Annotated in this window: 97 protein-coding genes, 2 tRNA genes and 1 pseudogene; 49 read left to right on the top strand and 51 right to left on the bottom strand. The window is 60.5% G+C overall.

The features are described from left to right. Positions 1–302 precede the first annotated feature (302 nt). Complete coding sequence (locus ABMC88_RS15440) at positions 303–1397, bottom strand: AAA family ATPase (RefSeq protein WP_299415901.1); 1095 nt, start codon at positions 1395–1397, stop codon at positions 303–305. Positions 1398–1727: 330 nt separating this feature from the next. Then, the gene (locus tag ABMC88_RS15435; protein WP_349577797.1) at positions 1728–4016 is read right to left on the bottom strand and encodes an adenosylcobalamin-dependent ribonucleoside-diphosphate reductase; all 2289 of its coding nucleotides are present in this window, start codon (positions 4014–4016) and stop codon (positions 1728–1730) included. A gap of 132 nt (positions 4017–4148) precedes the next feature. Between ABMC88_RS15435 and ABMC88_RS15430 the strand changes: the two genes are divergently transcribed. After that, a complete protein-coding gene (locus tag ABMC88_RS15430; RefSeq protein WP_349577820.1) occupies positions 4149–4631 on the top strand; it encodes a DUF1489 family protein in 483 nt (160 codons plus the stop codon). Here the strand turns inward: ABMC88_RS15430 and hisG are convergent. From hisG to hisS, 3 genes are read right to left on the bottom strand one after another with little or no spacing between them, the layout of a single operon-like run. Beyond that, entirely contained in the window at positions 4628–5317 is a 690-nt protein-coding gene (gene hisG, locus ABMC88_RS15425; protein WP_349577795.1) for an ATP phosphoribosyltransferase, read from the bottom strand. The genes ABMC88_RS15430 and hisG overlap by 4 nt on opposite strands. Beyond that, complete coding sequence (locus ABMC88_RS15420; protein ID WP_349577794.1) at positions 5314–6396, bottom strand: ATP phosphoribosyltransferase regulatory subunit; 1083 nt, start codon at positions 6394–6396, stop codon at positions 5314–5316. Before ABMC88_RS15420 ends, hisG begins: the two co-directional genes overlap by 4 nt. Further along, on the bottom strand, positions 6396–7892 hold the full coding sequence (gene hisS, locus ABMC88_RS15415) for a histidine--tRNA ligase (protein ID WP_349577793.1): 1497 nt from the start codon (positions 7890–7892) through the stop codon (positions 6396–6398). The genes ABMC88_RS15420 and hisS overlap by 1 nt, the downstream gene beginning before the upstream one ends. Before the next feature lie 192 nt (positions 7893–8084). Between hisS and ABMC88_RS15410 the strand changes: the two genes are divergently transcribed. Beyond that, positions 8085–8279 (top strand): SlyX family protein, encoded by a 195-nt coding sequence (locus tag ABMC88_RS15410; protein WP_349577792.1) that lies wholly within the window; start codon positions 8085–8087, stop codon positions 8277–8279. 6 nt (positions 8280–8285) lie between these two features. Here the strand turns inward: ABMC88_RS15410 and ABMC88_RS15405 are convergent, their stop codons facing one another. Together ABMC88_RS15405 and dnaE are read right to left on the bottom strand one after the other, a co-directional pair. Next, positions 8286–9290 carry a hypothetical protein gene (locus ABMC88_RS15405; RefSeq protein ID WP_349577791.1) on the bottom strand — a complete coding sequence of 335 codons (1005 nt, stop codon included), beginning with the start codon at positions 9288–9290 and terminating at the stop codon, positions 8286–8288. A gap of 96 nt (positions 9291–9386) precedes the next feature. Next, positions 9387–12923, bottom strand: a complete 3537-nt coding sequence (gene dnaE, locus ABMC88_RS15400) for a DNA polymerase III subunit alpha (protein WP_349577790.1) — start codon at positions 12921–12923, stop codon at positions 9387–9389. 208 nt (positions 12924–13131) lie between these two features. Between dnaE and xdhA the strand changes: the two genes are divergently transcribed. From xdhA to ABMC88_RS15365, 7 genes are all read left to right on the top strand, one after another. Continuing rightward, complete coding sequence (gene xdhA, locus ABMC88_RS15395; protein ID WP_349577789.1) at positions 13132–14523, top strand: xanthine dehydrogenase small subunit; 1392 nt, start codon at positions 13132–13134, stop codon at positions 14521–14523. After that, positions 14520–16817 (top strand): xanthine dehydrogenase molybdopterin binding subunit, encoded by a 2298-nt coding sequence (gene xdhB, locus ABMC88_RS15390; protein WP_349577788.1) that lies wholly within the window; start codon positions 14520–14522, stop codon positions 16815–16817. The genes xdhA and xdhB overlap by 4 nt, the downstream gene beginning before the upstream one ends. Beyond that, positions 16810–17592, top strand: a complete 783-nt coding sequence (gene xdhC / locus ABMC88_RS15385) for a xanthine dehydrogenase accessory protein XdhC (RefSeq protein WP_349577787.1) — start codon at positions 16810–16812, stop codon at positions 17590–17592. Before xdhB ends, xdhC begins: the two co-directional genes overlap by 8 nt. Further along, positions 17589–19106 (top strand): ABC transporter ATP-binding protein, encoded by a 1518-nt coding sequence (locus ABMC88_RS15380; RefSeq protein WP_349577786.1) that lies wholly within the window; start codon positions 17589–17591, stop codon positions 19104–19106. Before xdhC ends, ABMC88_RS15380 begins: the two co-directional genes overlap by 4 nt. A gap of 48 nt (positions 19107–19154) precedes the next feature. After that, positions 19155–20237: an ABC transporter permease gene (locus tag ABMC88_RS15375; RefSeq protein ID WP_349577785.1), complete on the top strand. Its 1083-nt coding sequence runs from the start codon at positions 19155–19157 to the stop codon at positions 20235–20237. Beyond that, entirely contained in the window at positions 20237–21157 is a 921-nt protein-coding gene (locus ABMC88_RS15370; RefSeq protein WP_349577784.1) for an ABC transporter permease, read from the top strand. The genes ABMC88_RS15375 and ABMC88_RS15370 overlap by 1 nt, the downstream gene beginning before the upstream one ends. A 100-nt stretch (positions 21158–21257) precedes the next feature. After that, positions 21258–22295, top strand: coding sequence for a BMP family ABC transporter substrate-binding protein (locus tag ABMC88_RS15365; protein WP_349577819.1), 1038 nt, complete (start codon positions 21258–21260; stop codon positions 22293–22295). Positions 22296–22376: 81 nt separating this feature from the next. On the opposite strand, the gene ABMC88_RS15360 is transcribed toward ABMC88_RS15365, so the two are convergent. Continuing rightward, the gene (locus ABMC88_RS15360; RefSeq protein WP_349577783.1) at positions 22377–22766 is read right to left on the bottom strand and encodes an ectoine synthase; all 390 of its coding nucleotides are present in this window, start codon (positions 22764–22766) and stop codon (positions 22377–22379) included. A gap of 75 nt (positions 22767–22841) precedes the next feature. Here ABMC88_RS15360 and ABMC88_RS15355 point away from each other — a divergent pair, with 75 nt between their 5' ends. Genes ABMC88_RS15355 through ABMC88_RS15335 form a run of 5 tightly spaced genes read left to right on the top strand, consistent with a single transcriptional unit; the run spans position 22842 to position 26942 of the window. Continuing rightward, positions 22842–23450 carry a glutathione S-transferase family protein gene (locus ABMC88_RS15355; protein ID WP_349577782.1) on the top strand — a complete coding sequence of 203 codons (609 nt, stop codon included), beginning with the start codon at positions 22842–22844 and terminating at the stop codon, positions 23448–23450. A gap of 48 nt (positions 23451–23498) precedes the next feature. After that, on the top strand, positions 23499–24434 hold the full coding sequence (locus ABMC88_RS15350; RefSeq protein ID WP_349577781.1) for an aldo/keto reductase: 936 nt from the start codon (positions 23499–23501) through the stop codon (positions 24432–24434). After that, on the top strand, positions 24431–25504 hold the full coding sequence (locus tag ABMC88_RS15345) for an NAD(P)/FAD-dependent oxidoreductase (protein ID WP_349577780.1): 1074 nt from the start codon (positions 24431–24433) through the stop codon (positions 25502–25504). The genes ABMC88_RS15350 and ABMC88_RS15345 overlap by 4 nt, the downstream gene beginning before the upstream one ends. Then, positions 25501–26151, top strand: coding sequence for a DUF938 domain-containing protein (locus ABMC88_RS15340; RefSeq protein ID WP_349577779.1), 651 nt, complete (start codon positions 25501–25503; stop codon positions 26149–26151). The genes ABMC88_RS15345 and ABMC88_RS15340 overlap by 4 nt, the downstream gene beginning before the upstream one ends. Continuing rightward, positions 26148–26942 (top strand): glycoside hydrolase family 25 protein, encoded by a 795-nt coding sequence (locus ABMC88_RS15335; protein ID WP_349577778.1) that lies wholly within the window; start codon positions 26148–26150, stop codon positions 26940–26942. The genes ABMC88_RS15340 and ABMC88_RS15335 overlap by 4 nt, the downstream gene beginning before the upstream one ends. On the opposite strand, the gene ABMC88_RS15330 is transcribed toward ABMC88_RS15335, so the two are convergent. From ABMC88_RS15330 to ABMC88_RS15310, 5 genes are all read right to left on the bottom strand, one after another. Then, complete coding sequence (locus ABMC88_RS15330) at positions 26939–27433, bottom strand: hypothetical protein (protein WP_349577777.1); 495 nt, start codon at positions 27431–27433, stop codon at positions 26939–26941. The two genes, ABMC88_RS15335 and ABMC88_RS15330, sit on opposite strands and share 4 nt — an antisense overlap. Beyond that, the gene (locus ABMC88_RS15325) at positions 27396–29888 is read right to left on the bottom strand and encodes a GcvT family protein (RefSeq protein ID WP_349577776.1); all 2493 of its coding nucleotides are present in this window, start codon (positions 29886–29888) and stop codon (positions 27396–27398) included. Before ABMC88_RS15325 ends, ABMC88_RS15330 begins: the two co-directional genes overlap by 38 nt. 220 nt (positions 29889–30108) lie before the next feature. Next, complete coding sequence (locus ABMC88_RS15320) at positions 30109–31500, bottom strand: FAD-binding oxidoreductase (protein WP_349577775.1); 1392 nt, start codon at positions 31498–31500, stop codon at positions 30109–30111. Positions 31501–31503: 3 nt separating this feature from the next. Continuing rightward, on the bottom strand, positions 31504–33270 hold the full coding sequence (gene ggt / locus ABMC88_RS15315; RefSeq protein WP_349577818.1) for a gamma-glutamyltransferase: 1767 nt from the start codon (positions 33268–33270) through the stop codon (positions 31504–31506). Positions 33271–33357: 87 nt separating this feature from the next. Beyond that, positions 33358–34344 (bottom strand): 2-hydroxyacid dehydrogenase, encoded by a 987-nt coding sequence (locus ABMC88_RS15310; RefSeq protein WP_349577774.1) that lies wholly within the window; start codon positions 34342–34344, stop codon positions 33358–33360. A gap of 126 nt (positions 34345–34470) precedes the next feature. On the opposite strand from ABMC88_RS15310, the gene ABMC88_RS15305 reads away from it, so the two are divergent. The 4 genes from ABMC88_RS15305 to ABMC88_RS15290 all read left to right on the top strand — a co-directional run bounded on the left by ABMC88_RS15305 (position 34471) and on the right by ABMC88_RS15290 (position 37626). Beyond that, positions 34471–35031 (top strand): SH3 domain-containing protein, encoded by a 561-nt coding sequence (locus ABMC88_RS15305; protein ID WP_349577773.1) that lies wholly within the window; start codon positions 34471–34473, stop codon positions 35029–35031. A 65-nt stretch (positions 35032–35096) separates the two neighbouring features. Next, positions 35097–36083: an NADPH:quinone reductase gene (locus tag ABMC88_RS15300; protein ID WP_349577772.1), complete on the top strand. Its 987-nt coding sequence runs from the start codon at positions 35097–35099 to the stop codon at positions 36081–36083. Between the two features lie 71 nt (positions 36084–36154). Beyond that, entirely contained in the window at positions 36155–37477 is a 1323-nt protein-coding gene (locus ABMC88_RS15295) for a mechanosensitive ion channel domain-containing protein (RefSeq protein ID WP_349577771.1), read from the top strand. 74 nt (positions 37478–37551) lie between these two features. Then, positions 37552–37626, top strand: a tRNA-Gln gene (locus tag ABMC88_RS15290). A 237-nt stretch (positions 37627–37863) separates the two neighbouring features. Here the strand turns inward: ABMC88_RS15290 and ABMC88_RS15285 are convergent. After that, on the bottom strand, positions 37864–40404 hold the full coding sequence (locus ABMC88_RS15285) for a calcium-binding protein (protein WP_349577770.1): 2541 nt from the start codon (positions 40402–40404) through the stop codon (positions 37864–37866). Positions 40405–40968: 564 nt separating this feature from the next. On the opposite strand from ABMC88_RS15285, the gene ABMC88_RS15280 reads away from it, so the two are divergent. The 4 genes from ABMC88_RS15280 to ABMC88_RS15265 all read left to right on the top strand — a co-directional run bounded on the left by ABMC88_RS15280 (position 40969) and on the right by ABMC88_RS15265 (position 45586). Further along, positions 40969–41406 carry a universal stress protein gene (locus ABMC88_RS15280; RefSeq protein ID WP_349577769.1) on the top strand — a complete coding sequence of 146 codons (438 nt, stop codon included), beginning with the start codon at positions 40969–40971 and terminating at the stop codon, positions 41404–41406. A 9-nt stretch (positions 41407–41415) separates the two neighbouring features. Beyond that, positions 41416–42969, top strand: coding sequence for an alanine/glycine:cation symporter family protein (locus ABMC88_RS15275; protein ID WP_349577768.1), 1554 nt, complete (start codon positions 41416–41418; stop codon positions 42967–42969). 215 nt (positions 42970–43184) lie between these two features. Continuing rightward, on the top strand, positions 43185–44573 hold the full coding sequence (locus ABMC88_RS15270) for a cytochrome ubiquinol oxidase subunit I (RefSeq protein ID WP_349577767.1): 1389 nt from the start codon (positions 43185–43187) through the stop codon (positions 44571–44573). Positions 44574–44575: 2 nt separating this feature from the next. Beyond that, positions 44576–45586: a cytochrome d ubiquinol oxidase subunit II gene (locus ABMC88_RS15265; protein WP_349577766.1), complete on the top strand. Its 1011-nt coding sequence runs from the start codon at positions 44576–44578 to the stop codon at positions 45584–45586. On the opposite strand, the gene ABMC88_RS15260 is transcribed toward ABMC88_RS15265, so the two are convergent. The 4 genes from ABMC88_RS15260 to ABMC88_RS15245 all read right to left on the bottom strand — a co-directional run bounded on the left by ABMC88_RS15260 (position 45583) and on the right by ABMC88_RS15245 (position 53837). Beyond that, positions 45583–46968 carry an amidase family protein gene (locus ABMC88_RS15260; RefSeq protein ID WP_349577765.1) on the bottom strand — a complete coding sequence of 462 codons (1386 nt, stop codon included), beginning with the start codon at positions 46966–46968 and terminating at the stop codon, positions 45583–45585. The genes ABMC88_RS15265 and ABMC88_RS15260 overlap by 4 nt on opposite strands. Positions 46969–47059: 91 nt before the next feature. Beyond that, on the bottom strand, positions 47060–49735 hold the full coding sequence (locus ABMC88_RS15255) for a calcium-binding protein (protein WP_349577764.1): 2676 nt from the start codon (positions 49733–49735) through the stop codon (positions 47060–47062). Between the two features lie 117 nt (positions 49736–49852). Then, on the bottom strand, positions 49853–53185 hold the full coding sequence (locus ABMC88_RS15250) for a calcium-binding protein (protein ID WP_349577763.1): 3333 nt from the start codon (positions 53183–53185) through the stop codon (positions 49853–49855). A 433-nt stretch (positions 53186–53618) separates the two neighbouring features. Continuing rightward, the gene (locus ABMC88_RS15245) at positions 53619–53837 is read right to left on the bottom strand and encodes a hypothetical protein (RefSeq protein WP_349577762.1); all 219 of its coding nucleotides are present in this window, start codon (positions 53835–53837) and stop codon (positions 53619–53621) included. Between the two features lie 285 nt (positions 53838–54122). Between ABMC88_RS15245 and ABMC88_RS15240 the strand changes: the two genes are divergently transcribed. After that, complete coding sequence (locus ABMC88_RS15240) at positions 54123–55289, top strand: ADP-ribosylglycohydrolase family protein (protein WP_349577761.1); 1167 nt, start codon at positions 54123–54125, stop codon at positions 55287–55289. A 250-nt stretch (positions 55290–55539) separates the two neighbouring features. Next, positions 55540–55695, top strand: coding sequence for a hypothetical protein (locus ABMC88_RS15235; RefSeq protein WP_349577760.1), 156 nt, complete (start codon positions 55540–55542; stop codon positions 55693–55695). A gap of 26 nt (positions 55696–55721) precedes the next feature. Here the strand turns inward: ABMC88_RS15235 and ABMC88_RS15230 are convergent, their stop codons facing one another. Together ABMC88_RS15230 and ABMC88_RS15225 are read right to left on the bottom strand one after the other, a co-directional pair. After that, positions 55722–57101: an MATE family efflux transporter gene (locus ABMC88_RS15230; protein WP_349577759.1), complete on the bottom strand. Its 1380-nt coding sequence runs from the start codon at positions 57099–57101 to the stop codon at positions 55722–55724. Positions 57102–57175: 74 nt separating this feature from the next. Further along, positions 57176–57952 (bottom strand): transporter substrate-binding domain-containing protein, encoded by a 777-nt coding sequence (locus ABMC88_RS15225; RefSeq protein ID WP_349577758.1) that lies wholly within the window; start codon positions 57950–57952, stop codon positions 57176–57178. A gap of 126 nt (positions 57953–58078) precedes the next feature. Here ABMC88_RS15225 and ABMC88_RS15220 point away from each other — a divergent pair, with 126 nt between their 5' ends. The 3 genes from ABMC88_RS15220 to ABMC88_RS15210 are packed head-to-tail and all read left to right on the top strand — an operon-like array spanning position 58079 to position 59959. Beyond that, complete coding sequence (locus ABMC88_RS15220) at positions 58079–58837, top strand: amino acid ABC transporter ATP-binding protein (RefSeq protein WP_349577757.1); 759 nt, start codon at positions 58079–58081, stop codon at positions 58835–58837. 8 nt (positions 58838–58845) lie between these two features. Continuing rightward, entirely contained in the window at positions 58846–59604 is a 759-nt protein-coding gene (locus ABMC88_RS15215; RefSeq protein WP_349577756.1) for an amino acid ABC transporter permease, read from the top strand. Between the two features lie 16 nt (positions 59605–59620). After that, positions 59621–59959: a carboxymuconolactone decarboxylase family protein gene (locus ABMC88_RS15210; protein WP_349577755.1), complete on the top strand. Its 339-nt coding sequence runs from the start codon at positions 59621–59623 to the stop codon at positions 59957–59959. 52 nt (positions 59960–60011) lie between these two features. Here the strand turns inward: ABMC88_RS15210 and ABMC88_RS15205 are convergent, their stop codons facing one another. Continuing rightward, positions 60012–60881 (bottom strand): stealth family protein, encoded by an 870-nt coding sequence (locus tag ABMC88_RS15205; RefSeq protein WP_349577754.1) that lies wholly within the window; start codon positions 60879–60881, stop codon positions 60012–60014. 3 nt (positions 60882–60884) lie between these two features. Further along, a pseudogene (locus ABMC88_RS18560) lies at positions 60885–60938 on the bottom strand (hypothetical protein); the annotation flags it as partial. A gap of 173 nt (positions 60939–61111) precedes the next feature. Between ABMC88_RS18560 and ABMC88_RS15200 the strand changes: the two are divergent. The 4 genes from ABMC88_RS15200 (at position 61112) to hmuQ (ending at position 65166) form a co-directional block, all read left to right on the top strand. Beyond that, a complete protein-coding gene (locus ABMC88_RS15200) occupies positions 61112–61963 on the top strand; it encodes an HTD2 family dehydratase (RefSeq protein ID WP_349577753.1) in 852 nt (283 codons plus the stop codon). Positions 61964–62113: 150 nt separating this feature from the next. Beyond that, entirely contained in the window at positions 62114–63616 is a 1503-nt protein-coding gene (locus ABMC88_RS15195; RefSeq protein WP_349577752.1) for a citrate lyase subunit alpha, read from the top strand. Between the two features lie 102 nt (positions 63617–63718). After that, entirely contained in the window at positions 63719–64744 is a 1026-nt protein-coding gene (locus ABMC88_RS15190) for an extracellular solute-binding protein (RefSeq protein ID WP_349577751.1), read from the top strand. 89 nt (positions 64745–64833) lie between these two features. Next, the gene (hmuQ, locus tag ABMC88_RS15185; RefSeq protein ID WP_439655613.1) at positions 64834–65166 is read left to right on the top strand and encodes a heme-degrading protein HmuQ; all 333 of its coding nucleotides are present in this window, start codon (positions 64834–64836) and stop codon (positions 65164–65166) included. Here the strand turns inward: hmuQ and gph are convergent. Further along, positions 65141–65794, bottom strand: coding sequence for a phosphoglycolate phosphatase (gene gph / locus ABMC88_RS15180; protein WP_349577750.1), 654 nt, complete (start codon positions 65792–65794; stop codon positions 65141–65143). The genes hmuQ and gph overlap by 26 nt on opposite strands. Beyond that, on the bottom strand, positions 65791–66960 hold the full coding sequence (locus ABMC88_RS15175) for a M20 aminoacylase family protein (protein WP_349577749.1): 1170 nt from the start codon (positions 66958–66960) through the stop codon (positions 65791–65793). The genes gph and ABMC88_RS15175 overlap by 4 nt, the downstream gene beginning before the upstream one ends. A gap of 198 nt (positions 66961–67158) precedes the next feature. Here ABMC88_RS15175 and ABMC88_RS15170 point away from each other — a divergent pair, with 198 nt between their 5' ends. The 3 genes from ABMC88_RS15170 to ABMC88_RS15160 all read left to right on the top strand — a co-directional run bounded on the left by ABMC88_RS15170 (position 67159) and on the right by ABMC88_RS15160 (position 69347). Beyond that, positions 67159–67833: a GntR family transcriptional regulator gene (locus ABMC88_RS15170; RefSeq protein ID WP_349577748.1), complete on the top strand. Its 675-nt coding sequence runs from the start codon at positions 67159–67161 to the stop codon at positions 67831–67833. Positions 67834–68013: 180 nt separating this feature from the next. Further along, entirely contained in the window at positions 68014–68994 is a 981-nt protein-coding gene (locus ABMC88_RS15165; protein ID WP_349577747.1) for a response regulator, read from the top strand. Further along, positions 68991–69347 carry an Hpt domain-containing protein gene (locus ABMC88_RS15160; protein WP_349577746.1) on the top strand — a complete coding sequence of 119 codons (357 nt, stop codon included), beginning with the start codon at positions 68991–68993 and terminating at the stop codon, positions 69345–69347. Before ABMC88_RS15165 ends, ABMC88_RS15160 begins: the two co-directional genes overlap by 4 nt. Positions 69348–69358: 11 nt before the next feature. On the opposite strand, the gene ABMC88_RS15155 is transcribed toward ABMC88_RS15160, so the two are convergent. From ABMC88_RS15155 to ABMC88_RS15130, 6 genes are all read right to left on the bottom strand, one after another. Beyond that, a complete protein-coding gene (locus ABMC88_RS15155; protein ID WP_349577745.1) occupies positions 69359–69724 on the bottom strand; it encodes a response regulator in 366 nt (121 codons plus the stop codon). Between the two features lie 12 nt (positions 69725–69736). Further along, positions 69737–70975 carry a sensor histidine kinase gene (locus ABMC88_RS15150; RefSeq protein ID WP_349577744.1) on the bottom strand — a complete coding sequence of 413 codons (1239 nt, stop codon included), beginning with the start codon at positions 70973–70975 and terminating at the stop codon, positions 69737–69739. A gap of 82 nt (positions 70976–71057) precedes the next feature. Next, on the bottom strand, positions 71058–74204 hold the full coding sequence (locus ABMC88_RS15145; protein WP_349577743.1) for a PAS domain S-box protein: 3147 nt from the start codon (positions 74202–74204) through the stop codon (positions 71058–71060). A gap of 171 nt (positions 74205–74375) precedes the next feature. Further along, entirely contained in the window at positions 74376–75275 is a 900-nt protein-coding gene (locus ABMC88_RS15140) for a nickel/cobalt transporter (RefSeq protein WP_349577742.1), read from the bottom strand. Beyond that, on the bottom strand, positions 75260–75907 hold the full coding sequence (locus ABMC88_RS15135; protein WP_349577741.1) for a DUF1007 family protein: 648 nt from the start codon (positions 75905–75907) through the stop codon (positions 75260–75262). Before ABMC88_RS15135 ends, ABMC88_RS15140 begins: the two co-directional genes overlap by 16 nt. Positions 75908–75951: 44 nt before the next feature. After that, on the bottom strand, positions 75952–77160 hold the full coding sequence (locus ABMC88_RS15130; protein WP_349577740.1) for an aminotransferase-like domain-containing protein: 1209 nt from the start codon (positions 77158–77160) through the stop codon (positions 75952–75954). 61 nt (positions 77161–77221) lie between these two features. On the opposite strand from ABMC88_RS15130, the gene rpe reads away from it, so the two are divergent. Next, the gene (rpe, locus tag ABMC88_RS15125; protein ID WP_349577739.1) at positions 77222–78028 is read left to right on the top strand and encodes a ribulose-phosphate 3-epimerase; all 807 of its coding nucleotides are present in this window, start codon (positions 77222–77224) and stop codon (positions 78026–78028) included. 36 nt (positions 78029–78064) lie between these two features. Here rpe and ABMC88_RS15120 read toward each other — a convergent pair whose 3' ends face one another. From ABMC88_RS15120 to ABMC88_RS15075, 10 genes are all read right to left on the bottom strand, one after another. Then, a complete protein-coding gene (locus ABMC88_RS15120; RefSeq protein WP_349577738.1) occupies positions 78065–79555 on the bottom strand; it encodes a class I adenylate-forming enzyme family protein in 1491 nt (496 codons plus the stop codon). 34 nt (positions 79556–79589) lie between these two features. Then, a complete protein-coding gene (locus ABMC88_RS15115; RefSeq protein WP_349577737.1) occupies positions 79590–80360 on the bottom strand; it encodes an oxepin-CoA hydrolase, alternative type in 771 nt (256 codons plus the stop codon). Between the two features lie 15 nt (positions 80361–80375). Beyond that, the gene (locus tag ABMC88_RS15110; protein WP_349577736.1) at positions 80376–80807 is read right to left on the bottom strand and encodes a PaaI family thioesterase; all 432 of its coding nucleotides are present in this window, start codon (positions 80805–80807) and stop codon (positions 80376–80378) included. After that, positions 80788–81921: an acyl-CoA dehydrogenase family protein gene (locus tag ABMC88_RS15105; RefSeq protein WP_349577735.1), complete on the bottom strand. Its 1134-nt coding sequence runs from the start codon at positions 81919–81921 to the stop codon at positions 80788–80790. The genes ABMC88_RS15110 and ABMC88_RS15105 overlap by 20 nt, the downstream gene beginning before the upstream one ends. 3 nt (positions 81922–81924) lie before the next feature. Next, on the bottom strand, positions 81925–83124 hold the full coding sequence (locus tag ABMC88_RS15100; protein WP_349577734.1) for an acyl-CoA dehydrogenase family protein: 1200 nt from the start codon (positions 83122–83124) through the stop codon (positions 81925–81927). Between the two features lie 57 nt (positions 83125–83181). Then, positions 83182–85263 (bottom strand): 3-hydroxyacyl-CoA dehydrogenase NAD-binding domain-containing protein, encoded by a 2082-nt coding sequence (locus ABMC88_RS15095; RefSeq protein WP_349577733.1) that lies wholly within the window; start codon positions 85261–85263, stop codon positions 83182–83184. Positions 85264–85280: 17 nt separating this feature from the next. After that, complete coding sequence (locus ABMC88_RS15090; RefSeq protein WP_349577732.1) at positions 85281–86066, bottom strand: IclR family transcriptional regulator; 786 nt, start codon at positions 86064–86066, stop codon at positions 85281–85283. Continuing rightward, positions 86063–87403: a TRAP transporter large permease gene (locus ABMC88_RS15085; protein ID WP_349577730.1), complete on the bottom strand. Its 1341-nt coding sequence runs from the start codon at positions 87401–87403 to the stop codon at positions 86063–86065. Before ABMC88_RS15085 ends, ABMC88_RS15090 begins: the two co-directional genes overlap by 4 nt. After that, positions 87403–87933: a TRAP transporter small permease gene (locus ABMC88_RS15080; RefSeq protein ID WP_349577729.1), complete on the bottom strand. Its 531-nt coding sequence runs from the start codon at positions 87931–87933 to the stop codon at positions 87403–87405. The genes ABMC88_RS15085 and ABMC88_RS15080 overlap by 1 nt, the downstream gene beginning before the upstream one ends. 80 nt (positions 87934–88013) lie before the next feature. Continuing rightward, positions 88014–89066 (bottom strand): C4-dicarboxylate TRAP transporter substrate-binding protein, encoded by a 1053-nt coding sequence (locus ABMC88_RS15075; protein WP_349577728.1) that lies wholly within the window; start codon positions 89064–89066, stop codon positions 88014–88016. Between the two features lie 220 nt (positions 89067–89286). On the opposite strand from ABMC88_RS15075, the gene ABMC88_RS15070 reads away from it, so the two are divergent. From ABMC88_RS15070 to ABMC88_RS15055, 4 genes are read left to right on the top strand one after another with little or no spacing between them, the layout of a single operon-like run. Then, positions 89287–91059 carry an ABC transporter ATP-binding protein gene (locus ABMC88_RS15070; protein WP_349577727.1) on the top strand — a complete coding sequence of 591 codons (1773 nt, stop codon included), beginning with the start codon at positions 89287–89289 and terminating at the stop codon, positions 91057–91059. Continuing rightward, positions 91052–92971 carry an ABC transporter substrate-binding protein gene (locus tag ABMC88_RS15065; protein WP_349577726.1) on the top strand — a complete coding sequence of 640 codons (1920 nt, stop codon included), beginning with the start codon at positions 91052–91054 and terminating at the stop codon, positions 92969–92971. Before ABMC88_RS15070 ends, ABMC88_RS15065 begins: the two co-directional genes overlap by 8 nt. Next, complete coding sequence (locus ABMC88_RS15060) at positions 92968–93996, top strand: ABC transporter permease (protein WP_349577725.1); 1029 nt, start codon at positions 92968–92970, stop codon at positions 93994–93996. The genes ABMC88_RS15065 and ABMC88_RS15060 overlap by 4 nt, the downstream gene beginning before the upstream one ends. Further along, on the top strand, positions 93993–95147 hold the full coding sequence (locus tag ABMC88_RS15055; RefSeq protein WP_349577724.1) for an ABC transporter permease: 1155 nt from the start codon (positions 93993–93995) through the stop codon (positions 95145–95147). The genes ABMC88_RS15060 and ABMC88_RS15055 overlap by 4 nt, the downstream gene beginning before the upstream one ends. A 140-nt stretch (positions 95148–95287) precedes the next feature. Here the strand turns inward: ABMC88_RS15055 and ABMC88_RS15050 are convergent, their stop codons facing one another. Beyond that, positions 95288–97828, bottom strand: coding sequence for a mechanosensitive ion channel family protein (locus ABMC88_RS15050; protein WP_349577723.1), 2541 nt, complete (start codon positions 97826–97828; stop codon positions 95288–95290). A gap of 218 nt (positions 97829–98046) precedes the next feature. Between ABMC88_RS15050 and ABMC88_RS15045 the strand changes: the two genes are divergently transcribed. From ABMC88_RS15045 to ABMC88_RS15015, 7 genes are read left to right on the top strand one after another with little or no spacing between them, the layout of a single operon-like run. After that, complete coding sequence (locus tag ABMC88_RS15045) at positions 98047–99327, top strand: nucleotide sugar dehydrogenase (protein WP_349577722.1); 1281 nt, start codon at positions 98047–98049, stop codon at positions 99325–99327. Positions 99328–99358: 31 nt separating this feature from the next. Continuing rightward, the gene (locus ABMC88_RS15040) at positions 99359–100564 is read left to right on the top strand and encodes a glycosyltransferase family protein (RefSeq protein ID WP_349577721.1); all 1206 of its coding nucleotides are present in this window, start codon (positions 99359–99361) and stop codon (positions 100562–100564) included. Positions 100565–100569: 5 nt separating this feature from the next. Then, positions 100570–101808 carry a glycosyltransferase family 4 protein gene (locus ABMC88_RS15035; protein ID WP_349577720.1) on the top strand — a complete coding sequence of 413 codons (1239 nt, stop codon included), beginning with the start codon at positions 100570–100572 and terminating at the stop codon, positions 101806–101808. Then, a complete protein-coding gene (locus tag ABMC88_RS15030; RefSeq protein ID WP_349577719.1) occupies positions 101808–102860 on the top strand; it encodes a glycosyltransferase family 4 protein in 1053 nt (350 codons plus the stop codon). Before ABMC88_RS15035 ends, ABMC88_RS15030 begins: the two co-directional genes overlap by 1 nt. After that, on the top strand, positions 102857–103438 hold the full coding sequence (locus ABMC88_RS15025; RefSeq protein ID WP_349577718.1) for a histidine phosphatase family protein: 582 nt from the start codon (positions 102857–102859) through the stop codon (positions 103436–103438). The genes ABMC88_RS15030 and ABMC88_RS15025 overlap by 4 nt, the downstream gene beginning before the upstream one ends. Beyond that, on the top strand, positions 103438–104571 hold the full coding sequence (locus tag ABMC88_RS15020) for a glycosyltransferase family protein (RefSeq protein ID WP_349577717.1): 1134 nt from the start codon (positions 103438–103440) through the stop codon (positions 104569–104571). The genes ABMC88_RS15025 and ABMC88_RS15020 overlap by 1 nt, the downstream gene beginning before the upstream one ends. Beyond that, the gene (locus tag ABMC88_RS15015) at positions 104568–105314 is read left to right on the top strand and encodes a polysaccharide deacetylase family protein (protein WP_349577716.1); all 747 of its coding nucleotides are present in this window, start codon (positions 104568–104570) and stop codon (positions 105312–105314) included. Before ABMC88_RS15020 ends, ABMC88_RS15015 begins: the two co-directional genes overlap by 4 nt. On the opposite strand, the gene ABMC88_RS15010 is transcribed toward ABMC88_RS15015, so the two are convergent. Both ABMC88_RS15010 and ABMC88_RS15005 read right to left on the bottom strand, forming a co-directional pair. Further along, positions 105311–106138 (bottom strand): 3-oxoadipate:acetyl-CoA acetyltransferase, encoded by an 828-nt coding sequence (locus ABMC88_RS15010; protein ID WP_349577715.1) that lies wholly within the window; start codon positions 106136–106138, stop codon positions 105311–105313. The two genes, ABMC88_RS15015 and ABMC88_RS15010, sit on opposite strands and share 4 nt — an antisense overlap. A gap of 120 nt (positions 106139–106258) precedes the next feature. Further along, a complete protein-coding gene (locus tag ABMC88_RS15005; protein WP_349577714.1) occupies positions 106259–106759 on the bottom strand; it encodes an alkylphosphonate utilization protein in 501 nt (166 codons plus the stop codon). A 68-nt stretch (positions 106760–106827) separates the two neighbouring features. Between ABMC88_RS15005 and ABMC88_RS15000 the strand changes: the two genes are divergently transcribed. After that, positions 106828–107307, top strand: coding sequence for an REP-associated tyrosine transposase (locus ABMC88_RS15000; protein ID WP_349577713.1), 480 nt, complete (start codon positions 106828–106830; stop codon positions 107305–107307). Between the two features lie 72 nt (positions 107308–107379). Here ABMC88_RS15000 and ABMC88_RS14995 read toward each other — a convergent pair whose 3' ends face one another. Next, complete coding sequence (locus ABMC88_RS14995) at positions 107380–108039, bottom strand: hypothetical protein (protein WP_349577712.1); 660 nt, start codon at positions 108037–108039, stop codon at positions 107380–107382. Between the two features lie 73 nt (positions 108040–108112). Continuing rightward, on the bottom strand, positions 108113–109912 hold the full coding sequence (lepA, locus tag ABMC88_RS14990; protein ID WP_349577711.1) for a translation elongation factor 4: 1800 nt from the start codon (positions 109910–109912) through the stop codon (positions 108113–108115). A 361-nt stretch (positions 109913–110273) separates the two neighbouring features. On the opposite strand from lepA, the gene ABMC88_RS14985 reads away from it, so the two are divergent. Further along, positions 110274–110627 carry a hypothetical protein gene (locus tag ABMC88_RS14985; protein WP_349577710.1) on the top strand — a complete coding sequence of 118 codons (354 nt, stop codon included), beginning with the start codon at positions 110274–110276 and terminating at the stop codon, positions 110625–110627. Positions 110628–110673: 46 nt separating this feature from the next. On the opposite strand, the gene ABMC88_RS14980 is transcribed toward ABMC88_RS14985, so the two are convergent. From ABMC88_RS14980 to ABMC88_RS14955, 6 genes are all read right to left on the bottom strand, one after another. Continuing rightward, a complete protein-coding gene (locus tag ABMC88_RS14980) occupies positions 110674–111075 on the bottom strand; it encodes an arsenate-mycothiol transferase ArsC (protein ID WP_439655614.1) in 402 nt (133 codons plus the stop codon). A gap of 66 nt (positions 111076–111141) precedes the next feature. Further along, positions 111142–111621, bottom strand: a complete 480-nt coding sequence (locus ABMC88_RS14975; protein WP_349577708.1) for a UPF0262 family protein — start codon at positions 111619–111621, stop codon at positions 111142–111144. A gap of 96 nt (positions 111622–111717) precedes the next feature. Beyond that, positions 111718–113019 (bottom strand): histidinol dehydrogenase, encoded by a 1302-nt coding sequence (gene hisD / locus ABMC88_RS14970; protein WP_349577707.1) that lies wholly within the window; start codon positions 113017–113019, stop codon positions 111718–111720. 141 nt (positions 113020–113160) lie between these two features. Further along, on the bottom strand, positions 113161–113631 hold the full coding sequence (locus tag ABMC88_RS14965; RefSeq protein WP_349577706.1) for a DUF2948 family protein: 471 nt from the start codon (positions 113629–113631) through the stop codon (positions 113161–113163). Then, the gene (gene murA / locus ABMC88_RS14960; protein ID WP_349577705.1) at positions 113628–114899 is read right to left on the bottom strand and encodes a UDP-N-acetylglucosamine 1-carboxyvinyltransferase; all 1272 of its coding nucleotides are present in this window, start codon (positions 114897–114899) and stop codon (positions 113628–113630) included. The genes ABMC88_RS14965 and murA overlap by 4 nt, the downstream gene beginning before the upstream one ends. A gap of 3 nt (positions 114900–114902) precedes the next feature. Continuing rightward, positions 114903–115106, bottom strand: coding sequence for a hypothetical protein (locus tag ABMC88_RS14955; RefSeq protein ID WP_349577704.1), 204 nt, complete (start codon positions 115104–115106; stop codon positions 114903–114905). A gap of 97 nt (positions 115107–115203) precedes the next feature. Between ABMC88_RS14955 and ABMC88_RS14950 the strand changes: the two genes are divergently transcribed. Then, positions 115204–115278, top strand: a tRNA-Thr gene (locus ABMC88_RS14950). Positions 115279–115343 lie beyond the last annotated feature (65 nt).

Raw genomic sequence — 115343 nt, 5'->3', positions numbered from 1 at the left:
CGCAGTGAGCTGATGCATGAGGGGCAGAGGGCCAATTTGCCCGAACCCCTCGCCTCAAAAATTCCGTCGCGCCGTACGGACATAAATTTCGCCGATTTTGCCAAAAACGGAGTTTTTCAACACAATCGGCTCACTGCCGACCTTCGCTGCGTTTGCACAACAGAAAAAACTGGTTGATGCCCTGAGCGTCCGCTTCCTTCTCGCTGCCCTTTCGATTTCGCACCTGCAGCGAATGTCGGCAATCCCGCCCAAGGTTAAAGTAATTACATCGATACCAGATCGCAACGGATGGAAAGCACCAATCAATGCAACAATGGCCGAGAATAAGCTATTTCTGCCCGCTCAATCATTCGTTTGACCGTCCTCAAGCTCGGCCCCCCGATATCGCCATGACACGACAGAATGATCTCTTCGATAACTGCGACCGCCTCATCAGGAAGATTATGCGCTCTACCCAGACGCTGCGCGAAACCGACAAGGTGCTGTTTTGACACCGGAGGCAATTCCAGCGGCGGACAGCGGCTCAAAAGGGGCTCAGGAAGGCCGCGCAAACCATTCGCCGTCAGCACCCACCCCACCCATGAGAGATCAAACTGGACGCGGTAGTAGGGGCATTGCCAAGTCGAAGCCGTCATTCTTTCCAAAAGTGGCAAGAGCCCATCGGTCAAGCTGAACCGCAGCCCCTTATCTGAGTTCACGTCACCCGCCTTTTCCACCTCATCAACAACAATGATCGGATCGGCACATCTTTCTCTGAGGATTGTCTCAACGATCTTACCAGGCCCGGCACTGCCCCAGCCACGCTGTGAGCCGATAAGTGCAAAGCTTGCAGGCTCACCGGTAGCCTCGACGACGGTAGTCGGCACTTCGAGCAGTTTACCAAGCCTCCGCGCCCAGTGGGATTTGCCGATACCCGGTGGGCCGAGAAGCAAAAGTGGCGCAAACTGGATGCTGGGACGGCCCTCGCGAACGGATTTCCGCATCGAGTGCTCGGTGGCAGGCGCCATCCAAGGCATCTCCTCGTGCAGGGTCGCGGCAAGGACATCTGCATCGTATTCGTTAGAGATCCTTGAGACTGTCGCGCCGTCCTGCAGTCTACGAAGGGCATTCCGATCCTCTGTTTTCAGGTGCTGCATCCCTGTCGCTGCCTCTTGCAACTCGACATATCTCAAAGCGCGCCTCTCGATCTTGATCTTATCTTGAGTTGAAAGAGAGTTCACAGAAAGGTCGAAAGTTTCCGTCGGGCCATCTTCTGCAAATCTCTCAATTTGTTCGGCGGCACATCGCTGCTCGCGAAAGCCTCTCAGAAATCTGGAGAACCTCCGTTCAAGATCGGCGACCGTAGGGGTTTTGTCGAAGAAGCGAATGTTCGCGATCGGGATGTTTGATTTCAGCATGTTGGATTCCTTTCAGATCCCAGCACACAGCTTTGCTATGCACCGGTTGCCAGACCGAGGGTCGGACAAGGGTTTTGATATGAAAGGCTCCGGAGCCTTGGAACGGAAAGTGAACAAATGAAGAGGCTGTGTCAACGTAGGCGAGGGGCCACTGTAGATGCTTGTCTACAGTGGCCCCTCAAAACTTCCAGATCACCAGAAATTAAAAAACACTTTAAAACAATGCCTTAACTTCAACTGGCAAAAATAGCATAGTAAAGTGGCAGACTTTTTACCCCGTTTGGCAGAAAATAGGGTGTCTTTTCAACAAACCGCTAAAAAATCACCAGATCACCCGCACTTGCTGTGGCCACAGCTACCGCATGTCATGCATCCCTCGACCATGCGCAAATCAAATTGCCCGCAGCTGCTGCACGCCTTGCCGCGGGGCTTTTCAAGCCCGACGACTTTGGCTTGAGGGTCGGATTTCAGCCCCATCCCCTCGCCCGCGATGAAGCCTGTGGTGATCATATGCTGTTCAATCACGCCACCGATTGCCGCAAGGATGGAGGGGATGTATTTGCCGCCCATCCATGCACCGCCACGCGGGTCAAACACGGCTTTCAGTTCTTCCACGACAAACGACACATCGCCGCCCCGGCGGAACACGGCCGACACCATCCGCGTGAGCGCTACAGTCCAGGCGAAGTTCTCCATGTTTTTGGAGTTGATGAACACCTCGAACGGGCGCCGATGGCCGCCGACAACCAGATCATTCACCGTGATGTACAGGGCATGTTCGCTATCGGGCCATTTGATTTTGTAGGTCGCCCCTTCAAGTTCCTGCGGACGGTCCAGCGGATCCGACATATAGATGACGTCGCCGTGGGGCGCTTGCGGTTCCTCGCCATCGTGGCTGACAACTTCGGGTGCCTCTTTCTTATCTTCCGAGACGGACAGAACCGAGCCTGTCACATCGTTGGGGCGGTAGGTCGTGCAGCCTTTGCAGCCCGTGTCCCACGCCTCCATATAGACCTCTTTGAAGGTCTCGAACGAGATGTCTTCGGGGCAGTTGATCGTTTTCGAAATGCTCGAGTCGATCCATTTCTGTGCCGCGGCCTGCATCTTGACGTGCTCCAGCGGAGCAAGCGTCTGGGCGTTCACAAAATAGTCGGGCAGTTCTTTGTCGCCGAATTTATCGCGCCACATCTGCACGGCATAATCCACGACCTCCTCTTCGGTGCGGCTGCCGTCTTTCTGCAGAACCTTGCGGGTATAGGCATAGGCAAACACCGGCTCGATCCCCGATGATACATTGCCCGCATAAAGGCTGATCGTGCCCGTAGGCGCAATCGAGGTCAGCAGCGCATTGCGGATGCCGTGCTCACGGATCGCCGCGCGCACGTCATCATCCATGGCGCGCATCGTGCCGGACGCCAGATATTCATCCGCATCGAACAGGGGGAATGCGCCCTTCTCCTTCGCCAACTCCACCGAGGCCAGATACGCGGCGCGGGCGATCGCGTGCATCCATTGCTCCGTCTGACGCGCCGCCTCGTCCGAGCCATAGCGCAGGCCCAGCATCAACAGCGCATCGGCCAGCCCCGTCACCCCAAGGCCGATCCGGCGCTTGTTCTTGGCCTCGCGTTGCTGCGCTTCCAGCGGGAATTGGGATACGTCCACAACGTTGTCCATCATCCGCACAGAGGTCGCGACCAGCTTGTTCAGCGCCTCAACGTTCAGCTCGGCCGCTTCCTCGAATGGGGAGGACACAAGACGTGCAAGGTTAATCGAGCCCAGCAGGCATGCGCCATAAGGCGGCAGGGGCTGCTCACCGCAGGGGTTGGTGGCCGCGATGGTCTCGCAATAGCTCAGGTTGTTCGCCTCGTTGATGCGGTCGATAAAGATCACACCGGGTTCGGCGAAATCATAGGTCGCCTTCATGATCGCGTTCCACAGGTCCAGCGCCTTCACGGTCTTGTAGACCTTGCCATCGAACTTCAGATCCCAATCGCCATTCGCTTTGACCGCGTCCATGAACGGGTCGGTAATCAGCACGGACATGTTGAACATGCGCAGACGGGCCGCATCCGATTTCGCGGTGATGAACGCCTCAACATCGGGGTGGTCGCAGCGCATGGTCGCCATCATCGCCCCGCGGCGCGAGCCTGCGGACATGATCGTGCGGCACATCGCGTCCCAGACATCCATGAAGGACAGCGGGCCAGAAGCATCCGCCGACACGCCCAACACATCCGCGCCTTTAGGGCGGATGGTGCTGAAGTCATAACCGATGCCGCCACCCTGCTGCATGGTCAGCGCCGCCTCTTTGAGCATATCGAAAATGCCGCCCATGCTGTCGGGCACGGTGCCCATGACAAAACAGTTAAACAGCGTGACCTTGCGGGCCGTGCCTGCGCCTGCGGTGATGCGCCCTGCGGGAAGATATTTGAAATCCTCCAACGCGTTGTAAAACGTCTCTTCCCAGCCGGATTTATCATCCTCGACCTGTGCCAGATCATGCGCAATGCGGCGCCATGTGTCCTCAACCGTGACATCCTTGGGCGTGCCGTCAGCGGCTTTGAAACGGTATTTCATGTCCCAGATTTGTTCAGCAATAGGGGCGGCGAAGCGGGTCATGAGCGATTCCTTTAGATTCTGTCAGGGCGGATGCAGACAATAGCGTGAACCGCGAAAAACGCCACCGCTCATTCAGCTAAAAATTCGCGGCAAACCACCACAGTTTGCATCTGCGCCAGTTTGCCCTACCTTATGCTGTGGCTCAGGGGTGAGTCTGTGGATAATTCGGTGGGTAAGCCTGTGAGCAACAAATTCGTCAATCTCATCAAGCTGTCTGTCGGCACAGAAAGCATCGACCAACTGGCCGCATGGCAGGATCATCGTGCGTCGCTGGCCCCGGATGGTCTGTACTATCATCAAACCCGCCTGTGGCCCAAGCGCGAGCCCGAGATCATCAACGGCGGCTCTATCTACTGGGTCATCAAGGGCGAGATTTCGGCCCGCCAGCGCATCATACGTTTGGATGAAAAGATCGGTGCCGACGGCATCCGCCGTTGCGGCATTGTGCTGGACCCAAAGGTCATCCCCACGGTGGCCGCGCTCAAACGGCCGTTCCAAGGCTGGCGATACCTCAACCCCGAAGACGCGCCTGCCGACCTGCCCGAAGGGCGCAGTCAGGAACAAGCCCTGCCGATGGAGCTGAACCGCGCCCTCGCCGATATTGGCGTGCTCTAAGCGACCCGCGCCAGCAGCGCGTCCAATGCGGCACGCTGCTCCGCGTTTACCTGCGCCACCTGTGATTGCCACAGCGTCGCTTGCGATTTCAGGATCAGCCCGTCCGACAGAATCTTAAGGTGGTTGGCCAGCAGCGTCTCCCCTGTCGAGGTGATGTCGGCGATCGCCTCGGCGGTCTCATTCGCCACGGTGCCTTCGGTCGCGCCCTGGCTGTCGACCAACGCATAGTCCGCCACGCCCGCACCGCGCAGAAATTCACGCACCAGACGGTGGTATTTTGTGGCGATGCGCAAACGGCTGCCATGCGCCGCCCGAAAGGCGGCGGCGGCGGCGTCCAGATCATGCAGCGTATCCACATCCACCCAGCCCTGCGGCACAGCCAAGATCAGATCGGCATGACCAAAGCCAAGCTCGGCCACGCTGGCGACTGTCTGCTCCCACAGGGGCAGTTTTTCATGCACCAGATCGGTGCCCGTCACGCCCAAGTGGATGCGTCCTGCTGCCAATTCACGCGGGATTTCACCAGCCGAGAGCAGCACAAGCGATACGCCCTCGATCCCGTCCACCACGCCTGCATACTCACGCTCGGACCCGCTGCGGGCCAGATGGATGTCGCGGGCGGCAAACCATTCAAACGTTTTTTCCATCAACCGGCCTTTGGACGGCACACCCAGTTTCACACTCATGTCGCAGCCTCCAGGTCCAGCATCACACCGGGGCGCATCACGCCACCCACGGCGGGGATTTCACGCCCCCCGCCCAAGCGCCGCGTCAGCGCGTCATAGCGCCCGCCTGTGGCCAGCGGCGGCAGGTCCGTGCGGCCCGATGCCCGAAACCCAAAGACGAAACCATCGTAATATTCCATCGAAGTGCGGCCATAGTTTGCCTCGAAAACCAGTGTGCTTGTATCAATTCCGAGGGCCGACAACGCGCTTTGGCGCGCCTCTAGGCGGGCCACGGCGGGGCCAATCGCGGGCATCTTTTCGGACAGGTCCTGCAACAGCGCAATCGCCTGCGGCATCGGCGCTGAAACATCAAGCAATGCGTCGATCAACGCCACATCGCCGGCGGCCAGCGGAGCCACATCTGCATCCGCGCGCAATGCGGCAAGGCGGGCGTCAATCTCGTGCTGGCGGCGGGCGCCTACCAGTGGCGCAGACAACACGGGCGGGCCAGAGGACAGCAACGCCTGCCGCGCTTCGGATACAGGCGTGTTGCCCGCGTATTGGTCCAGCAGCTGACGGAAGCGGCGCGGCCGCCAGATGTGGCGCATCAACGCGGCCTTGCGGATCACGCTGGTGTCCAATCCGTCAACAGCGGCCATGAGCAGACCAATGTCGCCAGTGGTTGCGCGCACATTCAGACCACTCAGCGCATCCGCGATCAGGGCAAACACCTCGGCATCGCTGGCGGCGGGGTCGGCGCGGTCAAAGATCTCGAACCCGACCTGCACATATTCATTGGCCCGCTCGGGGTCGTTTTCCTGACGGCGAAATACCTCGCCCGCGTAGGTATAGCGGGCGGGGTCAGCACCTTCCGCCATATGCATCTGCACCACGGGCACGGTGAAATCAGGCCGCAGCATCTGTTCCCCGCGCAGCGCGTCCGAGGTCACATAGGCACGGGCGCGGATGTCTTCGCCATAAAGGTCCAGCAGCGTGTCGGCGGGCTGCAAAATCGGAGGCTCAACGGCGATGGCACCGTTGGCCTCGAACACGGCACGCAGCGCGGCCGCTTTTGCGTTGGTCTGCAAACGGGTTGGCATTACGAATACAGCTCCAGAATTTCGCGCACCTTGGTGACCAGATCGCCGCGCGGCACCTCATACTGGCTGGGGCGGTCTTTCCACTCTTCTAGTGTTGCGTTCTCGGCCAGCTTGGCCCCCAGCACCAAATCCTTGATCTGCACCATGCCTGCGGCGTTCTCTGCCTCACCCTCAATGACGGCGACGGGGCTGTGGCGCTTGTCCGCATATTTCAGCTGGTTGCCGAAGTTCTTCGGATTGCCCAGATAGACCTCGGCACGGATGCCCGCCTGACGCAGCTCCGTGACCATGGCCTGATAATCCGCCATGCGTGCCTTATCCATAACGGTGACGACAACAGGTCCCTGCGCGGCTGTGTCCAACCGCCCTTTGGCCTGCAAAGCGGCCAGCAAACGGTCAACACCGATTGAAACGCCCGTGGCAGGCACTTCCTGTCCCGTGAACCGCTTGACCAGATCGTCATACCGCCCGCCCCCCGCGACAGAGCCGAAGTTGCGCGCACGCCCTTTGTCGTCGGTAATCTCGAAAGTCAGCTCGGCCTCGTAGACGGGACCGGTGTAGTAGCCAAGGCCGCGCACGACCGATGGGTCAATCTCGATCCGGTCGGGGCCATAGCCGCCAGCGGCCAGCAGATCCGCAATTGTCTCAAGCTCGCTCACGCCTTCGGCACCGACGGCACTGTCGCCGACCAATTCACGCAAACGCGCACAGGTGGCGGGGCCGCTGTCGCGCTTGGCCTGCATAAAGCCCATAACGACATCGGCACTGGCATCGTCCAGCCCTGCACCATCCGTAAAGTCACCACTGTCGTCCTTGCGCCCCGCACCCAACAGCGCACGCACGCCGTCTGGTCCCAAACGGTCCAACTTATCAATCGCGCGCAGCACGATCCCACGCTCGGCCTCTTTGTCATCGCCCGACAGGCCCGCGACTTCCAGCACACCATTTAGGACTTTGCGGTTGTTCACACGCACAACATAGTCGCCCCGCGCAATGCCCACTTCCTCAAGACAGTCGGACAACATCGCGCAAATCTCGGCATCTGCCGCGACCGACGGTGCGCCGACCGTATCGGCATCGCATTGATAAAACTGGCGAAACCGCCCTGGCCCGGGCTTTTCATTACGCCAGACAGGGCCCATCGCATAGCGGCGGTAAGGCGTGGGCAAATCGTTGCGGTGCTGGGCATAAACCCGCGCCAGCGGCGCCGTCAGATCATAACGCAGCGCCAGCCAATCGCCGCCCTTGTCGCCATCCGCATCCTCTTGCCACGCAAAGACACCCTCATTGGGGCGATCCACATCAGGCAAAAATTTACCCAGCGCCTCGACACGCTCGACCGCCGCACTTTCCAGCGCATCAAAGCCGTAGCGATGATAGACAGCGGCAATCTTAGCCAGCATTTCAGCACGCTGTGTTACCTCTGCACCGAAATAATCGCGAAACCCGCGTGGCGTTTCCGCCTTGGGGCGCGGGGTCTTTTTGGGCTTTGCCATGACATACCTCTGGACGCAAAATTCTGCTGTCGGCCATAGCGGATGGAGCCACAAGGAGCAAGCACACACCCCGATCGACCTTCTTCGAGCACGCAAAAGACGGGCGCCAAAAATGTCGTCATGGCCCTTGGGGCCATGTCCGGGCGGTCACGCCCCATTGCGTCCGCGGGCGCGGGGGCGTATGCGCCGGATATGGAAAAACTCGAAGAACAATTGGCGCACCTGCTGCGCACGGTCGACGATCTGTCGGATATCGTCACCCACCAGCAAGACGAGATTGACCGCCTGAACCGCCGCGTCGAGATGTTGATGCGCCGCGAGGGAGAGCGCGACGCCGCAGGCGGCGGTGGCGTCATCGTGGGCGACGAACGGCCGCCCCACTATTAACGACCTCTATTTGCGGGCGCTGGCCAGCACCTCGCCGTTATGCACCAGAAACTCTTTCCAGCCCTTGTTGTGTTCGCCAAACTCATAGGCGCTCACGAAAACGGTTGTGCTGTCCATCTTGGCCATGTTCTTGCCGCACGGCTTGTTCTTGGCTGCGCGGCAGACCTTTGACTTGAGCTTGTCATAGGCCTTGTCCGTGGCGGCATGGGGCAAAAATTTGCCTGTCGGGCCAAACCGCAAGTCCTCATAGAATGATGGCACGCCCAGCAACGCATTGGCAGCGGTGAACTGGCGCGGGCATTTATCTTCAAAGCCGGTGATATAAAAGGTCCGCCTGTCGCGGATCCCGTGTTTACTGTCAAAGAGCGCAAAGCCACGGCGGCCCGTTCCCTCGACCTTGGTGCCCAGCGGCTTGCCACGGGCATCGCAGACCCGTGCAATCTGACCGAAGGGCAACACGGTACCATAAGCCACATCAGAGGCATCCGGCCCCGTGCGTGGCGCGTCTTTCTTCTTCAGCCCGCCGCCGAACAGCCCGATGCCACGCTTGCGCTGGCCCAGTTCTTCGCGGGGTGTGACGGCTGGATCAGGCAATGCGGCCAATTCGACCGACGCAGAGACAGTGGGCCGTGTTTCAATCACCACGGCATCCGCAGGCAGGTCTGGCGCGGCGTCGGCTTTTGCCTTCGCGGTTGCTGCGGCCACAGCTTCGGGGTTCGCGTCCGCGCCGCGCTTGATCAACCCGCGCAAGAATCCACCCATTTCGGGTTTGGCCGTTTTGGGCGCTGCGGCAGGTGCGGCTGCGATTGCAGCTTCGGCTGCGGCATTTTCGCCTTCCGTCGCGGCCGTGCCAAAGAAACCGTCGCGGGCGACTTCATCCGCCTCGGGAACAACCGCTGCTGCCGGATCTGTCTGGGCCACGTCCACATCGCCAAGCTTTGCAATACCGCTCAGCGGATCACCACAAGCGCCAAGAAAGGCGACAACCGACAATACTGGTACAATGCGCACGCTGCTACTCCCCACTCATTCGGCGTTGGTTTAACGAAGCGTTAAGGAGACGTCCAGCAGGACACCCCTGCCCTGCGCCGCGTCTTGCCGATCGGGTCAGATTTCTTCGACTTCGACAACACCGCCCAAGGACCGTATCGCGCCTTTGATCTGCGGGGTCACGGGGAATTCAGCGCCAAGGTCGACCTCGACCTCACCCGGCAGTGCAGGATCCATCAAGGTCAGATGCACTGGGCCTTTGCCCGCTGCCCTGGCCGCTGTACGCGCCCCCTCCAACACCTGACTGACAGCCGCAATCGCGGAGGGCGATTCAATAAAGATGCGCAGCCCCATGCCACCAACGTCTGCCACTGCCATTTCAATCGGGGCAACACTGCGCCCCAGCAGTTTGAGCTGGTCACTCTCCATTGTTGCCTCAACCGTGACGACAACCTTCGACCCCGTCTCAAGATGGGCGCGGCAGGCTTCCAATGTGTCCGAAAACAGCGTGACCTCATAAGCGCCGGCAGGGTCCGACAGCTGCGCAAAGGCAAAGCGGTTGCCACGTGCGGATTTCCGCTCTTGCCGCCCCGCGACCACACCCGCAAGACGCGCATTCATCGCGCCACGGTCCGCGACCTTATCGGTCAGCTCGTCCAATGTCAGGAAGGGCACGCCACGGTCGTTGCCCCACTTGCGCTTGAGCGGCCCCATATAGTCATCCAGCGGGTGCCCCGACAGATAAAAGCCCACGGCTTTGAACTCTTCGGTCAACCGCTCGGGCGCTTCCCAGTCATCACAGGGCATCATACGCGGCTCTGGCAGATCATCGCCCGCCTCGCCGAACAGCGACACCTGATTGGATGCCTTTTGTTCGTGAATAGCCGCGGAATAGGCAACCAACCCGTCCAGCGCGCCAAAGACGCGGCGGCGGTTGGGGTCCAGCACATCAAACGCGCCAGAACGGGCCAGCATTTCAAGCGGGCGTTTGCCCACACGTTTCAGGTCCACCCGCCGCGCCAGATCAAACAGCGTGGCAAAAGGTTTATCCGCCCCCTCAACCTTGCGCCCTTCGGTGATCAGCTTCATCGCCTCGACGCCTACGTTCTTCAACGCGCCCAGCGCATAGATCAACGCCCTGTCCACAACCTTGAACGTCGCATCAGAGCGGTTCACGCAGGGCGGCACCCACGGCAGTTCCAGCCGCTTGCGCACTTCCTCGAAATAGGTGGCCAGCTTGTCGGTCAGGTGGATATCGCAGTTCATCACACCGGCCATAAATTCGACGGGGTGATTGGCCTTGAGCCACGCCGTCTGATAGCTGACCACGGCATAGGCCGCCGCGTGGGATTTGTTGAATCCGTAGTTGGCGAATTTCTCCAGAAGGTCAAAAACCTCCGAGGCCTTCTTCTTGTCGACGCCATTCTCCATGGCGCCTTTTTCGAACTTGGGCCGTTCCTTGGCCATTTCCTCGGCGATCTTTTTACCCATCGCACGGCGCAACAAGTCGGCCCCACCAAGCGAGTATCCCGCCATGACCTGCGCGATCTGCATAACCTGTTCTTGGTAAACGATAATCCCCTGCGTTTCCTCAAGGATATGGTCAATCGAGGGGTGTACGGATTCGCGTTCTTTCTGGCCGTTCTTCACCTCGCAATAGGTCGGGATGTTCTCCATCGGGCCGGGACGATACAGCGCCACCAAGGCCACGATATCCTCGATGCAGGTCGGTTTCATGCGCTTGAGCGCATCCATCATGCCGCTGGATTCCACCTGAAATACAGCAACGGTCTTTGCCGCGGCATAAAGCTTGTAAGACGCCTCATCATCCAGCGGGATCGTCGCAATATCGTCGATCAACCCTTGCGGCGGCTCGAACAATTCGGTCCCGTCTGCGGCTATATGCAAATGGCGGCCAGATGCTTTGATCTGGTCCACCGCATTCTGGATTACGGTCAGGGTTTTCAGGCCCAGAAAGTCGAACTTCACCAGCCCCGCTTGCTCGACCCATTTCATGTTGAACTGGGTGGCGGGCATATCGGAACGGGGGTCTTGGTACAGCGGGACAAGCGCGTCGAGCGGTCGGTCCCCGATCACAACACCCGCCGCGTGGGTCGAGGCGTTGCGCAAAAGCCCTTCGACCTGCTGGCCGTATTCCAGCAGACGCGCCACGACCTCTTCGTTGCGTGCTTCTTCACGAAGCCGAGGCTCATCGGCCAGCGCCTTCTCGATCGACACGGGCTTCACGCCCTCAACAGGGATCATCTTGGACAGACGGTCTACCTGCCCGTAAGGCATCTGCAAGACGCGGCCAATGTCGCGCACGGCGGCTTTGGAGAGCAGCGCACCGAAGGTGATGATCTGCCCCACTTTGTCGCGGCCGTATTTCTTTTGCACGTAACGGATGACTTCCTCGCGCCGGTCCATGCAAAAGTCGATGTCGAAATCGGGCATGGAGACACGTTCGGGGTTCAAGAAACGCTCGAACAGCAGCGAGTAGCGCAGCGGGTCCAGATCGGTAATCAGCAGCGCATAGGCCACCAGACTGCCCGCACCAGAGCCACGGCCCGGCCCCACGGGAATACCCTGATCCTTGGCCCATTTGATGAAATCAGCAACGATCAGAAAGTAGCCGGGAAAGCCCATGCCCTCGATAATCTTCAGCTCGAAATCGAGCCGCGCCTCATATTCGGCCACATCCGCCGCATGGGGGATAATGGCCAGCCGCCCGCGCAAGCCTTCCTCGGCCTGACGGCGCAGCTCGGCCACCTCGTCATCGGCAAACTTGGGCAGGATCGGATCACGACGGTAGGCTTGGAACGCGCAACGCTTGGCGATCTCGACGGTGTTTTCAATCGCTTCGGGCAGATCGGCGAACAGGGCGACCATTTCGGCCTGCGATTTGAAGTAATGCTGCGCCGTCAGGCGGCGGCGGCCATCTTGTTGGTCAACGTAAGCGCCTTCGGAAATGCAGATCAGCGCATCATGCGCCTCGTACATTTTCGTGTCGGGAAAATAGACATCGTTGGTCGCAACCAGCGGCAGATCCATCGCATAGGCCATCTCGACAAAGCCGCGCTCGCTCAGCCGCTCTGCCTCGGGCGCACCGCCGTCTTCGGGATGGCGCTGAAGCTCTACATAAAGGCGGTCGCCAAACGCCGCTTTCAACGCATCCATCAACGCCTGCGCTGCGGGTGCTTGGCCGTGTTGCAACAACATCCCCACAGGCCCCATCGGCCCACCCGTCAGACAAATTACGTCTTCGCTATAGGCGGCCAATTCGGCCATCGTGACCTGCGGTAGCGCCCCGCCCTTATCCAGATAAAGGCAGGAATTCAGCTTCATCAGGTTCTCATACCCGCGCTCGCTCTGCGCGAGCAGAACAACAGGCGCCGGCGGCTTTGCCCGTTCTCCGGGTGCGGGGACCACATACTCCAGATCAACCTGACAGCCAATGATAGGCTGCACCCCCGCCCCCGCCATCCCGACCGAGAATTCCAGCGCAGCAAACATGTTGTTGGTATCGGTCAAAGCAAGCGCAGGCATCCCTGCCTTCACGCAAAGATCAGGCAGCTTTTTCAGCCGCATCGCCCCCTCCAGCAACGAATACTCGGAATGGGTGCGCAGGTGAATGAATCGGGGGGAGTTGCTCATCCGTTGATCCTATTACGGATCCCAAACAGCCTCTACAAAGAAAACGCACAATCCCGCGGCAATACGCACCCAACGCGGCGCGCTCGGGCATCAAACCCCTTGCCAACCCCCTCGCCCCCGCCGTAGCCTGACCTCGCTCGACCGCCTTCTACGCCGCATCGAAGGCCGCGCACATAACGATACTGGTACCGCGGCGGGGCCCTACCCCATGACCATCTCATTTTCGCTAAACGGCGCACCCGTCACTTTGACGGACCCGAACCCCACGACCACTCTGCTCGACTGGTTGCGCGACCAGCGCCACCTCACGGGCACAAAAGAAGGCTGCAACGAGGGTGACTGCGGCGCGTGCAGCGTCATGGTTACAGATGCGAACGGCACATCGGCGCTCAACGCTTGCATCCTGTTGCTGCCACAACTCAGCGGCAAACACGTCACAACGGTCGAAGGCTTGGCTGCGCCAGATGGCACCCTCCACCCCGTGCAACGCGAAATGGTCACCCACCACGGCAGCCAATGCGGCTTTTGCACACCAGGGTTCACAATCGCGATGGCCACAGCCCACCTGAACGGCGACACAGATCACGACACCGCCCTCGCGGGCAATCTGTGCCGCTGCACCGGCTACGCCCCCATCATCCGCGCTGCAAAAGCGGCAGAACAACACCCCATCCCCGACCACCTATTTTTTCTGGCTAAAAATCCTCCGGGAACGCAGCCTTTGGTTGCGGGGGCAGAGCCCCAAACTCCCCTTCAACCAAGATCATCCGATGATCTGGCGCAGCTCTACACCGACCACCCCGACGCCACCCTGATCGCAGGCGCCACGGACGTCGGCCTATGGATCACCAAGCAATTGCGCCCTCTCGACACGCCCGTCTTTCTCAATAAATGCACCGACCTGCGCGGCATCACGCAAACCGACACGGGCTGGCACATCGGTGCCATGACCACCATCGCCGAGCTAGAACACGCGCTTGCCCCCCACTTTCCCAGCCTTGGCACCCTACTGCGCCGCTACGGCTCTGCCCAAGTCCGCGCCGCAGCGACTTTGGGCGGCAACATCGCAAACGGCTCGCCCATCGGTGATGGCAGCCCCGCCATGATCGCGCTCGGGGCCACCCTGCATTTGCGCTGCGGCGATACCCGCCGCACCCTCCCGCTCGAGGATTTCTTCATCGCCTACGGCAAACAAGACCGCAAACCGTCCGAGTTTATCGAGGCCATCTCGATACCCGCACAGCCCGACACGCTGCACTGCGCCAAAATATCCAAACGCTTTGATCAAGACATATCCGCTGTTTGCGGCTGCCTGAACCTGCCCATAGAGAACGGACACTTCGGCACCACCCGCCTTGCCTTTGGCGGCATGGCAGGCACCCCTGCGCGCGCGCGCCACGCCGAGGCCGCGCTTTCGGGCAAACCCGTTACGCTCGCGACCATCTACGCCGCGATGCAGGCCATGCGGGACGACTTCACCCCCATGTCAGACATGCGCGCCTCTGCTGACTACCGGATGCAGGTCGCGCAAAACATGGTTTTGCGCGCCTATCACACCATCACCGGCACCCCCTCCGATCTGCACGAGGTCCGCGCATGAGTGTCTCCAAACCCCTCCCGCATGACACCGCCCACCTGCACGTCACAGGCGAGGCCCGCTATGTCGATGACATCCCGACCCCCACAGGCACGCTCCACCTCGCCTTCGGCCTCAGCGATACCGCCCGCGGCACAATCACAGCGATGAGCGTCGAAGAAGCGAAGAGCGCGCCGGGCGTAATCGCCGTCCTGACAGCCGCCGATCTGCCCTTCGCCAATGATGTCTCCCCCTCCAATCACGACGAGCCGTTGCTGGCGGACGGCACCATCCACTACCTCGGACAGCCGTTATTCCTTGTCATCGCTACCAGCCACCTCGCCGCCCGCAAAGCTGCGCGTTTGGGGAAAGTTACGGTAGAGTCGCAAACCCCCATCCTCACCATCGATCAAGCGATGGCCGCCAATAGTCGGTTCGAGGAAGGCCCCCGCATCTACACCAAGGGCAATGTAGACACCGCCCTTACCAGCGCGGCCCACACACTCAGCGGACAGCTAGACGTCGGCGGTCAGGAACATTTTTACCTTGAAGGCCAATGCGCCCTCGCCCTGCCGGGTGAAGATGGTGACATGACGATCCACAGCTCCACCCAACACCCGACCGAGATCCAGCACAAAGTGGCCGAGGCCATCGGCCTACCAATGCACGCCGTGCGGGTCGAGACGCGGCGCATGGGCGGCGGCTTTGGGGGCAAAGAAAGCCAGGGCAACGCGCTGGCCGTAGCCTGCGCCATCGCCGCCCGTACCACGGGGCAGCCGTGCAAAATGCGCTATGACCGCGATGACGATATGACCATCACGGGCAAACGGCACGATTTCCGCATGGACTATACTGTGGGCTTCACGGCTGAGGGCCGCCTGACCGCCGTGGACTTCACCCATTACGTCCGGTGTGGCTGGGCTATGGACCTCAGCCTGCCTGTCGCCGACCGTGCCATGCTGCACGCGGACAATGCCTATCACCTGACGGATGTGCGCATTACGTCGCACCGACTTAAAACCAACACCCAAAGCGCCACAGCCTTTCGCGGCTTTGGCGGTCCGCAAGGTATTGTCGGGATCGAGCGGGTGATGGACCACATCGCCACCCATCTGGGGCTTGACCCCCTCGCCGTGCGGGTCGCGAATTTCTACCGTGACAGCGCCGCGCAGGGTCAGGTGCAGACCACCCCCTATGACCAACCCGTCGAGGATTGCATCATCGGCGCCCTGACCAATCGCCTGATCGACAGCAGTGAATACACCGCCCGCCGCAAGGCCGTGGCGCAGTGGAACGCCGGCAACGCGGTCCTGAAACGCGGCATTGCCCTGACGCCTGTGAAATTCGGCATCTCGTTCACGCTCACACACCTCAATCAGGCAGGCGCGTTGGTGCATGTCTATCAGGACGGCTCGATCCATCTGAACCACGGCGGCACCGAGATGGGTCAGGGGTTATTTCAGAAGGTAGCCCAAGTCGCCGCTTCGGAATTCGGCGTGCCGGTGGCGCAGATCAAGATTACCGCCACGGACACGGCTAAAGTGCCCAACACTTCCGCAACTGCGGCAAGTTCCGGCACCGACCTCAATGGCATGGCCGTGCGGGCGGCGTGTCAAACCATACGGCAGCGTATGTCAGAGCATTTATCAGCCATCTATGACATACCTCAAACAGATATTGGCTTTGCCGATGGCCAAGTCACACTAGGCGACACAACGCTCAGCTTTGCCCAAGCGGCGCAAGCAACCTATGAAGCGCGGATCAGCCTCTCGGCCACGGGGTTCTACAAAACGCCCGACATCCAGTGGGACCGCATCAAAGGCACGGGGCGGCCGTTTTTCTACTTCGCCTACGGTGCGGCAATCACCGAAGTCGTCATCGACACGCTCACGGGCGAAAACCGCATCCTGCGCACCGACATCTTGCATGACGCAGGCCAGTCGCTGAACCCCGCGCTGGACATCGGCCAGATCGAAGGCGGCTATGTGCAAGGCGCAGGCTGGCTCACGACAGAGGAGTTGGTCTGGGACGACAAGGGCGCGCTCAAAACCCACGCGCCCGCGACCTATAAAATCCCCGCCTGTTCGGACCGTCCCGACATTTTCAACGTCGCCCTCTGGGACGAGCCGAACCCAGCCCGCACCATCTACCGTTCGAAAGCGGTGGGAGAGCCGCCGTTGATGCTGGGTATCTCTGCGTGGTCCGCGCTGGCCGATGCGGTGCAATCCTGCGGGCCGACCTACGCCGACCTGCAAACGCCCGCCACAGCCGAGGCCATCCTCGCCGCTGTCACCCGCGCAGGACAAAGCGATGAGTGAAACGAAGAGCGCCGCCCTGTTTGTCGAGATCACCGGCACCCGCGGCTCTACCCCGCGTGACGCGGGCACGGTGATGAAGGTTACTGCAAACGACACCGATGGCACCATTGGCGGCGGCGCGCTGGAATACAAGGCAATCGCCAAAGCCCGCGCACTGCTGGCGACAGGCGCGGCGGAACAGACCGAAACGATCCCGCTGGGCCCCAACCTTGGCCAATGCTGCGGTGGCGCGGTTACGCTGCGCTATACCAGAGAAACGCAGTTTTTTCGCCCGTTGGACCAATTCACCGTGCACAGGATCGTGCCGAACCGCCCCCACCCCAAACACCTCTGGGTCTGGGGGGCCGGTCACGTGGGCCGCGCAGTGATCAAAGCCGCCCACCCCCAAGCCTTCAAAATCACATGGATCGACGATGCGGCGGACCGCTTTCCCGTCCGCATCCCTGCCCATGTCACGCAAACCCCTGCCGCCGATATGCCGCTGCTGGCAACCCGCGCCCCGCACTATGCGCATCACCTGATTTTCACCTACTCCCACGAGATTGATCTGGCGCTTTGTGCCGCCTTGGCCAAACGTGGGGCGGCCAGCATCGGGCTGATCGGGTCAGATACCAAATGGGCGCGGTTTTCCAAGCGCCTTGCGGCGATGGGCCTTGATCCATCGCTGATTACCTGCCCGATTGGCGATAAAACACTTGGCAAAGCCCCGCATCAGATTGCAGATGGGGTCGTGCAGTCTTTGCTGTCCGATTCTGCCAAAGAGGTCTGCCTATGATACAGCCATTGCTGTCCCTGAATTCCCTGACCAAAGCCTACCCCGGCGTTGTGGCGAATGACGATGTCTCGTTGCGAATCGCGCCGGGTGAGGTGCACGCCCTGCTGGGCGAGAATGGCGCGGGCAAATCAACGCTGGTCAAGATGATCTACGGCCTTGTCAAACCGGACAGCGGCCAGATGCAGATGCACGGCAAGGCTTTTGCCCCCGCGCAACCGCGTGCTGCGCGGGCGGCGGGCGTTGGCATGGTGTTCCAGCATTTCTCCCTTTTCGATGCCATGACCGTGGCCGAGAACATCGCATTGGGGATGGAAAACGCCCCCAAGATGAACGACCTCAGCGCACAGATCAGCGCCGTCTCGGAAGCCTACGGGCTACCGCTTTCCCCCGACCGCATCGTTGGCGACCTATCCGCAGGCGAGCGTCAACGGGTCGAGATTATCCGCTGTTTGCTGCAAGACCCCAAGCTGCTTATCATGGATGAGCCGACAAGCGTGCTTACGCCGCAAGAGGTTGAAATCCTGTTCAAAACCCTGCGCAAGCTAAGCGCCGAGGGTACGGCAATCCTGTATATCTCGCATAAGCTCGAGGAGATACGCAGCCTGTGTAACACCGCTACGATCCTGCGCTTGGGCAAGGTTGTGGGCACCTGCACCCCGCGTGAGACAACAGCGCGGGCGATGGCAGAAATGATGGTCGGCAAGTTGTTGCAGACGCCCCAGCGCGCAGAGCAAGAAACAGGCGACGTTGTGCTGCGCCTCACGGGTCTGAATGTCGCCGCGCCCAATGCCTTTGGCATGGCGCTGCGCGACATCAGCCTTGATCTGCGCGCGGGCGAAGTGCTGGGTATTGGCGGCGTGGCTGGCAACGGTCAGGATGAGCTTCTGGCTGCTTTGTCTGGTGAGCGGCCAGTGGCGCGGGGCATGATCGACTATCAGGGAACCGATATCGGACCGCTGGGCCCCACACCGCGTAGACAGCTGGGCGTGCTGGCCGCCCCCGAAGAGCGGATGGGCCATGCCGCAGCACCCGACATGTCGCTGACCGAAAACGCGATGCTGACCGCTGCACAGCGGATGGAACTTGAGAGCGGCGGTTTCCTGAACTGGCCTGCGGCCACGCGGTTTGCTGCCAGCGTGATCGAGCGGTTCGATGTGCGCACGCCTGGTCCTAAAGCCGCGGCGCGGTCTTTGTCCGGCGGGAATTTACAGAAATTCGTGATCGGGCGCGAGGTTATGCAAAACCCTGCTGTGTTTATCGTGAACCAACCGACGTGGGGTGTGGATGCATCGGCTGCTGCCGCGATCCGTCAGGCCTTGTTGGATCTGGCGCATAACGGAGCGGCACTGATCGTCATCTCGCAAGATCTGGATGAGTTGATGGAAATCTCGGACCGTTTTGCCGCCTTGAATGAGGGGCGGTTAAGCGCGCCGCGCCCTGCACGCGGGATCACGATTGAGGAGATCGGTCTGTTGATGGGCGGCGCCCACGGTATGGAGGTGGCGCATGGTTGAGGCTGCGGGATTTGAGTTTATAGGCAAAATAAAGAAGGCGGGCGGCGCATGATTTCGCTGGTGAAGCGGCCAGAACCGAGCCGTGCTTTTTCGCTGGCGGCACCGCTGTTGGCTGTGTTGGCGACGATGGTGTTTGGCGGGCTGTTGTTTACGCTGCTGGGCAAGGACCCGCAGGAGGCGATTGCTACGATTTTCTGGGAGCCGCTGTTTGGGGAATTTGCGTTTTTCTACCGTCCGCAGCTGCTGATTAAAGGCGCGCCTTTGGTATTGATCGCCATTGGTCTGAGCCTTGGGTTCAAGGCGGGCATCTGGAACATCGGCGCGGAAGGGCAATACATCATGGGTGCGCTGTTTGGCGCAGGCGCAGGATTGGCGTTTTACCCTGCCGAGAGCGTGTTTATCTTTCCGTTGATGGTGCTGGCTGGTGCCTTTGGCGGCTGGGTCTGGGCGATGATCCCTGCGGTGCTGAAGGTAAAGTTCGGGACGAACGAGATTTTGGTATCACTGATGCTGGTCTATGTGGCGGAGCAGTTTTTGGCATCCATGTCGCTGGGATTGTTGAAAAACCCCGAGGGGTTCGGCTTTCCCGGATCGCGGAATTTGCAGCAATATGCCAGCGCGCACAATGCGGATTTGATCGCGGGGTCGGGGATGCATTGGGGTGTTGTGGCGGCCTTTATCGCGGTGATCTTTGCCTATGTTTTGCTGGCGCGCCACCGTTTGGGATTTGCCATTCGAGTGACCGGAGAGGCCCCGCGTGCGGCGAGCTTTAGCGGCGTGAACCCTGCGCGGCTGGTGCTGTTTTGTTTGGGCACCTCAGGCATATTGGCGGGTCTTGCCGGTATGTTTGAGGTCAGCGGCCCTGCGGGGCAGGTGACGATTGATTTCAATGTGGGCTACGGGTTCACCGCGATCATCGTGGCCTTCCTTGGGCGGTTGCATCCCGTGGGGATCTTGCTGGCGGGCGGGTTGATGGCGCTGACCTATATTGGCGGGGATATCGCGCAATCCAAGCTGGGACTGCCAGCCGCGGCCATTCAGGTTTTTCAGGGGATGTTGCTGTTCTTTCTGCTCGCCTTTGATTTATTCACAAACTACCGGCTGCGATTTGGCCGCACGGAGGTGGCGTGATGGACCTGTCCGCAATTAACCCGATCCTGTTTGTCGCGGGCTTTTTCGTCGCCGCAACACCACTGATTTTCGCCGCAATTGGCGAGCTGGTGGTGGAGCGTTCGGGCGTTCTCAACCTTGGGGTTGAGGGGATGATGATCATCGGCGCGATCTGTGGTTTCGCCACGGCCGTTGAGACGGGGTCGCCCTTGCTGGGGTTTGGGGCTGCCGCTGTTGGTGGCGCACTACTAAGCCTGCTGTTTGCGTTTCTGACCCAAGTGATGCTGGCCAATCAGGTGGCTTCGGGGCTGGCGCTGACGCTGTTCGGGTTGGGGTTCTCGGCGCTATTGGGGCAAAGCTATGTCGGGGTGAAACCGCCGCGTTTGGGGGACGTGGATTTTGGCGTTTTGGGCGATATTCCTGTCATCGGCCCTGTCTTCTTGAGCCATGATATCATTGTCTACATCGGGCTGGCGTTGGTTGTGGCGGTTTGGGCCGTGCTCAAGTTTACCCGCGTCGGCCTGACCCTGCGCGCCGTGGGTGAAAACCACGATGCGGCCCATGCGCTGGGGTTCAAGGTCAAGCGCATCCGCACACTGGCGATTATGTTCGGCGGAGCCTGTGCGGGCGTGGGCGGTGCCTACATCAGCCTGATCCGCGTGCCGCAATGGACCGAAGGGATGACTGCGGGCGTTGGCTGGATTGCGCTCGCGCTGGTTGTGTTTGCCTCGTGGCGGCCGTTCCGCGTGCTGCTGGGTGCCTATCTTTTTGGCGGTTTGGTGCAATTGCAGCTGAATCTGCAAGGCGCAGGCGTTGCCATTCCTGTCGAATATCTGGCAATGTCGCCCTACGTTATTACCATCGTCGTCCTTGTCCTGCTGTCGCGGTCGAAAACCGCCGCACCAGGGTCACTGGGGCGCATTTTCCACGCCTCGTCCTGAGGCATCAATCTGCTAGAGAACCGATCCGGGGAGACACCATATGACATTCACCAAACGCGCCGCAGCCAAGCTGTTGCTGGGGACCGCACTGGCGGCCACCATGGGCACCGCTGCAATGGCCGATGGCCACGAAAAAACAAAAGTGGGCTTTGTCTACGTTGGCCCCGTCGGCGACGGCGGCTGGACCTACGAGCACGACAAAGGCCGCCAAGCGATCGAGGCCGAGTTCGGTGATCAAGTCGAAACCGTATTCGTCGAATCTGTGGCCGAGGGCCCCGATTCCGAGCGTGTGATGACCCAGATGGCACTGGACGGTGCGGACCTGATTTTCACCACGTCGTTCGGCTACATGGACCCGACGAACAATGTCGCGGCCAAGTTCCCTGATGTGAAGTTCGAGCACGCAACAGGCTACAAGCGTCTGCACCCCAACGTGTCCACATACTCGGCCCGTTTCTATGAGGGTCGCGCCATTCAGGGCCACATCGCGGGCAACATGACCAAGTCGAACATCATCGGTTATATCGCGTCCTACCCGATCCCCGAAGTTATTCGCGGCATCAACTCTGCGTTCATCCACGCACGCAAAGTAAACCCCGAGGTCGAGTTCAAGATCGTCTGGGCCTATACGTGGTTTGACCCCGCGAAAGAAGCCGACGCGGCCAAGGTTCTCATCGATCAAGGTGCCGACGTGATCTTGCAGCATACCGACTCCACAGCGCCCCAAGCGGCCGCACAGGAAGCGGGCAATGTTGTGACCTTCGGTCAGGCGTCGGACATGGGCCAATATGCGCCCTTCCCCCGCGTTTCGTCCATCATTGACGACTGGGCGCCCTACTACATCGCACGCACCAAGGCTGTCATGGACGGCACTTGGGAGCAGAAAGACACATGGGACGGCATTGGCGCGGGCATGGTCGGCATCGGCGAGATTTCCGATGCAGTCCCCGCAGACATCAAAGCCGAAGCACTGGCGATGAAAGCGGCGCTGGCGGATGGTTCATACCACGCGTTCACCGGCCCGTTGAAAAAGCAAGACGGCAGCGATTTCCTTGCTGAAGGCGAGACTGCGGATGACGGCACTTTGGCTGGCATGAACTTCTATGTCGAAGGCATCGTAGGCGACATCCCACAATAAGCGGACCGCTTTGGAATTTGGATCGGCCCCGCCAGAAACGGCGGGGCCTTTCTTGTTTGTGCTGCGCTACAACATCGCCCGCTATCCCGCAGGGTAGCTGCCGTCGGGCCCGTGGACTTCGGTCCCTTCAAGCCCGGGTGAGAAAACACAAATCAGGTGTAGCGCCGTGCCATCCGCAGGCACGCGGACCTCGTGCAGATCATGGGCGTCGGGCGCATAAAGCACCCCCGCCGAAATCTCGTGAACCCTGCCGCTGTCCAGCTCGATTACCTCGCCCGCGCCGCCGATGCAGTAGCATGCCTCGATGTGGTGTTTGTACTGCAACCGCAGGACCGCCCCGGGCAGAACGCGGGTTTCTGTCATGGAAAACCCCATACCGTCAGAGCGTACCAGCAGGCGCAAACTCTCCCATCCTGGTCCGCTGGCGTCGCGTGCTGTGCCTGTCAGGGTTGCCTTATCCGCGATGATCATCTGCGCTTCTCCCGTTGCGTCACGCGCAGTGTGACCCGCTTTGCAGGCGGGCGCAAACCGCCTAAGCTTTGTCTCATGATTAAATTGCACCACCTCAACAGGTCCCGCTCGCTCCGTATCCTCTGGCTGCTCGAAGAGATCGGCGTGCCATACGAATTTGTCGTGCATGAGCGGGACGCAAAGACGAACCTTGCGCCGCCCGCGCTGCTGGCGCTGCATCCGCTGGGCAAATCCCCGATGATCGAGATGGACGGCGAGACCGTGATTGAAAGCGGCGCAATCACCGAGGTCCTGTGCGCGACACATGCCCCCGATATGATCCCGCCTACGGGCAGCCCTGCACACCGCCGACATCTGGAGCTGATGCATTTCGCAGAAGGCTCTGCCATGACGCCCATTCTGTTGAACCTCTATGTCAGCAAGCTGGGGGATGCAGGCGCGCCCCTGCATCCGCGCATCACATCCGAGCTGGACAACCATTTCTCCTATATGGAAAACATGATCCGCCCGTCGGGGCATTTTGTGCTGGATGAGTTGAGCGCCGCTGACGTCATGCTCAGCTTTCCTGCGCAGATCGCCATGCGGCTGAACGGGCGCGATGCCTACCCCAAACTTACCGCGTTCGTCGACTGGGTCGAGGCGCAGCCCGCCTATCTCCGTGCGGTGGAAAAAGGCGGGGTGTAATCCGCCCGCCCCATTGAAGTGCCGCCGCAACGGTGGCACCAAAGGGGTATGATACAAAAACTGACCACTCTTGATGGGACGCCCATCAGCCGCTTTGCCTTTGGCACGATGCAGTTTGGCGCGGGCGCCGACCGTGCCGCATCACAAGCGATGTATGACGCGTCCCGCGCCGCCGGCATCAACCACTTCGACACCGCGCACGTCTACACCGACGGCGCATCCGAGACCTTTCTGGGCGAGATGATCGCGCCGCACCGCGATCAGGTCTTTGTCGCGACCAAGGCGGCTTATACGGGCGGCTCGACCCGCGCGACGATCCTGTCCTCGGCCAAGACATCCCTCCAGCGGATGAAGATCGACGTAATCGATGCGCTCTATCTGCACCGGTTTGACCCCGACACCGATATGCACGAGACGTTCGGCGCCTTGGCCGAACTGAAGCAGGAGGGCGTCATTCGCTACGTCGGCATCTCGAACTTTGCCGCATGGCAAGCGATGAAAGCCGTCTATATGGCGAATATGGCCGATCTGGAAATCGCGCTGATCCAGCCGATGTATAACGTGGTCAAACGGCAGGCCGAGGTCGAAATCCTCCCCATGGCCGAAGATATGGGGATGCTTTGCGCACCCTATTCGCCTTTGGGCGGCGGGTTGCTGACAGGCAAATACGACGGCAAAGGCACGGGGCGTCTGACTCAGGACGCCCGCTATGCTGCGCGCTACGACTTTGATTATATGCACCGCGCCGCACAGGAGCTGACCCGCATTGCCGCCCGCGAAGATGTGCATCCCGCCACGCTGGCAGTGGCTTGGGCCGCAGCGCACCCCACATCTCCCTCACCAATCCTGTCGGGCCGCTCGCTGGAGCAATTGAAGCCGTCCCTCGCCGCGATCGGCTATGACCTGTCTGACGCGCTCTATGCAGAATTGGCCGGACTGGTCCCCGCGCCGCCACCCGCCACCGACAGGGCAGAAGAAGCATGAGCCGCGACATCATCGTTATCGGCGGCGGCATTGCAGGACTGTCTGCCGCCGCGCGTCTCTCTGCGGATGCAAAGGTCACCGTGCTTGAGATGGAGAGCGTGACGGGCTACCACGCCTCCGGACGCTCTGCCGCGCTGATCGAAGAGAACTATGGCGCGCCCTTGGTTCAGGCACTGAATCGCGCCAGCATGGCGTATTTCCACGAAGGTGATTACCTGACCCAGCGCGGCTTGATGATTCTCGCGCAAGCGGATGACAAGGAGGCGTTCCGCGCAGATGCGGACCAAATGGGCGTGCACGAAATCTCGCCCTCCGAGGCCGTAGGCAAGGTGCCGATCCTTGATCCCGCAAAGGTCGGGTTCGCGGGCTACCACGCCGAGGCGTTCGACATTGATACCGACCGTTTGATGCAGGATTTCATCCGTGTGCTGCGCAAGAACGGCGGCGAGGTGATCACCGAGGCCATCGTAACAGGCATTCGCCGCGACAGCCACGGCTGGCATGTCTCGGCGGGGGCTGACTATACGGCGCGAACGCTGGTGAATGCGGCGGGCGCTTGGGCCGATTTGATTGCGGGCATTGCGGGGGTGACGCCGCTTGGCATCGTGCCGCACCGCCGCTCTATGGCGCGGCTGGCCGCCCCTGGCGGGCACGACACGTCACGCTGGCCGATGTTTTTCGGCACTGGCGAAAGCTGGTATGCAAAGCCTGACGCGGGCGCTTTGCTTGTCTCTCCTGCGGAAGAAGTCGCGACCCACCCCCATGATGCATTTGCCGATGACATGACGCTGGCCGAAGGGTTGGACCGCTATCAATCCATGGTGTCCGAGCCTGTGACCCGCCCTGTCGCCACATGGGCGGGCCTGCGCAGTTTCGCCCCGGACCGCACGCTGGTACTGGGCCGTGATACCCATGAACCGGAGTTCGTCTGGTGCGCGGGCCAAGGCGGTTATGGCTTCCAGACATCGCCTGCGGCCTCTGTTTTGCTGGCCGATCTTGTGGCGGGGCGCCCCCCCGCATTAAAGGCTGACGCCGTCGCGGCGCTGCGCCCCGACAGGCTGCAAACATGAGCAAACTGCCCCCCTCTGCCAGCATCACACATGCGGAAGAAGGCGGCAAGCTCAGCGCGCCATCCGCCCTGCGTAACATCGCAGCAATCACCGAAGTGGTCACCGCCCACGCTCCGCCTTCGGGCCGCGCATTGGAGATCGCATCGGGAACGGGCCAGCATATCACCGCCCTTGCCCGCGCCCTGCCCGCGCTGGACTGGCACCCCACCGAGATCGCCCCCGAACGCATCACCAGCATCAACGCCTACCGCGCCGAGGCCGCACTGCCGAACCTGCACCCTGCGCAAACGCTGGATGCCACGGCGGCAGGTTGGCCCGCGCAGCATGTGCCATACGATCTGGTCTACCTTGGAAACCTGCTGCACCTCATCTCCGACGCCGCCGCCAACACAGTGCTGAGCCAGGCGGCGCAGGTGCTCACGCCCCATGGCGTGTTGATCCTCTATGGTCCTTTCATGCGTGCAGGGCAGTTGACCTCGGACGGGGACAAATCGTTTCACGCCGACCTGCGGGGCGCGGATCCCGCGATCGGGTATAAAGATGACCGTTGGATCAATGAGATACTGACACAAGCGGGCCTTGACCTTAAGGTCGTGGAAATGCCCGCCAACAACCTATGCCTTATCGCCCGTCAGGAGCCGTCATGAATTTCCGCACCATCCTCTCTGCCTTGCTGATCGGAACACTGGCTGCTTGTGGGGGCGGCGATAGCGGGGGCAAAGCGATCCCTGTGGGTGAGGCCGTAGCCCCAAACTTTCGTGACGCAAAACCCGTTGACTTCAAAGGCCAAACGCCTGCCCGCTTTCCCGTGCACGGGATCGACGCGGCGCGGTTCCAGAAAAGCGTCAATTGGAAACAGGCGCGGCGCAATGGCGTGAACTTTGCCTTCATCAAAGCGACCGAAGGCGGTGATCTGTTGGACTCGTCGTTCAAGTCCCACTGGCGCGGCGCAGGTCAGGCAGGCGTGGCCCGCGGCGCCTATCACTTCTATTATTTCTGCACTACGCCCGAGGTGCAGGCCCGTTGGTTCATCAAAAACGTCCCGCGTGCCAAAGGCATGCTGCCGCCTGTGCTGGACATGGAGTGGAACCCGTTTTCGCCCACCTGCGCGCATCGCCGCCCCGAAGCCCGCGTGGTGCAAGACGAAATGCGCCGCTGGCTGAAGATCGTCGAGGCGCATTACGGCCAGCGCCCGATCATCTACACCACGCCGCGCTTTTACAAAGAGAACAAGCTGGCGCAGTTCAAAGGCTATGAATACTGGCTGCGCACCACGGCTAAAACCCCGCGTCAGGCCTATCCCGGCGAAAGCTGGCGCTTCTGGCAATACTCGATGACCGGCCTGATTGACGGGATCGCGGGGGAGGTTGATCTGAACCTGTTCAACGGCAACCGTGCCCAGTGGAATGCGTGGCTTGCCGCACGGGCGCACCGCTAGGAAATACGCCCAAGGCCCATCGGCAGTATCCAGACGGGCTGCCGTGCGGCCTTGATCTGGCAAGACGGCGCATGGGCGCGCAGGCCCGCCAGCTCTCGGCCCGCACGGATCGTGACGCAGGTCAGGTCCTCCGCAAAATCAGGCAGGTAAAAGATCACCACCTTGCGCGTGGCCCCGAAGCGCATCTGCGTAAGCGAGATCTGCGCGGCGGCGCGGCTGTGGCAGGCGTCCCAACACAGCTCTGCAATATCGGGGAGGTGCCGCAGGCTGTCCCTACGGTTGAGCAGAACGATCGTGACCGTGGCGTCGTCAGCCTGCTCTGCGCCAAGCGCCTCGCGGACCTCATCGGCGCGGTCCCCGATCACGGCTATCGTCGGCGTGCGTGGCGGGGACAGTGCCCCGCCCAGCGCAAAGACCACCGCGACAAAGCCTGCCGCGATGGTGAAATAGTGTCTAGCCGTCCACGCGGATTGTGGTGTTTTTCGGATCATACGGGCTGTCCTCGACAATCTCGGCGTCCCACAGCTGGTCAAACATCTTGACCTTGAGCTTGGTGCCCACGGTGGCCACCTCGGGCGAGACGTAGCCCATGCCGATCGACTTTTCAAAGGCGACAGAATAGCCGCCCGAGGTCAGACGCCCCACGCGGGTATCACCATAATAGAGTACTTCGCGCCCCCAAGGGTCCGCATCGTCAGGCCCGTCAATCAGCACGGTCACGCATTTCGCCTTGATCCCGTGATCGGCCATCGCCTGCTTGCCGTGAAACTCCTTGTTCAAATCAACAAAGCGCGGCAGGTCAGCCTCCAGCGGTGTGGCATCGCGGCCCAGCTCGGTGCCGAAGGCGCGATAGGATTTCTCCTGTCGCAGCCAGTTCTGCGCCCGCGCACCAACCAGCTTCATGCCGTGCGGCTCCCCCGCTTTTTCCAGCAGGTCAAACAGGTGGTTCTGCATCTCGATCGGGTGGTGCAGCTCCCAACCCAACTCTCCGGTATAGGCGACGCGGATGGCGCGCACGGGCACCATGCCCAGTTCGATGTTGCGCATGGTCAGCCACGGGAAGCGCTTGTTGCTCAGCACTGTTTCGGGGGAGGCGTCGCTCACGACTGCATTCAGCACATCGCGCGACTTCGGCCCTGCGATGGCAAAGACACCCCACTGCGTGGTCACGTCATGACACTCGATATAGCCCAGCTCGGGCATTTTATCCTCAATGGCCTTGCGCAGATAGTCGCTGTCATAGGCGGTCCATGCGCCCGCGCTCACCAGATAGTATTCGTCCTGCGCCAGCCGCACGATGGTATATTCCGTACGCGTGGTGCCAGCGCCTGTCAGCGCATAGGTCAGGTTGATGCGGCCCACGCTTGGCAGCTTGTTACACGTGAACCAATCCAGAAACGCAGTCGCCCCCGGCCCTTTGACCAGATGTTTGGTAAAGGCTGTGGCGTCGATCAGGCCCACGCCCTCGCGGATGGCCTTCGCCTCCTCCACCGCATACTGCCACCATCCGCCACGGCGGAAGCTGCGGCTGTCTGCATCGCTGAACCCTTCGGGCGCGTAGTAATTCGGACGCTCCCACCCGTTCACCCAACCAAACTGCGCGCCGCGCGCCGCTTGGCGGTCATAGGCAGGCGAGGTCCGCAGGGGCCGCGCCGCAGGGCGCTCTTCGTCAGGGTGATGCAGGATGTAGACGTGTTCGTAGGCTTCTTCGTTCTTGCGGGCCGCAAATTCGGTCGTCATCCAGTCGCCATAGCGTTTGGGATCAAGCGAGGCCATGTCGATCTCGGCCTCGCCGTTGACCATCATCTGCGCAAGGTAATACCCCGTGCCACCCGCCGCCGTGATCCCGAACGAGAACCCCTCGGCCAGCCACATATTGCGCAGCCCCGGCGCAGGGCCCACCAGTGGATTGCCGTCCGGCGTATAACAAATCGGCCCGTTGAAATCATCCTTGAGGCCGGAGTCCGCACAAGACGGCACACGCTCGGTCATGGCCATATACTGCTCGGCGATCCGGTCCAGATCGAGCGGGAACAGGTCAGCGCGGAAACTGTCGGGTACGCCATGCTCAAACCTTGCAGGCGCACCGTGCTCATAGATGCCCAAAATCCAGCCGCCCCGCTCTTCACGGGCGTAGGATTCATTGTCGGCATCGCGGATGACGGGATGCTCGGGGTTTCCATCCGCCCGCCATTTCACCAGCTCGGGGTCTTGGTCCATCACAATAAACGTATGCTCAACAGGGATCGCGGGCATCTTGATGCCCAGCATCTGCGCCGTGCGCTGCGCGTGGTTGCCGCTGGCCGTCACCACATGCTCTGCCGTGATCACTACCTGCTCGTCCGAAGGGACCAGATTGCCCCCCTTCTCGACCATCTTGGTCACGGTGACTTCCCACGCCTCACCGTTCCAATGGAAGGCATCGGCCTGCCACTTGCGCTCGATCACGACACCACGCTGGCGCGCGCCTTTGGCCATCGCCATGGTCACATCGGCAGGGTTAATATAGCCGTCCGTCTGGTGGTAAATCGCGCCCTTCAGATCGTCCGTGCGGATCAGCGGCCACTTCGCCTTGATCTCGTCTGGCGTCATCCATTCATAAGGCACGCCGCACGTCTCGGCGGTGGAGGCATAAAGCATATACTCCTCCATCCGCTCCTGCGTCTGCGCCATGCGCAGGTTGCCCACAACAGCAAAGCCCGCGTTCAACCCCGTCTCTTCCTCAAGCGTCTTGTAGAACTTGATCGAATAGTCGTGGATATGCGTCGTCGCATAAGACATGTTGAAATACGGCAGCAACCCCGCCGCATGCCAGGTCGAGCCTGAAGTCAACTCGTCGCGCTCCAACAACACAACATCATCCCAGCCCGCAGCCGCCAGATGATAGGCAATCGAGGTGCCAACAGCGCCGCCACCAACAACCAAAGCTTTGACTTGCGTTTTCATATCCCGATTCCCCTTTGCGCGTGATGCCACCGTTGTACCGCGCACACCCGATACCAACGGCAAACCCGCGACGCGCCAGCGCAAAAAACCGACCTCCTCCCGAAAGAACCAAGGCCGATCTACGGCCTATTTTTTCCGGCCCTATATCCTCTGGAGAATCCCGATGTTCCAAAAGGGCGTCGGGGTGGGGCAGAGCCCCGACAACACCGGCCTCAGACAGTTACGGCAAAATCTTGCCGGGGTTCATAATCCCGTCCGGATCAAGCGCGTGTTTGATAGCTCCCATAACATCCACAGCACCGCCCAACTCCTTGCGCAGATAGGGCCGCTTGCCCTGCCCGATGCCATGCTCGCCCGTGCAGGTCCCGCCCAGCGCGATCGCGCGGTCGTTCAGCCAACTGACAAACTGCTCGGCCCGCGCCACCTCATCGCGGTCTTCCATGTCCACCAGCAAAGAGGCATGAAAATTCCCGTCGCCCGCGTGGCCTACGATGGGCGCAATCAGCCCCATCTCCAGCGCCTTTTCATTCGCACTGCCCACCGCTTCGGCCAGTTTCGAGATCGGCACACAAACATCCGTCGCGACCGCTTTGCACCCGGGCCGCAAAGCCAGCATCGCCCAATAGGCGTCATGGCGCGCCTGCCACAGCTTGTTGCGCTCTTCCAGGCTGGTCGTCGCGGCATAGCCGTTGCCGCCGAAATCTTCCGCCAATGCGCCGAAGGTCTCTGCCTGCTCGGCCACGCCTGCGTCCGAGCCGTGGAACTCAAGCAACAGCAAAGGCGTCTCGGGCAGCGTCAGTTTGGAATAGCTATTCACCGCTTTCACCACCAACGCATCCAACAGCTCGATCCGCGCCACGGGCAGACCGTATTGGATCACCGCCATCACCGCCTCACAGGCTGCCTCGATCGTCGGGAACGAACAACTCGCCGCCGAGATCGCCTCGGGGATGCCCTGCAACCGCAGGCTGACTTCGGTAATAATCCCCAGCGTCCCTTCAGAGCCGACCATCAACCGCGTCAGATCATACCCCGCCGAAGATTTGCGCGCGCGACTTGCGGTGCGAATAATCTCGCCATTGGCCATCACGGCCTCCACGCTCAGCACATTGTCCTTCATCGTACCATAGCGCACCGCATTGGTACCCGAGGCCCGCGTGGCCGTCATGCCGCCAATGCTGGCATCCGCTCCGGGATCAATCGGGAAAAACAGCCCCTGATCCCGCAGATGGGTATTCAAAGCCATCCGCGTCACACCGGGCTGCACACGGCAATCCAGATCGCCCGCATTCACCTCCAGCACGTCGGCCATCTGGCTCACATCAATGCTGATCCCGCCCGCAGGCGCGTTCACATGCCCCTCAAGCGAAGTGCCGGTACCAAAGGGAATAATCGGCACCTTATGCGCGGCACAAATCTTGACCACATCCGACACCTCCTGCGTCGACTGCGCAAAAACAACCCCGTCGGGGGGCTGGTTGGCGATCCACGTTGTTGTGTGCGCGTGCTGCTCACGAATGGCAGCACCCGCGCTAAACCGCTCTCCGAACTGCTGCTTGAGGATCCCAAGCGCCGCCCCGATCCCGTCTTCATTCCGCTGCAATGCTGTCACGCTCTACTCTCCCAACACAATGCCTTCACGGCGCGGATCCGCACCGCCGCGCAGCCTATCACCAATCGCGATAAGATGAAGACCCGACGTCAACGCCCGCGCATTTGTCTCATACCCGACTGCACCAAGGCCATCGGCCAAAGCCTCCGCCGACGTCCCCGCCTCCAGATCATAAGTGCCAAAACGGTTCACCGCATGGGGCAATGTTGCGGCCTGTTGCGGGTCCATCCCCCAGTCAATCATCGCGATAATCGCCTGCGTGGTATAACCGATGATCCGGCTGCCCCCCGGCGAGCCCGCCACAATCACGGGCGCACCGTCCTTCATCACAATTGTCGGCGACATAGAAGACCGCGGCCGTTTGCCCGGCTCCACCCGATTGGCAATCGGCACACCCTCGCGGTGGCTGCGAAACGAAAAATCCGTCAGCTCGTTATTGAGAAGGAATCCCCCCACCATCAAACGACTGCCAAAGCCGTTCTCGATCGTGGTCGTCATCGAGGCCACATTGCCATAGCTGTCCACGATCGAGATATGCGAGGTTGAAGGCAGCTCGATCGCTTCCCCGTCTGCCCAATTGAGCGCATGGTCAAACGCAGGCGATCCCGCCGAAACCTCCTCCAGCGCACGGTCGCCCGCCAGCAACGCACCCCGCTGCGCCAGATAGGACGGCTCCAACATCCCTTCTACAGGCACAGGCACAAAGTCACTGTCCGCCACAAACCGCCCACGATCCGCAAAAGCCAGCCGCGCCGCGTCGCCGATCAAACGGCGTACCGTCACATCACTTGGTCCCGCGCTCAGATCATAGCCCTGCAACATGCCCAAGGTCTGCCCCACCGCAATCGCGCCGGACGAAGGCGGCCCCATGCCACATACCTCATGCGCACGATAGGCTGCACAAACCGCTGGCCGCTCTTTCACGCGGTAGATCGCCAGATCGACCTCCGACAAAACGCCCGGATTGTCCTTTGCCCCCTGCACGGTTGCCACAATGCTTTTTGCCAAATCACCCGCATAGAACGCGCCCATCCCCTGCTGGGCCAAAACCTCAAGCGTGTGCGCATAGGGCAAATTCACCAACCTGTCGCCCGCCGCGACGGGCACACCTGCGGGCAGAAAATACTCCGCCGTGATGTCCGACGCCGCCAACCGTTCTGCATCATTGGCCACCAGCTGCGCCAGTCTGGGGCTGACAGAAAACCCCGCCGCCGCCAGCTTGCGCGCAGGCTCTAACAAATCGGCCCACGCATGGCGGCCATACCGCTCATGCACCTGCGCCAGCAACGCGGGCGTTCCAGGCGTACCAACAGAGCGCCCGCCCACAACCGCATCAAAGAACCGCAGCGGCGCGCCTGTCGCGTCCTGAAACAACCGCGGCGTTGCCGCCAATGGCGCTGTTTCGCGCCCGTCATACGTGGTCAACGCCCCGCGTTCCGCATCATACCACACCAGAAACGCGCCACCCCCAAGACCCGAGCTTTGCGGCTCAACCAGCCCCAGCATCACCTGCACAGCAACCAAAGCATCCGCCGCCGTCCCCCCGGCGGCCAAAACATCGGCGCCAGCCTGCACCGCATGCGGGTTCGCAGCCGCAACCATCCACTGCGACGCCTCTACGGGTGCGCCCGCACCCTTTAACGCAAGCGATGCCGAAACCTCTGGCGACAGACTCTCGAACACGCCAACACCAGCCGCTTCCGGGTCAACCGCATCCGCCGCCTGCTGCGCCACAGCCCCCTGCGCCATTACCGCCAGGCACATCGCCATCAATCTATGCACACCGCTCTCCAATCGCTTCTTTATTTTGCCCTTAAACTCAATCCCGCATGACCCTAAAAACGCCGACAGACCCGTTTACAGCATCGCAGGCACAACCTGATCGGGGGGCCGGTGGCCGTCATCAAACGTCTTGATATTGATGATCACCTTCTCGCCCATCTCCATCCGCCCTTCCAACGTCGCCGATCCCATATGCGGCAGCAACACTACGCTATCGAGCTCGCGCAGGCGCGGGTTTATCTCAACTCCGTGCTCGTACACATCCAACCCCGCGCCCTTCAACTCGCCCGCCCGCAACATGCGGGTCAGCGCGTTCTCGTCGATGACTTCCCCGCGGGAGGTATTCACAATCACCGCATCTGGTTTCATCAGCTTCAACCGCCGCGCATTCATCAGATGGAAGGTGGACGGCGTATGCGGACAATTGACCGAGATCACGTCCATCCGCGCCACCATCTGGTCAAGGCTCTCCCAATAGGTCGCCTGCAAATCGGCCTCCACCTCGGAGCGCAGGCGGCGGCGGTTGTGATAATGGATCTGCATCCCGAAGGCAGAAGCCCGCCGCGCAACAGCCTGACCAATCTGGCCCATTCCCAAAATACCCAAGCGGCGGCCCGCGATCCGCCCGCCCAGCAAAGCATTGGGGGCCCAGCCGTCCCACTGGCCCTTTTGCATCTTGGCCATACCTTCGGGCATCCGCCGCGTCACCGCCAGCATCAGCGCCATGGTCATGTCTGCCGTATCATCGGTCAGAACGCCGGGCGTGTTGGACACCAACACCCCCTTTTGCCGCGCAGTGGCCACGTCGATATGATCAACCCCCGCGCCGTAATTCGCAATCAGCTTCAGGCGCTCCCCCGCTTGCGCCAACAGGCCTGCGTCAATTGCGTCGGTGATCGTAGGCACCAGCACATCACAGGTCTTGACCGCCTCGACCAGCTCGGCACGGGTCATCGGCGCGTCCGTCTCGCGCAGGGTCACATTGAATAACTCTGCCATACGGGTCTCGACCACCTCAGGTAACCGTCGCGTGACTACAACACTCAGCTGTTGTTTTGGCATAACTCATTCTCCGTGCTTGGCAGGGTCCACCCCTGACTGGCATGGTGGCCCAAGCAGCGACGAGGCACAAGAACCCCGCGCCGCATCAGAGCAAGACAAATAACAATTCAGTGCAGGCAGCACCCCATGAACACATCCCGTATGCGCCGTCTTGGCGCAGGCCTCCTTGGCGCGACAGCCCTTATCTTGACAACCAGCTTCGCCACGCCCGTTTTGGCAGCGGGGTCGGACAGCTCGGCCAAACCCGTTCAGATCAAAGCGATGGGAAAAGTCACAAAACGCCCGATCCCGCGCTATGTCTCGATGAAAGCATCCGAGGGCAACGTGCGCCGTGGTCCGTCCCTGTCGCACCGCATCGATTGGGTTTTCAAACGCCGCGACATGCCGCTGCGCATCACAGCCGAGCATGGCCACTGGCGCCGCGTCGAAGACCGCGACGGCATGGGCGGCTGGGTCCACTATTCCCTGCTGTCAGGCACCCGCACCGTGCTGATTGAAAAAGACATGCTGACCCTACACGCCCGCCCGATGGCCAAAGCGCCCGTAACGGCGGCGCTGGAATTGGGCGTGGTTGCCCGCGTCAGCGAATGCGCACAAGAATGGTGCCTGCTACGCTCTGGCGGGTTTAAAGGCTGGGCGCCCAAGGCGCGGCTTTGGGGTGTGCGCGCTTTGGAAGAATTTGACTGATTGAACCTGCCCGTCCTTTGGATCATGCTGCGGCTCTGCGCTGATCTGACAAAGGACCCTGCCCGATGAAATCCGTTTCTTACGACCGTTTCGGCCCTGCCGCCGATGTGCTGAGCCTGTCTGATATCGACACGCCCGCCCCCGCGCCAGGTGAAGTCACCGTGCGCATGGCCCTGTCCGGCGTAAACCCCTCTGACACCAAATCCCGCGCAGGTGCGCCCGGTGTGGCGAAACCGGCCTTTGCCCAAGTCATCCCGCACAGCGATGGCGCAGGCACCATAGAGGCCGTGGGCGCAGGCGTGGACCCCGCCCGCATCGGCACCCGCGCCTGGATCTGGAACGGCCAGTGGCAACGCGCCTTCGGCACGGCTTCTACCCACATCACCCTGCCCGCCGAACAGGCCGTGGCATTGCCCGACAGCGTCAGCCTTGAGACAGGGGCTATCCTTGGCATTCCGGGCCTGACCGCAGCCGAGGCGGTGTTTGGCCCGGGTGATGTGACGGGGCAAACGCTGCTCATTGCGGGCGGCGGGGGCACCGTGGGGTATCTGGCCGTGCAACTGGCCGTCTGGGGTGGTGCGCATGTCATCGCCACCTGTAGCGAACGGGACCGTGCGCGGGTCGAGGCGGCGGGCGCGCATTGCGTGCTGGACTACCGCTCGGAGACATTGGCGCAGGACATCCTTGCCGCGAACAACGGCGCTTTGGTTGACCGTGTGCTGGAGGTCGAGTTTGGCGTAAACATCGACACGAACGCCACCGTGATCAAGGCAAACGGGACAATCGCCGCCTATGGCTCGCAGCTCGATATGATGCCTGTGCTGCCGTTCCGCCCGCTGCTGTTCAAGGCTGTGACCATCGACATCATTCTGATCTACCTGCTGCCCCTGTCTGAGCGAACCGAGCGGATTGCCCGCCTGCACGCCGCCCTAGAGGCTGGTGCGCTGACCTGCCCTGTCGCCGCGATCTATCCATTGGCCGACTGTGCCGCGGCACATGACGCCGTAACGGCAGGCGGCCGCGCGGGGGCGATCCTGCTTAGCTGTGACTAGATTTGCAAAGATGCGCGTGTGGGCATAGAATCCTCCAATATATAAACGAGAATTCAATCCAGAGATTTCACATGCGCATTTTTGCTTTCTTGCTGTGCCTGATGCTGCCCCTTGGGGCCGTGGCGCAGACTGCGGACCAGCCGTCGGGCACCATCACCCTTTCGGATAGTGCGACACAAGACGCCAGCATTGCCATCCGCATCCGCGACATCATGGGAGAGTTGGAAGGCTACGGTGATGTCACTGTCTCTGTCTCGTCGGGCATCGTTACCCTGCGCGGCAGCACGCTGGACACGGAAACGGCCTTGCGTCTGAACGATTTGGTCGGCCGCGTTGAAGGCGTTGTCGCCATCGAAAACGAAGTGGCCCAAACCACCGATGTGGTGCAGCGCCTGAACCCCGCCGTTGAGCGGCTCCTTGCCCGTATGCAGCAATTCATCGCGCTACTGCCGCTGGTGCTGGTCGCGGTGTCGCTGTTTGTCATCATTGTCATCGCGGGCTTTGCCATCGCACGGCGCAAACAGCCGTGGGACCGTCTGGCCCCGAATGCCTTTATCGCCGACATCTTCCGTCAGGTGCTGCGGTTGGTCTTTGTTATCGGCGGGCTGGTTGTCGCGCTGGATATTCTGAACGCTACCGCGTTGCTGTCGGGTATTCTGGGTGCTGCGGGGATCGTTGGCCTCGCTATCGGTTTTGCTGTGCGTGACACGGTCGAGAACTTCATCGCCTCGATCATGCTGTCGATTCGCCAGCCCTTCCGCCCCAATGACACGATCGAGATCGAGGGCGACACCGGCAAAGTCATCCGCCTTACCTCGCGGGCGACCATATTGCTCAGCTTTGATGGCAACCACATCCGCATCCCCAATTCGACCGTCTTCAAAAGCCGTATCGTCAACTTTTCGCGCAACGCCGAGCGGCGGTTCACCTTTCAGGCAGGCGTAGCCCCCGACGCCGATCTGGCCCACGCGCAGACACTGGCCGCCAACACGCTCGACGCGTTGCCGTTTGTTTTGAGCACACCCAAAGCATCCGTCTGGATCGAGGAGGTCGGCGACAGTTGGGTCACGATGGGCATGGCCGCGTGGATCAACCAGAATGACACCAGCGTGGTGCTGGCCCGCTCCGAAGCGATACGCATGGTGCAAGCCGCTTATGATACAGCGGATATGTCCGCGCAGGCCCCCGCCTACCGCCTTTTGCACGAAGGGGCGACCGGCACACCGCAAATGACGCAACCCACGCCCGAGGTGGCCTATGAGGGCCCCGTTGTTCCCCCCTCACCTGTGCAGGATGTTGACGCGGTCGAGGACAAGCAACTCGAAGAAATTGTGGAACTTGAGCGTGCAGAAGAGCATGCAGATCTGCTGCGTGAAAACGCCGAACAGGAATAACAGCAAATTTGGTAGATTTCTGAACGATAAAGGCTTGCACCCCACAGCAATCGGCCCTATCTAACCGCCTACGTTGGGATGTGGCCAAGTGGTAAGGCATCTGTTTTTGGTACAGAGGATCGTAGGTTCGAATCCTACCATCCCAGCCACGCAGTCTAAGATATCTAAATAGTTCATTTTGATACCTTAGACTGCGTGTTTTCCAACGGTATTTCTGAAATCGTTGTCTTGGTCATTCAGGCAGGTCGCTGATCGGCACGTGCCCGTCGCCTGGAACAAGCCTTGCGCAATCCTCCAACACCAACGCACGAGAGGCCGCCCCGAATCGGGCCGACCTGTTTTTGTTCCACTATGTCTTTGTGATCTTCGCGGCGTGCGTAGTCGCATCAGAAGATAAGATCACCCGCGTCGATCTGGGCCTCTTGAACACCAAGCAGCGTGACCTGCCCTGCCGCCCCCAACGAGATCACCACATCCCCTCCCACATCGTTTGCCGCTGATGTGAAATCGGCAAAGTCGTTGATCGCCATGACGTCCGAGAAATCAAGGATGTCGATGTTGGGTTGGAAATCGGCAACGATATCGGCCCCGTTTGCGGCGCTGAAAACAAAGGTGTCCGCGCCTGTTCCCCCGTCAAGCATGTCATTGCCCGCGCCGCCGATCAGTGTGTCGCTGTTCACGCCGCCTGACAAAACGTCGGACCCGTCATCGCCCTCAAGGCGGTCGTTGCCGCCCTGACCCTGCAACGTGTCATTGCCGCCCTCGCCATACAGCACGTCAGATCCGGCATTGCCCAGAACGATGTCATTTGCGCCACCTGCATAGACCAGATCATTGCCCAAACCACCATCAATGCTGTCAGCGCCTGTGCCGCCCCCTAGGGTGTCAGCGCCCGTGCCGCCCGACATGGTGTCAGCGCCGCCGCCACCCGTCATCATGTCAGAACCCGCAGCCCCCAGCACGCGGTCATTTCCGTTGCCACCCGCCACGGTGTCATTGCCTGTGCCGCCATCGACGGTATCGTTCCCGTCACCGCCATCCACCGCATCAAAACCCGCCCCCCCCAAGACGAGATCATCGTTCTGCCCGCCGAACAACCGGTCTGCATTGGCTTGGCCCAGCAGCGTGTCATTCCCGATATTGCCACGCAGGGTATCGTTGTCCGTGCCTCCTGTAATGCTGTCGTCTCCGTCCTGGCCGACAATATCATCCGTGCCCTTGCCCCCCAACAACGTATCCGCGCCGATGCCACCGATCAAAACGTCATTGCCCGCACCACTATCCAGCAGGGAGCCGACATCAGCCGCGGTCACGGTATCGTTCCCGCCAATGGTATTGCCCGCAAAATTCTCGAAGTTCAGCAGGACATCCGCGACGCCATTGACCGCGCCCGTTTGCAGATTCACCAGTTGCCCCGTGGCGGTGCCGTATTGGAACGTATCGCGTCCAGCGCCGCCGTCGGTTTCCCCCAGATCAAGGTTGCCTGTGCCGCTGAACCGGAACACGTCATCGCCCGCGCCCAGATCAATGATGTTGCCAACGTGGAATGTATCGACCGTATCGTTGCCCGCGCCACCGCTGATGTCATGGGTGCCAAAGGGACCAGAGCGGTTATAGATCAAGTCGTCACCTGCATCCCCCGAAATCGTGTCATATCCCATGTTTCCGGCATACAGCGTGTCATTGCCCGCGCCGCCCTCCAGCACATCATCGCCGTTATAGGCAAACAAGCGGTCGTTGCCGTCACCGCCGCGGATCACATCACTGGCGTCCCCGCCATACAGCGCGTCATTGCCTGCACCGCCGCTCAGATCATTGCCGCCGTCGTTACCATAGAGGCTGTCGTTTCCTGCGCCCCCGTCAAGCGTGTCATTGCCATCCCCCCCAGACAAAAGATCCGCTCCGCCGCCACCCTCCAGAATGTCGTTTCCAGATTCTCCAGCCATTACATCTGCGCCGTCGTCATCGCCGCCCGCAAGCGTGTCATCGCCAAACCCGCCATAGATCGTGTCATCGCCGTCTTCGCCAAGCAGCGCGTCATCATCGTTTCCGCCGAGCAGTGTATCGTTGCCTTCTCCGCCGCGCAGAACATCATTGCCGTCCCCACCGCTCAGGCTGTCCCCGCCTGCACCACCGTCGAGAAAGTCTATACCGGCATCGCCATATAGCAGGTCGATATCATCCCCGCCCAGCAAGGCATCATTACCGTCACCGCCGCGCAACACATCGTTGCCGCCGTTCCCGATCAAAAAGTCGCTGCCTGCCTCGCCCAGAATACTGTCATTGCCCTGCACCGCAAAGTTGTCATTCCCGTGCCCTGTAACCGACACGCCCAACATATAGGTGGCGCCCGAGGCAATTGGCGCAGCGCCCGACTGCTCCACACGGATGTAGACGGTTTGATACAAACCTGTTGTATTTTCCCAGTTCAGAAACGCGTCCAGCGCGCCACTACTGCCCAATCCACCGCCCCCCTCAAAGGTGTCATCATTCGAGGCAAGGACATTGCCCGACGCATCAAACAGCGTCAGCGCGCTGTCAAAGGAGGGTCCGCCATATTGGCTGTGCCCGAAATCAATATCAGCGGTAAGCGTTTGCCCCATGAACACGTCGACGGCAAACACATCGTACTCGCCTGCGCCCTGCCCGAGAACTGTCATATAGGGAATGCTGTCGTCCTCGACCAAAGGGTTGGGTTGGGTTGACCACAGGTAGGTGTCGTTAATGTCCGCAGCGGTGGCGATTGTATTGTTGCCCGCGTCATCATCTACAAAAACCAGATCAATATCGCCCACCACAACATCGTTCCCCGCACCTGCGATGACCGTGTGGTTGCCAGTAAAGAACGCCGACTGCGCCAGAATAATGTCCCCGTCTGCCGTCCCCGTGCCAAGGCCGCCATTTGTGCTTACTGTGATATTCGTCATTGGAAGTTCCTTTGATAAAATAGGGGGGCCGCGATGGTACAATACATCGCGTCAGGCGGAAATTCGCATGCCTTGGGGATATAGAACCAAAGTTCGTCCCAGTTGTATAGGCAGGCTTTCCTAGCCCTCATTTACAAGCAGAGTTGGAATAGTGGGCGCGGCGAATTGCGTCGCCAAGCGCCTGCCGCCTCACGGCCCTTACAAGATGTTGACTGTATCCCCGGCGATGCCAAAGCGGCGCTCTGTCTCGGCCCCTTCCGTAAACAAGGCCCGTGCAGCCTGTTGGTGCGGAGCGTTCGGGGCCACATATGGCGCAGGTTCAACTCCAACGATCAGGGATGAAGCGCGGAAAAACACCCGCTCAAAAGTTCATTCCGCTGCAAAATTACCCATTTAAAGTACATTACCCTAAAATTTATCAAAAATAAGACCCAATCGCCAAGGCATATCCCTACACTAATGACAGGGACCCAAGCGCACCTGACAGACGTGCCGGATGGTTCTGTGCCGCCAATGGGGCCACCCCCGCTGCGGTGCATCATACTCAAAAAAACGGAGGAACGAATGACAATCAAGATAGTCATTGGACTGGACGGGACAGACACCGGAGAACGCGCGCTTGCCTTCGCCAAGGAACTGGCCTCGAAGATGGAAACCTGCGAGCTGCTGGCGATTTATGTGATAGAATGGTCGCCATTCACCTTCCAGACGGCCGAAGAAAACGCCCAGCGCCACAAGCGCCGCGAAGAGGAGATCGCACTTGCGACCTCGCGCATCGTAGAGCCTGCGGTGACCGCGCTGAAAGCGGCGGGTTTCAACGCCAGCGGCATGGTGCGCCACGGCGACGTGGCCGAGACACTGAACAAGCTGACGGTCGAAAACGGCGGCGCGCAAATTATCGTCGGGCGGGCCTCGTCGGACGGGTTTGCAAAGCGGCTGTTCGGCAGCTCGACCCAGAACCTTGTGATGCACGCGGACGTGCCTGTCACAGTTGTCGGATAGGGGGATAGTATGAACACGACTTACAAAACACTGGGGGCTGCGGGGCTGATGTCATCGCTTGCCACCTCGGCGCTGGCCCAAGAGGCGATGACGCTGGACCAGAAAGTAAACGACGCATTCGCGGCTTCAACGGGCTGGTTCGTGAACTTTATCTTTATGTCGCTGCCCGGCACGAACTTTCCATGGATCGTTCTGTGGTTGGTTGTCGCGGCGACGATTTTCACCATCTACTTCGGCTTTGTGCAGTTTCGCTTTTTCAAACACGCGATCCATCTGGTCAAAGGCGACTACTCCGACCCCAATGACGCGGGCGAGGTGAGCCATTTTCAAGCGCTGGCAACTGCGCTGTCGGGTACCGTTGGCCTTGGCAACATTGCTGGTGTTGCCGTGGCGGTCGGTATCGGGGGGCCGGGGGCCACGTTCTGGATGATCCTTGCGGGTCTTTTGGGCATGGCGTCCAAGTTTACCGAATGTACGCTGGGCGTAAAATACCGCAATGAATATCCTGACGGCTCTGTTTCGGGGGGGCCGATGTACTATATCTCCAAAGGGTTTGACGAGCTGGGCCTGCCCGGTGGTAAAATCCTTGCGGTGCTGTTTTCGGTCTTCTGTATTCTTGGCGCTTTGGGCGGCGGGAACATGTTTCAGGCCAATCAGGCGCACGCGCAGATTTCAGGCATTGTCGGTGACTATCCCGGCTGGATCACGGGCATCATCTTTGCCGCGGTTGTCTTTGCCGTCATCGTGGGCGGGATCAAATCCATCGCCAACGTGACCGAAAAAGTCGTGCCGATCATGGGCATCCTGTATGTTGGTGCGGCGGCGATCATCCTGATCGTGAACTACGACATGATCGGTTGGGCCTTCGGCCAAATCTTTGCCGGTGCGTTTACGGGCCTCGGCGTTGCAGGCGGCTTTGTCGGCGCGTTGATCCAAGGGTTCAAGCGGGCTGCGTTCTCGAACGAAGCGGGCGTCGGTTCGGCGGCTATCGCACACTCTGCGGTGCGCACAAACGAGCCGATCACCGAAGGCTTCGTTTCCTTGCTGGAGCCGCTGATCGACACTGTTGTGATCTGCACCATGACCGCGCTGGTCATCGTGATCTCGCAGCAGTTGATCATTGATCCCGCAACGGGCAACTACATGCTGAACGAGGCTGGTACAGCCATCGCCACAGTCGACGGCAACTCTGGCGTCTCATTGACCTCGGCGGCGTTCGGATCGGGCATCAGCTGGTTCCCGTTCGTTCTGGCAATTGCAGTCGTTCTGTTCGCCTTCTCGACCATGATCTCGTGGAGCTATTACGGCCTCAAGGCGTGGACCTACCTGTTCGGCGAAGGCAAAACCTCCGAGCTGGTGTTCAAGGTGATCTTCTGCGTGTTCATCGTGATCGGTGCGGCGGCCTCTCTTGGTCCGGTCATCGACTTCTCGGATGCGGCGATCTTTGCCATGGCCGTGGTCAATATCTTCTGCCTGTATTTCCTGATGAAACTGGTCAAGACCGAACTGGCATCCTATGCCGCACGTCTCGACAGCGGTGAGATCAAGAAGTTCAACCATTAATACAAACGCCCCGACGCAGCAGTTTTGCGTCAGGGCAACTTCGGCCCCTTCGGGCGAGTCATGATGTGACGCATTCATAGCACCGTCACGGCAAGTGATTGTTGTGGAAACCGCGTCCTTCCCCCCCTTGGCACCTATTGTCGCACAGCCCTTAACGGGCGGGAAAAAAGGGATATGTCCTTTGTAGCAAAACAGGCAAAGGACAAGCCCACCCCGTGGACACACTTCTTCTTTCGCGCATCCAGTTCGGCGCCAACATATCGTTTCACATTCTGTTCCCCACGATCACCATCGCACTGGGGTGGATGTTGTTGTTTTTCAAGCTGCGCTTCACCGCCACGGGTGAGAAGAAGTGGATGCACGCCTATATGTTCTGGGTGAAAATCTTTGCGCTGTCTTTTGCCATGGGCGTTGTGTCGGGCATTACCATGTCCTTCCAGTTCGGCACCAACTGGCCGGGGTTCATGGAGACTGTGGGCAATGTCGCGGGGCCGCTGCTGGCCTATGAGATCATGACCGCCTTTTTCCTTGAGGCCGTGTTCCTTGGAATCATGCTGTTCGGTGCCTCACGGGTGAAGTCTTGGGTGCATACGCTGGCGACCTTCCTTGTGGCCTTCGGCACAACCATGTCGACCTTCTGGATCATCGTGCTGAATTCATGGATGCACACCCCGCAGGGCTATGAGCTGATCGACGGTGTCGTGCATGCGACCAACTGGTTCGAGATCATCTTCAACCCCTCCATGCCCTACCGCTTAGTGCATATGATGCTGGCCTCCGGCCTCACCGTGGCCTTCCTGATCGCGGGCATCTCTGCCCTGCGGATACTGTGGGGCGACCGTGGCGAGGACGTGAAGGCGGCGTTGCGGGTGGGCATCATCGCGGGTGCCGCACTAATCCCGCTGCAAATCCTTGCGGGGGATTTTCACGGCCTGAACACGCTGGAACACCAGCCTGCAAAGGTCGCCGCGATGGAGGGGAACTGGGACACGGGCCCCAATACTCCGCTGGTTCTGTTCGCCATTCCCGACGAAGCAGCGCGTGAGAATACCTACGAGATTGCGATCCCCAATCTTGCCTCCCTGATCCTGACCCACAAGGCCGATGGCGTGGTGCCGGGGCTGAACGATTTTGTAACCGAAGACGGCGAGGTGCTGCACCCGCGCGTGGCGCCTGTGTTCTACAGCTTCCGCATCATGGTCGGGACAGGCATGGCGATGCTGTTGCTGTCTTGGGGCGGGGTGTACCTGCTGCGCCGTTACGGCGCGGGCGATATGCCCAAGGTTTCGCTGTATGCCTTCTGCGCGATGAGCTTTAGCGGCTGGATCGCCACCCTTGCAGGGTGGTACACCACCGAGATCGGCCGCCAGCCGTGGTTGGTATCAGGCGTGCTGTCCACAAAGGACGCCGTCAGCGATGTGCCTGCGGGAATGGTTCTGAGCACGCTCATCGGCTATCTGGTTGTCTATGGCGCACTGATCCTCGCCTATATCGGGGTCATTACCTATCTGGCACGCAAAGCGACCAAGGGTGAGCAGTTGGTCACCCGCGCCTACCCGCGCAGCGGTGAGGCGAACATCAAAGCCCTCGTACCCGGAGAATAGTGATGGAATATTTCGGAGACCCTGCCGTCTGGCTCCCGTGGAGCTTTGCCGCTCTGATGGGGCTGTCGATCCTGATGTATGTGGTGCTTGACGGGTTCGACCTTGGGGTCGGGCTGCTGATGCCGCTGGCGGATGATGTCCAAAAGGACAAGCTGGTCGCCTCGATCGGGCCGTTCTGGGACGCGAACGAGACGTGGCTGGTGCTGGCTGTGGGGCTGCTGCTGGTGGCGTTTCCGCCTGCGCACGGGGTGATCCTTACGGCGCTTTATCTGCCGGTGTTCGTGATGCTGGTGGGCCTGATCCTGCGCGGTGTCTCGTTCGAGATGCGGGCCAAAGCACCGCTCAAACAAAAACCGCTGTGGAACGGGGCCTTCTTTGCGGGATCGCTGATGGCCTCACTGTCCCAAGGGTTCATGCTGGGGATGTACATCATGGGTCTGACGTGGACCCTGCCGCATGTGGGTTTTGCCCTGCTGACGGCGGTGTTCCTGACCGTGGGCTACAGCTTTATCGGGGCGGCGTGGCTAATCTGGAAGACCGAAGGGGCGTTGCAAGAACGCGCCATCGGGTGGGCAAAGGGTGGCATGTGGGGGCTGGTGATGGGCATCGCCGCCATCTCGCTCGCGACACCATTTGTCAGCACGCGTATCTTCGACAAATGGTTCAGCTATCCGTCGTTCGCCTATCTGTCGCCGCTGCCGATCCTGTCGCTGGTGCTGGTGGGTTATCTGTGGCGGCAGTTGGCGCGTTTGCCACTGGCGGAGGACCGCATGTCATGGACACCCTTCGCCGCTGCGATTGCACTGTTTACGCTGGCCTACGGCGGCATGGCCTATTCGTTCTACCCTTATGTAGTCCCCGAACAGATCACGATTTACGAGGCCGCCTCGGCCCCCGAAAGCCTGTTCATCATCCTACTGGGCACGCTTTTCGTGCTGCCCGCTATTCTGGGATACACAGTGCTGTCCTATTACATCTTCCGCGGCAAGGCGACGGCGCTGCGCTATGACTAACTCACGCTGATCTCCGTACCTGCCGCTTCGATGTCGCGGCCAGCGGCGATCAGAATATCTTCGCGAAAACGCCCCGCGACCAGTTGGGCACCGACGGGCGTATTGCCCTGCGCACCGGTAGCGACAGCCAATGCAGGCAGGCCCAGCACCGGCAAGGCCCGCTGGGTCAGCTGCGCCTCCATGATGCGGGTGAAGGTCTCGGGCGCTTCCACGTCAAGCTGTTGCGCAAAGGGCAGCTCGCCCGAGACGGGGCAGATTACCACGGGGTAGTTTCGCAAAAACGCCTGCCATTCGCGGATCAGCGGCAGCCGCCCCTGCAGCGCGCCCATCAGTGTATCCACATCTGTCTCTGGCACCCGCGCTTTCATCTGGGCAAAGACAAATTGCGAATCCGCCTCGCCCTCAGCCTCTACCACAGCGTTTACGCTGCGCATGTCGGCCATCCACAGCTGCTCATTAATCAGGGCGGCGGGGCGCAGGGAGGGGCATGGCACTTCCTCCACGCTCCAGCCTGCGGCGGTCAAGCGGGCGGCGGCATCGCGCAAGGCCGCCTCGACCTGTGGCGCAACGGGCATGCCATCGGGGGCCACCACAAGGGCGGCGCGTTTGGGAAATGCGCCCTGATCATAGGGCGCGGGCACCCACCACGGATCACAAAAATCAGGGGCAGCCATCGCCAGCAGCGAAGCTTCGATATCGTCGATGCTACGTGTAATCGGGCCAGAGACGGCCATCAGCTGCGCACCGATATGGCGGTCAGGGGCGCTGGCGTTATAGGCGGGCACGCGGCCAAATGTCGGGCGCAACCCGTGCAGGCCGCAGGCATAGGCGGGATAGCGGATCGAGCCTGCGATGTCCGTGCCATGCCCCACCGCGCACATGCCACTGGCCACCGCCGCAGACGCCCCCCCGGACGAGCCACCCGGCGTCAGCCCCGCATCACGCGGATTGAGCGTTTGACCGTGCAGATCGTTGCGGGTGAACCAGCGCAGCGAAAAGGCGGGCGTGTTGGTGCGCCCCACAATCACCGCGCCCGCCGCCCGCAGGTTTGCCACCACAGGGTTATCCGCCGGCGCGATCAGGTCTTTTTGCAGCTTCAACCCGTTGGTCGTGGCGTGACCTTTTTGGTCCACATTCACCTTGGTCGTCACAGGCACACCGCACAGCACGCCTGCGTCCTCGCCTCGTGCGATCCGTTGATCCACGGCCTGCGCCTGTGCCAGCGCCTCATCAGGGAAAGTCTGCACGATGGCGTTGATCGCCCCGTTGACGCTGTCGATGCGGTCCAGATGCGCTTGTGTCACCTCCACCGCCGAAAGCGTTTTGGCGCGTACCAGTGCGGCGATTTCGGTTGCGGTCTTTTGCCAAATCTCGGTCATCATAGCCTCTTGCATGAACGGGTTGTACGCAGTGTGGCAGGATCACAGCGCCCCGTCCAATACCACAGACAACGGGCCCGCGGCCCACCCCGCGCTAGATATACGAAAAGTAGAGATCCAGATTGGTCAGGCTATCCAGCGATTCAATTGTCAGGCTTGTCTCAGCGTTGAACCGCATCACGACCTGCCCGTTCTCGACACTGGCGAAGCGGTCAACGATCTCTTGATTGCTCAGACCGTTCAGCAGCCCGAAGCGGGTGGCGTCCAGATGGATTGTGTCAGCGTGGCCCACGTTGAAATCCTCGATCACGTCATGGCCGCTGTTGAACACGAACGTGTCGGAATGGGTGCCGCCGCGCAGCGTGTCGTTGCCAAACCCGCCATTGAGGGAATCCATATTCGCGCCGCCATTCAGGTAATCATCCCCGTCGAGCCCGCTGATGTCATCGTTGCCTGCGCGGCCAAAAAGGCGGTTACTGCCTGCATCGCCGCCGATGGTGTCGTCGTAATATCCGCCTGCGAGGTCCTCGATGCTGATATACATATCGCCTGCGGCTTCGCCCGTGTTGTTGCTGGTATTATCCAGATCAAGGCGCAGCGCGGTCTGGCTTTCAGAGTATTGCGCACGGTCGCGGTGCGCGCCGCCGATCAGCAGATCAACGCCCACGCCGCCGAACAGCACATCATCGCCAACGCCCCCTTCCAGCGTGTCATTGCCGCGACGGCCAAAGATGTAATCGACGTTGGCCATGCCGCGAATGACGTTGTCGCCAAACGTACCGCGCAGGTTGTCAAAGCCCTGACTACCCGTCAGGTTTTCGATGCTGTCATAGGTATCGCCTGCGGCGATGTTGGTGTTGATCTGGCTGAACAGCAGGTCCACCCGCAGCGAACCACGGCTTTCGCCATAGTCCGCGGTATCAATCCCCGCGCCGCCGAAATGCGCATCCGCACCGGCGCTGCCCGCCAGTGTGTCCGCCGCATCGCCGCCGCGCAGATTATCGTTGCCGTCACCGCCAACCAAAAGGTCCTGCCCCCCGCCGCCCTCCAGCATGTCATTGTCTGCGCCACCAAAGAGTTGGTCAAAGCCCTCGCCGCCCTCGATCACGTCGTCACCCGCATTGCCGCGCAATACATCCTCGCCCGCGCCGCCCTCAATCGTGTCCGACTGCGCGCTGCCCAGCACCAGATCATTGCCCTCACCCGCATTGGTCGCGGTTGCAGTGCGCAACACGATCAGATCTTCGCGCTGCGAAGCTGTGGCCGAGACGAAATCATCCAGAACAACGCGAATGTCGGCAAAATCCAACACCTCTGCATCGCTCACGCGGGTCACATCCGCGCCTGACGTCTGCCAAAGCGTGACATCGGTAACCGCGCCGGTAAAGTTGATATCATAGGCCGTTGAGTCGCCTTGAAACGACACCGTATCGCGACCCAATCCCGCGTTAATCCGGTCATCCCCGTAGCCTGCGATGATCAAATCGTTCCCTTCAAAGGCAAGCACCGTGTCGTCGCCATCACCCGCGACGATCGAATCCGCCATACGGCCACCGCGCACATCGTCATTACCCGTTCCGCCAAACAGGCTATTCCCTGCTGTTGATGTGCCGCTTAAAAAGTCGTCACCCTCCCCACCATCAAGCGTTACGGTCGCGTCACCAAGGCCCGCGAATGTGCTGTCATAGACATCCAGCCGGTCATTACCGGCCCCGCCTTCCAGCAAAACGGCACCGAAAGCGTTATGCACCGTGCTAAGTTCGTCATCGCCATCCTCCCCCCGCAAAATGACCAGATCACTCAGGACGTCAGGCTCTTCAAGGCCGTTGCGACCCGACAGACGGATCGTATCGTTGCCTGCACCAGCGCTCACAATAATCGCTGTAGGATCAAGGAAGGACCTATTGGTCAGAATGTCATCAAAAGCCGTAAGCGTTATGTCGACATCGCTACCTGCATAAAAACCCTGATTTGTCTCGCGGTAGAACTCTCCGAGCCACCCGACCGAAAGGTGGTCAAAGTCGACAGGATCGCCGCGCACTTCTTCAAAGAACATGTCCCCGAAGCTGCGCAGCGCAGAGGAGTCGGGCGTGTAGATCAGGCGGTAGTCGGGGGTGTCCACGTTAAAGTCGCTCCAGCCGACAACCTCGACCTGCCCGATGTCGCGCAAGGGCATTTCACGGATCAGCGCCAAATCATCATCCAGCGCGGAATAGGCCTGCTCAATCATCTCAACCAGCAAGTGGCCCGCCGCATTGCGCGTGGTCGGATAGGCGCTGTCGACAGGCGCACTATTCGCAAGCGAGCCATTGAGGCTAAGTTGGCCAATGCCCGTGAATTCGAAATAGGTGCCCGAGCCATCGTAGCCTTCGCGCGTTGCGTTGCCGCTGCGGTCCAAAAACACCAGATTGCCCGGAGAGCCGCTTATCCGATGGGGCAGTACCGAAAACCCGTCGGCAGATCCATCGGGCAAGTCAAAGGTCCCTGCGCGTGACAGGATTTCGACATTGTAAGGATACAGCGGGCCTTCGCCTGTGCTGGCATATTCGTAGGTCAACGTGTTTTGATTGATCAGCCCGCCCAGATAGGCCTGCCCGCCATATTCAATTGACGCTACGGGATCGCTGCCGCTCCAGAACTGTTCGTTCAGCGCAGTTAGGGCACCGCTTGTTGATGACGCGTTCCTTGCACCGTCAAGATCGGTGAGAAGGGCATCCATCGAGACATAAACGCCAATACGCGAGCCGCTGTAATCATATGAATGTGCCATGCCCGAAACCCTGTCTGCTGAAAATAAATGAAACTTGGTCAAATACGACCTGTAATCCCTTTAGTCTGAGCAAGAACGAGGTAGCGAGCAAGCATTATTCAACCACGTGGTATGGCGTTAAAATATGAAATCGCCTGCGTCAAACTCTGCCAATGTGGTGGCAACAAAGGTGATCGTGTCGCTGCCTTGGGTCAGGACCACGCGCCCGCCAACCTGTGCGGCCTGCGCGCTCCAATCGGCAAAGCTCGACAGGCCAGCGATGTCCAACCTGTCCGCCGCTCCGTTCCAGTCGTTGATCCGGTCATTGCCGTGACCGCTTGCAAAGACGAACACATCCGCCCCGCCACCGCCCGACAAGGTGTCGTCGCCCGCGCCCCCGTTGATCCGGTCCGAGCCGGTGCTGCCCGACAGGCTGTCGTCGCCCCCGCCGCCAAATAGCGTGTCATTGCCCGTGCCGCCCAGCAGCACGTCATGACCGCCATTGCCATACATCACGTCATAGCCGCTGCCGCCTTCCAGCCGGTCCGCCCCGTCGCCCCCCAACAGCGTGTCGGAGCCGATGCTCCCCGCGAGTAGATCATTCCCCGTGCCGCCCGTGATGCTATCGTTGCCGTTGCCGCCATACAGGCTGTCGGCGCCGGCATCGCCAGCAAGCGTGTCATTGCCGCTGCCGCCGCGGCCAATGTCGGCACCGTCGCCACCCAAAAGAAGGTCATTGCCGATGTTGCCATCCAGCGTGTCGTCGCCTGTATTGCCATGGATCGTATCATCGCCCACGCCGCCGTCGATCTGGTCGTGACCGTCCTGAACTGTCGCGCCAGTGCGGAAATCTCCGTACATCAGGTCGGCGCCTGCGCCGCCAAACATCGTGTCATCCCCCGCCAGCATAAAGCCCGCGACATCAACATCGCCGTAAACTGTATCATTGCCCGCATTCCCGTAGAGCAGGTCATCCCCGCCCGCGTAGGTGGTGTTGAGCGTATTGAGCGCATCGCCGTAAACGACATCCTCGCCACTGCCTGCGGACACGGTATCGTCACCGCCGCTGCCAAAGGCCGCAGCACCGGTAAAGCTGACGTCCGCCGTGAGCGTGTCGTTATCCGCCCCGCCGCTAAGCGTATCATCGCCCGTCCCGCCAAGCAGCGTGTCCGCGCCGGTTTGCCCGCGCAAACGGTCATTGCCGCTGCGCCCCTCGATGCGGTTGGCACCCGCGTCACCGTACAGAAAATCATCGTGGCTTGAGCCTGTGAGGTTCTCGATTGCAACATAGCTGTCGCCCGCCGCCTCGCCCGCTGAACCACCGAGCCGCAAGTTTGCGATCACCCGCGCGTCCGCGTTCAGATAGCTGGCTGTGTCGGTGCCTTCGCCCCCGTCCAGCGTGTCGGCGCCCAGACCGCCGATCAGCGTGTCGTTGCCCGCCATGCCTTCCAGCAGGTTATCGCCCGCATCGCCTTCGAACAGATCATCCCCTTCGCTGAAGGTAATCCCAAGCTCGGCAATCACAGCCTCGCTGAGGCCATTGTCACTGACGTGGACATTGTAGGTGCCGCTGACGATTTCGGGATAAAGGCTGACGCCCGCTATTCCGGTGTATTCAGCCGTAAAGGTCAGTAGGGACCCTGTTCCAAACGCCTCGATCGTGAACCCAAGCCCACCGCCACCGCCCAAAAGCGCCTCTTGCTCTGCAAAACCGGGTGAGGTGATGCCAGTCGTTGAGTCAGGATAATCGCGGCTATAGGATCTGAGGGAGCCATCACCGTCCGCATCCGTCCAAAGATACATGGAGGCACCGGCATGATCGACAGCAAATGAATAGGTGTTCCCCGCGACAACATTGAACACAAAACCGTCAGTATCCAGCGCCCCATTGGCAAGCGCGGTCGTCGTTTCGTTTATGTTCATTGGGCCAGCCAGACCCGTCCAAATGGCGGGCCGATCATCGGTGATCCCTGCGGTGGCTGTGATCGTATAGCTTAGCCCGTCCAGCAACGCAGGGGTCAGATCGGTGCGAACACCGTTACGGGTGACAGTCGTAAAGTTCGCTATGGTAAGATCAACCTCACCGTCCTCCAGAGCGGAAAAAATGTACGTCCGCTGACCTGCAGCGTTTGACGAATTGCTCTCCCATTCCGTGGCGCCCGAGTCCCATGCTGCACGTATATATCCTGCAAAGTAGCTGTTGGGCGCATAGTCGAGCGTTATCGTGTAAAACTCACCTGCCTCCACCTGAAGCGAATAGACGTCCATATCACCAAAGTGGATGTCTTCAGTGATCGGGGCATCGACGCCAAGCGCCGTTGCCATATCGGATGTATCCCCGACCGCATCCGCGACCTCGAAAACCGTGATTTCAAAATCGGTGTTCGGTGCAAGATAGGTCTGGTTTTCCAAAGAGAACGTGAATTGCGTATCCGCAGTCAGCCTGTTGGTTACGAAGCTGTAAAACCTTTGAAAATCCCATTCGCTTCCCTGGCCGCGAACCTGCTCTACCCCACCAATCCGGCCAGTGGCACTTGTTATATCTGTGTAATAATCACCATCAATATAAACGACATAGGCGTTTCCCGTCGTGCCCGAAAAGCTATAATATTGCTCTAGATCCAGCGCAGAATACACATCCGCATAGGTCTGGCCGATGCCAACATTCTGCGCCGTGGCCGCGCTTAGGTTACTGCGTCCGATGTCCGTTCCCAAATCCTGCAACTCGACCGTGTAGCCCATGCCGGTAAAAGTCTGGAGCGCGCCTTCGGTGTTGTCGGCTGTGACATCGATCGAGAAGCCTGTGTTGAACTCGTTACTGGGGTCTCGCAGCATTGTTGTTTCCAGGTGCCATCCGTCTTGTGTCTCAACACGGTGCAAACGGTTCAAATCTGCGGTGACGTACATATCAAGGTTCGGATCAGCCAGCAGTGCAGCGCTTGGCGTGACGACCACACGGTAATAATTTCCCGTCACGGCACTGTCGTAGTAAAAATAATCGCTATCGCCTGTGTAGTCGAGCACACCAGAATAGGTCACATCAGGAATGATATCGACATCTGCGGCGTTGTCGTCGGGGGCAGAGGCAAACAAAACCGCACTATCGCCAAGGGTCACAGTATAGTTCCCTGTAAATCCTGTGAGCGATACAAACATCCGATCCGCCGAGGTAGAAGCAGGGACATAGAGCGACCGACCGATGCTATCAGGCAGCTCCTCGATCGAGAAATAGTTCCTGTTCCAATAGTTGCCCCAGTTTTGAACATGCGTATAGACACTGACCTGCGCATTGCTGAGATCGACATCCCCCGTCACGGTCAGATAGGTGCCGCTGACGAAGTCTCCGTTGCTATACGATCCGTTTGTCAGCTCGATCCAGTCGATGTCGCTTGGGCCTGTCAAACTGCTCGAGAAGGTTTCTCCGACGCCTATGGATTGGGGGGTAAGGTCGGTTCCAGGCAAGTTAGACACAGGTATTTCCCTCAATTAGCAGTTGACCCTTCGTCAAATCGCATGGTTGCGCATGGAGTTCATCTACTTTTTCATGACCAGCGGCAAAAATCCGCAATTTGCGGCTTCATGGCGTCACACCAAAGACTTCGCGCAAATGGGGCAACTGCGTTTGCGTGGTTTTTGTAAATTCACCTCGCCTCCTGCCCCTCCCTCCAAGATAATCAATCGAACTCTCCGAGGTGAGAACGGCACAAGCAATCCTTACCTTTTCATATGGGCCTACGTGGTTGTGGTGCACCGGGCCGCTTCGCCATGCATGGCTGGGCATTGCTATTAAAGCATCAGCCCTCCACCGGTCGCGCTTGATCGCCTGTCTGCGACCAATAGCGCGATGACTGCCGCCTTTAGAAAATGAGGTCGTCTTCCTCAAGCGCATCATCACTCATGACAATCAACGTCGCGGCCTCCCCATCAACGCATCAGGATCGGCGAACACATCGGCAAGCCCGCTCACGTCAATGCGGTTGGCCGCGCCATCTGCGCCAAAATCATTGATCGTGGTAGAGCCCTGATCCGCTCCGACAAAAAAGACTTCATCGCCGTTGCCGCTCTCGGCGTAAAACGCGGAGCCCGCGCTTTGGCCGTCGATGAAGTCGTTGCCCTCGTCCATCTAGATTTAGCGGGAACTCACCTCGAAAACAACACAACTAAAACAATTGCTTACGCACACTCAGTCAAAAGCAGACGTTCAGAATAATGGCACAATTGTTAAAACTCAGCAGATACAGGATCGCCCGCGGCAACGATTGTTTCGATCTTTGCAGGGTCAGCAGGCCCTAATTTTTGAGATCAGCCAACCTACACAAGCGTTTAAACACTGGTTATTCGTGCAGTCCCCTGCCCTTTTCACGATGTGGTGCTAGATTGAATTCCAACAGGAACGAAGGATCACCACATGACATTTTCCGACTGCCAGACGCGCAGCAAAAACATGATCTTTGGCGCGCTGGTCGCGGATGCTGCCGCGTTGGGAACGCATTGGATTTACGACCAGGCGCATATTGCCGCCATCGCCCCCGAAACGCCTGAATTCACGCCACCCTTGGCCAAGAACTACGAGGGCGTAATGGGTTTTTTCGCACATGGTGGCCGCGGGTCGGGTGCGCAATCACAATACGGCGAACAGGCTTTGGTAATGCTTCGCGTTTTGGCAAACGCGCACGGAGAGTTCGAAGCCGCCGAGTTTGCGGAGGCGTTCCAAGCGCACTTTGGCTATGGCGGCGAGTATATCGGATATATCGATCATGCCACGCGTGACACGCTCGATAACGCCCGACGGTTTGAGGATCGCGCCCTACAGATTGCCGCCGAATTGGGGGCCGATGTTGCGCCGCGCACACGCAAAGAGATTGTGGCGATGGCCATTCCAATGCTGGCACGGATGTCGGGGAACACCCTGGAAACAGCGTTCGAGAAACGACTGCTGGCAGATTACGATGATGCCGCCCAGCGTAATTTCGGCATGGCCTTGCTGCGCCAGTTGCAGACCACCCCCCGCGCCACAGGCGCTGTAGACATTCAACTGCCCGCCACGGCCAAGCTACCGCCGCTTGTTGCAGTCTTGGCATCGGCCAAAGACGTGGCGTTTGATCACGACGTCGCATCGGCGGTGCAGACAACTTCCGACCACCCTGTCGCGGCCGAATACGGGCGGATCGTAAGCCATATGATGCGAGCAGCCTTGGTTGACGGCACTGTCGCGGCGGTAACGCAAGCCGCGCAGACAACTGCCACTGGCGATGCGGCCGCGTTGATTGCAAAAGCCTTGGGGATGTCAAAGACAGATAACGCTCGGGTCACCGCTGAATTCGGCATGGCCTGCGATCTGCCCTATGGCGTGCCGTCGGCCCTGCACAACATCGCAACAGCGCCCGATTTCGCAACGGCCGTGCGGCGCAACATCTATGGCGGTGGCGACACCTGTGGCCGAGCCATGATCGTAGGTGCGGTTGCAGGCGCGCTATATGGCAGGGATAATCCCAAAGGCATTCCACAAGCGTGGATTGATCGACTGGCCGCAAAGGACGAGGTCAATAGGCTTGTGTCCAAGCTGCTCGATTAGCATCAGGTGCGGCGCACAAAAGACGCCCTCTAAAGGACGCCAGCAAGGGACACCAAAATGTCCCGTTGGCCACAATCGGTGTCAGACTGCATCACGCGTCAAAAGCATTTCGGCAACCGCGGCCTGCGAACCTGAACGCGATGCTGCACAGCGCCATCCGCCGCGCCCCCATCCATCGGCAACCGAGAAAGCCACCGCTGTCAGCCTCTACACCTTTGGCGCCACGGGCCTGCGCAAAGGGGCCATGCTCATGGAGTTCAACACCCCCACAAATCCACTCGATCATTTCGAACAGATGCTCCACGCATTCTTAACCCGCAGAACCCACGCCGCAAACCTTCAGAAAGAAGGCACCATCAACGTCCTCAAGCCCTTCTTTATTTTGCCTTTAAACTCAATCCCGTAACCAGCCCCAACCGCCAACAGCCCCGTTCATCCCGAGCGCAGAAACGTCGGCCGCCCCAGCCCGCCAATCTCGCGCCGCGCCACGCGCAGCGCGATCACAAAAGACAACACCAACCCCGTCGCCACACCCGCCGCGATGCCCAGACGGATCCCCGTCAGCCCTCCATCGATCACATAGGCGAACAGCCAGATGAACAGCGCGATCCCGATCCACTGCCGGTATATCCCGATCCACATCGTCCACGCCGCTTTCTTGAGCGCCTGCAACAACGAGTTGATCGAGAAGAGCACCACATAGATCGGCAGGATCAACGCCTCGACCTTCAAAAACAGCGCCGAGATGCGGATCACTTCTGCATCATCCGAAAACACCCGCGCCGCCAATCCGCCCCCGAACCACAAAAACGGGAAGGCCAGCGTTGTGCCGATCACGCCCAAGATCCAGCAACGGTGGAAGGCCTCTTGCACCCGCTGAGGATTACCTGCGCCAAAGTTCTGCGCCGCAATCGGCACCAGCGAGATCGTGATGCCAAGGGCGGGCAGCAGGAACAGCTGCTCAATCCGCATGGTGATGCCGTAGGCCGCCAACGCCGCCTCGCCGTGGTCTTTGAGCGCGTATTGCACGATGAACCCGCTTGAAAATGTCACCAGCAGCGCAAAGCCCGCAGGGAAAGCTTGGGCAAAAATCTCGGCGTATTTGGAAGGCACCGGAATGAACTCGGCGGCGCGCAGGTTCTGCATCATCGCGCGGCCAAACACCCGCCACAGGATAAAGACGGCCACGCCTGTCTGGCTCAGGATCGTGGCGAGCGCGATGCCGTTGAACCCCAAACCCCCAATCACTCCGGGGATGCCGAACATCAGCAACGGGTTCAGGCCGATGTTGACAAAGAACGCCACGACCAGCGCGCGCTGCATGGTGCGCGTATCGCCGCGGGCTTGCAGAATACCGTTGGCCGCAGGGCCAATGATAAACCCCGGCAGCGCAAAGATCAGCCAATAGAAATAGCCAAGGCCCGCATCGCGGTAGCCCCCCGGTTCGGACACCACCGCGATCAGATGCGGGCCTGCAAAGGCCGCGATACATCCCATCACCGCAACCGCCACCACCGCCAGCCCGATACCCTGCGCCGCCAGATGCCGCGCCTCTGCGTCGTCGCGGCGGCCCTTTGCGTTGCCCACAAGCGCGCTCATCGCAGAGCTGAGGCCGAAGCCGATCGCGACCAGAATAAAGAACGCCTGAAACCCCACTGCCAGCCCCGCCTGCGCCTGCGTGCCGAAGAACCCCGCATAGAACGTGTCGACCACATTATAGAGCGTGCTGAACAGCATCCCCACAGCCGCAGGAATGGCAAGGCGGCGGAAGTGGCCCGTAAGCGGGCCTTCGGTCAGATCATATTCGGTCATGGGCAACTCTGGGGGTATTAAATGGAAAAGGGCGCCCGAAAAGGCGCCCTTCTTTGTCAAATCTCAAACGAGGCTCAGAGGCCCCATTTCAAGGCCGTCTGCTCAAAGAAGCCTTGGGTCTTTTTCAGCTCGATCCAGCTGTTGACGTAGTTGATCCAGACCTGATCGGTTTGCGGCAGCAGCATCGCGATCGGGGTCGGGGCACGGGGCGTGCTGACTTCGACTTGACGAACATTCGGGAACTTTTCCAACAAGGTAGAGCCTTCGATGTTAGAGGTCACAAAGACATCCGCGCGGCCCGACAGCACTTCCTGAAAGCCGCGTGCAGGTGCTTCGACCACGACGATCTCTGCGTCGGGGAACCACTCCTTGACCATCTTCTCGAACGAGGTGCCAAGCGTGGTGGCGACCTTTACGTCCGCTTTGTTGATGCTGTCCCAGCCCGAGAAGTTGCCAACCTTGTCATCGGTGGTGAAGGGGAACATCTCAACCGCGATATAGCTGTTGGAATAGCCTGCCGCCTTCAAACGCGCAGGGCTGATCGAGGCAGAGCCGGTCATGTGGTAGTTGCCCGCCACAACGCCGTTCACCAGCGTTTTCCAATCGGTCGGCACCATCTCCAGCTCGACGCCCAGATCGGCGGCCAGTTGGGTCATGATGTCGATGTCATAGCCGACATAGGAGTTCGTCGCGGGGTCACGAACGGTCATCGGATTCCAGTCGCCGGTTGTACCGACCTTCAGCACGCCCTCGCTCAAAATCTCGTTCAATGCGGACTGCGCTGTGGCGCTGCCCGCCATCAGGGTGGCGGCGAGCCCTACGGCCAGCCCCAGTTTCTTGAAAATCGTCATGTCGTATCCCTTGTCGTTTGCCATCTGCGCCATCCGCACGGCTTTTATGTGTTGCACGGCAATCTAATGCAGGTTGCGCTTTGGGCAACTGTCAACCTAAGTATACATCTGAAAAAGGAGAGGTCTATGGCCGATCACGCCCCCCGCGATCACACAAATGCGATTGAGATCAAGGGCCTCAACAAGTGGTATGGCGACTATCAGGCGCTGCGCGACGTCAATCTGACAGTAGCCCACGGCGAGCGGATTGTCGTTTGCGGCCCATCTGGCTCTGGCAAGTCGACGTTGATCCGTTGTGTGAATTCGCTGGAGGAGCACGACACAGGCCAGATCACGGTGGATGGAACGGTGATGGGCGACGCCGCCTCGATCGAGGCGATCCGCTCGGAGGTTGGGATGGTGTTCCAGCAGTTCAACCTGTTCCCGCATCTGACGATTTTGCAGAACCTCACGCTGGGCCCGATGAAGGCCCGCGGCCTCAGCCGCCGTGACGCGGAAGAGCGGGCGATGAAGTATCTTGAGCGCGTGCAAATCCCCGAACAGGCCGACAAGAAACCCGCCGCCCTGTCGGGAGGCCAGCAACAGCGCGTGGCCATAGCGCGGTCGCTGTGCATGGAGCCCAAGATCATGCTCTTTGACGAGCCGACCTCCGCGCTCGACCCCGAGATGATATCGGAAGTGCTGGACGTGATTGTGGATCTTGCCGAAAGCGGCATGACCATGATTGTGGTGACGCACGAGATGGGATTTGCCCGTCGTGCGGCCGACCGGATGGTATTCATGGACCACGGCGCGATTGTGGAGACGGGCACGCCGACCGAGTTCTTCGAGAACCCGAAGACCGACCGCTGCAAAACCTTTCTCAACCAGATCCTGAAACATTGAGCGCACTTATGAAAAACCTGTGTCTTCTCGCAGCGCTGACCCTGCTGGCCGGTTGTGGCAGCGGCGGCAACTGGGGCTGGTATGTGATTGATCCGACCACGCCCAAGGGGATGTCCAACATCACCTTCCTGCTGAACGGGTTTGGTGCCACGATCCTGCTCTCGGTGATCGCGGCGGTGCTGTCGATGGTGATCGGGCTGATGGTCGCCCTGCCGGGCATGTCGTCGAACCGCTGGATCAGATTGCCCAGCCGCATCTACATTGAATTCATCCGCGCCATCCCGCTGCTGCCCATGCTCTTCTGGGTGTTCTACGGGTTGCCTGTTGTGCTCAAATCCATCGGTATCTCGGTGAGCATTGATGCCTTCTGGGGCGCGATCATCACGCTCGCTATTTCGGACAGCGCCTTCACGGCAGAGATCTACCGCTCGGGTATTCAGAGCATCGCACGCGGCCAGACAGAGGCGGCCAAGACCATCGGCCTGACCTATAGCCAGACCATGCGCTATGTGATCCTGCCCCAAGCGATCCGCCGCATTCTGCCGCCGCTGGCCAACCAGTTCATCTATATCGTGAAAATGTCGGCCTTTGCCTCGGTCATCGGGATGCAGGAGCTCACCCGCCGCGCGAACGAACTGGTCGTGACCGAATACCGCCCGCTGGAAATCTACACGCTGCTGATCCTCGAATACCTCGTGCTGGTGCTGATCATCAGTTTCTTCGTGCGCTGGCTGGAACGTAAAATGGGCGCGGACGAGAGCCGCTGACACAGGAGAGAAAAAGGTGAACTGGACCAAATTTCTGGACGAGACGATGACACGGATGGGCAGCTTGCAGGCGCAAGCGCCCAAGATGTTTGAAGGCTTCAACACGATGGGCAAAGCGGCCAAACGAAACGGCGCGCTGGACGAAAAAACGAAAGAGCTGATCGCCCTCGGTATTGCCATCTCCACCCGCTGCGACAGCTGCATCGGCTTTCACGTCAAATCACTGGTGCGGCTGAATACCACCCGCGAAGAGCTCTGCGAGGCGTTGGAAATGATCGGCTATATGGGCGGCGGGCCGTCTATCGCCTTCGGCGCAAAGGCGCTCGAAGCCTACGACGAATTCACCGCGACCTAAGCGAGGAGTGCCGCACGCCGAAGGCGCGCAAACGAGGAGCGTGCAGGCTGGCTCATCCGCCCACCGCCGACAGGATCAGCGCCCGCGCCTGCGGCACCAATACCTCCAACTGCGGCAGATCATTCACGCATAAAAACCGCATGCCAGTCAGGGCGTCGGGCGACAGCAGGGCGGCGACATCGCAACCCAAACCGCCCGCGCCCTGCCCGCTTTTGATGTGCAGATGGTCCTTGCCCTGCACAATCACCGCCGCATCCTGCGACAGGCAAAAATGGTTGTGCAGCCCTTGCGGCAAAAACTGCGACACATCCCTGAAACGGTGCGCAACATTGCGCCGAAACAAGTCGCCATGCGCGTCAAAAAGCGCGGCCATCACCGACCGACGCATCGGATGCACGACATGCGCCGCAGCAAAGACGCGCCCAGGGCCAAAACCGCAGATCGCCGCCGCATTCATCTGCACAAAATGCGCGAACAGCGCCGGATCATCGCGGGCCGCAGCATTGCCCGCCAGCGCAGTGCAATCGCGCCACTGCCCGCGCAGCACAGGGTGCATCCCCACAAATACATCGGACACCCGCAGCGGTGCGGTCAAAAACACATCGTCGTTGAAATACAAGAACCGCTCGCTCAGCCCGTCGATCCGCCACATTACACTTTCAATCGACAGCGAATTGAATGTGGGCAAGGCGGTCTCATACCCCGCGAAAATCTGCGCATGTGGCACGATCCGCACCTTGGCCGCCAACGCCTGTGGCAGCCCACTCAGGTCGGGGGCTTCCCCGTGGGTCACGATCCAGACAGTGCGCAGCCAGGGCGCATGGTTGTGCAATGACCGCAAACAATACTGTATCTCGTCGCTTTGCTCCCAACGGTGGGGGTTGCTGGCATTTTCACCCAATGGCGCGTTCTGTTGCGCCATATACCGCGCCCGCAATCTTCGGTGCTCAGGTGCGTTCCCATCGACCCAAGTGATCACGGCATCCACGGGGCTTTCATGCAAATTATCCGTCAAAGTGACCTATTTCCCGCCCAACGCATCTGGTTAAATCTGGACATAGTGCTTCACTGCAAAAGGCCAGCCCATGGCCCACCTTGACGGGCGCAATCGCCAAGCCGAAACTGAGGCCCGATCAAACCGCAGGACCCGCCATGAAACCGACCACAGACCCCGACACCCTGCGTCAATGGATCGGCAAAACCGAAACCTTGCATGACACGCTCCACCCTCAACCCGCCAACCTGATGGAGATGACGCTGGACCGCGCACCGCAGCTTGGGCGCGGCGACGCGCTGCCGCCGCTGTGGCATTGGCTTTATTTCCTGCAAAGCGCCCCGCTGGGGGAACTGGGACGTGACGGGCATCCGGCCAAGGGTGGCTTTTTGCCACCTGTCGCACTGCCACGGCGGATGTGGGCGGGCGGGCGCTTTGGCTTTACGGACGCGCTGCGGATCGGAGCAGATGTCACCAAGACCTCGACCATCAAGGATGTCACCCTGAAACAGGGCCGCTCGGGGGCGCTGTGTTTTGTGACCGTCCGCCACGAACTTGCAGCAAAAGGCGCAGCGCCCGCACTGTGGGAGGAACACGACATTGTCTACCGCGAAGACCCGTCAGAATCCGCACCTCCCGCCCCCACAGCCTCCATCGGCAAAGACTGGCACCACTCCGAGGAAATCACCCCAAGCGAGGTCATGCTGTTTCGCTATTCGGCGCTGACCTTTAACGGGCACCGCATCCATTACGACCGCGACTATGCCCGCGATGTCGAAGGCCACGCAGGGTTGGTGGTGCATGGCCCGCTTATCGCCACTTTGCTGATGGGTATGGCGCAACGGCTGGCGCAGGGGGCGCAGCCGTCGGCGTTTCAATTCCGTGCGGCAAGCCCTCTGTTTGATACCGCGCCCTTTACACTTCATGCACGCACCATCGATGGTGGCTATGATCTGGCCGCTGCCACGCCGCAGGGGCGGATGGCGATGCAAGCCTCCGTCACGTTCTAGCCAGCCCCTCCCCGCAAGCGACAGCACGACCAACGCCAGACAGGTCGGATTGCGCGGGGCGCGCCCGATGCGGCCGTCACAGAAAGGGCGGTGCTGTTGACAGTCATGGGCGCGCACTCCTTTCTGGTAGCGGGCACGGGGAGACGCGAGATGGCGGTAAATAACGAAGGTGGCACGGGGCCGTGGCAAACGGCACTGGGTCAGATGTGGCAGGCCCCTGCCCCGCTGCGCGACACGCTGCCGCCGCGCAGTGACGCGAACGATAGCGACAAACGGCTGCCCGATCTTGCAGCGGCCTTTGACGCGATGCAGATCAAGGACGGGGCGACGCTGTCGTTCCACCACCACTACCGCAACGGCGACAGGCTGATCTGTGCCGTGCTGGAGGAAGCGGCGCGGCGCGGTTTGCGCGGGCTGACCATCGCGCCCAGCTCTTTGTTCGGCGTGCACGCGCCTTTGGCGGCGCTGATGCAGAGCGGTGTGATCGCGGATGTGGTGACCGATTATGCGCGAGGAGGCGCAGCAGACGCGATGATGTCGGGCGCGTTGCGGTCCTTGCCCGTGCTGCAAAGCCATGGCGGGCGGGCGCGGGCGCTGACGACGGGGCAGCTGCGGGTTGACGTTGCTTTTATCGGGGCGTCGCTTGCGCGGGTGAATGGCGCGTGCACGGGGCGTGGGGGCACGCTGGCCTGCGGGCCGCTGGGCTATGCGCAAGTCGATGCGGGCTATGCCAAACGCACGGTGGTCTGCGCCCATGAGATCACGCAGGCCGCGCTGCCGCTCACCGATGTCCCGAGCCACCATGTCGATGCGGTCATCCCCTTTGCGCACCCCGGTGATGCGGGGGGCATCGCCTCGGAAACGACTTTGGCCGCGCAGACGGCGCAGGCCGCGTCCATCAGCGACCTTGTGGCACAGGTGGTTGTAGCGGCGGGTATGATGCGCGACGGCATGTCGCTGCAAACAGGCGCGGGAGGATATTCGCTCGCTTGTGTGCCGGTGATCGGGCAGGCCATGGCGACGCGGGGGATCACGGGGGGCTTTATTTCTGGCGGGATTACGGGGGCACATGCGGCGTTGCTGCGCGGCGGCCTCTTTTGCCGCATCCATGATGTGCAGTGCTTTGACATTGCCGCCGTGGCCTCGGCCCTCACCAACCCAGACCACCGCATCATGAGCGCCTCTGAATACGCCAACCCCCAGCACCCCGCACCCGTCGTTGACCGCCTTGACGTGATGGTACTGGGCGCGGTCGAGGTAGACGCCGCGTTCAACGTCAATGTCACAATAGGTGGCGACGGGCGACTGATTGGCGGGCCGGGCGGGCACCCCGATGCCGCCGCAGGGGCGCGGCTGACGATTGTGACCACGGGTCTAAACGGTGGCGGTTATGCCAAACTGGTCGAGCGTGTGCGCTGTGTCACGACCCAAGGTCGTGACGTGGACGTAGTAATTACCGATCACGGCATCGCGGTGAACCCGCAGCGCCCCGACGTGCGGGCGGATCTAGCAAGGGCCGGCCTGCCCGTCGTGGATTTCGCGCAATTGCAGGCACTGGCCGCGCAATCGGCCAGCAAAGCCGCCCTGCCAAATCCAGACACGCCGCGTCTTATCATCGAACACCGGCGCGGCGGAGCCTTGGATTGGGCTTAGGTGTGAAAATTATTTCTGACTAAATTTATCAAGAATATTGCATTCTGCGGCGGAATCAGTAATTGAGTAAAACAGTACGATTTACGCCAGAGAGGAAAACCAATGGCCAACCGCACCACCGCCCCCCTTTTTATCGCCGCAGCAGCGCTTGTCGGCAGCACCTTGGCCGCCACGGCCGAGGGCCAGCTGAACCTGTATTCTTCGCGTCACTACGACACGGACGAGCGGCTTTATAGCGACTTCACCGAAGCCACGGGCATCACCATCAACCGGATTGAGGGCAAAGCAGACGAGCTGATCGCCCGTATGCAGGCCGAAGGGCGCAACTCTCCTGCTGATATTTTGCTGACGGTAGACACATCGCGCCTGCAACGGGCCAAGGACGCGGGCGTGCTGCAAAGCGTAGACAGTGACGTACTGGAAGCGCGGGTGCCGTCGAACCTGCAAGACAGCGACAACCAGTGGTTCGGCTTTTCGCAGCGTGCGCGGATCATTTTCTACGACAAAAACGACGTGAGCAATCCGCCGATGGATTACCTCTCGCTTGCCGATCCTGCGTATAAGGGGATGGTGTGCCACCGCTCGTCCTCCAACGTCTATAGCCAGACGTTGCTGGCATCCGTGATTGAAAACCACGGGACCGAGGCCGCAACGGCATGGGCGCAGGGCATGGTCGACAACTTTGCACGCGACCCGCAAGGCGGCGATACGGACCAGCTGCGCGGCATCGTGTCGGGCGAATGTGATATCGCAGTCGCCAACACCTATTACTTCGCCCGCGCCCTGCGCCGCGACGTATCGGGTGTGACCGCAGATATTGACCAGATCGGTTGGATCTTCCCTGCGCAAGACGCCGAAGGCGCGCATATGAACCTGTCGGGTGGTGGCTTGGCCGTGAACGCGCCGAACCGCGATAATGCCATCGCGTTTCTGGAATACCTCACCTCGGATTCCGCGCAGCAGTATTTCTCGGCAGGGAATGACGAATTCCCCACCGTCGAGGGCGTCGCGCTGAGCGAAAGCGTTGCCAAACTGGGTGAGTTCAAAGCCGATGATGTGGACTTGTCCGCCGTTGCGTTGAACGTGCCCGAAGCGCAGAAAATTTTTGACACTGTCGGCTGGAAGTAAACCCTTCTTATCCGCGAAAAAGCGCCCCTCGCACCCTTTGGTGCGGGGGGCGTTTTATTTGGCGAGTCCCCCATGATAGGATCGCGCCAATGCCGCAGAGGAGACCGCATATGTATCTGGCCATGAACCGCTTTACCGTCACCACACAAAACGCCGCTGCGTTTGAGGCGCTGTGGCTGAACCGCGAAAGCAACCTTAAAAACATGGACGGGTTTGTGGAGTTTCACATGCTGAAGGGACCAGAGGTGAACGGGCGGATCGTCTATGCCTCGCACACGGTTTGGGCATCCGAAGACGCCTTTCGCGGTTGGACCACATCAGACGCGTTTCGCGCCTCGCATAAGGGGGCCAAGGACACTGCAAAGCTGTATGAAGGGACGCCTGTATTCGAAGGGTTCACGGCGATCCAGCATATCGCGTGACCAGCGCGGGCAGTTCTGCGAAATCGTCAAACGCGGCGGTGTGGGGGATTTGGTCCACAGGCGTTTTGCGGTAGCCTTTGGTATAAAGCAGGAAGGGTATGCCCGCCTCTTGTGCGGTTTGGGCATCAACCTCGCTGTCGCCGACATAGATGCACGGCCCTTCGCCCAATGCTTTGAACGCGGCATGTAACGGCGCGGGGTCGGGTTTGTGCACAGGCAAACTGTCGCCCCCCCAGACCGTCGCGAAATACCGACCAAGGTCGAGATGATCCAGCACGGCATGGGTCGGCGCCAAGGGCTTGTTCGTGCAAATGCCAAGGGGGCAACCCTCCGCCTTCAGCGCATCCAGCGCGGCCTCTACGCCTGCGTAAATCTCGGTCTTTGTAAATGCTGTCAGGTAGGCCTGTTTGAACGCGGGCAACAGACCATCATGCAGATCGGCGTCCAGCGATGTGGCCGCCAGCATACGGCGGATGAAGGTGCTGACACCATTGCCGATAAAGCTGTGGGTCTGGGCCAGCGTGATCTGTGCGCCATGCGGTGCGATCAGCGTATTGGCCACGCCGTGAATGTCGGGGGCGCTGTCGATCAGCGTACCATCGAGGTCGAATACGATACGAGTACTCATGCCAATGCCAACCTTTGACGCACAAGGGTCGTCCAATACGAACACCCCCAGGCGATCACATCATCATTAAAATCATAGGCAGGATGGTGCAGCCCCGCTGACGGCCCGTTGCCGATGTTAATCATCGCTCCAGGCACCACGTTGAGCATGAACGAGAAATCCTCGCCCCCCATGCTGGCGGGCATGTCGAGGCTGACATGCTCCACACCCGCCACCTCTTGGGCGGCGCGGGCGGCATGTGCTGTGCCCTCCACATCATTGACGGTCACGGGATACATGCGGATATATTCCAACGTACCTGTGGCGCCTTGGGCGGCACAGGTCTGGGTGACCAGCTGGCGCAGGCGCTCCTCGATCCCTGTTCGGGTCTCCTCGCGGAGGGTGCGGACAGTGCCAGTGATCTCGACGTCTTGGGGAATAACATTGAATGCGTCGCCTGCGTGGATCGTGCAAAGCGAGATGACGGCGTTGTCCATCGGGTTCAGGCCGCGTGCGGTAAGGCTTTGTACGGATTGGACAAGGGAGGCCGCGATGGGCAACGGGTCAACGGTGTTGTGCGGCATCGCGGCATGACCGCCGCGGCCTGTGACCTTGATGCGGACCTCGTCCACCGAGGCCATGATCGGACCGTCGTTGATGGTGAAATGACCCAGCGGCAGATTCGGACGGTTGTGCATGCCGTAGACCTCGTTGCAAGGCCAGCGGTCGAACATGCCATCATCAATCATGGCTTGCGCACCTGCGCCGCCTTCTTCGGCGGGTTGAAAGATCACCAGCACGCGGCCATCAAAGCTGCGGCTTTGGGCCAGTTGTTTGGCCGCGCCCAGCAGCATGGTGGTATGCCCGTCGTGACCGCAGGCATGCATCTTCCCCGCGACCTGTGACGCCCATTCAGCGCCTGTTTCCTCGGTTATTGGAAGCGCGTCCATGTCCGCCCGCAAACCGATGGTGCGGCCCGATGTGTTCGCCTGCCCATAGATAACACCCACAACGCCCGTCTGGCCGATGCCCTCGACAACCTCGTCCACGCCGTAGGCCCGCAAACGCTGCGCGACAGTAGCGGCCGTCCGCTGCACGTCATACAACAGCTCGGGGTTGCGGTGCAGGTCGCGCCGGAATTCTGTCAGCTCTGCGATGTCCTTTGCGACCCAGTTTTCAACTGCCATGGTGTGCTCCGCCTGTTCCAACATTTTCAGATGGCAGCATTGGCCTTGAGGGCCAGACGGTCAACCCGATTATCGGCACATCCGACAGCTAACCCTGACCGCAGGTTGAATAAAAAATATATCGTCGCTTTTGGAAAATGATGCGTATAGTGCAATATATTTCCTACCGACCCCACGTCCAAACCCACCGAGAAGCCATTGTCAGTTGACCTATCCACACCCGCGCCGCGCACGGCTAAAGCCAAGGACACCATTTCCAAGACTCTGGAGATGGACATCATTTTTGGCCACATCGCCCCCGGGGACCGTCTGATCGAAGACGAGTTGATGGAGCGTTTCAGCGGGTCGCGTCACGCCATCAGGGCGGCCATCGACACCGTCGTCAAACGCGGGCTGGCCAAGCGGGAGCCGAACAAGGGCGCCCATGCCTGCCGCTACTCCCACACCCAGATCACCCAGATGTACGAGCTACGCAACATCCTGCAAGACGCCGCAATTACCAGCATCCGCTTTCCTGTTGATCCGACGGTGATCACCGCGCTCTCGATCCTGAACGACGCACATGGCACCGCCTGCAAACGCGGCGATCTGGAGGCGATGTTTCACCTCAACGAACAGTTCCACAGAACGGTTTTTGCGTGCTGCGACAACAAAGAATTATGCGCCGCGATCGAAGCCGAATCCCGCAAAACCCAGCCCATTCGCACAAACAGCTTCAAAGTTTCGGGGTATCTGGCCCTAGCGCGAAAAGAGCATCGCCAGATTATAGACGCCTTGGTTGCCAGCGATCACGCCGCATTGTTGATGCTATCGCGCGCCCATATTGATCGGCCAATGCGCGACTATATCAAGCGGTATCAACTGGTTGAGTGAAGTTAAAATTTACCATTAATTTTCAAAGATTTAACCCAACATCACTGCCCCACCCATCTTTCCACATCTGTTCACCGCTTTGTCGCGCCTCTCTCCCCCGAGTGGTTATAGAATCGTCCTAATCTCGCCACTTTTTAGCGGCAGAAAAAGGGGGTTACGAAGTCGTGTGGAGTAGTGAGTATGAAAATTTTGGCGGTTGATGACGACCCGATTATTCTGGAGCTATTGGAGCAGTTCATTCTGGCCATTGGCGACCATGATCTGACCACTGCAGAATCGGCACATGACGCGATTGCCCTGTTGGGCGACGGGCCTGAGCAGCCTTTTGACTGTTTCTTGCTGGATATCCAGATGCCCGGCATGGATGGCATCGCGCTCACCCGTCAGATCAGGCGGACGGTGCAGTATGTCTCGACGCCGATTGTGATGCTTACCGCGATGTCCGAGAAACGCTATATCGACAATGCTTTTGCCGCAGGGGCCACCGACTATGCGACCAAACCGTTCGACCTGACCGAGCTGAAGGCGCGGATCAATATGGTTGAGCATCTGGTGACAGGCCAGCAGGCAAAGACCTCAAAAGTGTTCGCCGCGACCCGTCTTGTCGACAATGCATCCGTCCAAAACGCAGTGGACGTGCATGAACCGATCGAATTACACGACATCGACAATGTGATCGCCTGCACAGCGATGGAAAACTACGTGGCCCAGCTGTCGCGCAATTCGCTATTCGGATCGACCGTCTTCGCCTTCTCGTTGCGCACCCCGGACATTTACTGTGACTATCTCACTGGTGCAGAGTTCAAGTTCCTGATCGAAGACGTGGCCGAGATTATTTCCGACTGCCTGTCGAGGCATCAATTCCTGATGACCTACGCGGGCAATGGCACCTATCTGTGCATCACTGAAAGTGGCTGGCGTCCCGAAATGCCCGATCTGACCGACACAGTGAACCTACACCTGAGCCGCGCCCAGATCAGAAGCAACCAAAGCAAAGAACTGCACCCCCGCGTGAGTGCGGGCAAGGCCATCAGATTGGTCTGGAAGTCAGGCGATCAAATCCTGAACGCCCTAAGCAAGGCGCAAACCACGGCCGAGGATGCAGCAGCCGAGCATGAGCGCCTGAAAACAGACTTCTTTCATTTGGGGAGATCGGCATGACAGCTTTGGCCCAACAGATGCCCGGCCTTGACCGGATTCGCACGCGGTTCGTCGAGCTGCTGGACACACGCAAAACCAGTATTGCCCGACATGCGCTGGCCGCGTGGGACGGGGAAGACACCGATACGATCAACACAAACCTCGCAGATGCAAAAAGCATCCTGCACCAGATCGCAGGCACAGCCGGCACTGTCGGTTATCCGGAATTGGGCGAGACTGCGCAGCAATGCGAAGCGCAGATCATTGCGCATCTGGAAGGCGACTATGCCGATCTTGCGATCTGCCCGGGCGGGATCATCTGGTGCATCGACACATTCGTCGAAGCCTGCGACGCGATCATTTCACAAGAATAAAAGGTGGAAGGTCAGGCCAATGTCTGTTTGATCTGATCGGCCAAGGCCATCGGATCAAAAGGCTTGCTGATCACATCAGCGGCGCCAATCTGGCGCAACTCTTCCAACTCTGACGTTTGGGCGCGGGCGGTCATGAAGACGGCCGGCGTCTGTGCCATATCCGGCAACGCGCGGATGTGGGCCAATGTCTCTTTCCCCGTCATCCCCGGCATCATCATATCCAGCAAGATGACATCAGGGCGAAACGTCGCAAGCTGCGCCAGCGCTGCGGGCCCGTCCGGACATTGCAGCACCTCGAACTCGCCTGTCATTTCCAGCGCGAGCTTTGCAATCTGGCGGATGTCGTCGTCGTCTTCGACGTGCAAAAGCTTGATCATTGGAAACCCTTTTTAGCTGACGCGCTTGAGGTCGACATCGACACTGCGGTCCAGTGTCGCGTCACGCGGCAGGGTCACATAAAAGCTGGTGCCGACACCTTCGGTACTGTCAAAGCCGATGGTACCGCCCAACTTGTCAACAATCGCTTTACAGATGCTAAGACCCAGACCCGATCCGCCCTTTTTCTGGCGGTCCGAGTTGGTCATATCAGCAAAACGCTCGAAAATCTTGTTCTGCTCTGCTGCGGGGATCCCCTCGCCCTGATCCCGCACGCTGAGCGTGACATGCTTGGCGGTATGGTCGATCGAAACCGTGATTGTGCTGTGCGCAGGCGAAAACTTGGCCGCATTCGTGAGAAGATTGCCCAAGACCTGTATCAGGCGATTGGCATCGCTGTGCAGCATCACGGGGGTCTCGGCGCCTTCGACCTCTACGTTCAGATCGAATCGCTGCAAGAACAGCGCCGACGCCGCGATTGCCTCTTGCACCAAGGCGGAGGCGTCGAGCGGCGCATACTCAAACTCCATCCCGTCATCTGCAATCTTTTGCAGGTCAAGGATGTCATTCAGGATCAGCACCAATCGGTCTGCGTTGCGTTGCGAAATCTCCAGCAACCCCCGTGCCGCTTTGGGCAGATCACCCGCAGCATTCGACAGCAACAGCCCCATCGACCCCTTGATCGACGTCAGGGGCGAGCGGAGCTCATGGCTGACGGTTGAAACGAAATCGTCCTTTACCTTCTGTTCGGCCAGATCATCGCTGATGTCGTGTAGCATCACCGTCACGTGCCGACCGTCCGGCAGGGGTGTCACGATGGGCCGGAAACTGCGATCGCCTGCGTGAAAAACAGCACGGTGCGGGATGGCAGTATCCTGCACCAGCGCCCGCAGCACAGCGTATTGATCGGCGGGAATAATATCGCGCAACACATAGGCGGTGACACGGGCCGCCGCGATATGGTTGCGGTATGCAACCGTTTCAGTCTCGCGGTTGATCACCCAGACCTCATGCGCCAATCCTGCCAGAACCTGCGCCTGTGGCGTTTGATCCGCACGCGGCGCACCGCGCAGCAGCGGAACACCCGCCGCCAGCACCACGGCACCCGCCACCGCTACACTCTGCGCCAGCCACCCCGACAAAAGCCAGATAGACAGCACATACCAAAGCAGTGCCAGCGCCAAAGCGCCCGCAAAAATGAACGCCCGCGATCTATAGCTGGTAGGTTTCACGAAAGCCTGATCCTTTTTCATCGCTGCTGCTCCGCGGAAAACCACCGAGGCACGGGGCCGTGTATCGTCCAGTAAGGTGACAATTTTGAGGCAAAACCACACATTATCCTACCGCCTTTTTCTGTTGTCCGCGTGCGGTATAATTCGCGCCGATGATGTGATCGATGATATGCTCGATATCGACTTGGGACTTGATCAGCGTCGCGGTGATCCGCACATCCTGCGGCACACGGTTTTCGGCCGACAGCGCGATGATGCGCGCCTGCGGATGGTTGTGCGACAGGCTTGCCAACAGCTCGCCCAGGTCGCCGTCAGGCAGCCCCCAATCCACTAAAATCACGTCCCACAAGGCGCGCCCCATGGTGGCCCGCGCCTGTTGTAGGCTGTGCGCCGCGCTGACCACCGCCAAATCCCCAAGGCCCGCCGCAATGACATCGCAAAAATCGATGTCCGCTTCGATGTGCAAGACCTTCAGGCCGTTGGCACGCAGTGGCATCCCCGCCTGCCCCCGTTCGTCTTTTGCAGATGTATCCGCAGTGGCCAGCGGGCAGGAAAACCAGAAAACGGTGTTGCGGTTTTCGTCTTGGTCAAACCCGATCTCGCCTCCCAGTCGTGCGACGATTTCGCGGGTGATGCGCAGGCCCAGCCCTGCGCCGCCCTTGCTGCGCGTGTCCGAAGCATCGGCCTGGGTGAACGCTTCGAACATACGGGACTGAAACCGCCCGGGAATGGCGGGGCCGATGTTTTCGACATAGACGGTGGCGAAACCGCCCGACACATCTGTCCGCAAAGTGACGGCTGTGTCGCGGTCCGAGAATTTGCAAGCATTCGAGATTAGGTTAATGAGAACCTGACGAACACGGGCCACATCCGCATAAATCTGCACCTCTGCGTCCTGCGCCTGATGCGTGAACGTGTTGCCGTTTTGCTGTGCGTCAGGCGCCATGAAGTCAATCGTGTCCTCGATCAGCGCGTCCAGCGCCAAAGGCGCAAGTTCGAACACCACCTCGCCCGACGATATCCGCTCAAGATCGAGGATATTGTTGACGATCATGGTCAAGCGATCCGAATTGACTTGGGCGATTTCCAGCAAACGCCGCGCGGGGGCGGGCAGCGTGTCGGCATTGCTGGCCTCCAGCAACCCCAAAGCCCCCTTGATCGAGGTCAGCGGCGTGCGCAGTTCGTGACTGATCGTTGCGATAAATTCGCTTTTGAGTTGCTCGACGCGTTTTTGGTCGGTGATATCAACGATCTGCGCGATATAGACATACTCGTCACGGTTCTTGTCAAACGTCCAGCTTAGGTGGAACAGGCCCCAACACGTCTCGCCGCTGCGGGTGCGGAGTTGCACCTGACTTTGGTAAGTTTCAGAACTGCCGGAACGCAACAATTTGCGCACATCGCGAGACAGGGAAACATAGCATTTGCGCGACACGATCTGCGCCAGCCGCATGTCGTTTTGCAACACCTCCAGACTGTAGCCGCACAGCCGCGCCAGCGCAGTGTTGCCGCCTAAAAAGTGCCCGCTTTCGTCCATGACCGCCATGCCAACAGGCGCTTCCCTTAGAACGGCGCGAAAGCGGGCCTCGCTCAGCTCCAGCGCGTTGCGGGCGTGGCGCAGCTCGGTCACGTCGCATTGGGTGCCGATCAGCCGCGTGGCGCGACCCCGTGCATCCAGCGCGCTCGGCACGGCATCGGAATACATCCAACGCCACCCGTCCTCGAAACGAAAGCGGTATTCGGCGATGCTGCGTGGTGTTTCACCCGCGATGCAAGCGCGGTCCGCCTCGCGCAAGGTCGGGAGATCGTCGGGGTGCACCCGTGCGATAAAGTCACGCTGGTGATCAAATGGCGGACCATCAGGGTCGGTCCCCGCAATCCGGTGCCACGTGGGCGACATTTCTGCGTGGCCCGTGATCAGGTTGATGTCGAAGATACCGATGCCCGCCCCGTTCAGAGCGATGTCATACCTTTTATGCAATGCTGCGATGTCGGTCTCGCCGTTCAGTTGATCCGTCACATCGCGGATCAGAACCGTTGTTTTCTGATCGCCCTCTGCCGTGTGCCAGACGTTCGATTGCACATCCAGCTTCAAACATTTGCCACTACTTAGCACCCCTTCGGCGTTGTAATTGGCATTGGGTGTGTCCTGGGTGCGCAGCTCCAGAAAATCAGACAGCCATTTGCCCCTGAAATCTTCCTGACGGTACCCGAACAAAACGGCGGCGGCCTGATTGGCGTAAAGAATCCGCCCCTCGGAATCGAGCGTCAGAACCACCGATACGTTGCTTTCCAGCAAGGTCCGGTTTTCTTCTTCGCGTGCGCCAAGCTCGCGTGCGCGAAGCGCGGCGGTTCGTTTTAATGTGTTGTGATGGCTTGCTGTTACGCGCAAAGACACCGCCAACCCCAGCGACAAGGCCATACCAGACAGCAACAGAAGGTAGGCCAAATGGCTTGAATGCGCGGCGTCAAACGTCTGGGTGCTGTTGAAACGGATTTTCCACTGGCGACCATAAAGCTGTGCTGTGTGCAGCGACGTCTGTTTACCGACAAAGTCGGGATCAGGCGGGATTTCCGAAAAGATGCGGTCCGCGCCATCCGTGATGGTCAGCGTAAATTTGTCGGGGCTGCGTCCCTTGATCGCCGCAAGAATGGCGTCTTTGGTAAACCAAAGAGCGACCCATCCAGCGGGATCATCCCCTGCGGATTGCGGTGCCAATGCGCGAACCATGGCAAACCCGCCGACCGCACTGCCCCTGTGACCGCTGATGATCTGAGGGCTCAGCCGCGGGTGTTTACTGCCCACAGCAGCGGCCAGAGTGTCTGTAACCGGATTGCTGGCATCTGTGCTGCGCACCAGATCAACCCCCAGAATATCAGGTGCCATATCGCCAAGGTTCAGGTTCGCGACATAGGCCCTGAAGCTGTCTGCGGATGTGTCTACCTGCGCGAAAGCGGCCGCCCCGCCCAGCATTTGCGCGTAAATCCGCACCTGACTGCGCAGGCTTTGCATCGCATAGGTGGCTTGTTTTTCAAACTGCGATTGCGCCCGCAAGTGTTCGAATTTCAGGGCGTAGTTAAAGAGCATGATGCTCAGCACAACACACATGAGCACAAGCAAACGGCTGCTGCGGCGCGACAACCGCAGTTTTCTGCGCAGGTCAGGCAATGCACCCGGTGCAGCACTGTTTTGGCGGCCCGCTTCATTGCCGGGGCGGCCCCGTTTGATTTTTGACGCAAGGCTGATCAAAACATTCTCCGCACAGCATTCTGCGCGGCAGTGTTAAGTAGAAAGAGTTAAGATGGGCTGAGGGAAAAGGGAATTTGTGGCGCGAACCGCGAAAAGAGGGGGCCAACCCCCGTGCCCCAAGGGGCAATTCCCCCGGAGTATTTATGGCCAGAAAAAATAGAAGGTCGTGGGTCAGAGAGAGCTGTAGAGAAGAGCGCCTGAAAGCGTCAGCACGATGAGGCCCGCGATGATTTCCAGTGTTGGCATGACCCAGATGAGGGCGCTGGCTTGGGTCAGGCTGCGGATCAGGGCGCCGCGAAAGCCACTGGCGGCGATGCCGACCGTGACGGTGACGGATGCGGTGCCCAGTGCCATTGCAAATGCGCCTGCGATACCAGCCGTCGGGATGCCCATTTGCCACGTAATCAGCAGGACAAAAAGCGCACCGGTGCAGGGGCGTATTGCGATCCCTGTGATCAGCAAGACTGCGTCACGCAGGCCCGTAGTTGTGCTGGCTTCATCGAGGGTTGGGCCGTGGCGGTGACCGCACGAGCTACATGTCTCTCCATCGCCCGTGTGGGTGTGGGATGCGGATCGGGATCGGGTGCGCAGGCGGTTCGCGCCCCGCAGAATGAGCCAGAGGCCGATTGCGGCAATCATCGCGTAGCTGGCAGGGGCGAGCCAGTCTTCGGCGGTGCCGACCATCGTTTGGCGCGTCCACCCCAACAGCCACAACCCGCCATATGCCAGAACGATTGCCGTGACCGCCTGCCCCAAGCTGGAGAGCAGCGCAATCGTGGACAACCGCACCATCGGCACAGCGCGTGCAACGCCGTACCCCCCCACAAGCAGCTTGCCATGCCCCGGCCCGATGGCGTGGAAAAAGCCGTAGGCAAAGCAGCTTGCCATCAAAAGCGCGTAGGCCCCTGCCTCCCCTGCGCGCAGCGCGCGCAAGGTGCGGGCGATGCCGTTCTGGAAGCTGCGCTGCTCGTCCGCGGCCCAGGCAGCGAGCGTGTCAAAACCGCCGGTGAGCCACAACGCCGCAAGCGCGGCAACGACCACCAAGAGCGCCAGAGCTATTGCGCGCTGCATGAGATCTGTACCGATGTTGCAAAACGCGCACCGATGTCGCCAAGGCCAGCGGCTTCCATGTCGTAGTCTTCGGGTATCGCCGCAAGCTCTGCGCGGGTCATGGAAAGGGCGCCCTCTATATCAGGCTCGTCCAATACGATGTTGCAATTGCTGTCCCCTTGCGTGCGCACCGGCAAGCCGACCTCGTAGGCGGTGTAGTAGGTGCCGTCGTAGGGCCGGAACACCAGTGGCGTCAGGGCCGAGGGCGCGCCCTCGATCGCGCGCATATGGGTGGTGATAATTTTGCCATCGCTGAGCGTGGCCGTCGGGGAAGACGGGCCAGACAAGGACAGCGCCGTGCCGTTCTGACTGCCGACAAGGTCGCCGTTGAAGCCTTGAATCCATTGCATGTCGAAACCTGTCAAAGCACGGGTATCGGCCTCTGACAGGATCCCGTCATAGTCGCTGTCGATGCCCATATCCTCGGTCACGAGCAGGGAATAAAGCTCGTCATACTCCCACGTTACCTGCACATGGGTCAGGCGGTTTTCACCGTCCACCACAAAGACAAGCCCCGTGTTCACAAAGATATGCGGATGCGCGGCCAGCGGCGCAGCAGCCAACAAAAGACAAAGAGCGAGCGGTAATTTCATACCGCGCAATTTAGGCGCGGCGTGCGGGTGGTTCAATTGCCTATTTATACCGTAGCGGCGGCAATCAGCCGACCCAGCCGCGCAATGCCCTCGTTGATCATTGCGGCGTCTGTGCGGCTGAAGCTGAGGCGCATGGTATGCGTGCCCGAGCCATCGGCGAAAAACGCATGTCCGGGGACAAAGGCCACGCGTTCGGATGTCAGCGATTGGGCCAGTAGCTCTGCTGTGTTGACCTTGGTGGGCAGCTCAAGCCAGATGAACATGCCGCCTTCGGGGCGGGTCCATGTGACGCCTTCGGGCATATGCCTGGCTAGGGCGTCCAGCATCACATCGCGGCGTGCGCTATAGGCGGATTTGATGGTAGCGACATGGGTGTCGAACTGCTCTGACGCGACCTGTGCAATGGCCATCTGGTTGATGGTCGAGCTGTGCAAATCTGCCGCTTGTTTGAGGAGGACGAGTTGCGAGATCACTTCTTGTGCGCCGCAGACCCAGCCCACGCGCAGCCCCGGCGCCAGCGTTTTGGAAAAGCTACCGCAATAGAGCGTGCGGCAGTTATTGATGTCGCCCTTGCGGGCGATTTCACGCGCCAGCACAGGCGAGAGCGCCTCGCCCTCGTAGCGCAGCGATTGATAGGCGGCGTCCTCGATCACCGCGATGTCCAACGCATCGGCCAGATCAATCACCCGCTCGCGCGTACCCGCATCCAGTGTGCGGCCCGTGGGGTTGGCGAAGTCCACGGACATATAAGCGAACTTCACCCGCCCCGCACCCGCCGCCTGCGCATAATCCTCGGCCGAGCGGTTGGTTTCGGGGTCAAGCCTGTCATAGCGCGGCTCGTACGCGTTGAACGCGCCCAATGCGCCAAGGTATGTCGGCCAGCCGACCAATGCGGTATCGCCAGGGCTCAGCAGCAGCTTGCCCAGATAATCAAGCGCTTGTTGCGAGCCGGAGGTGATCAGGATGTTGTCACGGGTACACGGGATGCCAAGGCGGGCCATCTCGCCTACGATCCAGTCGCGCAGGGGCGGATAGCCTTCAGAGACGGAATATTGCAAGGCCGTGGCTTGGGTCTCGGGCGTGAGGGCATCGGCAAAGGCGCGTTGAAACGCCTGCGCGGGAAAGAGATCGGGGTCGGGGATGCCGCCCGCAAAGGAGATGATGTCGGGTTGCTCCAACAGCTTGAGAAGTTCGCGGATTTCGCTGGCTTTCATGCGGTCGTTGCGTGTGGCGAATATCTGGTGCCAGTCCATATGTCCCTCCCGACAGGTCGTCGATACACCAAACAGCGATTCCGATTTTAGGTCAATCCGTATGTCCTATATGCCCGATGCGGCCCTATCGGGCTTGGGCGATTGCCCTGATCGCGCACGCGGGGTATCAGGATGCCAACCCATCCCATCCAAAGGCTGCATCCCCGTGACATCATCCACTCCTTTCGACCGCTCGCTGAAAATTGCCCCCTCCATCCTTGCCGCTGATTTCGCCAATTTTGGCGCGGAATGTGCGGCGGTCGAGGCGCAGGGCGCGGATTGGATCCACGTTGATGTGATGGACGGACATTTTGTACCAAACATCACCTTTGGCGCGGCCACTTGCGCCGCGATACGGCCCCACATCAAAGGCGTGATGGACGTTCATCTGATGATCTCTCCGGTCGATGCCTATATCGAGGATTTCGCCAAAGCAGGCGCCGATGTGATCACCGCGCATGTCGAGGCAGGGCCGCATATCCACCGCACACTACAAGCGATCCGTGCAACGGGTGCAAAGGCGGGCGTCGCGCTGAATCCCGGCACCCCGGCCGAGGCCGTGGCCCATTTACTGGACCTTACGGATCTGATTTGCGTGATGACCGTGAACCCCGGCTTTGGCGGCCAGAAATTCATTGATATGAGTGACAAAATCAAAACCCTGCGCGCCATGATCGGCGACCGCCCCGTGCATATCGAAATCGACGGCGGCGTGGACCCGAAAACAGCACCCATCGTCGCAGGCGCGGGCGCGGACGTTCTGGTCGCAGGCTCTGCCGTGTTCCGCGGCGGCTCTGTCAGTGACCCAGCCCCTTATGGCGCAAACATCCGCGCCATCCGCGAAGCGGTTGCAGGCGTCTACGTCTAAGCGAGGAGCGCTCGGACGAGCAGCGAGGAGCGGCGCCTAGGGCAATTGATCACCAAAGGCTTCGATCATTTTGTGTTTGAGCAATTTGCCCGTTGGCGCCGCAGGCAATGCGGTCGCCAGAACGATATGCTTGGGACGTTTATAGCCCGCCAGCCGTTCCTTCACAAAAGCGCGCAAACTGTCCACGGTCAAATCATCGCCCTGCGCAATTTGCACAAAGGCCAGCACCTCTTCGTCCCCGTCTTTGGTGCGCCCGACAACAGCCGATTGGATCACCTGCGGGTGGTCGTTCAGCGCGGCCTCCACCTCTGGCGGATAGACGTTGAACCCGCCGTGGATAATCAGCTCTTTTGACCGACCCAGAATGTAAATGCGGCCATCATCGTCGATTTTACCCAAGTCACCTGTGTGCAGCCACCCGTCCTCCAGCGCCTTGGCAGTCTCCGCCTCGTTGCGGAAATAGCCTTTCATCAGATGCGGACCTGAGACCAGTAGCTCGCCCTCGTCTACGCCGTTCCCGCCCGGTGCATTCACGTCAATCCGCGCCCGCGTGCCGGGGGTTGCGGGCCCCACGGACACATCGGGCGAGCCGATGGGGTTATCCGTGGCAGACGCGCCCGAGGATGTCTCGGTCATGCCAAATCCGTTCTGCAACGGCAGCTCGTAGAACGCTTCGGCCTTGCGCTTCCACGCAGGGTCCAGCGGCGCCCCCCCGCTCGACACATAGCGCAGCGTGGGAGAGGCCAGCCGCTCCATCCCCTGCTCTTTGGTGTATTGCATCACAAGCGCGTGCATCTGGGGCACAGCGGGAATGATCGTCACCCCGTCCATTGCTGCCTCGTACAAACGCTGCGCCGTGAAGCGAGCGTCAATCCTGACGTGTGCCCCCGTATAGCAGGCCCCCACCAGAACCGAGACAAGGCCAAACACATGGCTCATCGGGAGAACACCGTAAACCACGTCCGCAGGCGTCATCCGCCGCAGACTGCTGGAGGCCTGCCCCCCGAAGCGGACACTGCTATGGGTTAGCATCACGCCTTTGGGGTCGCCCGTTGTACCCGTGGTATAAAGAAGGACCGCCACGTCATCCAAATCCGCATCCACATCGCTGTGCCGCGTTGCCATCATCAGCGATCCGAAAGCGCCCGTGATCTCCTCTGCGCCCATCCGCGCTGCATGGCCCGCCGCCACGTCCGAGACATGAGCCGTCATCAGGACAACCGCAGGCTTTGCGTGATTGATAATCTTGTCGACTTCGCCGTCAGTCTGGCGGGCGTTGAAGGGAATGATAACCGCGTCGATTTTCCATGCCGCATGAAGGGCTGCGACTGCCGCGGCGCAATTTTCGACCAGCAACAGAACGCGATCGGTGGGCTTTACGCCCGCCAGCGTCAGATGCGCCGCCAGATCATCACTGGCGCGGTCCAGATCCGCATATGTCCAGCGCGCACCGGAAGAATCACTCAGCGCCATGCTGTCAGGGGCGGCGGCCACCCGTGCTGTCAGAAAATCGTTTACCCGAGCCATGTCGCGTCCCCTCCCGAAAAATAAATTTTGTGTCTTAGCTGTAGTTCGGCGTGCGCTTTTCGAGGAAAGCCGCAATGCCTTCAGCCGCTTCGGGTGCCCCTGTGGCGTGCCCCATCGCGTCGCGTTCGTGATCCAGCTGCGCGGCCTCTGTCGCGTCATAGGCAGCGGCGACCATCTTGCGGATCGCGGCCTGCGCGTCCCGCGGACCTGCGGCAAAGCGGTCGGCAAAGCCGCGTGCGACCTCTATCGTGCCGCCCACATCCGTGAGCGCATTTACCACACCCAGATCATGCATCCGCTCGGCCAGCACGGGCTGGGCCAGCATACACATCTCCATGCTCAGTTGCCGTGGCAAGGCACGCGCCAGATGCGCGGTCAGCCCGCCGTCAGGGACCAAGCCCGCCTTGACATAGGCCGCCACGAACTTTGCCCCCTTGGCCGCGACGATCACATCACACGCCAGCGCAAAGCTGAGGCCCGCGCCGGCAGCGCCGCCTTCAACCGCCGCGATGAACGGCACGGGACAGGCGCGCATGGCGCGGATCACATCGTGCAAACCGTCAATCCGCGCGGCCCGTTGGTCCGCTGGCATACCCTGACTTTTGATCAACTGGTTCAGATCGCCGCCTGCACAGAAAAACGGCCCCTCTGCGGTCAGGATGATCGAGCGGATGCGGCGCTCTTGCGCCAATTCGCAGGCTTGCATGATGCAGGCATAAAGCTCGGGCGACAGCGCACCGCGTTTGTCGGTATTGCCGTTCCAGATGATCAGGCGGTCGCCTGCGTCTTCTAACCGTGCGCTCATGTCTGTTTCTCCCGTTTAGCTTAATTTATCTTGTGGAACGCGTTTGAACACGCCCGTGGATGTGGCGACCAATGTGCCGTCCTCGTGGCGCAACTCGGCCGCGATGAACAAAAGGCTTCGCCCCCCGCCCGTCACTGTGCCCGTGGCCGTCATGCGGCCCCGCTTGCCCGACCCGACGAACTGCGTATTCATCGAAACCGTCAGGAAGGGCGCCTTGCCCGTCGCGTCCACAGTCAGCGACCCTGTGGTTCCGCTGGCATTGTCCAACAATGTCACGGCGATGCCACCGTGCAACGCGCCGTGGCGGTTGAGGTGGTCGTCGGTCACATCCAGATAGCACCGCCCGTGGGCCGCATCGCGGACATCCACGACATAGCCGACAAGGCGCTGTGTGCCGGTCTCATCATGGATGAAACCGGCGTTTTCTTCAGGCTGCGGCAAGGGCAATGAACCGCTCCAGATGGTGGTCGACATCGCCAAAGCGGTGATCGGCCATGATGATACGTTTGGCGATATGAGCCAGCTCGTATTCCTGCGTCATCGCAATCCCGCCGTGCAGCTGGATCGATTCCTCACCCACCAGACGGCCCACACGGCCAATCAGGTTCTTCGTGGCCGAGATGTTACGCTCCCGCGTGCCGCGGTCCGCTTCCAGATTGCCCGCTGCAAGGATCACGGCAGAGCGTGCCTGCTCCATCTCGATCAGCAGATCGGAGAAACGGTGGGCCAGTGCCTGGAACGTACCAATCGGGCGGCCGAACTGCTTGCGGGTGCCAAGGTAGTCTTTGGTCAGATAGCAGGCCGTTTCCATCGCGCCGAGCGTCTCGGCGGTTTGAGCAACGTTTGCGGCAGCGATGCGCGCCTCGATGGCGTCGCTCGCGGCACCTTCGGCGCCAAGGCGGGCGCTGGCAGGAACTGTAACATCATCCAGCGTGACTTCGGCTGCGCGACCACCGGCCAGCAAGGCATAACCCTGCACCGTCAGGCCACCCGCGTCCTTGGGCACCAAGAACAGCGAGATACCATCCGCGTCGCCCTGCTCGCCGCTTTCGCGGGCCGAGACGACAAGCATGTCCGCCGCTTCGGCATTCACCACAACAGCCTTGCGGCCATTGAGCACGATGTCGTCGCCTTTGGCCGCAGCAGTCGTGCTGACGCGGGTCAGGTCATACCGGCTGGCCGGTTCACCATGGGCAAAGGCCAGTTGCAGACCACCGCCGATGATTTCCTCGATGTGCGCTTGCTGGTCGTCGTTGCCCAGATCGGCGATCAAGCCGCCGGCCAGAACAGCCGTATCAAGGAACGGTTCCACCACGCCGGCGCGGCCCAGCTCTTCGAACACCACGGCGATGTCGAAACCCTTGCCGCCAAAGCCGCCCTGCTCTTCGGTGAAGAGCGCGCCAATGACGCCCAGCTCTGCCAGCTCGCTCCAGATCTCGGAAGACATGCCGCTGTCGCTTTCCAAAATCTTGTTGCGGGTGGCGGTGTCGTAACGGTCACGCAGGAAACGGCGCAACGTGTCTTGCAGCATTTGCCGCTCTTCTGTCAGGTCAAAATTCATAACTCAGCTTCCCATCGTGACTTTTGCAATGATCCCGCGCTGGATCTCGTTGGATCCGCCGAAGATCGACAATTTGCGGTTGTTGAAATATTTGGCCGCAACCGGCCCTGCGCCCAACGGATCGGGCAGGACTTCGTTGCTGCCCTCGACGGCCTCGGACGCAAACGGCATCGCATAGACGCCTGCGGCACGGCGTGCCAGATCGTTGATCTCCTGGCGGATGATCGTGCCTTTGACCTTGAGCATGGAGCTCTCGACACCCGGTGCCTGCCCTGCGGCAGCCTTGGAGACGATGCGCATGTTGGTCGTGGACATCGCCATCAAGTCAATCTCGACCTGCGCGACACGCGCTGCGAAATGCGGGTTCTCGATCAGCGGTTTGCCGTTGGCCATTTCCGAACGGGCAAGGCGTTTAACCGTTGCGAGGCCCGCCTGCGAGAAACCGACGCCCGCGATGTTCGTCCGCTCGTGGGTCAGCAGATATTTGGCGTAGGTCCAGCCTTCATTCTCTTTACCAACCAAGTTCTCGACCGGCACTTCGACGTCTGTGAACCAGACTTCGTTCACTTCATGCGTGCCATCCAGCAGGATGATCGGGCGGACTTCGATGCCCGGCGTGTCCATGTCGATCAGCAGGAAGGAAATGCCCTCCTGCTGCTTTACGTCTTTGTCCGTGCGCACAAGGCAGAAGATCATGTTGGCGTGCTGGCCCAATGTGGTCCACGTCTTCTGACCGTTCACAACGTAATGCGTGCCCGCGTCATTCTTGACGGCTGTGGTTTTCAGCGAGGCAAGGTCGGAACCCGCGCCTGGCTCGGAGTACCCCTGACACCACCAGTCCTCACCGCTCAGGATGCGGGGCAGCCAATAGTCGTTCTGCTCTTGGGAGCCGAATTTTTGCAGCACGGGCGCCAGCATACCAAGGCCGAAAGGCACGATACGCGGGGCCGAGGCCATCGCGGCCTCTTCTTCAAAGATGTGCTTTTGCACGGCGTTCCACTCGGCACCGCCGAATTTCTTGGGCCAGTTGGGCGCCAGCCAGCCGCGCTCGTTCAAGGTGGCGTGCCATGCTTCCATGTCGGCTTTGGTCAGCTCGCCTTTGCCGCGCACTTTGTCTTTCATTTCGGGCGTGACTTTTTCGTCCATAAAGGCGCGGACTTCGTCGCGAAATGCCGTCTCTTCGGGGGAATAGCTCAGATCCATCGGGGTTTCCTTTTCATCGGTGTCTCGGGGTATCTTGGGACGCTATGTAGCGGCCAATCAATTCAAATCATCAAAGCTGCGGCCTTCGGCCACAAGGGTCTTCAACAGGGTGCTGGGCTGCCAGAACCACGCATCGTCTTTTGCAAAGCGTTCGATGTTTTCCAGCACTGTGTCCAACCCCTGCAAATCTGCCCATTTCAGCGGGCCACCGCGAAAACGCGGGAAGCCGTAGCCAAAGAGCAGCACCATATCAACATCAGCGGGGCGTCTTGCGATGCCCTCCTCGACCACTTTCGCGGCCTCGTTCACCATCGCACACATGTAGCGTGTGACAATCTCCTGATCGGTGAAGTCACGCGGCGTAATTTTCAGATCGGCCTGTTCGGCAGCGATAAGTTCGGGAATTTTCGGATTGGGCACCGAGGCGCGCCGGCCCTTTTCATAAAGGTAATACCCTTCACCTGTTTTCCGGCCGAAATGGCCCTGTTCGCACAGACGGTCGATATAGGTCGGCACGCGTTCGGCCGGGTGGCGGTGGGGCGCTTTGCGTTTCCGGGTCATCCAACCGATGTCGAGGCCCGCAAGGTCGGCCACGGCAAACGGGCCCATCGCAAAACCGAAGTCGGTCAAGGCGCGGTCGATCTGGTAGGGCGTCGCCCCGTCCAGCACCATGTGATCGGCGGCGGTGCGGTAGACGGCCAGAATGCGGTTGCCGATAAACCCGTCACAGACCCCTGCCCGCACCGAGATTTTGCCAAGGCGTTTGCCCAGCGCAAAGCCCGTTGCAACAACATCTACGGCGGCTTTATCTGCGACAACAACCTCCAATAGCTTCATCACATGGGCCGGCGAAAAGAAGTGCAGCCCGATCACATCCGCAGGGCGCGAGGTGGCGGCGGCAATCTCGTCCACATCCAGATAAGAGGTGTTCGACGCAAGGATCGCACCGGGTTTGCACACGGCATCCAGCTTGCCAAAGACCTCTTTCTTGACGGCCATATCCTCGAACACGGCCTCGATCACCAGATCGGCATCGGCGAGGCTGTCATAGTTGATCGCCACGGTCAGCGCGGTCGTGGTGAGCGCATCATATTGCGCCTGATTGATCTTGCCGCGCTTCAATGCACCCGCGAGGTTGCCTTCGATCCGCTCTCGCGCGGCGCTGGCTTGCGCCTCGCCTGTCTCGATCAGGACAACCTGCATCTGTGCCAACAGAGCAGCCGTGGCGATGCCTGCGCCCATGGTGCCGCCGCCGATCACGCCGATGGTTTGCAGCGGGCGGGGGGCGATGCCTTTCAGCTCGGGCAGGCTGCTGACGGCGCGTTCGTTGAAAAAGGCGTGGATCATGCCTTTGCTCTGGTCACTGGCGAGCATGTCCATAAACAGCTCACGCTCCCGCGCCATGCCAGCGGTGAAGTCCAGCTCGCTTGCGGCTTGCACGGCACGCACGGCAGCCCCGCCGCTGATCTGGCCACGGCCCTTTTTCATCACACCGTCATATGTCGCGTCCCAGTCGATCGGCGCGGCCGCAGGCAGCTCTGACACGGGACGGCGCGGGGCGTTTGCCGCGATGAGGTCAAGCGCATAGGCGATGCCCACCTCTTGCGGATCACCTGAGGTGACTTTGTCGAGAATGCCCAGCGCCTGCGCTTCTTCTGCGCCGACCTGACGGCCTGTGGTACACAGATCAATCGCTTTCTCAGCGCCTGCCAGACGTGGCAGGCGTTGCGTACCACCAGCCCCCGGCAACAGGCCAAGGTGGACTTCGGGCAGGCCCACACGGGCGTCAGGCTGGGCGATGCGGTAATGCGCCGATAGCGCCACCTCCAACCCGCCGCCAAGCGAAACGCCGTGCATGGACGCAATGACAACCAGCGGCGAAGCTTCGATCCGTGTGCACAGATCGGGCAGCGCGGGCGACATCGGAGGCTTGCCGAATTCTGTGATGTCGGCGCCTGCAATAAAGGCGCGGCCTTCGCCCACGATCACCACAGCTTTGATCCCTGCCTCTGTCTCGGCGCGGGTCATGCCCTCTTCCAGACCTTGGCGCACGGCGACAGACAGCGCGTTCACAGGCGGGTTGTTGATGCGCAGAACAGCGACAGGACCGTGAGAGGAGTAGACGACAGGATCAGACATAGGAGTTCTCTTTTATATTAGCCGCGACGGCTGAGGGCGGGGGGGCGACCGGATCGGGTTTCGAGTTCTTGGACGAGGCGGTGAAGGGCGGGTCCGACCTCTTGCTCCATCCGGTCGCGGGGCAATTCGGACGGCGTGGCGCCGCAGGTGAAGGCAACGGATTCGCCAAACTCGCCCGCGTAATAGGGCACGCTTACGGCGTTGACCGTGCTGGCATAGCGCTGTGTGTCGGGCGCAATGGTAAAGCCCTGCCCCAGCAGTTGATCGTACCCCAACTGGCGGAATGCACGGGTGCTTTCATCAGGGTCCAGCGCCTCGAAACGCTCGGCGTCCAGCGCCGCAAGAAAGGCCAAGCCCGAGCTGGACGCATCGAGCGGAATGCGGTGGCCCGGCTCCAGCCAGATCGCCTGCGCTGTGGCGGGCCGCCATGTGCGTACCAGCATCATCCGCGCGCCATCGCGCACAGCAATCAACGCCAGCGTGCCCGTCTCATCCGCAAGCCGTTGCATATCATCGCTGACCATATCGACAAAGCCGACCGCCACATTGGCCACAGACCCCAGCACAATCGCGGCAGGCCCAAGGCGAAAGCGGTCATTGCGCGCCCCGTGGCTGAGGTAGCCCAGCTCACACAGTGTATACGTCAGCCGAGAGATGGTCGGCTTGGGCAGGCCCGTCCGGTCGGCGATCTGGGCGTGGGTCAGACCGTGATCGCTGGCGCGGAACACCCGCAACACGCCAAGCCCGCGGGCCAGCGTGTTGGCGAATTTACGATCCGCAGGCTGTGTCGTCTGCTCTGTCATCGCGCCGCCATGGGTATCAGCAGGGATATCATCGGGAAGGACATGATCAGGATCAACACGATGATGTCGACACTCAGAAAGCGCGTGATGCCTGCAAAGATCTTGTCGATCGGCGCATCGCGTCCCACCACATTGGCAATCACGAAAACATTGAGCCCGACAGGCGGCGTGATCAGCCCGATCTCGAGCAATTTGATCACCACCACACCGAACCAGATGAGGTTCAAATCATAGCTTTCTACCAGTGGGATCATCAAAGGCAGGGTCAGCACCATGATACCGATGGGGTCCAGAAACATACCCAGCAACAGATAGATCACAGCGATACACACCATCAGCATGATCACGCTCAGCTGCGCATCGGTCACGGCCTGTACGATCACAGGGGCCACGCCTGTCAGCGCGATGAAGGCCACAAAGATCTTGGCACAGGCGGCAATGATGAAAATTGCCGAAGTCTGGATGCATGTCTCTTTTACCGCGTCCCACAGATCGGCCATGCTCAGCTTTTTCTGCGCAAACCCGATCAGCGTGGCGGCGGTGACACACACGGCTGCGGCCTCGGTCGCGGTGAAGATACCACCATAGATACCGCCGATGATCACGACAAACAGCAAGAGCGCGGGCCAGCTGTCAAACGCTGCGGCCCAACGTTCGTGCGCGGTGTAGCGCTGGTCGGACGCGGGCGCGACTTCGGGGCGCATCCCGACCCATACCGCGATGACCAGAATGAACCCCGCCAGCGTCAAAAGCCCCGGCAAAACGCCCGCAAGGAACAGCAGGGAAATCGAGGTCTCTGTAAAGATCCCGTAGATAATGAACAAAACCGATGGCGGGATAAGCGAGCCAAGCGTGCCGCCCGCCGCAACCGATGCGGTGGCAAGGCGCGGGTCATAGCCCATGCGCAGCATCTCGGGTGTGCAAATCTTGCCCATGGTCGAAGCACAGGCAATGGACGATCCGGTAATAGCAGAGAACCCGCCACACCCCATGACCGACGCCATTGCCACACCGCCCGGCAAACGGGTCAGCCAGACTTTGGCGGCATAGTAAATCTTGGTCGTGATGTCGGCCTTGTAGGCGATATGGCCCAGCGCCACGAAGAGCGGGATCATCGACAGCTCATAGCTGTGCACAAGGTCGTAGGAATTCGAGAAAACCATCGACGACGTCGGCTTGACCGCGCGGCTGGGGTCAAACGTGCCACTGCGGAACGAATAAATCAGGAAAGCACCCGTCGTGGCGACAGAAGCCAGCGTGAAGGCGATAGGAATACGGAACGCGAGCAGGAACAAAACGGCGGCAAAGGCCACCATACCAACAGTTGAGCCATCCATCAGTTGCGCCCCTCTTCCAAAAGATCGCCTGCGTGCTGTTGTTCGTCACTGACCGTGTCGCCCCGCAGAACGCTGCGCAAATCGCGCACAAACAGCTCTGCCAGACGCAGCCATGCGGCCGACAGTCCCAGCACAAAAAACAGATGCCCCGGCCATTTCGGCAGATCAAGGTCACCCGAGAAGAACGAGCCGCGTTCGATCACCTTGATCAGCTCAAGCACGCCTTTGTAGATCAGCGGCGCAAAGGCAAGCATCCCGAACAGGGCTCCCGCAACAATAAGCCAGCTGCGAAAGCGTGGATTGAAACGGTCCGACAGGAAAGCGACCGACACATGCGCACGTTGGGCAGTAGCTGCGGCCAACGGCAGCACGATGGCCGCGACCATCAATTCACGCACCATAATAACGCTATCGGGAATGAACGAGTTAAATGCAGCGCGGGCGATCACGTTCGAAGTGATCAGCACGCCCAGCAAAATCACCGCAAGCGCACCAAGGGCCAGCAATATCTTTTCAAGCGGCACCAACATGGGCAGGCTCCTTTTCGGGTCGCAAAACTGTGGGGGTATAGACAGGGGCAGGACCGCAAGGCCCCGCCCCTTTGGTGTGGTTAGTTAGACGCAGCTTCCCACGGGTAGCCATTGGCGTCCCGCTCGGCGGTGTATTTGGCCAGCAGCTCTTTGTAAGCGGCCAGCGTGGCTGCACCGTCAAGGCCGGCGCCATTTGCCGTCTCGACCCATTGATCAAGGAACTTCTCGCCAGAGGCGACCAGTTTGGCGCGCTCCTCGGCAGGCATCTCGATGATCTCGACGCCTTGCTCTTTCATTGACGCGACAGCCGCCTCGTTCGCTGTGATAATCAGGCGGCCGAATTCATCCGCCATGTCGCTGCCGGTTTCGTCGATCACGGCACGCTGTTCATCGCTAAGCCCTTCGTAGGCATCGAGGTTCATGAACATGCCAACACCGCCGACCTGACCCCAGTTCAGCAAGGTGTAGCTGGTCATCACTTCGGCCTGCTTCAGCGCAGCAACGGCATAGGAGTACCCCTGCGAGCAATCCAGCAATCCGGTATCCAGACCCTGATAGGCGTCATAGATCGACATCGACACAAGGTTCGCACCCTCTTCGCCCATCACTTTACCGTATGCACCCACGCCGCGCACTTTCTTACCCGGGATGTCGGCGACACTGCGGATGGCCGTGTCTTTACAACCGATGTTTACCTGCGATGTCGTCCATGTCCCGATATAGCGCAGATCACGCTCGGCAAAATTGCTCTGCATCGCATCCGTGCGCATCAGCTCGTCCGTGGCACGCATGCCGACCCATGCGTCGGGGTTGTCCAATGGCAAATCCGCAATGCCGTAGGCTGCCATATCCTGCGGGTAGTAGACCGCGATCAAAGAGCCCATGTCCGCCACGCCGTCACCAATAGACTGCATTGCCGCCTTGGCCTTGAACAGCGCGCCGCCCCATTGGATGTCGATCTTCAGATCCCCGGCAGAGCGTTCGGCAACTTGGTCCGCATACCACTGCAAGGCAGCCGCACGGGCACCACGGTTCGGGCCTGCTTCGCCGTGGATCAGCGTCGTCTCGGCGTAGCTGGTGGTGGCAAGTACCGACATGGCAGCCGCAAAGGCGGTGTTTTTCAGAAAACTCATGTGTGATCCCCTCCCAAGGATTTGTTTCGCTATGCAAAACAGTGTTTCACTTATTTGAACCGGCACGCTAAGCTCTGGATCAGATATGTGCAAGCAAAACCTAAGGGCCGACGGTGCGGCCATATTTTACGGCACATCCCGATCTCCAGCATGCTTGGTAACGGCGCTGGACGCGCCCCTGTTTTTCAGGTTCACTCATTTCAGGGGACAAGGATCACACATGCCATTGCTAGACGTAGATTCGCTCACTATCGGGTTTGGCACCGCGCCGCCTGTCGTGCGCGATGTATCATTCTCGATCGACAGCGGTGAGACGCTCGCCCTTGTGGGAGAGAGTGGGTCAGGCAAAACGCTGACCTGTCGGTCGGTGCTGCGTATCCTGCCCGCAAATGCCCAAGTGCGCGGCGGCAGCATCCGCTATGCGCATGGCGGACAGTCAGACGACTTGCTGACCGCAGGCAATGCGCGGATGCGGTCCCTGCGCGGCGACCGCATTTCGATGATTTTTCAGGAGCCGATGCGCTCGCTCTCACCGCTGCACCGTTTGGGGAATCAGGTGGCCGAGGTCCTGCACCTGCACCAGAACATATCAGCTGCCGAGGCCAAGGGGCGCGTGCTGGCGCAGTTTGACCGTGTCGGCTTCAACGACCCCGAGCGGGCGTGGAACAGTTACCCCTTCGAGATGTCCGGCGGGATGCGCCAGCGGGCGATGATCGCCATGGCCATGGTCGCAAAGCCCGACCTGCTGATCGCGGACGAGCCGACAACCGCATTGGATGTGACCACACAGGCGCAGGTTCTGGGCCTGATTAAAGAATTGCAGCGCGAAACGGGAATGGCCGTGATCCTTGTGACCCATGATCTGGGTGTTGTGGCGAATATGGCCGACAAGGTCGTCGTGATGAACAAGGGCCGCGTGATGGAAGCGGGAAGCGCGCAGGAGGTGCTCGGCACGCCCATGCACGGCTATACCAAAAAGCTGTTTGCTGCCGCCCCCGTGATCCCCGATGTTGCGGCCCCCGCCCGCAAAGACCACGCAGCCGCCGATGATCTGATCCTTGATATCCGCGGCGTCACCAAAAGCTTTACCCTGCGCAGCGGCGGCTGGCGCGCCCCGCGTGTAATCACCGCCTGCCGTGATGTGGACCTGAAACTGCCCCGCGGCAAAACGCTGGCGGTGGTGGGCGAAAGCGGGTCGGGCAAGACGACCTGCGCGCGCGTTGCCTTGGGCGCGACCCCGCCTGATGCGGGCGGCGAGGTGTTGTTTTGCGCGGGTAACGGCGCCGCTCCGATCCGCGTCCATTCAATGAACCCCGCCCAGCGCCGCAGCTTTCAACGCGACGCGCAGATGGTGTTCCAAGACCCCTATTCATCCCTGTCGCCGCGCATGCGCGTGCAGGACGCGCTGACCGAGCCTGCGGAAATCCACAACATCGGCTCCGCCTCTGACCGGCGCGAAAAAGCGGCCGAGATGATCCGCATGGTGGGTCTCAGCCCTGATATGCTCCCGCGCTATCCACATGCGTTTTCGGGTGGCCAACGGCAGCGGTTGTCGATTGCCCGTGCGCTGACGCTTGACCCCAAGCTGCTGGTCTGTGACGAGCCGACCTCGGCGCTGGATGTCTCGGTGCAGGACCAGATCCTGACGCTGTTGGAGGAAATCCGCGACCGTGCCGGCCTTAGCTATCTGTTCATCAGCCACGATCTGGCCGTGGTCGCCCGCATCGCGGACGAAGTCGCCGTTATGCGCGCAGGTGTCATCGTCGAGCAAGCCGCCCCCGACACGCTGTTCTACAACCCGCAACACCCCTACACCAAAGCCCTGATCGCCGCACAGCCAGAGCCGGACATCGCCCGCCCCATCGACCTTGATCTGGTGGCAAAGGGCGCAGGCAGCCCGGAAGGCTGGCCCGAGATGTTCCGTTTCGAAGGCCAAACCGCCCCCGCCCTGCGAGAGTTGGAGCCCGGACATATGGTGCGATGCCATGCGTAAACTGATCCCCCTGATTGCCGCCGCTTTGCTGGCTACCCCTCTTTGGGCGCAGGCCCCTGCCCTGACCGAAAGCACCTTTTGGGCCGCCGAGGTCGAGGCAGGCAACATGCCCGCCGTGGCCCAGCGCATCCCCACCGATCCGCTGGTTGTCGATCTGGAAGCCAAGGGCCGCACGATCGGCACCCAAGGCGGGACGATCCACACGTTGGTGTCGCGCAGTAAAGACATCCGCCAGATGGTCGTCTATGGCTATGCGCGGCTTGTGGGCTATGCCCATGACTACACCCTGCAACCCGACATTCTGCGCGACATCGAGGTCGAGAATAACGCAAAATTCACCCTGCACCTGCGGCGCGGGCATCGCTGGTCTGATGGCGCGCCCTTCACCTCCGCTGATTTCGCCTACTGGTGGGAGCACGTGGTGAATAACGACCAGATCACCCCATCAGGCCCGCCCGAATGGATGACCGTTGACGGGGAAATCGGTACGGTCACCTTCCCCGACGCCCATACAGTTGTGTTTGAATGGAGCGGGCCGAACCCCGACTTCCTGCCCCTGCTGGCCCAAGCGCGCCCGCCCTTCATCTACCGCCCTGCGCATTACCTCAAACAATTCCACGCCGATTTTGCCGATGCGGATTTCCTTGAACAGCAGATCGCCGAGGCCCGCGTGAAAAGCTGGGCCGCGCTGCACAACCGCCGCGATAATATGTACAAGTTCGACAACCCGCAGCAGCCGACGTTGCAGCCGTGGATGAATGCATCGGGCAAGCCTACGTCGCGCAACGTGTTTGTGCGCAATCCATATTTTCACCGCATGGATACGGCGGGCACGCAGCTGCCCTATGTCGATGTGGTTGTGATGACCGTCGTGGGCGGCGGTTTGATCGCGGCCAAGGCCAACGCGGGCGAGGTCCAGTTGCAGGCACGCGGGCTTGATTTCCGCGATGTGGCGATCCTCAAGAAAGGCGAGGCAGACGGCGGCAACTACCGCACGCTTTTGTGGGGCAATGGCGCGGCCAGCCAGATCGCAATCTACCCCAACCTCAACTTTGCCGACCCCGTCTGGCGCGAGGTGATGCGCGATGTGCGCTTCCGCCGTGCGCTCAGCCTTGGCATTGACCGACGCATGATCAACCGCGCCCTCTATTTCGGACTGGCGCAAGAAGGCGGGATGACCGCCCTTTCCCGCAGCCCCCTGCACAGCCCTGCCGATCTGAAAGCATGGGCGGGCATGGATCTGGACCACGCCAACCGCCTGCTGGACGAGATGGGCTTGACGGGCCGCTCCCCCAACGGCCTACGCCTGCTTCCTGATGGCCGCCCGATGGAGTTTGTGATCGAAACCGCAGGCGAGCGGCAGGAAGAAGAGAACGCGCTGAGCATCATCACCGACACATGGCGCGAGTTGGGCATTCGTCTGATCATGCGCCCGCTGGACCGCGACATTCTGCGCAACCGCATCTATGCGGGCACGGGCATGGCCGCCGTCTGGTACGGCTGGGACAACGGGCTACCCACGGCGCAGACCTCTCCCGATTACCTTGCCCCCACGGCGCAAGAATTCTTTGCATGGCCCAAATGGGGCCAGTACCACCAGACAATGGGCCAAGCAGGCGAGCCTGCGGATATGGAAGCCCCCAAACGTCTGATGGAACTGGATGATGCATGGGCGCGTACCGATGATCCGGCCAAACGCGAGGCGATCTGGCGCGAGATGCTGCAAATTCACGCACAACAGCAATTCGCCATCGGCATCCTGTCAGGCGCGCCGCAGCCCGTTGTCGTGTCCAAAAAGCTGCGCAACGTCCCCGATGAAGGCATCTGGGCCTATTCCCCCGGTGCGCATTTCGGCATCCACCGCATTGACGAGTTCTATTTCGACGATGCCGCCCAGCAGGTGACCAAATGAGAATGCTAACCTATGCGATCGGCCGTTTTGCCACCATGCTGCTGACGCTCTGGATCGTGTCGATCCTTGTCTTTGCCATCATCAACCTGCCGCCCGGTGACTTCCTTAGCAACCAAATTTCAGAACTGCGCGCCACGGGCCAAGCCGAAGGCGTTGCCAAGGCCGAATTCCTGCGCAGCGAATACGCGCTCGACCGCCCCCTGTGGGAGCAATACATGATCTGGGCTGGCTTCATGCCGGGGCCGCAAGGCCTGTCTGGCCTGATTCAGGGGAACTTTGGCTGGTCCTTCGAATTCGACCGCCCCGTGAGCGAGATCGTCGGCGACGCGCTTTGGCTGACTGTGCTGGTGAACCTTACCGCCGTTCTGTTCGTCTATGCCGTAGCCCTGCCCTTGGGCGTGCTGGCCGCCGCACGGTCCGAGACTTGGGTGGACTACAGCGCAGGCTTTGCCGGCTATCTGGGCCTTGCTACGCCCAACTTCCTGCTGGCGCTGATCCTGTTCTACTACGGGCACAAATATTTCGACCTGCCCATCGGCGGCCTGATGGCGCCCGAGTTCGAAGGCGAGCCAATGTCGTGGGACAAGGTAAAATCCATCCTCGTGCACCTTATCGTGCCCACCTTCGTTATCGGCACATCGGGGGCGGCCGCGATGATGCAACGCCTGCGCGCCAACATGCTGGACGAGCTGAGCAAACCCTACGTCGAAACCGCCATTGCAAAAGGCATGAAGCCGACCAAAATGCTGACAAAATACCCGCTGCGCATGGCGTTTAACCCCTTCGTCGCTGACATCGGCAACCTGTTGCCTGCAATGGTCTCCGGCTCTGTGCTTGTGTCTGTCGTGCTGGGCCTGCAAACGATCGGGCCATATCTTTTGACGGCGTTGAAATCCCAGGACCAGTTCCTCGCGGCGTTTATCCTGATGTTTGTGGCCCTGCTGACGCTGATCGGGACGATGATATCGGATGTGCTGCTGATGCTGCTTGATCCACGTATCCGCATGGGGGCACGCGACGAATGAGCATTCAGCCGGACAACCGCTTTGTCGATCCCGAACCGTGGTCCGACGCGGCAGACATTTCCGCGCCCGAGCGGGCGGATTTCGACGCGCCCAGCTATGTGCTGATCTGGCGCAAGTTCCGCCGCCACAAGCTGGGGCTGATCTCTGGCCTGTTCCTGCTGCTGTGCTATCTGATCCTGCCCGTTGCAGGCTTCGTCGCGCCCTACACCGCGAACGAACGCAGCGCGGACTACCTCTACCACCCACCGCAAGAGATCAACCTGTGGCACGAAGGCGACTTCATCGGCCCTTATGTCTATGCCACCACCGCCGTGGCCGACCTCGAGAATTACCGCTGGCGCTATACCGTCGACACCTCGACGCCGATGCCGCTGGAATTCTTCTGCGAAGGCGCGGACTACAAGATCGCAGGGCTGATCCCCTCCGACACCCACCTCTTTTGCGCACCCCAAGGGGCCACAGCCTTCCTCTGGGGCTCTGACCGGCTGGGCCGCGATGTGTTCAGCCGCATCCTCTATGGCGCGCAACTGTCGCTGACCGTGGGGATTATCGGCATCACCGTCAGCTTCATGTTGGGCATCTTCTTCGGCGCAATGGCCGGCTACTTCGGCGGCAAAACCGACTGGACTATCAACCGCGCGATCGAAATCCTGCGCTCCCTGCCCGAACTGCCGCTCTGGCTGGCCCTTTCGGCTGCCGTCCCCTCCAACTGGGGGCCCGTCGCGGTGTTCTTCATCATCTCAATCATTCTCGGCATCCTCGACTGGCCCGGCCTCGCCCGCGCCGTGCGTGCCAAATTCCTGAGCCTTCGCGAAGAAGAATACGTCCGCGCCGCCGAGATGATGGGCGCAAAACCTTCCCGCGTGATCCGCCGCCACCTGCTGCCCAACTTCATGAGCCACCTGATCGCCAGCGCCACCCTCTCGATCCCCGCGATGATCCTCGGCGAAACCGCGCTCAGCTTCCTTGGCCTTGGCCTGCGCGCGCCCGCCGTCAGCTGGGGTGTCATGCTCAACGATGCGCAAAACCTCGCCAGCATCGAAATCTACCCGTGGACGGCCATCCCCATGCTGCCAATCATCGTCGTCGTTCTCGCCTTCAACTTCCTCGGCGACGGCCTACGCGCCTCCCTCGATCCCTACCGCTCATAACAGAAAGGCGTGCAGCCCCGAAATCCGCACGCTTCTCTATTTCTTCTGGCCATATCTTCTCCGGACAGCGCGAGAGGCAGCGCCTCTCGCATCTGTCGGGCAGGCTGAAGGCCTGTTCGACAGATCCTACGCAAGCGCGCCTAGCGGTCGTCGCCGCCCTTGTCCTCAGCCCCCTCCAGCGCATCTTCGTCCAGCGCGGCATGTGCTGCGGCAGCGACATCGCGTTTTTGCTCCTCGGTCAGCTCGTCCACTTTGCCATCCGCCAGACGCACGGTCACTTCGCGGTGGGCGAACTTGATACCTTCACGCTCGAACAACGCACGAATTTCTTCATACACGCGTTTGCGCACCAGCCATTGATCGCCCGGCTTGGTCATGAACTTTACGCGGATGATCATCGCACTGTCTTGCATCTCAATCACGCCCTGAGACTTCAGCGGCGCGATAAAGTTCTGCCCGATGACAGGATCATCCAGCAAGGCAACGCCCAGCTTCTTGATAAGCTTGCGCACCTTTTCGACATCCGTGTCGTAGGTGACCCGCAGGGGCAGTTTCATAATCACCCAGTCACGCGAATAGTTAGTCATGACCTGCAGCTCGCCAAACGGGATCGTGTGCAGCGCGCCCAAGTGGTGGCGCAACTGGAACGACCGCACGGATATCTTTTCAACTGTGCCTTTGACCCCGCCCACGTCCAGATACTCCCCCTTGCGGAACGCATCGTCGAACAGGAAAAACGCCCCCGCAAAAATGTCCCGCACCAGCGCCTGAGAGCCGAAGCCAACGGCGACACCCACGATGCCCGCACCTGCAAACAGCGGGCCTACGTTGATGCCGATCTGCATCAGCACAATCAACCCGATGGTCACAACCACCACGATCAGGGTGAAATTGCGAAACAGCGGCAGCAATGTCGCCAATCTTGAGGCCGAGGACGCCGTGCCTTCATCGCCCGGCTCGGCCTCGATCTCGTCGCTGGATTCTTCGGCGATCTTGGTATCAATCCAGATGCGGAACGCGTGATAGACCACGTATCCGACAAAGATGATGATGACGATGTCCAGCACACGGTCCAGCACCGTCTCGACCATACGTGCGCTGTCATTGTCCCAGATATAAAAGAACGCATAGGCCCCCGCGACAAAGGCGAGGATACCTGCAACCCTGCGGGCCAGTGCCTCGAATGAATTGAGAACATGGACAGGGGGCATGTCTTCGGCTGCAACCTCCTCCAGCGCGTCGCGTTCGGCTTGCGCGATCTCGGCGGGATCCACGGCCAGCGCCGGTTCGATCCGCGCAGCCAGCGGGCCAGCGGCAGTGTTGCCTTCCAGAGCCTCTTCGCCCGCGGCGTCAGGGTCGGGGCCGTCTTCTTTCATCTCGCGGCGAGCGTGGGCCTCGGCCTCCAGCCGCTCTTGCTCGGCGGCCTCGAACTCGGCCTGTTTCTCGCGCATGGCACGCAACACACGTGCCCGCGCAAAGCCACGCTCGATCAGGTAGTTGACCACCCCGAACACCACGATGATTGAGATCAGGATACCATACGCCCCCGCAATCAGCGGGATCGAGCTGGGCCGCTCCAGCACCAGATCAATGGTCAGCTCTACCCAAGCAAACAGCGCGTAGACGATTACGGCAGGTGCCCAGACACGGCTGAGCATGCGCACCAGAAACCCGACCCGCGAAGGGGCCTCACCGCGCAACAGCGCGTTTGACACCGCACGCCGATTAAACAGCACCATCAGGATGTTGAGGAACACAACAACGGCCGACAACATCGAGGCCACCAGCGCGTAGATGTCATAGTTCAGGCCCAGCTCTCCGATCCAGATGCCGAATAGAATGGCGCAGATGTTGAAGCTGCCCAACAGCCACAGCCATCGGTGCAAACGCTTGGCGTCGCGGTCATTGAAATGCGGGATGCGGTATTGCGACAGGAAGGGCGACAGGATCATCCGCCACACCCCCGCTGCCAAACGACAGCAGAAATAGCCGATGTTGATCAACGTCACTGTGAACTGCGCCGCGCTGTCCTCTAGCGGCTGAAAAAACACCACCCCCAATACATAGGCAACGGCCATGGACGTGAGAATACCGATCAGCCCCATAAAGAAGCGAAACACCAAAAACGGCATCTTTTCCGAGTAGCCCATCGGATTATCGAGCACGCGGCTCACGACAAAACGGCTGGCGATGCGCTTGCCAAAGACTTCGCGTTCGAACACCACGCCGATGCCGAAGAGGAACAAACTATACAGCAGCATTTCGCCGAACAGCATGATCGTGCCGTCAGGCGATGCGGCACGCAGGATATAGATGACTTCATTCAGGGCAGTGGGTAGCTGGCCAAACCGCTCTAGCAAGGCGTTGCGGAAGCGGTCTGCGCTTTCCTGCACCGCCATCAATCCGGAGTGTTCGACCTCGGGCGTATCGCCAGCACCATCTGCCTCCGGACCTGCCGATTGGGACACAAGCCCGCCCTTGCTGTCGATCACGACAACGTTGACACCATTTTCGGCAGCGGCACGCAGCGCTTGCGTCAGCTCGGACACATCGCCCGCCTCGGCCTCGGTGCCGTCCTCTTGGGCAAATAACGACCCCAGCGCCTGCGCATCCGCCTGCGGGACCCACATCAAAGCAGTGGTAAGCCAGATCAATCCAGCCAGCATGATGCGATAGATCATTGTCTTATTCCTTGTCAAACGTGGCATTGCACGGCGCGCAGTGCGTACTCACACGGTTGTGACGCTAAGGGGAAGCGGTACGTATTGCAAATCAGCCTACCCTCCCCCACATCGCGTATCAGCGCACCGTTGCATGAGGTTTTGCAAGCGGTGCATAATCGTGCCATAGCGGGCCTGCGGCATCAGCCCGCAATATTCCGCAGATCAAGGATCCGAGTATGAGTGCAGCCGCGATGACAGACCGGATCGCCGTATTGGGGCTTGGCTATGTGGGATTGCCGCTGACGCTGGCGCTGGCGCGTGCCGGTTTTGATGTGCTGGGCTTTGACACCCATGCCCCGGTGATCGAAGCGCTGACTGCGGGCCGCGACCCCAACGGCGAGATTGCCGCCGACAAAGTCGCCGCCACCACGGCGCGGTTTTCCTGCAAAGCGGATGATCTGGCGGGATGCACGGCCTTTATCATCGCCGTCCCCACACCCATCACACAGGCCAAAGCGCCTGATCTGGGGCCGATCCTCGGGGCTTGCGGCTCAATCGCGCCGCATCTGACCGACGGCGCGCTGGTGGTTTTGGAAAGCACGGTCTACCCTGGTGTGACCGAAGACGTCTGCGGCCCCGCGTTGGAAGCGGGCAGTGGATTGCGGGCAGGCACGCAAATCAAACTGGCGTATTCCCCTGAACGGGTGAACCCCGGTGATGCAGAACATTCCATGGAGAATGTGATCAAGATCATCGCAGCCCAAGACGACGAAACGCTTACCCGCGTCGAGGCGATCTATGCCCCCGTGGTCAAGGCAGGGCTACACCGCGCGTCCTCTATCGCCACGGCCGAGGCGGCCAAGGTGATCGAAAACACACAGCGCGATCTGAACATCGCATTGGTCAATGAATTCGCGCTCATCTTTGAAAAGCTGGGTCTTGATACGCTGGAAGTGCTGGAGGCCGCTGGCACCAAATGGAACTTCCTGCCGTTCCGCCCCGGTCTGGTGGGCGGGCATTGCATCGGGGTTGATCCCTATTACCTCACCTACCGCGCCGAGCAGTTGGGCTATCACCCCGAGGTGATCCTTGCGGGCCGCCGCATCAATGATGCGATGGGGGCGCATGTGGCGCAGACACTGATCAAGGCCATGCTGAAACGGGATATGGGCGTGCGCGGGGCGCGGGTGCTGATCCTTGGCTATACGTTCAAAGAAAACTGCGAAGACACGCGCAACACCCGTGTGGCCGACATCGTCGCCGAATTGTCCGACTATGCCGTGCAGGCCGAGGTCCACGACCCGTGGGTCGGCGCAGAGCGTTTGCAGGCCATAGACGGCATCACAGCGGTCGAAACACCCGAAAAAGGCGCCTATGACGCGATCATTGTGGCCGTTGGGCACCGCGAATTCGTCGAGATGGGCTCGGATGCGATCCGCGCCTTTGGCAAATCGGGGGCGGTGCTGTACGATATTAAGGGAATATTTGGCAAATCAGGCAGCGACCTGAGACTTTGAGCCTTGTGACCGACAGACGGGAAGACACGTAATGCCACAAGAGGCCATTGTTAATGCCACAGCCCGTGCGCCTTCGCGGCGGGTCATGCTGTACAGTCACGACACATTCGGTCTGGGCCATTTGCGGCGCAGCCGTGCCTTGGCCACTGCGCTGACGGCGGGCGATCCAGATGCGTCCGCGATTATCCTCACCGGCTCTCCTGTGGCGGGGCGGTTTACCTTTCCCGAACGGGTCGATCACATCCGCCTGCCCGGGGTGACGAAACTGCCTGATGGCTCTTATGACAGCTCGACGCTGGGCCTTGATATCGACGCCACCACCAACCTGCGTGCGGGGTTAATCCAATCCGCGGTCGAGCAATACCGCCCCGATCTGCTGATCGTGGACAAAGAGCCGACAGGCTTTCGCGGTGAACTGCTGCCCACGCTCGAATGGCTGCAAGAGCAGGGCAACTGCCGCGTGGTCCTTGGCCTGCGCGATGTGCTGGACGAGCCGAAAGTGCTGGCGGCCGAATGGGAACGCAAAGGCGCGGTCAAAGCCGCCGAAGCCTATTACGACGAGTTCTGGGTGTACGGGGTCGAAGGCATCTATGACCCCACCAGCGGCCTGCCCTTCAGTGACGCGACCCGCGCACGGATGCACTACACCGGCTATTTGCGCCGCGAAGTCACCGACAGCGCGGATGTGCCCGACGATCCCTATATCCTGATCACTCCGGGGGGCGGTGGCGATGGTGCCGCGATGGTCAGCCTTGTTCTGGACGCCTATGAGGCCGACCCCGATCTGGGTCCCCAAGCGATGCTGGTATACGGTCCGTTTTTGTCGGGCGATGTGCGCGACGCGATGGATGCGCGGGTTGCCCGCCTTGGCGGGCGGGTCATCGCCACAGGGTTCGACAGCCGGATCGAGGCGCTGTTCGCCAAGGCCCAAGGGGTCGTGTGCATGGGCGGCTACAACACGTTTTGCGAGGTGCTCAGCTTTGATCGCCGCGCCGTGATCGTGCCCCGAACGGTCCCGAGGTTAGAGCAATGGATCCGCGCCAGCCGCGCCGAAGAGCTGGGCCTTGTCCGTATGCTGGATGATGGCCGCGACGGTATGACCGTCGAGGCGATGATAAAGGCGATCCGTGCGCTGCCCGACCAGAAAAAGCCATCCGAGGCGGGTGCCGATGGGCTGCTCGACGGGTTGGACGTGGTGGTGCAGCGTGGCCGTGCCCTAATGAACCAAAAGGACTAAGCTCCATGCAAACGCCCCCTCTTGCCATCGTTGTCAAAGGCTGGCCGCGCCTGTCCGAGACTTTCATCGCCCAAGAGCTGGTCGCGCTCGAGGAGGCGGGCATTGCCTTTGACCTGTGGTCCTTGCGCCATCCCACCGATAAAAAGACACACCCGCTGCATGACCGTTTGCAGGCGCGGGTGCGCTACCTGCCCGAATACCTCCACCAAGAGCCCCGCCGCGTACATGAGGCGATGGGCGCTGTCACCGCCCTGCCCGGCTTTGACGCCGCAGCCGACGCCTACGCCCGCGATCTGGCGCGCGATGACACGGCCAACCGCCGCCGCCGCTGGGGGCAGGCCTGTGTTCTCGCGCATGAGGCCGAGGGCAGTCTGGAGGCGCTATATGCGCATTTCCTGCACACGCCTTCCTCCGTGGCACGCTATGCCGCGATGCTGCGCGGGGTGCCTTGGTCGTTCTCGGCCCATGCAAAAGACATCTGGACCTCGCCCGAGTGGGAGCTGCGCGAAAAGCTGTCGGCGGACACCTACGGCGCGGCCTTCGGCGCGACCTGCACGGCCTTCGGGGCCGAGCATTTGCAATCGCTGGCCGACACACCTGCCCGCGTTGATCTGGTCTATCACGGGCTTGATCTGGCACGCTTTCCCGACGCCCCTGCGCGGGCGCTGCGCGCTGCGGATGCGCCATTGCGTATGATGTCTGTTGGCCGTCTGGTCGAGAAGAAGGGCTTTGACACGCTGATCGACGCGCTGGCACTGTTGCCCGCCGACATGCCGTGGCACTGGACCCATATCGGCGGCGGCACGCTCGACAGCGTGATGCGCAAACGGGCGCAGGACGCGGGCGTGGCCGACCGCATTACGTGGCGCGGTGCCTGCGACCAGCCCGATGTCATTGCCGCCATGCGCGAGGCCGATCTGTTCGTCCTGCCCTCGCGCATCGCCTCGGACGGTGACCGCGACGGCTTGCCCAACGTGTTGATGGAGGCCGCAAGCCAGTTGCTGCCGATCCTCGCCACGCCCGTCTCGGCCATCCCCGAGTTCATCACCGACGGCACCCACGGGTTGCTGGCCGAAGACAGCGCGCAGGCCTTTGCCGATGGCATGCAGCGCATCGCGGTCGATCCCGCACTTGGACCCCGCCTTGCGGCTGCGGCGCATAGCCGTTTGCACGCTGAATTCACTATGGCGCCGGGCATCGCCCATCTGGCAGCCCGCCTGCGCGGCATCCTCGCGTCCAGCTGATGCAGCTGGCCTTTTACGCCCCGTTGAAAGCCCCCGACCATCCCGTCCCCTCGGGGGATCGCGCCATGGCGCGGGCGTTGATGCAGGCGCTGGCACTCAACGGAGCGCAGGTTGATCTGGCCAGTGATCTGCGGTGTAGGGATGGCGCCGGCGATGGGGCAGCACAAAGCGCATTGATCGCGCAGGCCGATGCCGCACTCCCCGCCATCATCGCCCGAGGCCGCGCAGCAGGCTGGCAGGCGTGGATCACTTATCACACGTATTACAAAGCGCCCGACCTGATCGGCCCTGCGGCGGCACGCGCCCTTGGCATCCCCTATCTGCTGGTTGAGGCAACCCGCGCCCGCAAGCGCCTCGGCGGTCCGTGGGACCAATTCGCCCAGCGCGCCGAAGCTGCCTGTGACGCGGCCGACGCAATATTCTATTTCACCCACCGCGACCACGAGGCACTGGCCGCCTATGCGCCATCAGGCCAAGCCCTGATCCACCTGCCCCCGTTCCTGCCGCGCAGTGACCTGCCCCCAGCGGCGAAGGGACACGGCCTGCTGGCTGTCGGAATGATGCGCGTTGCGGCCAAGCTCGCGTCATACGAGTTGATTGCCCAAACGCTTGCGCATTTGCCTGATGAGACGACTTTGACGATCGCGGGTGACGGGCCTGCACGTGCGCAAGTCGACGCACTGATGGCACCTTTCGCGGATCGCGTGACGTTCCTTGGCCAATGCAGCCCAGACGCGTTGGCACAGGCGTACCGCAGCGCAGGCGCTCTCATCTGGCCCGGTGTGGATGAGGCATTCGGCATGGTCTATCTGGAGGCGCAGGCGCACGGTTTGCCCGTCATTGCCCAAGACCGCGCAGGCGTGCGTGACGTGCTTTGCCCGCGTGACGGGGGCTATGCGCAGGTGGCGGATGGGGCGCAGGGGTTGGCCGAGCTCGCGGGCCGCGGCGCAGCGCCACCCGAGGATATTCAACAATTTATCAAGACGCACCATTTGATTGGAGCAGCGGCACAGACACTGGCTGCGGGTCTGGCGCGGGTGGGCGTGCAATGATCCGCCTTGCTCTTTTGCGCCACGGGCACACGCCGTGGAACCGTGCGGGCCGCGTGCAAGGGCGCAGTGACATTGCGCTGGACCCAGACGCCCGCGCCCAACTGGCCGCCCAGCGCCTGCCCGCCCCTTGGGACTGCGCCGCACTTTGGTCCAGCCCGCTGTCACGGGCCGCCGAAACTGCCCAATTGGTCGCAGGCCGCGCACCGCGCACCGACCGCGCCTTGACCGAGATGAACTGGGGTGAGTGGGAGGGCCGCATTGCCGCCGATCTGCGCGCCGATCCCGCCTGCGACCACCGCGACATTGAAGACTGGGGATGGGACTATACCCCCCCTGGCGGCGAAAGCCCTGCGGCCCTTCGGGCGCGGCTGATCCCGTGGGCGCAGGCGCTGACCGATGATACCGTCGCCGTCTGCCACATCGGTGTAATGCGCGTGCTGATGGCCCATGCCACAGGCTGGAACTTTGCCGGCTCCGCCCCTTTTGCCGTCAAACGCAACCGCCTGTTTGTGATCCAGATCGACGGCGACATATGGCATCTGCGCCCTGATCCTGTTCGGTTGGAGGCCCGCCCCTGATGCGTGTGATGATCGTCGTGACACATCTTCTGGGCACGGGTCATCTGGCCCGTGCGCTGACCCTTGCGCGGGCTTTTGCTGCCGCGGGGGACGCGGTGCAGGTCGTGTCAGGCGGCAAACCCGCGCCTCTTTTGGACCGTGGTGATGTGGAGCTTGTGCAGCTGCCGCCTGTCGCCTCTGACGGGGTCGATTTTTCGCGGTTGCTGGACGGGGATGGGGCGCTCGCGACAGACAGCTATCTGGCAACGCGCCAAAGCGAGTTGTTAAGCGCCCTGCATAGCTTTGCCCCCGACATTCTGATAACCGAGTTGTTCCCCTTTGGCCGCCGCATTCTAGCGGCCGAGTTTCGCGCAATGCTGCAAGCCGCCAAAGCCAGCCCCGCCCCACCGCTGATCTGTGCGTCAATCCGTGATATTCTGGCCCCGCCCTCCAAGCCTAAAAAGGCCGTAATGGCCCAAGATATCCTGACCGCGTTTTATGACGCCGTGTTGGTGCATTCCGATGCAAAGCTGACCCCGCTAGAACTTAGCTGGCCTGTGGATGACGGGCTGCGACATATGCTGCACTATACCGGCTTTGTTGCCCCCCCTGCCGCAGGGACGCATCCGGGCGCAACAGGCCACGGTGAAGTGATCGTGAGCGCGGGCGGCGGCGATGTGGGCCAACATGTCTACCGCGCCGCAGTAGAGGCGGCGGACCGCATCCCCCATCCTCTGCGCGTTCTGGTCGGCGGAGCAGACCCGCAAATGCGCATCGCTGCCCTACACGCCCGCGCCACCGCGCCCGTTGTGATCGAACCCGCCCGCCCCGATTTTCGGCAGATGCTATCCCACGCGGCAGCCTCTGTTTCGCTGTGCGGCTACAACACCGCGCTCGATATTCTACAGGCTGGCACACCTGCGATTTTTATCCCCTTTGACGAGGGCAACGAGGTCGAGCAAGGCCTGCGCGCCACGGCCCTGTCCAAACGCGAGGGGATCGAGAGCCTGCCCCGCGCCACCCTAACCCCCGACAGCCTCAGCGCGGCCATCGCCCGCGTGATCGCGGCCCCTGCCCGCATGGCCGACACGATCGGCTTTGACGGGGCTGCCCGCACGGTCGAGATTACCCACAAGCTACGCGGTGCCGTATGAAGATTGACTGGTCCCCCCTTCGCGCAGAATTGGCCGCATGGCGGCGCGAAAAACTACCCTTGCCGATCTGGTGGCGCGACGACGATGCCGTGGCCCGGACGCCCGCGCTGTCGCGACTGATTGCGCTGGCGGACACGTTGAATATAGCTGTGCATGTCGCCGTCATTCCCGATCTGATCGAACCCTCTTTGCCACCCGCACTGGACACGCCGCATACAGTGCCCGTTGTGCACGGCTGGCAGCACATCAGCCACGCGCCGGATGGCGCCAAAAACGCCGAGTTCGGCCATATGCGCCCCACGACACCACAAGAGCTGTCGGACGGTTGGACCCGCCTGAAAGCAGCATTCGGAGAGCGTGCGTTGCCCCTGTTTGTGCCTCCGTGGAACCGCATCGGCGCGGATGTCGTCGCCCGTTTGCCAAATGCAGGCTACCGCGCCGTCTCGACCTATGGGCCGCGCAGCGCAGCCGCGGTGGCGCCCGATGTCACACAGATCAACACCCACATCGACCCGATATTCTGGCGCGGCCATCGCGGGTTAGTGGACCCCGACACATTGGTCGCGGGCATTGCCGCGACCCTTTTCGCCCGCCGTGCAGGGGATACGGACCCGACAGAGCCGCTGGGCCTGCTTACCCATCATCTGGTTCACACCGAGGGCGTCTGGACCTTTACCCATGACGTTCTGAGCGTTCTGCTGGAGGAAGGTGCCCAGCCTGCACAGCTGTCCACGCTAATCTAGGCGGGGCGCAGGCCCAGTATCTGGCGCGCTTGGGCTGGTGTCGCCACAGGGCGGTCGTTGCGTTCGCAAATGTCCGCGGCGCGTTTGATCAAAGCCGCGTTAGAGGGCGCGAGCGTGTCTTTGTCCAAACGGATGTTGTCCTCGAGCCCTGCGCGCGCATGGCCGCCCGCCGCAATCGCCCATTCGTTCAGGACAATCTGGTTCGGCCCGATGCCAGCAGCACACCACACGGCATCCGGCACCAGCCGCTTGAGCGTTTTGATATAGAAATCAAACGTCTCACGGTCTGCAGGCATGGCGTTTTTCACCCCCATGACAAATTGAATATAAAGCTGGCCTGCGATGCGCCCGTCGCGGTTCATCTCGGCCGCTTTGTGAATGTGGGACAGATCAAACGCCTCGATCTCGGGCTTTACGTCGTATTTCACCATCTCGGAGGCAAGCCAGTCCACCAGCTGCGGCGGGTTCTCGTACACCCGCGTGGGGAAGTTGTTGGACCCGACAGACAGGCTCGCCATATCGGGGCGCAGGGATAACATGCCGCCCCGCTCTTGCCCGGCGCCTGAACGCCCCCCCGTTGAGAACTGCATAATCATGTCGGGGCAATGCGCCTTGATGCCTTCTTGCAGCTTGGCGAATTTGTCGGGGTCCGACGAAGGCGTTTCATCCTCATTGCGCACATGGGCGTGGCAGATGCTTGCACCGGCCTCATAGGCGGCATGGGTGCTTTCGATCTGCTCGGAGATGGAGGTGGGCACGGCGGGGTTGTCCGCCTTGGTCGGGACAGAGCCGGTGATGGCGACGCAGAGGATGCAAGGAGTCATAGGGACCTCGGACTTGGGGAATTCACGTTGCGGACAGTCTACACACCCTGCGCACCCGAGGTACACAAGCCAATGCGGCATGGCGGACAGAATATTGGATCGAGGCGCACCCGGTAAGGGTCAGCCGCGCTTTTTCACAAACTCGGTCAGGATGACGATACGCTGGCCTTCAACGCGCCCCTCGATGTGGGTAGCGTTGTCTTGCACAAGACTGATCCGGTGCACGGCGGTGCCGCGCTTGGCCGTGAACCCCGCACCTTTGACGTTGAGATCTTTGATCAGCACAACCGTGTCACCATTGGAAAGGGCAACGCCATTGCTGTCCTTGTGATCCGTCTGCGCGGCGACATTGCCGGCCCAGGCTTGCGTTTCGTCATCAAGGTAGAGCTGGTCGAGCAGATCGCGGGCCCAATCGGTGTCGAGCCGCTTGAGCGTGCGGGCGGCGATGACTTGCAGCGCGGGGTCTTCGCTCCACATGGTCGAGGCGATGGGGCGGAAGTGATCGGGCGGGGTCTGCGGATCGGTGCAGGCGGCGCAGAGCGCAACGGAGGCGTCAGCGGGACCGCCGGAGACGGGCGTGTCAGTGAGCGGGGCATCGGTGGTGCAGAGGGGGCATGTCATGGGGGGGGTGTAGGGCGGGCAAACACTACGCGCAACGTTTTGTTAACCAAGGTGCCCGACTATGAGGCATGAGCAGATACCGCCGCCTTTATATTGCCGGAGGCACCTATTTCTTTACCGTCAATTTGGCGAGCAGAGGCAGCACCCTGCTCACCCGAAAGATTGCGCTGTTAAGGTCGGCCTATTCAGCGGTCATGAAAGAGCATCCCGCCACCTGTCACGCGATGGTCGTCTTGCCGGATCACATTCACACGGTGTGGACATTGCCGGACGGGGATGCGGATTTTTCCATACGGTGGCAAAAGATCAAATCCATTTTCTCACAGAATTGTCCCGATGAAGGAAGCCCTAGCGCCAGCAAACGCCGAAAAGGCGAACGCGGCATTTGGCAACGGCGGTTTTGGGAGCATTGCATCCGCGATGACGCCGATTTTAACGCGCATGTGGATTATTGCCATTGGAACCCAGTGAAACATGGATTGGTCAAGGACGCAAAAGATTGGCCATATTCAACGATACACCGCGCGTTTGAAGAAAGGCGGTTGTAGGGTGGGTGAAACCCACCCATTTCCAAAAGCCGATCCTCGTACAACGCGACGGCTTCACCTACCCTAAAAACGTTACAACAAATCCAGCAAACCGGAGTGAAGTTTTCTATGTGCATCAAATTTGATTTCAAACCGCGTTTTGTAGCTTCTAACTAGCGCTGGATGTTCCGAAAACGGAGCGATCGTCTGAAACAACAAGAGTGCGGTTTCCTTACAGAAGGCCAACACATCGCCATTCCTAACCCCAAATCCACGATGACCAACTGGCCCCAAATTTACCAATTCATCCGATTTTCTCCGTTTTCCGGAGTCCATCAAATTGTGCCCGAATTCTTCATCCCGCAAAATAAGCAGTTTAGGTTTGATCTCTGAGTTTGACGCAACTCTATTTCTCGCCTGCCACTCTTCCAAAAAACCTGTTTGCAGATCGGGGTTAACTTCCCAAAGTTCCCTTATCAACTTCTCAGCATTTGGGAGTGAAACTGCGTCAGAATTCTCTTCCCAAAGCCTTGCGGTCGCAGAAATCGCACATTCCTCGCAAGATTTAAAAACAATTTGGATTGATTGAACCTCGGCACGTCTAACGTCAACGTCAGGTGTTAGCAGTTCTTTACGGTCCAGCAGCTCATAGCAGAACGACAATTCACTTATCAGCCGATAGAATTCTCGCTCTAACCGTTCACGGAATTGCTCAGTGCTAAGTTTGTCTTTCTGCCGGTTTGAGTTTATCATTTGCTAGATACCATTCTCCTTGGAAGCCCAGATCAAATGGCCCGCAACGCGTGGGTTTCACCCACCCTACGGCTCACCCATCCATTTTCAGCGCGGAAATAAACGCTTCCTGCGGGATATCCACCTTCCCAAACTGGCGCATCTTCTTCTTACCCGCCTTCTGCTTGTCCAGCAGCTTGCGTTTGCGCGAGGCATCGCCGCCGTAGCACTTGGCCGTCACGTCTTTGCGCATGGCAGACAGCGTCTCGCGGGCGATGACCTTCCCGCCAATCGCCGCTTGGATCGGGATTTTGAACATGTGGCGGGGGATCAGGTCTTTTAACTTTTCGACCATCGCACGGCCGCGCATTTCGGCGCGGTCGCGGTGGACCATTGTGGACAGAGCATCGACGGGCTCGTCGTTGACAAGGATGCTCATTTTCACCAGCGCGTCTTCGCGGTAGCCGATCATCTGGTAGTCGAAGGAGGCATATCCCTTGGTCACGGATTTCAAGCGGTCGTAGAAGTCGAACACCACTTCGTTCAGCGGCAGGTCATAGACCACCATCGCGCGGCTGCCGGCATAAGTCAGGTCCATCTGGATGCCGCGGCGGTCTTGGCACAGCTTCAGCACGTCGCCCAGATAATCATCGGGCACAAGGATCGTCGCCTTGATCCGCGGCTCCTCCATGTGGTCCACGAAGGTCAGATCGGGCATATCGGCGGGGTTGTGCAGCTCCTCCATCGAGCCGTCGCGCATGTGGACGTGGTAAATCACCGACGGCGCGGTGGTGATGAGGTCGATGTCATACTCCCGCTCGATCCGGTCGCGGATCACTTCGAGGTGCAAGAGCCCCAGGAACCCGCAGCGGAAACCAAAACCAAGGGCGGCCGATGTCTCCATCTCGTAGCTAAAGCTTGCGTCGTTCAGCGCCAGCTTTTCGATGCTGTCGCGCAGGTCTTCGAATTGTGCGGCATCCACGGGGAACAGCCCGCAGAACACCACAGGCTGCGAGGGTTTAAAGCCCGGCAACGCCTCTGTGCAGCCCTTCTTTTCATGCGTAATCGTATCGCCGACCCGCGTGTCACGCACCTGTTTGATCGATGCGGTGAGAAACCCGATCTCGCCCGGGCCAAGCACGTCAATCTCGGTCATCGCGGGGCGGAAGACGCCGATGCGGTCCACATGGTGGACCGAGCCATTCTGCATCATCGTGATCTTTTCGCCCTTGCGCAGTTGGCCGTCCATGATCCGCACCAGCACGATCACACCGAGATAGCTGTCATACCAGCTGTCCACCAGCATCGCCTTTAGCGGTGCATCCAACGCGCCCTTGGGTGCTGGCAATTCGTGCACCACGGCCTCCAGCGTGTCGATGATGCCTTCGCCCGTCTTGGCCGAGACGCGGATGGCGTTGCTGGCATCAATCCCGATCACATCCTCGATCTGTTCGGCCACGCGGTCACAATCGGTGGCAGGCAGGTCGATTTTGTTGAGGACGGGCACAATCTCGTGGTCCGCATCAATGGCGTGATAGACGTTTGCCAGCGTCTGCGCCTCGACGCCCTGCGTGCTGTCAACAACCAGCAACGAGCCTTCGACCGCGCGCATGGAGCGCGAGACCTCATAAGCGAAATCCACGTGACCCGGCGTGTCGATCAGGTTGAGGACGTATTCCTCCCCGTTCTTGGCCAAATAGTTGATCCGCACGGTCTGCGCCTTGATGGTAATCCCGCGCTCGCGCTCGATGTCCATGTTGTCCAGCAGCTGCGCCTTCATGTCACGCGCAGCAACGGTCTGCGTCTCTTGGATGAGACGATCAGCGAGAGTGGATTTGCCATGGTCGATATGCGCGACGATGGAGAAATTGCGGATGTGTGAAAGCGGTGTCATAGCCTTGATATGATGCGGTTTGCGGGGGTGGTCAAGGTGGATGATGTCGCGGGGACTGATGGACCAGACTTGCGGTGGATTTGGGGCCTCTTACCGCGGCGATAATTGCTGCGCCCAAGGACAAGGTGTTGCATGACCTACGGTTGGAACAGGCCCGATATTGAAGAGGGGTCGCATCGCGGCCTGATGTCGAAGGTCCCGAATGACCCACAGCCCGCAATATGCGCAGATGGACATAGGTGGCTATTCGCATCCCATACTCTTCCCCCCTGCCCCCGTTTCATGCTATTCTGTCGGCAGAGCACAACAGCCGCACCAAAAGGGGAAAACCCCACGCGGCATTGAGACAAAGGCAGAGACAATGAAAACAACAGTTCTGGCGCTGGTTGCAGCGACGACGCTTGCCGCCTGTGGGGGCGGATCATCCAATTACACAACCCGCGGCGCCTATGCGCCGACGCAGCTGTATGCCACGGGCCCGCTACAGCGTGCGTGTTTGTCGCAGGGCCGCAAAGCCGCCAGTTCGCAGCGATGCGGCTGTGTTCAGGCGGTTGCAGACCGCGAACTCTCCTCCTCGCAGCAAAAGCGCGGCATCAAGGCATTCAAAGACCCGCACAAGCTACAGGTCTGGCGGCAGTCTGACCGGGCCTCGGACAATGCGTTCTGGGATGTGTGGAAGGCCTTCGGCCAATCTGCGGCGAAACTCTGCTCGTGATGCGCCCCTCCCAGCGAGGAGTGTAACGAGGAGCGCCCGTTGGCCCTTACTCAGGAGAGCGTGTTGGCGGGCCAAAGCGGTCGGTCAACCGCTCGGCGATCTGGTCGCGTGCGGCGCGGAACTGCGTCAGTTTCGCCTCACGCCCCTCCCCCAACCCCGTGGGGTCAAGAATCGGCCAGTACTCGACCTCCAGATGGAAATACCGCGTTAACTCCAGCGCACGGCGCTGCGATGCAGGCGACAGTGAGATAACCAGATCGAACGAGCCGAGGTCATCGCCCCATTCCTCCATCTCGTCAAAGCTGCGGGAACGGTGGCGCGACAGCTCGACCCCCATTTCCTGACAGACCGCAATGGAAAAGCCGTCAATCTCCAGGTCGTTCTTCACGCCCACGGACTGCACATAGACATCCATGCCGTAAAATTTCTTCATTAACCCTTCGGCCATAGGCGAGCGGACGGCGTTGTGGTCACAGCAAAAGAGGACGGATTGAGGAAGAGCTCCGCTCACACGTCAGCCTCCGAAATGCAAAACACAAATGAGCGTGAACAGACGGCGGGCGGTGTCGATGTCGATCTCTGCCTTGCCCTCCAACCGCTCTTGCAGCACGCGGCTGCCTTCCATGTGGATGCCGCGCCGCGCCATGTCGATCGTCTCGATCTGGGCGGGGGGTAGTTTTTTCACCGCGTCAAAGTAGCTTTCGCAAATCTGGAAGTAGTCTTTTACAACCTGACGAAACGGCCCAAGCGACAGATGGAATTCCGCCGCTTTTTCCGCGCTTTCGGTATTCACATCAAAAACCAGCCGCTTGTCGCGGATCGACAGGCCAAGGTGATACGGGCCTGACGGGACGGGACGCGCATCCCGTTTGGGCAGCACGAATGTGTTGTCTTCCAACAGGTCAAACATGGCCACGCGGCGCTCTTGCTCGATCTCCGCTGTGGGCGGCGGCAGGTTGGCGTCATCGAGGACGATATGGGTGATGCGCGACATGGCACTCTCCGGATGGCAGGGTTGCAGAAGTCTTAGCCCAGCCACCCGCGCAGGGCAATCTTGCCGCTGCGCGAATGTTAATGCCAGTACGGTCTGTTAGTCGTTGAGCTTGCGCAGCCGCGCCGTGACCGACAGGCCGTGCGCCTCGAGGCTCTCAGATGTGGCGAGGCGTTCGGCGGCAGGGCCGATTGCGCGCAAGGCCTGCGGTGTCATCTGCGCCACAGTGGTGCGCTTCATAAAGTCCAGCACCGACAGCCCCGACGAGAACCGCGCAGAGCGTGCAGTGGGCAGCACGTGGTTGGGACCGCCGATATAGTCACCGATGGCTTCGGGGGTCCATTGGCCCAGAAAAACCGCGCCTGCATGGGTGATTTGCGCGCCCAGCGCCTGCGGGTCGGCCACGCACAGCTCAAGATGTTCAGGGGCGATGCGATCGCTTAGCGCGGCTGCTGTCGCCAGATCGGGCACCGTGATGATTGCGCCGAAATCGCGCCACGAGGGGCCCGCGATATGCGCACGCTCCAGCGTTTGCAGGCGGGCGTCAACAGCGTCAGCCACGGCACGGCCAAAGGCGGCGTCTGTGGTAATAAGAAGGGACTGCGCACTCTCGTCATGTTCGGCCTGACTGAGTAGATCAAGCGCGATCCAATCAGGATCATTGTCTGCATCCGCGATCACAAGGATTTCAGAGGGGCCCGCGATCATATCGATCCCGACCTTGCCGAACACACGACGCTTCGCCGCCGCGACAAAAGCATTGCCCGGCCCGGTGATTTTATCGACAGGGGCGATTGTATCGGTGCCGTAAGCCAGCGCCGCAACGGCCTGCGCACCGCCGATGCGGTAGATTTCATCCACGCCCGAGATCTGGGCCGCGAGCAACACCAACGGGTTCAACACGCCATCCGGCGTCGGCACAACCATCGCCAAACGGCCGACCCCTGCAACCTTGGCAGGGATCGCGTTCATCAAGACCGAGCTGGGATAGCTCGCCAGCCCCCCCGGCACATAAAGACCTGCTGCGGAAACTGCGGACCATCGCCACCCCAAGGTCGCGCCGACTTCGTCCGTCCACTGGGCGTCTTCGGGCAATTGGCGGGCGTGGTAGGCGCGGATACGGGCCGCGGCAAGCTCCAGCGCCTCGCGGTCCTCTGCGCTGACTTGCGCCACGGCCTCTCCGATGTCCTGTTCGGAGATGCGCAAGGTGTCGGAGGTGAGGGTGAGGCGGTCAAACTTGGCCGTAAGGTCAATCACGGCGGCGTCGCCCCTGCTGCGCACATCCGCGATGATGTCTGCGACGACCGCATCGACATCGGGGCTGTCTTCGCGTTTGGCGTTCAAAAGCTGCGTGAATGCCTGCTCGAAATCGGGGGCATTGGCATCAAGGAAGACGGGCATGGGCGGGCTCCTGTTGGGCGACTTCGGGAGATAGCGGAGATTGCGCCAAGCGCAAGTGGGGTGCGGCAGGATGCGCAGGCGGGAACGCGTGTATCGCCTGCGGGATTGAGTTTAAGGGCAAAATAAAGAAAGGCCCTGCGCCTAGTCTGGATGGGTGGGGCGCAGCTTTGAGGGCGCGAGATAGGGGCGGGTTACGTCCTTTAGGGTTGCGTCCAATGCTTCGACGGTCAGGCGGATGGCCCCGTCACCCGCAAGGGTCAGCAGGACATGGCCCGAGGGGCTTTGTGTTTCCTCGAAGCTCACGGCGAGCAGGGACAGAACGGTATCCGCGTCGCCTTTTGGCACGCCTTGGGAGGCGACGGATTGCACGTTCGAGAAAACAAGGACCGATTGCACACGTTCCGGCGCGGTGCGGGTTTTGGCCTCGTCCTCCCAGCGCATTCGGTTGAGCAGAAGGGCAAAGCGGCCCTGCCCTTTCATCCAGCGCATTTCGGAGGCGGGGAAAACCGCATCCTGTGCGAGCGACGAAATCACGTTGAGGTCCTCGGCGTCCAATGCGCCGAGGTTCAGGGGTTTGTCTTCGCCGTCTTCAAAGCGTGCGTCATCGCTCATTCGTCTTTGATCCGTTCTATGTTTGCGCCCACGCCGGACAGTTTGGCCACGACATGTTCATACCCGCGGTCAAGGTGATAGACGCGGCTGACTTTTGTCTCGCCTTCTGCCGCCATCCCCGCAAGAATTAGCGAGATGGACGCACGCAGGTCGGTCGCCATAACGGGCGCGCCTTTGAGCTTTTCGACACCGGTCACAATGGCCTTGCCGCCCTGCACGTCGACCTTAGCGCCCATTCGGATCAGCTCGGGGGCGTGCATAAAGCGGTTCTCGAAGATCTTTTCTTCCAGTGTTGATGTCCCTTGGGCCGTACACAAAAGCGCCATCATCTGGGCCTGAAGATCGGTCGGGAAGCCCGGGAACGGCTCTGTCGTCACATCAACTGCTTGCACGCGGTCGCCGCGGCGTTTCACCTTGAGCCCTTTGTCCGTTTCCGTCACCTCGATGCCTGCGGCATCCAGCTTTTCACAGAATGCGCCGACCAGCGACAGCTTGCCGCCCAGCAGCTCAACCTCACCGCCGCAGATCGCGGGGGCCAGCATATATGTGCCAAGCTCGATCCGGTCGGTGACGACGGGATGGGTTGCGGCCCCCAAGCGGTCAACGCCTTGGATGGTGATGCTTGGGCTGCCGTCACCTTCGATCTGGGCGCCCATGCTGCGCAAGCAATCTGCAAGATCGACGATCTCTGGCTCGCGGGCGGCGTTGTTGATGACGGTTATGCCTTTGGCCAGCGTTGCGGCCATCATGATGTTTTCGGTGGCCCCGACAGAGGCGAAGGGGAAGTCGATCACGGCCCCCTTGAGACGGCCGCCTGCGGCTTTGGCATAAAGATAGCCATCGCGCAGTTCGATCGATGCGCCCATTTTCTCCAGACCGTCGGTGTGGATGTCCATCGGTCGCGCGCCAATCGCGCAGCCGCCCGGCAGGGAGACTTCGGCATAGCCCTCACGCGCCAGCAGCGGGCCAAGGACAAGGTTCGAGGCGCGCATTTTGCGCACGATGTCATATTCGGCGCGGGTGTTGATCGCCCCGTGGCACGACATAGAGATTACGCGGCCTTCTTGCAGGGTCGTGATTTCGGCACCCAAAGACTGCAACAGCTGCGTCATGGTGCGAATGTCCGACAGACGCGGCGCGTTCGTCAGCGTCAACGGTTCCTCGCTCAGCAAGGTTGCGGGCATCAACGCGAGCGACGCGTTTTTGGCGCCTGCAATCGGGATTGAGCCTTTGAGCGGCCCGCCACCGCGTACGAGAATTGCGTCCATTGGTTAGGTATCCTTGTGTGGCGCCTGTGTGGCGCTTCGTGTGTGTGGACCCTCGTCCGTGTCAGCCTGCGCATTGCGCGCCCGTGCTTGGGTTTTGCGCCGCGCCATGTTCGACTTCAACGCTGCGCGCAGGCGTTCTTGCTTGCGCGCGGCCTCTGCCGCTTTTGCCTTTTGGGCCGGAGTTTGTGAGGGCTCTTGCTCTGCCATGGGGCTTGTCTAGCGCAAGGTGTGGATGGGGTCCAGATTAGGCGTGGAATTTGGCTTGCGCGATGCGAAGAATACCGCTAGTGAGCGCGTTACCGGCGCTGTGGTAGCTCAGTGGTAGAGCGCGTCATTGGTAATGACGAGGTCGGGAGTTCAATCCTCCCTCACAGCACCATTTTCAAACATGCGGTCAGATGGGCCTTTTTTGGAGAGCCGACAGGTTGGGCGCGCCCTTGGGAT

The organism is Sulfitobacter aquimarinus (assembly GCF_040149565.1).
In the GTDB taxonomy this organism is placed as follows: domain Bacteria; phylum Pseudomonadota; class Alphaproteobacteria; order Rhodobacterales; family Rhodobacteraceae; genus Sulfitobacter; species Sulfitobacter aquimarinus.
The sequence above is the reverse complement of the archived record's forward strand: the minus strand, read 5'-3'. Positions and strand labels throughout refer to the sequence as shown.

Coding starts and splice junctions, on each gene's coding strand:
- ABMC88_RS15375 (WP_349577785.1), top strand. CDS start 19,155: ATGATTTCGCTGGTGAAGCGGCCAGAACCGAGCCGTGCTTTTTCGCTG.
- ABMC88_RS14995 (WP_349577712.1), bottom strand. CDS start 108,039: ATGATAAACTCAAACCGGCAGAAAGACAAACTTAGCACTGAGCAATTC.
- ABMC88_RS15080 (WP_349577729.1), bottom strand. CDS start 87,933: ATGTTGGTGCCGCTTGAAAAGATATTGCTGGCCCTTGGTGCGCTTGCG.
- ABMC88_RS15010 (WP_349577715.1), bottom strand. CDS start 106,138: ATGACTCCTTGCATCCTCTGCGTCGCCATCACCGGCTCTGTCCCGACC.
- ABMC88_RS15365 (WP_349577819.1), top strand. CDS start 21,258: ATGGGCACCGCTGCAATGGCCGATGGCCACGAAAAAACAAAAGTGGGC.
- ABMC88_RS15440 (WP_299415901.1), bottom strand. CDS start 1,397: ATGCTGAAATCAAACATCCCGATCGCGAACATTCGCTTCTTCGACAAA.
- dnaE (WP_349577790.1), bottom strand. CDS start 12,923: ATGAGCAACTCCCCCCGATTCATTCACCTGCGCACCCATTCCGAGTAT.
- ABMC88_RS15255 (WP_349577764.1), bottom strand. CDS start 49,735: ATGGCACATTCATATGATTACAGCGGCTCGCGTATTGGCGTTTATGTC.
- ABMC88_RS15005 (WP_349577714.1), bottom strand. CDS start 106,759: ATGACATGCCCCCTCTGCACCACCGATGCCCCGCTCACTGACACGCCC.
- ABMC88_RS14955 (WP_349577704.1), bottom strand. CDS start 115,106: ATGGCAGAGCAAGAGCCCTCACAAACTCCGGCCCAAAAGGCAAAAGCG.
- ABMC88_RS15060 (WP_349577725.1), top strand. CDS start 92,968: ATGAGAATGCTAACCTATGCGATCGGCCGTTTTGCCACCATGCTGCTG.
- ABMC88_RS15190 (WP_349577751.1), top strand. CDS start 63,719: ATGGCCAACCGCACCACCGCCCCCCTTTTTATCGCCGCAGCAGCGCTT.
- ABMC88_RS14980 (WP_439655614.1), bottom strand. CDS start 111,075: ATGGCCGAAGGGTTAATGAAGAAATTTTACGGCATGGATGTCTATGTG.
- ABMC88_RS15230 (WP_349577759.1), bottom strand. CDS start 57,101: ATGACCGAATATGATCTGACCGAAGGCCCGCTTACGGGCCACTTCCGC.
- ABMC88_RS15025 (WP_349577718.1), top strand. CDS start 102,857: ATGATCCGCCTTGCTCTTTTGCGCCACGGGCACACGCCGTGGAACCGT.
- ABMC88_RS15380 (WP_349577786.1), top strand. CDS start 17,589: ATGATACAGCCATTGCTGTCCCTGAATTCCCTGACCAAAGCCTACCCC.
- ABMC88_RS15285 (WP_349577770.1), bottom strand. CDS start 40,404: ATGACGAATATCACAGTAAGCACAAATGGCGGCCTTGGCACGGGGACG.
- ABMC88_RS15310 (WP_349577774.1), bottom strand. CDS start 34,344: ATGCCAAAACAACAGCTGAGTGTTGTAGTCACGCGACGGTTACCTGAG.
- ABMC88_RS15420 (WP_349577794.1), bottom strand. CDS start 6,396: ATGCCAACCCGTTTGCAGACCAACGCAAAAGCGGCCGCGCTGCGTGCC.
- ABMC88_RS15115 (WP_349577737.1), bottom strand. CDS start 80,360: ATGAGCGCACGGTTAGAAGACGCAGGCGACCGCCTGATCATCTGGAAC.
- ABMC88_RS15410 (WP_349577792.1), top strand. CDS start 8,085: ATGGAAAAACTCGAAGAACAATTGGCGCACCTGCTGCGCACGGTCGAC.
- ABMC88_RS15200 (WP_349577753.1), top strand. CDS start 61,112: ATGAAACCGACCACAGACCCCGACACCCTGCGTCAATGGATCGGCAAA.
- ABMC88_RS15085 (WP_349577730.1), bottom strand. CDS start 87,403: ATGGATGGCTCAACTGTTGGTATGGTGGCCTTTGCCGCCGTTTTGTTC.
- hisS (WP_349577793.1), bottom strand. CDS start 7,892: ATGGCAAAGCCCAAAAAGACCCCGCGCCCCAAGGCGGAAACGCCACGC.
- ABMC88_RS15070 (WP_349577727.1), top strand. CDS start 89,287: ATGCCATTGCTAGACGTAGATTCGCTCACTATCGGGTTTGGCACCGCG.
- gph (WP_349577750.1), bottom strand. CDS start 65,794: ATGAGTACTCGTATCGTATTCGACCTCGATGGTACGCTGATCGACAGC.
- ABMC88_RS15325 (WP_349577776.1), bottom strand. CDS start 29,888: ATGAAAACGCAAGTCAAAGCTTTGGTTGTTGGTGGCGGCGCTGTTGGC.
- ABMC88_RS15020 (WP_349577717.1), top strand. CDS start 103,438: ATGCGTGTGATGATCGTCGTGACACATCTTCTGGGCACGGGTCATCTG.
- rpe (WP_349577739.1), top strand. CDS start 77,222: ATGTCCTATATGCCCGATGCGGCCCTATCGGGCTTGGGCGATTGCCCT.
- ABMC88_RS15000 (WP_349577713.1), top strand. CDS start 106,828: ATGAGCAGATACCGCCGCCTTTATATTGCCGGAGGCACCTATTTCTTT.
- ABMC88_RS15195 (WP_349577752.1), top strand. CDS start 62,114: ATGGCGGTAAATAACGAAGGTGGCACGGGGCCGTGGCAAACGGCACTG.
- ABMC88_RS15335 (WP_349577778.1), top strand. CDS start 26,148: ATGAATTTCCGCACCATCCTCTCTGCCTTGCTGATCGGAACACTGGCT.
- ABMC88_RS15065 (WP_349577726.1), top strand. CDS start 91,052: ATGCGTAAACTGATCCCCCTGATTGCCGCCGCTTTGCTGGCTACCCCT.
- hisD (WP_349577707.1), bottom strand. CDS start 113,019: ATGCCCGTCTTCCTTGATGCCAATGCCCCCGATTTCGAGCAGGCATTC.
- ABMC88_RS14965 (WP_349577706.1), bottom strand. CDS start 113,631: ATGAGCGATGACGCACGCTTTGAAGACGGCGAAGACAAACCCCTGAAC.
- ABMC88_RS15030 (WP_349577719.1), top strand. CDS start 101,808: ATGCAGCTGGCCTTTTACGCCCCGTTGAAAGCCCCCGACCATCCCGTC.
- ABMC88_RS14985 (WP_349577710.1), top strand. CDS start 110,274: ATGAAAACAACAGTTCTGGCGCTGGTTGCAGCGACGACGCTTGCCGCC.
- ABMC88_RS15340 (WP_349577779.1), top strand. CDS start 25,501: ATGAGCAAACTGCCCCCCTCTGCCAGCATCACACATGCGGAAGAAGGC.
- ABMC88_RS15280 (WP_349577769.1), top strand. CDS start 40,969: ATGACAATCAAGATAGTCATTGGACTGGACGGGACAGACACCGGAGAA.
- ABMC88_RS15260 (WP_349577765.1), bottom strand. CDS start 46,968: ATGATGACCGAGATTTGGCAAAAGACCGCAACCGAAATCGCCGCACTG.
- ABMC88_RS15350 (WP_349577781.1), top strand. CDS start 23,499: ATGATACAAAAACTGACCACTCTTGATGGGACGCCCATCAGCCGCTTT.
- ABMC88_RS15120 (WP_349577738.1), bottom strand. CDS start 79,555: ATGGCTCGGGTAAACGATTTTCTGACAGCACGGGTGGCCGCCGCCCCT.
- xdhB (WP_349577788.1), top strand. CDS start 14,520: ATGAGTGTCTCCAAACCCCTCCCGCATGACACCGCCCACCTGCACGTC.
- ABMC88_RS15055 (WP_349577724.1), top strand. CDS start 93,993: ATGAGCATTCAGCCGGACAACCGCTTTGTCGATCCCGAACCGTGGTCC.
- ABMC88_RS15075 (WP_349577728.1), bottom strand. CDS start 89,066: ATGAGTTTTCTGAAAAACACCGCCTTTGCGGCTGCCATGTCGGTACTT.
- ABMC88_RS15215 (WP_349577756.1), top strand. CDS start 58,846: ATGAAAAACCTGTGTCTTCTCGCAGCGCTGACCCTGCTGGCCGGTTGT.
- ABMC88_RS15155 (WP_349577745.1), bottom strand. CDS start 69,724: ATGATCAAGCTTTTGCACGTCGAAGACGACGACGACATCCGCCAGATT.
- ABMC88_RS15370 (WP_349577784.1), top strand. CDS start 20,237: ATGGACCTGTCCGCAATTAACCCGATCCTGTTTGTCGCGGGCTTTTTC.
- ABMC88_RS15140 (WP_349577742.1), bottom strand. CDS start 75,275: ATGCAGCGCGCAATAGCTCTGGCGCTCTTGGTGGTCGTTGCCGCGCTT.
- xdhC (WP_349577787.1), top strand. CDS start 16,810: ATGAGTGAAACGAAGAGCGCCGCCCTGTTTGTCGAGATCACCGGCACC.
- ABMC88_RS15355 (WP_349577782.1), top strand. CDS start 22,842: ATGATTAAATTGCACCACCTCAACAGGTCCCGCTCGCTCCGTATCCTC.
- ABMC88_RS14975 (WP_349577708.1), bottom strand. CDS start 111,621: ATGTCGCGCATCACCCATATCGTCCTCGATGACGCCAACCTGCCGCCG.
- ABMC88_RS15265 (WP_349577766.1), top strand. CDS start 44,576: ATGGAATATTTCGGAGACCCTGCCGTCTGGCTCCCGTGGAGCTTTGCC.
- ggt (WP_349577818.1), bottom strand. CDS start 33,270: ATGGCGATGTGCCTGGCGGTAATGGCGCAGGGGGCTGTGGCGCAGCAG.
- ABMC88_RS15040 (WP_349577721.1), top strand. CDS start 99,359: ATGCCACAAGAGGCCATTGTTAATGCCACAGCCCGTGCGCCTTCGCGG.
- ABMC88_RS15150 (WP_349577744.1), bottom strand. CDS start 70,975: ATGAAAAAGGATCAGGCTTTCGTGAAACCTACCAGCTATAGATCGCGG.
- ABMC88_RS15015 (WP_349577716.1), top strand. CDS start 104,568: ATGAAGATTGACTGGTCCCCCCTTCGCGCAGAATTGGCCGCATGGCGG.
- ABMC88_RS15160 (WP_349577746.1), top strand. CDS start 68,991: ATGACAGCTTTGGCCCAACAGATGCCCGGCCTTGACCGGATTCGCACG.
- ABMC88_RS15045 (WP_349577722.1), top strand. CDS start 98,047: ATGAGTGCAGCCGCGATGACAGACCGGATCGCCGTATTGGGGCTTGGC.
- ABMC88_RS15130 (WP_349577740.1), bottom strand. CDS start 77,160: ATGGACTGGCACCAGATATTCGCCACACGCAACGACCGCATGAAAGCC.
- ABMC88_RS15205 (WP_349577754.1), bottom strand. CDS start 60,881: ATGGCGCAACAGAACGCGCCATTGGGTGAAAATGCCAGCAACCCCCAC.
- ABMC88_RS15330 (WP_349577777.1), bottom strand. CDS start 27,433: ATGATCCGAAAAACACCACAATCCGCGTGGACGGCTAGACACTATTTC.
- lepA (WP_349577711.1), bottom strand. CDS start 109,912: ATGACACCGCTTTCACACATCCGCAATTTCTCCATCGTCGCGCATATC.
- hisG (WP_349577795.1), bottom strand. CDS start 5,317: ATGAGTGTGAAACTGGGTGTGCCGTCCAAAGGCCGGTTGATGGAAAAA.
- ABMC88_RS15050 (WP_349577723.1), bottom strand. CDS start 97,828: ATGATCTATCGCATCATGCTGGCTGGATTGATCTGGCTTACCACTGCT.
- ABMC88_RS15225 (WP_349577758.1), bottom strand. CDS start 57,952: ATGACGATTTTCAAGAAACTGGGGCTGGCCGTAGGGCTCGCCGCCACC.
- ABMC88_RS15100 (WP_349577734.1), bottom strand. CDS start 83,124: ATGGATCTGAGCTATTCCCCCGAAGAGACGGCATTTCGCGACGAAGTC.
- ABMC88_RS15300 (WP_349577772.1), top strand. CDS start 35,097: ATGAAATCCGTTTCTTACGACCGTTTCGGCCCTGCCGCCGATGTGCTG.
- ABMC88_RS15295 (WP_349577771.1), top strand. CDS start 36,155: ATGCGCATTTTTGCTTTCTTGCTGTGCCTGATGCTGCCCCTTGGGGCC.
- ABMC88_RS15175 (WP_349577749.1), bottom strand. CDS start 66,960: ATGGCAGTTGAAAACTGGGTCGCAAAGGACATCGCAGAGCTGACAGAA.
- ABMC88_RS15105 (WP_349577735.1), bottom strand. CDS start 81,921: ATGAATTTTGACCTGACAGAAGAGCGGCAAATGCTGCAAGACACGTTG.
- ABMC88_RS15090 (WP_349577732.1), bottom strand. CDS start 86,066: ATGACAGAGCAGACGACACAGCCTGCGGATCGTAAATTCGCCAACACG.
- ABMC88_RS15345 (WP_349577780.1), top strand. CDS start 24,431: ATGAGCCGCGACATCATCGTTATCGGCGGCGGCATTGCAGGACTGTCT.
- ABMC88_RS15435 (WP_349577797.1), bottom strand. CDS start 4,016: ATGACCCGCTTCGCCGCCCCTATTGCTGAACAAATCTGGGACATGAAA.
- hmuQ (WP_439655613.1), top strand. CDS start 64,834: ATGCCGCAGAGGAGACCGCATATGTATCTGGCCATGAACCGCTTTACC.
- ABMC88_RS15035 (WP_349577720.1), top strand. CDS start 100,570: ATGCAAACGCCCCCTCTTGCCATCGTTGTCAAAGGCTGGCCGCGCCTG.
- ABMC88_RS15240 (WP_349577761.1), top strand. CDS start 54,123: ATGACATTTTCCGACTGCCAGACGCGCAGCAAAAACATGATCTTTGGC.
- ABMC88_RS15275 (WP_349577768.1), top strand. CDS start 41,416: ATGAACACGACTTACAAAACACTGGGGGCTGCGGGGCTGATGTCATCG.
- ABMC88_RS15095 (WP_349577733.1), bottom strand. CDS start 85,263: ATGTCTGATCCTGTCGTCTACTCCTCTCACGGTCCTGTCGCTGTTCTG.
- ABMC88_RS15245 (WP_349577762.1), bottom strand. CDS start 53,837: ATGGACGAGGGCAACGACTTCATCGACGGCCAAAGCGCGGGCTCCGCG.
- ABMC88_RS15135 (WP_349577741.1), bottom strand. CDS start 75,907: ATGAAATTACCGCTCGCTCTTTGTCTTTTGTTGGCTGCTGCGCCGCTG.
- ABMC88_RS15235 (WP_349577760.1), top strand. CDS start 55,540: ATGGAGTTCAACACCCCCACAAATCCACTCGATCATTTCGAACAGATG.
- murA (WP_349577705.1), bottom strand. CDS start 114,899: ATGGACGCAATTCTCGTACGCGGTGGCGGGCCGCTCAAAGGCTCAATC.
- ABMC88_RS15165 (WP_349577747.1), top strand. CDS start 68,014: ATGAAAATTTTGGCGGTTGATGACGACCCGATTATTCTGGAGCTATTG.
- ABMC88_RS15305 (WP_349577773.1), top strand. CDS start 34,471: ATGAACACATCCCGTATGCGCCGTCTTGGCGCAGGCCTCCTTGGCGCG.
- ABMC88_RS15430 (WP_349577820.1), top strand. CDS start 4,149: ATGCTGTGGCTCAGGGGTGAGTCTGTGGATAATTCGGTGGGTAAGCCT.
- ABMC88_RS15220 (WP_349577757.1), top strand. CDS start 58,079: ATGGCCGATCACGCCCCCCGCGATCACACAAATGCGATTGAGATCAAG.
- ABMC88_RS15360 (WP_349577783.1), bottom strand. CDS start 22,766: ATGATCATCGCGGATAAGGCAACCCTGACAGGCACAGCACGCGACGCC.
- xdhA (WP_349577789.1), top strand. CDS start 13,132: ATGACCATCTCATTTTCGCTAAACGGCGCACCCGTCACTTTGACGGAC.